Below are 115,343 nucleotides of genomic sequence, written 5' to 3' on the forward strand. Positions count from 1 at the left end.
AACAGTAATTGGGCTTTTATCCTCGAAGTGAACAACTATTTTTTCATCACCATAGCGAATTTCCACTGGTACACAAGTGGTTTCATCAGCATCAACTGGTAAAATATAATCATCCATTAACAACGCGTTTAAAAAGCTACTTTTTCCTGTACCTTGAATCCCTAAAACCGGAATATAAAATTCATCATGTTGTTGATTTGATATTTTGTGTTTCAAATTTTCGAAATACGTCAAGTTGGTAATTGGATCTTTATCAGGTAGTACTGCATTTAAAATTGAAACAAATTTTTCATTTGTTAATACCTTTGTAGACATCAATAATCCTCCCTTTTGGTAAACCACTTTTTATAAAATGGTAAACGCTGATAAGCTAAATCTTTTTCTAATTCTGTCAATTTCGCAAATAAAACTTGTGTATTGATTGCTTCTAGTACTGTCAATTCCATTTGATTCATACGATTTTGAATAGCCAGGAAGGAATCTTTTTGATCAATCGATTTTAAAAGGAGTTTTGTCTTACTTTCAAGGATTTCATGTTGCTTTGTCATTGAATCTTCTAACATTTTTGATTGTGTCTTTTCAAAAGTCGCCAGTGATTGAGCTAGTACTTCATTTGAATGAATTTGCGTTAATTCTAATTTTTCCATCGTTGCTGATAATTGCGTTGTTAATTTATGAGAAAAACTAGACACTTCTTGACTGAGACTCGTCATTATGGCATTTGATTGCGTTGAAAGGTTTTGTTGCTGTTCCTCAAACATGTGTTGCTGTTGCATTTTTTGCTCATTTAATTGAGCTAACAGCTGGGTAAAATATTCTTCCTTTTGGGATATCTGTACCGTGACGTTTTCTAGTAATTGTAGTTGTTCTTTTACTTGAGTTAAAATCCAATTTAAATCGGTCATATATTCATCTTTGATGACAGAAAGTTTTGTTGCAAATTCATCTATCAATTGTGAATTTTTATTTTTAAAATTGTCCAACCCTACTTGAAAAAGTTTTGTGTTTTGCTGTTCCATTCCATTAAATAAATTGGAAAGTTCTTTTTGAATCGTTTCAAGTTGTCCATTTTGGAGAGATTGTAACGCTTGCATTTGGACATTATATTGCTTTTCTAGCTTCGTCACACTGCGTAAAGTATCTTCCACGTCACGTGACACTCTAGAAATTGGCTTTATAGATGAAGAAATTTCATCCCTCATATTTTCCATTTCTGCTTGGACTATTTCATTAATTTGCTGAATTTGGCTCGCTTGATCATTGATAGATTTTTCTATACTAGATGAAAAGCTTCTTTGAATACTTTTTATTATGCTTTCTTCTAATTCCGACATTATATCTTTCGTCGATTCATCTATTTCAATCATTACGGATTTTGTCATTTGATATTAACTCCTTTTCTCTTTGACACAGCATTTACATATTGTTTGTAAGCAAACGCAATATGCGATGAACTTAATAAATAAGGCATTTTCTTTTCAATCAAATTCGTCAGTTTCGTCACGTTATGTACTTTCGTATCAGAATGATCTAATTCTAAATGGATTAAAGAAAATAGCGGACTTTGGTCATTGATTAATCGAAGACCATTCTTAAATATTGGTATACTCTGTACTTCATCAAACATTTCTGCAGCTTCCTCATAGGCACCACTTTCAATAAATTCAACAAAGGATTGCATTACTAAATTGCAAGGCACTTGTTTTTTCTTTAAGCCTTCAACAACCTTACTCTTCATAATTTGCGACTTCGCTTGTCCAACTTGCACAATATTAACTAATAAATAGGCATTGAGATTCGATTGCTCTATCCAGTCCATCAATTTCTTTTGATTTATTGTCAGGGCATTTTCGTAAATAATACAATATTCTTGTAACATCAAAACACCATGTTTCTTTAATTCTAATAAGTTCTGATTACTTATCGTCAATGAAGGATAGCGTTGTATAAACTGAATTAAATTATGCTCATCCCAGCTAAGTATTAATGTTTTATCATAATTTTGTATTTCTTTATTAGCTGCTTGCACATGATTAAAGGATGTATGATAAATATTATTGACAAATAATTTACTCATTTTATAAAGCGAATATGTGGTTGGCTCAATGACCATTTCCACCATTTTACCGGAGTGCATAATTGGTTTATTATGTTTGATCTTTTTTGCAAACTGTTGAATTTTCACTTCATTCGCTTTTAAGTCACTTTCCAATTGCGCAATAAATTGTCGAATTGTATCGAGAACCGATGCTATGCTCTTCAGATTTTTACGTGCTTGCTTTTTTTCAAGTATGGCAACCTTTTTATCCTCTAACAGTAGTTGTAAGCTGTAGATGGCTTCCTTTAACTGGTTCGCCCACTCATCCACTTTTTGAGCTAATGCATCTTGCATTACATAACTGACGCTCTTTAAATTTTGACAAATCTCCTGTTTATCAAGAATATCGATATCATCATAAACCGTTTCATAACCCCAGTCTTTTTTAAAAAGTCCACCAATTAACCGTTTTGCCCCACCCATTACCCCGTCTGATTTAACTCGTTTTGATATTTGTTTCGTTTTGGAACGAATTTCAAAATATCGAGTATTACGTCGAGTGCTTTTTTGCGATACCATATCGCGCATTAATTCATTTATATCTGCACCACTAGATTGAATTAATTTCGTAATTTCCTGATGCTTCGATTTTATATCCTCAATAAAATCATTTTCAATTATGCTCATTTGCTTTTTAATTGTTGATATAGCAAGATCAGCACCGATAAAATCGTTTTCATCTAAGGAATTAATATTTTGAATTTGAACTTCAACTTGACTATTTAACTTAGAAAATTGATGCTTTAAATGACTTTTTTGGCTTATGAGTATGCCATTAGCTTGCTCCATCGTTTGCAAGTCCTTATCAATTTGTTCTTTTAAATTCTTAATCTCACGCTCAAAAGTAACTTGATTTCCTGATAGTTTTTCTTCTTCCAGTAAAATCGTTTGCATTTGGTGAACTAATGCACGACCCCTTGTTTTAAATAATTGAGGTCCAATTTTTTCACAATACGACTCAATCATATGCATTAAGTGATGCAACTGGGATTGCTCTAATTTTTTTGCATTGTTTTCATTTCTTGCGTCAACAGCACGTTTAGCAGACAATTGTACAATTTGAACTATTTCATGTAACGATTTGTCTACATTGTCTAAAATGCGTTTTGTTCGTTCAATATGCTCCTGGGCTATTTGTTCGCGCGTTTTTTCAATTACCCCATTAACACCGATTTTTGGTTCAATGGAATCGAGCATATTTTGAACAATTATCATTGGCTTAAATTGATTTTGAATTTGCTCTAATATTCGGTGAGTTGTTGCATCTGAATTGGATTTCAACGTCACGACATATAAGCAAAGATCAATTGTAGGTAATAATGTAGATAATGTAATTTCCTCATGGCGCTCTAGTCCATAAGCATCTAAACCTGGACTGTCAATAATTTGAATATTTTTTGGCAGAAGAAAATTCTTTGATTCTACATGAATTTCTTTTACCCTATATTTATTTTCCGCATTATTATATTCATCGCCATATTTTTCTAGGGCTGCTTTAATATTATTTTCATTGATATCTTCTGTTTTACCATTTTCAAAAAGAATCTTTGCTTTAGTTCGCTCTCCCTTAGAGCAAATAATAATCGATCCTGAACTTGGACGAACAGCAGTTGGTAAAATTTTGTCCCCTAAAAGTGCATTTAGCAAAGTAGATTTCCCACTACTCGTTACCCCAATCAAACCAATCCGGATTGTCTCATCCTCCCACCGGTCCGATTTATGCTTTAATTCCATAATATGAGGGAGAAAATATTTCGATAGCTCTTCCTTTTCACTAAAAAGTGCTTCTAATTTATTGATGTATTGTTTTTCATTCATGTATTTCCCCTACTATTCCAAGTATTATAATTTAGCTCTTTTGTCCATCCTTTTACTGTTTCTGAAATCACACCAATATGCTCTTTGATTTCAAACTTAATGCCTGCCATTTTATATCACCTGGACACTGAATAAACAGCTTGTAATTCTGTTGCTTTTTGAAAGTAAAACCTTTTTTAATTGCAACAAAGTGTTTTTCACCACTTTGAATTTTAGGTAATTCTGTAGGACGTAGAAGTCGTACTACATTTTGTTTAGCTATAAAGTATAATTCATCTTATTTGTTTTCTTCTACAGCTAATGCCCAGTCAGGGTTGTATACTATTATCATTTTCTTAAAAATAAAATAATATCTCTCCCGCCGCCTATAAGTTGAAATGTTATAAAAAGATTCTTTTTATAACATTCTCTTCTGTACTCTACCCCAATGCCTTTTAACTTGCCTTCGAATCATACTTTTTACTGGTAATTGATTCATTTTTCGATGAGCTTTGTATGCATAAGAGATGAAATTACCATAGTCTTTATATTGATACCCTAAATGCGTATATAAGTCATAAAGCTCCTTTTTAGGACCTGGACGACCAGTAGCAAATGAAATACGTTTGCTTGTATTCGCCTTCCTATATGCCCTTGAATAATATTTAAATAGGCTCTTTTCACGGATTTTTATTAACTTGCCATTCGTTACAAAGCCCAAATAATCTAATGTTGCTGGCTGCAGTTGCTCATTTAAAATATCACCATTTTGATATAGCCGAATTTCTGTTTTTTCTTTTTGAATATCCAGACCATCCTCTTTATATTTCTCCATGATATCTAATAACTCATCTCGTATTGAATGGACTGTATCTGTGGCCTGATTTGAAATCGGAATAACTAAAATTAGATCATCACAATATCTTCTATATAGGGATTTCTCATGTTTTTGTTTTGCCCACTGCATCATTTCTTTATCGAAGTCTATTAAATGAACATTTGAGCATACTGCGCTCATTCCAGACCCCTGTGGTATTCCAAAATTATTTTGATTTACATGCAGATGTTCCTTTTTAAATTCTCTAAACTCAATCGGCTCCATTATTTTAGATAATTTTATTTTCTTTAGCTTCTTCTCACCGTGCTTAATCTTTAAAAAATGATTAATATCAGTCTTATTGACATATGTAAATTTCGTTAAGCTTCTAAATACCTTGTACCAATCATCTGATAAGCTATCCACATTCAATACACGCTTTATATTGTTTTTTAATGTTTTATGTGAAATATTATCAAAGAATCTAGTGAAATCCATTGAAATAATTACAGCATGTTCTTGCTTAAATAAATGTTCAAATACTTCATGCGCAAAGTTCACACTATTCTTACCTTCTTTATTATTTCTATAAGCTACTGCTATTTCATCGATATTATTGTCTTCAGCAAATGTGTTATAAGAGTTGTTCAATAAATCACCGTAATATTTATAGATATAGCTATCTTTATGTGCTGAGTAGAAAATTTTTCTTACTTTCTTTTTCTTCTCTTTCCTTTTGCTCTTCTTCACATGATCGTATAATTCTGGGATTGTTACGTACTTTTTAAAAATTATTTCAAAGTGAATGGACGGTAAAAAAGCATATGAAGCTACCCACTCACTATCTTGGAGTTTAGACTTCATATGCTCTATTTTAATATGTTCATCGAAATGTAAATAATTCTTTTGTTTATACTTTGACCAGTTGATATTAGAAGAGCTAGGAAGGTTATGTAATCGTCGTGGTCCCTTACTCCGTTTCATAACAGAACAACCTCCTAGCCTAATGTTGTGTCATTTATTCATAAGAATAAATGCTCTGCTGACCACTATATTTCACTTTGTTAAAAGCGAAAATCTTTAAAACACTCAATTATAATTACATTAGGGAGGTAATTACAACTGTGATAAGTTTGATTGATTTGCCAGACCTGCAACTTCTATTACTGTTTCTAGAAATCATATCGTTGCTTTGTGAGTTTCTTAACGTTAAGAAACTTGCAAAGCTTGAAACCTATCTCTCCCATAACCATTTTTATGAGACTATTAAATTATACTATCTATACTATACTTAGTCAATTTCACCTATTATTCTTCAGCTTAATATTACTTTGTATATCTTTGCACTCCGAGTATTCATTCATTATTACATGATTCCTAATCTATTGTACGTCTTTATCAACGTCCATGTGTACGGACCCCTTTTGCCAAATATAAACGAGAACACTATCCCTTCTCTTTATCATCCACCACAAGCATAATCTGTAAGGATTCAGTCCAATTCAGGACAACTCAAAGGCATAAAAAAAGCGCCATAAACGTTGATAAATCAACATTTATGGCACTCAGTGAAATTCAGTACATTTCACAATATGGAGACGGCGGGATTTGAACCCGCGTCCAGAAAAAATGAGATGTTTATAATCCCAATGGTATCAGTACTTCGTTCAATAGGCGATTACTACATATGTAGTACGTAGTTCAATCAACCTTCTTATCACCAATTATAGAGAAAGATTTCCATTTGTCAAACTAATTAATAAGGTGCTGATGTGCCTGTTTCCAAAAAGAGAACACCTAAAATTCCATCATTGGATTTTTCGTGTAGAGCAACTTTCATATTTCTACCACGAATGTCATAGATGTTATTTATTTTAAACTGCTCACGATTTATTGCATTATCCTGTACATCTATAAAAAATGTTACTTGCATCATATTGATTGCAAACGCTTGGTCTAACTTCCTATCCCATTCTTTCATTACTCCATACAAATTATATGGCTCTCCATATACATCTTTATAAATCGGTCTACCGAAATCATCCTTCTTACCTGTATCAATTCTTTCTATTAAATCCCTTACAGTGAAATAGTAATTACAACTTGTCATAGTAGCACGATACTTATTATGTCTTTTAGTTTTAACTTCCTCAGTAACTAAATAAGTATGCTTTCTGTATTCAACTAAATCACCACGTTTAAATGGTTGTAAAGATGATAAGTGACGATTTTCTTCCAGTCCTAGATATGCAGTAGTTATTACTGCTTGTTGAGGAACTCCATTTATTAATACCGTTTCACTAATATGATTCAAACTATCATTGAGCAACTTAGGATTAGTTAAATAATTCATCTGCTCTCACCTCACAAATACAACATGAAAATATCGGAATTAGAAGTTTGATCCGTTTTCATTTGTCGTATAGTTTTATATAGTTGGTCAATACGTTGAGTTAGGTTTTCATGGAATTGTGAAACGCTCATATCATCCATTTTAATGTTCTTCATTAACTCAGGATTGTTTGCTACTGATTCCAGTACAGATAATGCAGTTTGATAAATGGCTTTCTTCTTATCTAATGAAGTTGCAATATATTCATCATGTGCCTTTAATCCATTCTCCTGTAAGTAGATGATTAATTCCTGTTGGTCTAACTCAATCCCCTTTGTTTCCATTTGTAACCGTTGAATGTTATTCATACGCTCATTCCTCTCTGTTTGTCGGTATTTCCTCTTTAGATAGTTGTTCTAAATACTTACTTATCCCTTTTGGTAAAGGAACACCTATATGACCTAAGTTTTCAGTAATACTTAACCCTTCCATTCCTATATAGAAGAAAACAGCCATTGTTCTAAAAACAGGTACACCTGATGCAGTTAATAAATCCAATAAGTTAGCAATGATAATAACTAACATGATTGACGTTTTCTTTAAGAATCCCCTATAGGACACTTTAGAATTTAACTTTTTCTGTGTCGCTGCTTTTATTAAACCTGTGATTATATCAATAGCCATGAATACAACTAATATTGTTAGTGATATGTGCCACCCTCCTATAAGAAATGAAAAGAAAGTTCCAAAGATGGTGAAACCAAATAATAATTTCTCTATGATAAACACCTCCTATGATGTTAAATTTGGACAACAAAAAAAGCACACTCGATTGAGGTGCTTTTACGCTTTGATAATATCTAATTTCCCCATCTGTTTCCTGTTTTTACAGTTCCAACGGTGTTTGAAGTGTTTTCTCTAATTAAAATTTTAGCAATCTTATCCGTTCTTATTAAAGTTCGATGCTCTTTCTCACGAATAATATTTTTAACTGTAATAATATCCTCTTGAAGTTCTTCGATTACACTGTCTTCCACCATATCAAATGTACCGTAATTTAAAATCTCTTCTCCTAATACAGTGTCTTTATCACTATAATAACTAATTTTAAATTCCATACTAACTCACCTCCCCTTTATCTACTTCATTCGACAAGTAGGAAGGTAATTCCTTTTATGGATATAAAAAACACCCTCGAATTAATGAGAGTGTCTAAAGTTCGATTCAAATATTTAATTTAATATTTTGTATAGAGATATAATATTATCACCATATGCTTGATACCAATCATCATTACTATCATTAGTATTATTTAAAACAAAGTTAGTTTCATCTTCCAATCTAATTGTCAATTCAGTAGTGTTAGAAGTGTATCTATTAAGAGAGATACCTTTACTCAATGCTTTTGTTTTATGATGATTAACATTTATTGGAAAAGTATGTTCATTTTTATCAATAGTAAATTTAACGTTTATTATTGCGTCTTTATAGAAATAATAAAATTCTGTTTCATTGGTATTAAAGAAATTCTTAGCATAAAAACCGATACAATCTGTAATTCCATGCAATTCTTTAACTTTTTCATGTGCATTTACAAATACAAAAGAAATATATCTAGAATTATTATTCTCTAAAAACTTCTCAAAAGTGCTTAAATCCATATTACTCACCTCCCTTATATCTACTTAATTCGACATAAAGGGAATTTTATCCTCCTTTGGATATAGGTAAATCCCTCCTATTTGATTGTTTCCCATTGCACAATTAACTTCTATCTTAAAGGTTCTCATTTTACTTTCTTTTTCAGTTTTTCTATTCTTCTATCGAAAGATGTATTTTCTTTTACCCTCTTTTTAATTGCTAATTCGGATATATCTATTGCTTCTTGGAATTTACCAGTTCTTTCATAGGCAATCGCTAATTCTCGAAAAGAAGGATATGAAGGGATTCCCTCCTCCTTCTTGTAATATGATAATTTAATATACGCATTACAAAATTCTTCAAATAGTTGGCAATCTTTTTCTAGTACTTCAATCTGTTTTGAATAAAATGATTTATCTAATTTTATCATCTTCTTATATTCATCCGAAATATTCATATAATTAAAGTGAGTATCTATAACATCAGGGGTTTGTTCTTTTAATGACCACTGTAACAATTGATCCTTTATCTTTATATCACTTATACCTTGTGCCATCACAATTAGAAAATTACTCTTAGAATAACCTACACTTTTAAAATTTCCTTTATCTATTTGTTCAGGATTAGTACCTAATCCTTGTGACCATCTTTTCTTTACTTCATCATGTTCTTTGCTTGTTAGATTATTTAACCAAAAGTCCTCAATTCCATAGTACTTAATATAACCGCCAACTCTTTCTTTCTTCTTGAATATATTTAGCATTTGGACACTCCTATAAATATATTTATCCATATCCTACCATGAAAGCGGAGTATTAATTTTTTATTAAAATCCAGTTAATTCTGCTGATGACGGAACTTCTGTACCATCTTTAGTTAATCCAATTAATTCTTCAAAGTGTAAAGTTTCACCTGCGTCTAATTTGACCATAATTGATTTTACTCTATTAATTGATCCATCTGAGTTAAAGAAAGCAATCTCGCCAATCTCATCAATAGATTGAGATGAATTATTTGTAATTGAACCATAAGCATTTACAAAAGTACCATCTGAGTTGGCTGAGAAATTAGAGAGTGAAAGGTTTTGTGTGTAACTTTCCGATGCAATATCAGAATAATCTCCAGCATCTAATTTCGCTATTTCTGCTTCAATTTCACTAATTTCATCTTCCAAAGAATTTCTCACTTGATATTCCTGATACTGATTAATTCCCACAAAAAATACAGTAATAAAAATCAAACTACCAATAACTATAAACCAATTTTTTTTATCCATTTCATTCCACCCCTTAGAATATATTCTAGTCCATAGTACCATGACGTTTTACTCAAAGATAGGGGAAAAGAAGGAAAATTTATGTGCGTGAAAAAAGTGATATGGTAGGCGGTTCATTTCAATTTTAGGGGTATCACACAAAATATTATCCATATAAATACAGGAGGGGATTAGAACTACGGTTCTACTCCCACCTGAATGTTGATTTAAAGCCATTGTTCTATAATGACTATTATGATACCGTACAGATTATCAAGTAAAATCAAATTTTTATTAGATTATGGATAGATAGTTGTCAATCCAATACTCCTGAGTTCACTGTAATTATTACCCATATCGTATTATTAATTAAATGGGAAATCAAAAAAAATCTCAGTAATATACTGGATTCATTTTTTACATAACATATACGAACGACTGTTCTTATATAACAGGCGAAAAATTTTGGATATATACACTCACACTCTATACCCTTGATACGTCTACATTCTCATTAAACTATCCTATCCCCTTAACACTCGACTTGAAGCAATTACCCCACTCACATCTACCACTCGACTTAACAATATTTTCACACAATCTAAAGATAATACTTTCACAAAAACCAATATTATTTTTCCACAACGAGTAGATATTTTTTCTCATATTATTTACTTACATTACTCACTCAACTATTTACCTCTAGTTCACGTTGAACCTGACCTTTATTATTTCCCTCACTATTTAAACGTTCCATCTCTTGACCAACATCACTAGTCATTGGAGATAGTTCAAGCATACTCTCCATACTCAATGCACCCATCTCTCTTAATGCTCTCAGGTTGCCAATAACCTCTGCATTGTTAGATGGTAAGTCATAAGTAAACAGAACATCAAACGTTGACCATGCTTTATCATTAATGTTTACACCTTTGTATGTTAGCAATGAACGTATTCTATCCCATCTCTCATAGAATCCCTTACGTAAACACTGCTCATTCATACCACCCTTAACACTAGCCAATGAGAATAATAAGCGTACAGATTGCTCACTTACATTGCTTATCTCTGCTCTCCCCATTGATACAGAAGGTGTCATACTTATATCTAATAGTGATTGATACAACTGTGTATACAGAATATCAAATGCTTTAGCATCAATAGTAGCCGATTCAAAAGAGAACGTTCCTCCATCATCTAACTGAATACCCCCTCCTACAATATGTTGAGGAATTGAACCTTTCAACTGTTGACCTGAGATAACTGGAACTGGATTAATCATCTTGTATAGACCGTCAACTGTCTTACTAATTAAATCCTCCATGTTGTCTAGTATCCCTATGAAATCATCTAACTGACTTCTTCCTTCTGTTTCACTATGTTCATTTGTAGATACATAAGCAACTGGCAATCCACTTAAATTTGCAAACTGTGAAGTCATTTGAAGTGATCCACCTTCATTTGTCCACTCTTGAACCTTTTCATCATCATAGATAACATAATAGGAAATACTATCAAATACATATTGCTCAATGAATCCAATCATTTCATTATGTTGATTATAAATAGGAAACCCTTCGTCACTATTAATAATTTTTGATGTGATATAACCCTTCTTATCTAAATAGATATACTCATACACATTCCCAAACTTTAAAAGTTTATCAAGGATAGCAATATTCTTTTCATTAAATTTACCTAACTTATTGACCACTTGAAATTCCTCTACCATCTTTTCCTTACCTGTTATTTGTATAGGATTTTTTAATAGGAATTGTGTTTGGAATGACAAGATAGTTTTTGCCATGTTCAATACAATTTTACGTGGTTCAACCAATTGACCATTATATTGATATGAAGGACGACTTAAAATATTGTGGTGTCCTTCTAAGTAATCCTTTTTGTTCTGTACATCTAATACTCTTGATGTGTTATGAAATAAAGTTGCTTCATCCACAAACCAACCTGTTTTATTTTTATATTTAACTTTGATGTATTGTTCTAAATTCATCTAATCAATCCTTTCAAATTTTGTGAAGTTCATAGTGAACCTCTCTATTAATCCACATACCACTTATTCGCTTTCATTCCCTGTACTGCAAGAGCAGAAGAAATTACACTATCATCATGATGCAGGTCGCTGTTCCCCTTTTTGTTTCCAGTACGTCCGTTTGTTTCAATAAACATCTGCATTTGATTAAGAGTTACCTTGCACTCAATATTGATTAGTCCTAATTCAAATTGCTCTTTGAAATCTGAAATCATAATAGGTTTCGTTTTTTGAGATGTTAAGAATCCGACTTTTAATTTCTTCTTCCCTTGCTCATCAAATGTTTTCATCTTATACATATTGAGATATTGCTTCTCTTTACGTAATCGCTCAATGACTGCTAACCCGTATGAATTAGATTCAACTGTTAAAAATGCGTAATTAAAAAAATGCCCTAAGTCATATATGACCTGAGCAAATTCGTATATCGTTATTTTGTTATGATAGAAACTCATCACTTGTTGTCCATCTATATCGAATACTGATATTGTACTGAAATCTTGACCGCTGCCACTTGCAGTATCAACACCAAAGAAGTATTTTTTCGACCTCTCAGGCAATTCAAACAAGGCAAGTCCCCGATTAACGTATTTTAAAACGCTCTCAGGTACAATCTCAGACACTTCATTCTTAGATAATGGCTCATTTGTGGCACTCATACGCTTTAATACTTTAGTTTGGTCAAATACACTTCTTCCAGTGGATATAAAACTTTCAATTGGATTGGAAGGGAACTCTTGCATGAATTGAGTTTCATCTTCCATGTCTTGTATCTTCCATCTTCGCCACATTAACTGCTTTAAGTTTGCTCCTGAGTTGTGTAATACAATTTCATCATCCTCAAGTTCATCCAGTGATAAACGTTTTCCTTTGTTGGTTGCCTTGTACCATAATTCTGCTTCTGCATAATCAAACTTGAATTGTTTGGAATATAATTTGTGGAAGAAAGGAACAAAATAATCTACATATTTTGATTTACCTTTCATGGCTTGTGTGTAGAGTTTATAGAAGTGGTTGCCTGTTCCGTTGGAGGTTGTCTCTATTGTTAGTTGCGAGTGTTCACCTTTTGCAAGTGATTGTTCCACTGATAATAATTGTGTTTCTTGTGCTTGATAAAATGCAAACTCAGATAGATGAATATATGTGTACGTACTTCCTCGACCAATACTTTTTGATCCAGCCGTTACACTTGAAATTCTTGAACCATTTGAAAAGAATAATTCTCCCCTGTTGTCACGCTTAGTTGTTGGGAACACATTAGAAAACTTCTCTCTAGGGATACCTTCATTCATCATCTTTAATTTATCAAAGAGTGCTTTTGCAGAATCCCCTTTATAACTAACTATAAGAATGTTTTCATTTGGTTTCGTTAATGCTCTCCATAACGCTTTCCCTAATACAAATGTAGATATTCCACTTTGCCTTGCTTTACCAATTATTATGAAACGATTCTTACTCATTAGGTTGTTGATCTCCTGTTGAGCATCATTGATTTCAAATTTTACAAGTTGGTTCTCATTGTCTGTTATGAATATAAAATTCTTTGCAAATAACTCAAAATCATCTAATACCTTTTGGAGTTTACTCTCAGGTTTCTTTGTAGTCATTCATCACAACTCCAAATCATCATAAGCATTTTCAGAACTCTTTTTAGTTGGTTTCTTACTCTTGTATTCTTTATTCATAGCGACAATTTGCTTTTGTATTTCAAATAAAAGTTTAGTCGCCTTTTCATCTCCTGATTTTGCTTTCTCAGAAGTTGTTTCATATATAATTTGCATATCTTGTCCAATTTTCGACTGCAAGAGTAGATTCATTAGAAACTGATATTCCTCGCTTAATTCCCACTTTTCGTAGGTGAAGAAATCTTTTGCGTTAATTTCTTTTAAGATTGATTCCTTAGTACGTGGATTCCTCATGCCATAATTATTTTTCCATTTGAAATACAATTGTTTTTTAATCGTTAATTCCTTTATTGCTTGATTTAGTTCCATCTTCTATTCCTCCTAAAGATTTTCATGTAACAAAAAAAGACGTCAGTTCAATGAACCACCGTCTTAAAACATATCTTCTATATTCTCTACTTCTTGTTTTTTAGTCATGATTGTTTTTTCTGTATTATTAAATGGTGTAGTACGGTATGCATTTACATTTTGGATTTTTTGCGTTCTACCTTTGACTGCTTCATCTTTATAGTTACCAATATTTTTATAGATGATTTCCCTCTCTACTGCTTCATTAACTTTTGTTTTTGCTGTTTTATCAGTGACTTGGAGTATTCTTGCCCATCTGTCATAGGAACAATTAAAGTTTCCATTTCCACTATTTATCCATCTAGCAACTGCACAATAAATGTAATAATCACTCATAGAAACAAATGAATCAAACTTGCTATAGTCGATCTCAGTATGACCCTTTAATGAAGAATTACCAAATATTATAATAATCAAGTCACTTGGTTTATAATCTTTAATAATTTCTCCATCATTATTAATAAGTTTGAAGTTTTTTAGTATCTCTCTTTTACTGTTACAAATCCTAATTACTTTCTTTTCCATTAAAGACAATAATCCTGACTTAATTAAATCAATACTTCTTTGTTTACTTGAACCAAATTCAATTGGTGAAGATTCATGAAGAAATGTAATACTTGTTTCCGTCACACCTTCATAATTTTTCTTTCTTAATAATAAGGAATATAAATATAATTCTACTTCTGTAAGTTGTAAACTTCCATCTTCCGAAATTAAACGGTCTGGAATCATAAAAAATGGTTCTCTTGGTTGGATTCTCTTATTCATTTATAATTCTCCCATCTCATAATAATAAAAATACACTAAAGTGTTTATCTGTATATAGTGTTTATCTTTAAACTGTGTAATATTTGTATACTATTCTATACACTTTTATCAATTATCAATAAAAATATGTATAGGATGTTATACACTTTTTACACACCCTTAAATACAACAATATCACACATCGGAATTTCTGTATAATATTTAATACACTTTTTACACACCTTCTATTTTTGATTAAATTTATCTAATGCTTTCTGTAACTCAGGTGACTTCTTATATAGAGTGAATATCTTACTGTTTTTAATAGAGATGGCTTTAAACACATAATTTATTCCACACTCTTTTAGATGATTGCTCATGCTTTTCGTATAGCAAAAAAAATAATCTTTGGTCATTTCATTCATGCTGATTCTCCTTTCTTATAAGTAGATACCATTCCTTTATTTCTATGAGTTAGTGCATAAGAAAACACATTGTTATTTTTCATCAAGTCATGTGTATCACTTGTAGAAAATCTTTCATTAGTAAACTCTTGAACTATTGAAAATTGTCCACTAGGAATTTCTAATCGGATACCTAAATGTTTAGATGTATTATCTAAATTGAGATAAGTGTACAATTCACCAGTTTTACGTCTGTAAACTCTATCATCTTGTTCCTTCAATTTACGTGTAATTCTTTCAAATACTGAAACATCAAATTCATTCAGAATATCTACTAACTCAGTAAATCCTAATAGTTCTAAATACTGTGTATGGACTGCATTGAATCGCTTATCATAGTGTCCTTTAAATCCACTGTCGATTGCTAACAAGATAAGTTTCCCTTCTAATGATGTAGGTAGTGGAAGGTCATAAAGTGACCACATCATGATTGCAGTAGACATAGCAAATTTATCTGTGTAATTTTCTGTTGAAACTTTTAGGATCGAATTAATATTTGCTGATTCAGGATTAGAAATTGAAGTACCATAAAACTTAGTTAGATGATTGTCGTACGTCTTACCAGTTTTTATTGCTAAATCTACACCAATAGTTTCTCTCGTATCCTCTAAATCTTTTTGATATAACTTAGAGAATGAATAGTATTGATTCACTTCATATCCGAACACTGCTTTTCCAATTGCACATGATACGATTGAATCTATATCATTCGTCATAATTAAAGCAGCGTCTTGCTTTTGGTGTATCCATTGGGGAAATAAATCTTTAAGTTGTTTGTTCATATTGAATGAATATCAATACAGTTTCCTATGATTTGTTGCTTCCTTTTTCGCAAGTGGTTTCACTAAACCAAGTAAAATAAGCCGATTAAATCGACTGAGTACATTAACGAAAAAGGAAACTAAGTTGAGTAATTCATTTGTTCAACTCCTTCTTATTTGTGATTTTCTTTAAGTATGTTTGTTCTAGTATTGTTCGATATATTCTCTATACTTTTTTATCTTTTCTTTAGACATGGCAACTTGTTGATTTTCAAATCTGCTTAATAAACTAATTGAGCAATCCACAAATTCTGCTACTTGTGAAAGTTTGATACGTTTCCTTTTTCTCATAACAAATAATTCTGTTTCTGTCATAATGATTCTCCCTTCTCATGCAATTAATTGAATTTCTTATATTAAAAAAGCACTCACCATTTAGATGAGTGCCATTTGTGACTATGCTACTGTAATTACTGCTACCGCTTTAGGAGAACCTACTTTTAGAGAATATTCCCCAACAATTTGACCTTTTGTACTGTCACCAGTTTTTGCAAGTGGTTCAAAGTGTGCTTCACGTAAAGCAACCATATTTACATAAGCATCATTAAATAAAATTCCTTTAGTCGCTGGAACATGCTTAGATAAAACCACATTTACAGTACCAAAATTAGTATTTACGGAATCTACAATTAAGCCAAAATTATTTGTTTGATGAACATATGAGTAAGAATCTTTGTATACTGCATCAATTTTTTCTTTCACATCTGCATTAACAAATAAGTAATATACCCCTTCTGACAAATCATTGTTCCAAAGGTTTTGCATAGTATTTTTGATTAGTTCCTCTACATTTGCACCTGTTTCTGCATTTGAAGAATCGGCACTCTCAACAATACCTGACATTTTACGAATGAATGGTGTAACTGATCCATCTGCTTTAGTTCCATTAATTAATACTTTTTCAAGATTAATTTTTAACTCTAAAAGACGGTCTGCAACTTCTTCTGTAAACTTAGTTGATTGCATAGCATCTGCCGTACCTGAGATAGATACTGCTTTCTTGAAAATTTGTAGAATTGCAGTTAATTCACGTTTTGATGATGCTTGAAATTCTGTTGTATCTGCACCCTCAACTGCTGAAATATCCTCATCATTTGAAATAGTTTTTTCTTTAAATGTGTATACTGTTGCAAGTGCTTTTTCTACACCTTTAGATAATAGTAAAGAAGCAAATGGAGTTGATTGTACTCCTAAAAGTGCTAGTTCTTGTGATAGTGAAATGCTTTCTGTCGCTGTAAAACCGTTGTTTGATGTAATCATAATTTATATTTCCCCTTTAATTTTTAGTTTTATTTGATATTAAAAAGACGCTAGTTCAAAAAGAACCAACGTCTTACTTTTTAAATAAGTTAGCAATTTTATAACCAATAGCGTTTTTAACGTCACCGTTTTGTATTGCTTGTGAATAAGCATCCTGTGTTCCGTTTGTTTCCTTTGGTACATATCCATTAGATACCTTTATGTCATTAACAATCTTAGTCAATTTAGCAACCATTTTAGTTAAATCCTCTGAGTTATCTACATTAATAACTTCTGCAAATGCTTCAAGACCACTTTCTTGTAAAGTCATTGATACTTTTTTATCAAAAATATCTTTTTTCATTTCTTTTATTTCTGCTAACTCGCCTTGAAGTTTTTTATTATCCTCAATTAATTCATCCAGTGTTCGTGGAGATTTTTCTTCGGTAACTTCCTCAACTTGTTCAACCTCTTGTAACTCTACTTCTTCTGAAACTACTTGTTCATTTTCCATGAATGATTCTCCTATTCTAGTTAAATTTTACGTTTACTTCTTGTCTTGCTAAAATCGGCTTTTCATTAAAAATCCCACTGTATTCAAATATAAAATCTGAACCAGTGGTATCTGTGTATTCATATTCAAATTTTCCCTGTCCGTCTGTTGCTAGACCAAATGTAATTTCTTCTATAAGAGTTTTCTGTTTGTCATATATCGTTAATTTAACATCCTCAGGAGTAACTTTATTTCCGTCAAATGCACGAAATTGCACTTGCAGAAGAATTGTACTTTTTGCGAACATTTATATCACTCTCGTTTCCGTTTGGTTCTCTTTCGTATTTGTATCTGATTGATTGGTTATTGTTTTTACATTTGAATGATTTTCAATCATATTCACTAAGGATTGATTTTCTACCATATCTATATTTGTAGGATTTTCTATCACATATGCAGTAGCATAAACAACTTGTCCTATTTTAATAGGTATCTGTATATCTGTTACTATTTGGATTGGATTAATTCCACTGGATACTATTCTTACAGTTCTAACAAATCTAGTAGCGTTTGATCCTATCCTATTTACAAAGGAAGTAACCTCATAATCTTTGGTATTGGCATTTTGTAAAGTCGTGACATTTGAAACTATCTCATCTATATGTGATGTGACGTTTTTCATCAAGTGTAGTGTACGTGTGGATTCACTAGAGATGCTTGTTGAGTATGATAAAGCAATACTCACCTTTCTTTTAGAACGCTCTAATGAACTAGAAATGATGTTTAAATGACTGTTAAGATTGACTATTATTTTTTGTGAGGGAATTGGAGGAACACCAAAAACTTTAAGATATGGATAGTTACCGTTTTGGAATCCCCAAACTGTATCATCAAATCCTACAAATGAGGATTGTTCTTTCATTTGGGAATCAGTAAGACCTATTCCAAATTCATTAGATGTTGCAACTAATCCTGTAGTATCAATATTGTAATAAGAATTAACTAATCTAGTAGAAGAAACTGTACCACCTGATACACCAAAAATACTAGGAGGATTAATAGTTTCTCTAATTGTAAAAGAACCATTGAAATAACATGAAAGTATTTTAGCAGTAGTAGGAGAATCCATTCGTGCAATTCCAGAAACATGATTATTTCCTGTAACATGAGCAGTAGAAAAACAGTTTTCAACTGTACCACCATTCATTCCACAAATTCCACCTATATGATAATTTCCATCTACATTTCCGTTTGTGAAACAGTTACTAATTAATGAAGTCCCAGTAGTTCCACCTGCAACAATTCCTGTATAGAGTGCAGTAGAAGAAACATTTGCATCAATAAAAGATACATTCTTTATTATTCCTGTTGCAGTATCCAACAATGATACAAAACCTACAAAGTTTGAACTGCCTACAATTTTAATTCCTTTTATTGAGAATCCCTTACCATTAAATGAACACTTAAAACGTGTTGCAGAAGTAGAGCCACCAATTGAAGTAAAGTTACCAAATTTAGACATATCAATATCATTGCCTAACTCATAATATGTGCCTGTTGTAATCTTATTTCTAACATTATTGAGGTCTGTAGGAGTTTGAATGATATAAGGATTTGCAACTGTTCCTGTACCTAACATCTAATCAACCCCTAAACTAAAATCTGAGGTACTTGTAATTTATGAATTATTGTCAATTGGTCATCTGCTGATTCAAATGTAAATGGAGCAAATACTTCTGTCGCTATTGGAGAACCATTTGTAGCAACTTCTAATAAAATACTTTTCCCAACTGTTTTACCTAGAAATGTACTATCCCCTGTAATTACTAATTTATATTCTATTTCTTGTGTAGTAGCATTCCCAGTGACTTGTAAACCATCTACAATTCCAAAACGTTTTAACGCAATTCCTGTAGTATCTTGAACCTCTATATAATTCCAACTTGATAAAATGTATTGTCGTATCTTCTCGTATCCATGATTATTAATTTGAGCCATCTATATGACCACCTTTAATTTAATTTTGTGCATAAAAAAAGGACACCGAAAAATATCGGTATCCTCAAATTCTAGGTTGAAAGCAAGTAATGACACTTACTCTCAGGTGTAACTAAATAATGAACGATAGGGGGTAACTACTCCCCTATACGAAAATAATTGAATGATGATTAAAAAATAATTGACTTTTATTTGCCTCTACATAGAACCTAATATATACCTAAAAGTGTGATGTTTCTATTTATCCTATTTGAGCAAAGAAATCTTTATCCTTCTTATCTTGCAAACGTTTTAATCTATATTTAAAAGCAGATTCTTTCATTTCCAACTTCTCTGCAAAGTATCTCTTATTGATATTTATAATTTCATTCTCTTTACTAAATGTAAATGGTGAAGTGTTCCGAGCATCTATTTCAATCTGTATAAACTTCTTCAACTGACGATAAAAATTTACTTGCTTGTTGGTCAACTTGCCTTCATTTACTCCTAGCATATTATCTATAATTGTTTGTTTCATTTTCATCTTATCTGTTCTAACAATATACTTTTCACCGTCTATTTGATGAACTTTTGTTCCCAGTAACTTTGTTAATTTTCTATACGTTCTATTTCTAACTGATTTTGATATAAAACCAATTATTTGTTCATCTGTTTTTGTTAGGTCTACCTTTGGAAGTAACTCATATAGTGAATCCAATATTAAAGATGATATTTCATCATGCAGTTTCTTAATGGAACGATTAACAGAAGGTGAGATATTTACATGGTCGCTATAAATCTTTTTGAAATCATACCAATTGTCATAATTCAGGTGAGTTTCAACTTCTTTTAACACGCTCTTAGGAATCTTATAAAAGTCATCTACATGATAATGATGTCCTAAAGAAGTTAAGACAGAATAAACAAAGTCCTCACCGTCAAATTTTGCTTTTTCTAACTGTGATCCTGTATCTAATGCCCATTTCATATTCTTTGCTTTCTTACTGTGTCGTGACAACATGACTTTTAAGTTAAATCCAATGCGATATTCAGGTGTGTTTTCATTTGGTGTATACTTTGCTCTCCAACGTCTAAACACCTCTGTACGTTCTTCCTCGTACTCTACATCATATATTTTTACTTCATGTTTGGTACAAACCATTTGAACATCTACCATATCCGATTCAGCAAGTTTTAAAAGGTTCGCTGCTAAATCATATTTACCCTCTTGATGTGCTTTAATTTTCTCTATAAATTCCATTAATGATTCTCCTTCAAATATAATTAGCCACCCTAAAAGAGTGGACACCATATCTGATAACGGAAATATAATATTTTATACTTCTACTATAGTCAGAATATGGGATAATATCAATCAAACTCAAAATTAATTATTTACGGTTAATATTGCATTTTATTCGATTCTTAAAACCCTTATAAATAAGGCATTTTAGAAGTTGTATTATCGAATAAAAGTGCAATTTTATTTGATATTCAAATATTTGCATAAAAAAAGGAAGCATATTTGCTCCCTCTTCTCTTAATTACTATCTTAAATATTTGTCTACCGTATCAAGTACAGATTCAAAAATCATTCTTCTACTATAATTCGCTTTGGTTTTGTTCTTTTTGTTAATTGTATACTGACAAACATCACCAGTGTGTGTAACTAACATAAATATGGCATACCTTGGGGCATCAATCTCAAATCTATTTTCCTGTATAGTGTAGTTAAGAACTTCACCTATTGTTTTTTTTAGTTCTAAATATTTTTTCAAAGTATACAATACTTGATTTACTCTCGTTGGATCTTCCTCTAGCATTAAAACGAATTCAAGTTCACGCTCATCTTTTATAAATTCACTATAATCTTCTCTTTTAATATTCATTTTTAATCCTCCTCATATTTGTGCTTCTCTTCTTTTTTCTTTTTGTCTGACCATCTTTGACCTAAATTCAGAATACTATACACGTTTTACCATTTCAACTTTCTCGCTTTTATCTTTCCACCTATTTTTTATCAATTATATTTAGTAATTTGATAGATTAACGCTTGACTACAGACCTCCCTTTTGGCAGATTAGGATGTTGCTCTAGGAAATAGGGTGCAAGATGTTACCTTATACCTCACAAACTATTAAAAGTAAGTAAGACATAAAGTAACAACTGCATAGGCGTCATAGTCGTGTCTGAGGTTTCTAGTTATGCCCCTGTTTAGTTGTGAAGTTTCCTTCTGTATCGCTCATTGAATTACTGTCCTCAATGTGTGGTAGTCATAATGCTTGTCCACTTGCGTATACTTACCCTAACCGTAGTTAGCCAGTAATCCATACCGTACCTTAAAGATGTACTCTCTAATTCATCACACTGAAAACAAGGAATCAGTTTGATTGTGATATATCCCTTTTGTGCAATGGTAGGAGAACCTTTCCAGTTTTGTTTAAAGTCGAGTTAGTGGGCAACCTAGACCGATTTACACTAAAAATGGGTGCATTTAATAAACCCTGTTGCATCTCCCTAAAAAATTAGGTATAATGAAGGATAAATACACTTATGGTCAGAACATTAGTGTGATTCATATTTAGTTGAGAAGGTCAGGTGCGTCAACACCTTGCCTTCTTTTTTTGTGCTTATAAAAACTCTCGTAAATCAGTGGCTACTTGATCTGAATCTAAATCCAAATACTGTGTAGTTACCCCCAAATCACTATGCGAGAGGGCTTTTGATATGAGAGCAATATTCGCTCCCTTGTTGTATAGATTGGTAGCGTAACCCCTTCTTAAAGCGTGTGCGTTTATATTAGGTAGGTCGTACTTTATGGAATACTTGTGTAATTGTTTAGAAATTGCGTTATTAGATGATTTACTATCATTTATAGGCAATCCATTTTGTGTGATAAATATGTTCTTATTTTGAACTTTGTAATAATCACGAATTTGGTTATTTTGTTCAATTAAAACTTTCAATAAATTTGCAAGTTCTTTGTCAATTGGTAAACGTAAAAACTTATGATTCTTTAATATTGTGCCTTCCATATTTAGATATAGGTTTTCAAAATCAATGTGCCGTTCTGTTAATTCACCTAGTGTACGGATTCTGATACCTGTTCTGTACAATGTTAAAATTGCTACCGTATCCCTAAATCCTATGAAGGTATTTTTATCTAATAGTGAAAGCAGAATATCAACATCATTTGCTTTTGCTGATTTCTTTACTTCTTTATCTATTTTTATTTGAATGTAACTCCAAAACTTTTCCTTCAACCAACCATTATTATGAAACTTACCTAATACTGCTTTAATGGATTTTAATCGAATTAGTTTGGTTGCCTGTGCTACCTCTAAAGAATCCAAATAGTTATAAACTGAATCTGCATTAATATCCTCTACGTATACCAACTTGTTGAACTGTACAAATTGATTAAATATGTAATTGTAACTGTCAATTGTACGTTCTCTATTTCCTGCAATTCTCATCTGTTGAAAAATTGTTGTTAATGCTTTAGGAATCGTTATAGAATCTTTTTTTATATTTTCATTTTGCTTAGAAATTTCTATCTCATTTACATCCACCGAAAATATTCCTCTTTTTCTTCCCATAGAAAAAAACCTCCTAATCAATGATTAGAAGGTTGATTTTTTGATATAACTACATAGAGGAAACTTATGCAAAGTTTAATCTCGTAGTATATCCCTATTGAGTTGAAAGTGTTGATACCACTACGTTTATAGTAGTTTTTTATATGGAGACGGCGGGATTTGAACCCGCGTCCAGAAACTCTAACACTTAAGCTTCTACGCGTGTATCTTGCCTATTTAGGTTTCGCGTAGCACTATGCCGACAAGCGGGCGTTGTGTACGCTATCTTGGAAATCTCTTGCAGACAGCTCAAGTTGCACTGGCTACCGTATCCCACTAAAGTTGAGCTTTACCTAGCCACATGGGCGATGGGTAGATAAAGCAGATCCGAGCTTACGCTGCGAATGCTAAGTTGTTGTTTGTTTTGCCTGTTGTTATAAGTTCCGTTTTTACGGAGCCGAGCCTCCGACGCGCAACTCAAGCTCAGACTATCCCTGTCGAATCCATAACGTCCCCGTTTATGGAATAATGTAAGCTTTGTTACATACCTAACTATACATCAAATATAGTCAAAATTCAAGAGAGACATTCTACCAGTTATGGTTATCCTCTTATCTATTGCTCTCTTTAAATGCTCGATCCATATCGCGTTTTGCTTCTTTTTTCTTCAACACATCGCGTTTATCATAATCTTTTTTCCCTTTTCCGACGCCTATTAAAACTTTAGCGAAGCCGTTTTTCATATACATCTTCAAAGGAACGATCGAATAGCCATCTCGTTTTGTATCACCGATTAACTCACTTATTTGTTTCTTGTGTAGCAATAGCTTTCTTGCACGCAATGGATCATGGTTAAATCGATTCCCTTGCTCATATGGACTGATATGCATATTCGAAATCCATGCTTCGTTATTCCGAATACGTACGAAGGAGTCTTTCAATTGCACTTTAGCATTACGTATAGATTTAATCTCAGTTCCTTGCAATACAATTCCAGCTTCAATCGTTTCTTCAATATAATAATCATGATTTGCTTTTTTGTTCTGTGCAAGAATCCTGTCTTCATTCTTTTTAGCCATTTCATTCACCCCTCAAAACTCAAAAACTGAGAGAGAGCGATTTAGTGATCGCTCTCTTATTTTTTCTTTGGACGTTTACGACGTTGTGATTTTTTCGCAACAGACTCGTAAAACTTCTGTTTCTGTTTTGGTCCTTTTGCTGGTCCTGGCTGCGATTTTTCTCGACTGCCTGACCCACTGCTTGCTCTTTTAGAGGCATTTATAACTTTTGGTGCTTCTCTTCTTGTACGTTGGAATGCTTTTTTCATCCCTACAATTTCAAAGTCAATCGAAGCTTCTTCTGGTTTTACGGCAGATACTCGAACCGTCACCTCGTCACCAATGCGGAACTGCTTACCACCACGTTCTCCAATCATCGCCAATTGACGATCGTCAAAACGATAATAATCATCCGTCATATTCGTAACATGTACTAGGCCTTCAATTGTATTAGGAAGTTCGATAAACAGACCAAAGTTTGTTACAGAACTAACAATACCTTCAAATTCTTCGCCAATCTTGTCAGCCATAAACTGAGCTTTTTTAAGTGCATCAGTATCACGTTCTGCATCTACAGCGCGACGTTCCCGTTTAGACGTATGCTCTGCAATATCGTCCATGATAGCTCCCCAATGATTTACGGTAGCTTGGGACACATCTTCATTTACCAAATATGTGCGTATCAAACGATGTACGATTAGATCCGGATAACGACGAATTGGTGATGTGAAGTGCGTATAAAACTCGGTTGATAAACCAAAATGTCCTAGACATTCAGAATAGTATTTCGCTTGTTGTAATGAACGTAGAAGCATGGTAGAAATAACCGGTTCTTCAGGCATTCCTTCAATGTTTTCAATAATTTCCTGTAACGCTTTTGGATGAATTTCGTTACCAGTACCTTTAACGACAATCCCGAAATTTGTTAAGAAATTAAAGAATCGTTCTAGTTTTTCAGGCTTTGGATCTTCATGAATACGATAGATAAACGGTACGTCCATCCATTTAAAATGCTCGGCAACTGTTTCATTGGCAGCAAGCATAAACTCTTCAATCAGACGCTCTGCTACAGTACGTTCTCTTATAGCAATATCTGTTGGCCAGCCATCTTCATCTACAAGAATTTTCGCTTCTGGGAAATCGAAGTCAATTGCTCCGCGTCTTTCACGTTTCGTACGAAGAACTTCCGCAAGCTCTCCCATTAGTTCAAACATAGGGACTAAGTCTTTATAGCGTTCCATTAATGCTTCGTCTTTTTCTTCAAGAATTTTGTATACATCTGCATACGTCATTCTTTCCGTAGTGCGAATAACACTTTGGAAAATTTCATGTGAAGTCACCATTCCTGAACCGTCGATAATCATTTCACAGGATAATGTTAAACGATCTACTTGAGGGTTTAACGAACAAATTCCGTTTGATAGACGATGAGGAATCATTGGAATAACACGGTCTGCTAAATAGACACTTGTTCCACGGTCATAAGCTTCACGGTCTAATGGCGATCCATCCGTTACATAATGACTTACGTCAGCGATATGAACGCCAAGTTTATATGTACCATCCGAATTTTTCGTCACGGTTACCGCATCATCTAAGTCTTTAGCATCTGCTCCGTCAATTGTAACGATTACTTCGTCACGAAGATCACGGCGATTCTCTAAATCTTTTTCATCAATTTGGTCTGGAACAGCTTCTGCTTGGTTAATCACTTCTTCTGGGAAGTCAATCGTAATACCATGCTTATAAATAATAGAAAGTATATCGACACCTGGATCATTTTTATGCCCTAAAATTTGTGTTACCATCCCGGTAGCGGACTTTCTTTCATTTGGCCATTCGGTAATTTCTACGACTACTTTATGCCCTTCAATAGCGCCTAATGTATCGCCTTTAGCGATAAACACATCCATAGGGACCTTTTTATCGTCTGGAATAACAAATCCAAAGCCTTTATTGTCCTGGAATGTTCCGACAACCTGCGTCATGCCGCGTTGGGTTATTTTAATAATCGCACCTTCTTGGCGATCTCCAGATGAATCTTTGGAAACTCGTACAAGTACTTTGTCTCCGTTGACTGCTCCATTTACTTCTGTAGGTGGTATGAAAATATCATCATTTCCGCTCTCTTCTGGAGTAACGAAACCGAATCCTTTTGCATGCCCAATGAATTTCCCAGCTATTAGATTCATACGTGTAGGAATTCCATATCTATTCGATCTAGAGCGAACGACTGCACCTTGTTCCTCCATTTGAACAAGTGTTTTTACTAATTCTTTAAAATCATCTGCATCTACCAGATTAAAATGCTCTTCCAACTCTTTTGTTGTTAATGGTTTATATTCTTCTGTGTTCATAAGTTCAAGTAATTGTTCTTTCATATTTTCCATCAAACATCCCTCCTTTTTCAGCGTGTGCACTTTTGGACTGTTTTACACATTCCAATCAAGCGACTCTAAAAAGTTTAATATATCTTCGTGTAATTGTTCCTTTTCCGAGTCAAGTGTAATTACATGTCCTGAATTCTCATACCAATTTAGTTTTTTCTCAAACGATTCTGCCTGTTCATATATATAATCTGCAGAGGTAATATCGATTACCTTATCTTTTTTCCCTTGAGTTACGAGTAACGGAGCATACACATGATCTACATGCTCACGGACATTGTAAACAAACTCTCTTAGCTCAGCCAATGTCTCCATTGGTGTTTGTCGTATAGCCTCTACTTCTTCTTCTATTTGCTGTTCGGATTTTCCTTCATACTTTTTATATTCTTTTGCATATTTTAATACACCTTCAAACATAATATCAGTTGTTCTCATCGTCATTGGGGAGCACATCGTAACAATACCTTTTACAGGTACTGTATACCCTAACTTCAGGGAGAATACTCCTCCAAGAGATAACCCAGCAACAGCAATTTCTTCATAACCTTCTGATTTTAGTCGGTCATATCCTTGCATGACATCCTTCCACCAATCCTGTGGTCCAGTTTCCAGTAACTCTTCTGGTGGAACGCCATGCCCTTTGTAATGAGGAGCTAAGGATGTATACCCATTTTTTTCTAAAAACCGTCCAAGCATACGAACATCTGAAGAATTCCCTGTAAAACCATGAAGTAGCAATACTGCACGTTTTCCAGCTTCAAAGAAAAATGGCTTAGGAGTTGAAATTCGCATATGTAAAACCTCCATCAATATTAAGCTATATACATTATTCGCCAATACTAATTATTTCATTAATTAATGTAATATGCCCGAATAATGCCTTATATTTCATATGTATAAGAAAACGCCTAACCAATCAGAAGTCGGTCAGGCGGTTCGCATCTGTTTTATTATCAAAAAGGCTTAGGTGTATAATACACTCGCCAGAAAAAATCATCCTATCAATAGATTAGGATTAAAATTTAGTTACGGCAATAGTCAATATGAAAAATAGAACTGCAAGTACAATCGTTACTCTATGTAAGACTAAGTCCATACCGCGAGCTTTCTGTTTTCCAAAAAGTTGTTCAGCTCCACCAGAGATGGCTCCTGAGAGACCAGCACTTTTCCCTGATTGTAACAATACAACAACGATCAATGCGATCGCAACGATGACTAGTAAAGTCATTAATAATGCGTGCATTTATTCCACCTCCTGATAAGAACGTTCACAACATATCTAATTTTACCAAAAAACACGAACATTGACAACCTATCGGAAAAATATTTAGTTAAAAAAATCTGACTCCTCTGTGTATTAGCTTGAAATTTGTTTACTCGCACTCGCATAGAATTTACTAACCTTCCTCCATCAGCCTTAAAGCTTGGATTTAATCTAGGTTAAGAAACTCATAAAAAGAGATTGATCAATTGATAGAAGTTATATAAAGGACTTACATAGGGCCGCCCTTCTTGTTGCCCGACTTTACTAAGTGTAATATTCAATCCTTCTTTAACCATAATGCAATTTGCAAGGTAATAGCATCCTGAAGAACGGATGGATTATAACCGGTTATTTCGCATATCTTGTTTAAACGATAGGTCAAGGTATGTCTATGAATCTCTAATGTCTCCGCACATATTGCTAGCTGTTGGTTGCAGTTGAAATACTCTTGTAATGTATGAAGTAGTTTATCATTTAATCCTTTTAACATACGATTCGTAAAGTGCTGTGCTTCAGATGACTCTCTTTTTTTGAATAAAGAATAGAGTTCTACGTCTTCAAAATACGCAATAACGTTTTTCGGGTTGCCGTATTGTAAAGCTACCTTCGCAGTTTCATAGGCGTAGTGAATACTATCCAGTGTCTCTACTACTTGTCCGACCCCTAGTCGAAGAGGTTTATATTTTTTCAACTTAGGACTGAGCATCGTTAATTTCTTTTTCATTTCTTTTTCTTCCATCTCGGAAATAAGGACAAAATGTTCGTGCAGTTGATAGTGTCCTAGTAAAATTGAGTCGTTTTGAAAAAAATATTCAAGGTCTTGCAAAATAGTTTGATAGGACGCTGATTCTGGATTTAGTTCAATTGCCCATGCGTAAAAGGGAGGTTTTAGTGAAAAACCTAACTTTGTCATCCTTTCGAACATAACCTTTTGTATGCCTTGGTTATTCATAAGCTCTAGAAAAATCATCTCTTGCATTTTTCGTTTCCACTCTCGTTCCGATACAATTAGCGCTTGATGCACCATCATTTCTGTTGTGAGTTGTACAAGTGTTGCAATTTCTTCTATTTGTTCAGGATCTCCTGTAATGCCTATAACCCCTACCAAATCATTTTGATAGAATATTGGCAAATTTATTCCCGGCTTTGTCTTTGGATATAAATGTTTGTTCTGTTCCGTAATCCATAAAGGCTTTTTCGTTTGAGCAACTATTAAAGCTCCTTCATGAATACTTTCGATACGCAATAGGTCACCTGAAGCTAAGATCATGCCGTTTGTTTCCATAACGTTAATATTACGTTGAAGTCGCAACATTGTTTGGTCAACAATTTGTTCAGCAAGCTGTTTTGTAATCATAGTAGAACCTCCACGAAGTATAAAAACGCGCTGTTATAATACAGTAAAATTTATACATTAAGTATAACGTATTTCTTTTAAACTATCATTATAATTCTATGTAAGCGCTTTATTAATTGGAGGTATTATAGTGAAAATCGTTGTCAGTCCTGATTCTTTTAAAGGATCACTAACCGCAACAGAGGCTGGGCAAGTAATAGTTAGAAGTATAAAGGAATTCGATTCAACAATTGAAACTGTACTACTACCTGTTGCAGACGGAGGCGAAGGAACTTTAGAGCCGCTTATCTCTGCAACAGAAGGAAAACTAGTTTTCGTGGAGGTAAATGATCCAATAGGTCGTCCTATTCGAGTAGAGTATGGAATTCTTGGAGACGGCGAAACATGCGTCATTGAGATGGCTAAAGCCTCAGGGTTAACTCTTCTATTAGACCATGAAAGAAATCCGCTTATCGCATCTACTTTTGGGACAGGTGAATTAATCCGACATGCATTAGACGAAGGATATCGGAAATTTGTTATTGGTATTGGAGGAAGTGCTACGAATGATGGCGGCACTGGAATGCTGCGTGCTCTAGGGATGAAATTCCTTAATGAAGTTGGAGATGAAATTTCTCATGGTGCCGAGTCACTGCAGTCCCTTCATGAAATTGATGCAACTGAATTCGACTTGCGTATAGCAGATTCTCACTTCGTTATTGCATGCGATGTAGATAATCCTTTCATAGGGCCAAATGGAGCTACAGCTATTTTCGGACCTCAAAAAGGTGTTACACCCGAGCAGGTTGAATCAATCGATAAAAATCTAGCAAATCTAGCAAATAAGATAGAGAGTTTAACAGGAATAGCCCTTCATGATCGTCCAGGGGCAGGGGCAGCAGGCGGACTTGGAGGTGCATTTTTAGCGTTTTTTCCAGTCACATTAAAACCAGGTATTGAAGTTGTCTTGGAAGCTGTTAATTTTCATCAACAAATTGAGCACGCAGACTTTATTATTACAGGAGAAGGAAAATCAGATTTTCAAACCCTTTCTGGAAAAGCGCCAATTGGCATTGCGAGTGTGGCTAAAGCAAAGAATATTCCAGTCATATTAATCTCCGGTCTTATAGCTTCAGATAGTATTTTGGCATTATCTAATCACTTTGATTTATTAGTGAGCGTTACAGATGATTCTGTTTCGCAACAGGAGTCGATTGAAAATGCGGAACATTTTTTAGGGATTAGAACAAAAGAGACTATGTTTAAGTTATTACAAAAATAAAAAGGGGTGTATCATGTGTTACTTTTAGTCATATTAATTGGAGTCATCTTAGTTGTAGTCTTAACGGCGGTGTTCAAGCTTCACCCATTTTTAGCATTATTGATTAGTGCCTTTTTCGTAGGTATTGCTTCAGGGATGCCATTACTAACAGTAGTCGAAAATGTAAATACTGGTTTCGGTGGACTGATGACGAGTATCGGTATTGTCATTGTTGCTGGTACAATTATAGGCGTTATTTTAGAAAAATCCGGTGCTGCTTATCGTATGGCAGAAGTTGTACTTCGAGTTTTAGGGGAAAAGCGTCCACAACTTGCCATGTCAATTATCGGATATATCGTGTCAATTCCTGTATTTTGTGATTCTGGATTTATTATTCTATCGAGTTTGATGAAGTCTTTAGCGAAGCGTTCCAAAGTGAAAGTTGCTTCAATGGCTGTCGCATTATCCACTGGGTTATATGCGACACATACATTAGTTCCACCAACTCCAGGGCCAATAGCAGCAGCTGGAAATATCGGGGCTTCAGACTATCTAGGAACAATCATTTTAGTTGGTCTATTAGTAGCAATTCCTGCAGTTATAGTAGGTTATATTTGGGCGGTAAAAGTAGGGTCAAAAATTGATGTAGAAGCGGATCAGGAAGAGGCACTTGACTATGATGAGATTATCAAATCATTTGGTAAAATGCCATCTACATTCAAATCATTTCTTCCAATCGTTTTACCTATAGCGCTGATCGGTGTTGGTTCAGTCGCGGCTTTAACAGGTAGCGAATCAGGCTTTACACATTTCTTGCAATTCTTAGGCGCACCAACTGTCGCGTTAATATTGGGCGTATTTTCAGCCTTCTTATTGTTACCCGAAATTAGTGAAAAAACATTGTCTGGTTGGATTGGTGATGCGTTAAAAGAAGCAGCTCCAATTCTATTAATCACAGGTGCTGGTGGATCATTCGGTACAGTCATCAAGAATTCTGGTGTTGCCGATATTTTACAAAAGATGGATTTAGGTGCTCTATCAACAGGAGCATTATTCCTATTAGTACCGTTTTTAATAGCAGCGGCACTTAAAACGGCGCAAGGGTCTTCTACAGCGGCACTTGTTATAACATCTTCGCTCATAGCTCCAATGCTGCCTACATTAGGTATTGAAGGAGCGATGCCATTAGCATTAGTGGTTATGGCTATAGGTGCGGGTGCAATGACAGTCAGCCATGTAAATGACAGCTACTTCTGGGTAGTTACACAATTTAGTGGAATGAAAGTAACAGATGCATACAAGGCACAAACAATGGCCACCTTACTTCAAGGTGCTACAACAATTATTGTCACTATGCTCCTTTGGTTGATATTTGTATAAGTAATAAAACACCACTTCTTCCTTTTTATAAGGAATAAGTGGTGTTTCTTATTTATGTATTTAAACGTAGTAAGTCCTCGCGAAACTTTAGGTTTTGATATCCCTGGCTTTTATAGAACGTAGAATTTTACTTTCTATTTAAGAAAAACTGGGGCAAAAAAATGCCCGGTCCTTGTAGGTCAAAACCTGTTTCTATCGTTTCCAAAGGGCTTTGGACAGACGTTTTGCTATATGATTACCGTTTGAATTTTTATAGAGCTGTTCGTGACTGACGTCACGAACAGCTCTTTTTTTCGGTAATCTTATGGCTTTTGACTATCCGTCGTCCTTCTACAACTTTTAGAAACAGGTTAGTTCATTTTTGGATAACTAGATAAAAAATACTATCCTATTCATAGTAAAGAGATGATGACAGTCTAAGTACGCGACATGCAACGACTGCCTGACCCACATCCCGCGGGCCTGAAGATGCAATTTTTTTCGCTATTTCGCTTCTTTATTTAGTGAACAATTTTTATTTCTCTTTCATTCCACTATATAAGAGATAATCCACTTTCTTCTTTCCTAATAAATTGTATCCCTAACCCCGTAGACAGTTTTCTCTCTCTATTAACTTTGACTACTCTTATCATCTAAACGAGAGGCGATGGTCCATCTTCTCGTGGAGTACTACTCACTTAACTGATTGGAGTGAAAGGTGGCGACTCTAGTGGGAAGAGTGAGACAGATGAGATATCACATCGACGCGTAAGCGACGGTGATAGCTCATCGCTCACCCCACAGAAAGCGTCCACCTGAAACGAAAATCAGTAGCATATTTAGCAGTAAAAAAGCAGTTAGCAACTTTCGCTAACTGCTTTGTTTCATTATTTTTTTAAGTTATAGAATGTTTCTCTGCCTAAGTATTGCGCAGTTTCATATAACTGATCTTCAATACGAAGTAATTGGTTGTATTTTGCTACACGGTCTGAACGAGATGGTGCACCAGTTTTGATTTGGCCAGCGTTTGTTGCAACTGCGATATCTGCAATTGTAACATCCTCTGATTCACCAGAACGGTGAGAGATTACTGCTGTATATCCAGCACGTTTAGCCATTTCAATAGCATCAAATGTTTCTGTAAGTGTACCAATTTGGTTTACTTTCACAAGAATAGAGTTACCTACACCTTGTTCAATACCTTGCGCTAATTTTTTCGTGTTTGTTACGAAAAGATCATCGCCAACTAATTGTATTTTTTTACCTAAACGTTCTGTTAATAATTTGTGACCAGCCCAGTCATTTTCATCTAAGCCGTCTTCGATGGAGATGATTGGGTATTTTTCGCAAAGCTCTTCATACCAAGCAACCATTTCTTCTGAAGTTTTTACAACGCCTTCACCAGATAAGTGGTATTTGCCATCTTCTTTGTTAAATAACTCAGAAGCTGCAACGTCCATTGCAAGAAGTACTTCTTCACCTGGTTTATAACCAGCTTTTTCAATTGCCGTCATAATGGTAGAAAGAGCTTCTTCGTTAGATTTTAAGTTAGGTGCAAATCCACCCTCGTCTCCAACTGCTGTGTTTAATCCAGCTTCTTTTAATACTGATTTTAAGCTATGGAAAATTTCAGCACCCATACGTAATGCGTGGCGGAATGATTCTGCGCCTACTGGCATTACCATAAATTCTTGGATATCAACGTTATTATCCGCATGCTCTCCACCATTTACAATATTCATCATCGGCACTGGTAGTTGCTTCGCATTGAATCCACCTAAGTATTGATAAAGTGGAATGTCTAGATAATCTGCAGCTGCATGTGCAACAGCAATTGATACGCCAAGGATAGCGTTTGCGCCTAAGTTCCCTTTATTTTCAGTTCCGTCTAATTCGATCATTGCATGGTCAATTTCTACTTGATCCAATACGGAGAAGTTTTCTTCTAGTTCAGCTGCAATAATGTTGTTCACATTTTCAACTGCTTTTAAAACACCTTTGCCTTGGTATCTTGACTTGTCACCATCACGAAGTTCTACTGCTTCATATTCACCAGTAGATGCACCAGACGGAACGATTGCGCGTCCAAATCCACCGCTTTCTGTAAATACTTCTACTTCTACTGTTGGGTTTCCGCGTGAATCTAATACTTCACGTGCTTGAATTTGTGTAATAATTGGCATTTTTAACTCTCCGTTTCGATTAGTGTTTTACCTGTCATTTCAGGCGGTGTTTCTATCCCTAATAAGTGTAACATGGTTGGAGCCAAATCGGCTAAAATTCCGTCACTTCTTAGTGTTGCATTCTTCTCTGTAACAACCACCGGTACCGGATTGGTTGTATGGGCTGTCATCGGTTGCCCTTCCACCGTTGTTACTTCATCTGAATTACCATGGTCGGCAGTGATAATTGCATGACCGCCTTTAGCTAAAATTGCATCGACCACTTTACCTAAACAATCGTCTACTGCTTCTATAGCTTTAATCGTCGGCTCTAGCATTCCACTATGTCCAACCATATCGGGGTTAGCAAAGTTTAAAATAATCGCATCAAATTTATCATGTGCAATTGCATTCAATAGAGCATCTGTAACTTCATAGGCGCTCATCTCGGGCTGCAAATCATATGTAGCAACCTTTGGCGAGTTGATCAGGATACGTTCTTCACCTGGGAAAGTTGCTTCTCTCCCTCCACTCATGAAGAATGTTACATGCGGATACTTCTCTGTCTCTGCAATACGTAATTGGGTTTTGCCATGCTTCGAAAGAACTTCCCCTACTGTGTTGTAAAGATCTGCTTTTTCGAATACCACATCTGCCACAACATCATCACTATAATGAGTAAATGTAACAAATTTTAAATTCGTTGGATGCTTGTCGCTTAAAGGAATACTATCAAATGATGGTGTGTTAAGAGCCATCGATAATTGAATAGCACGGTCAGGACGGAAGTTAAAGAAAATAACGGCATCGTTCGTATCAATCGTTACAGCAGGCTTTGCATCTTCTTCGATAACGAAAGGAACAACAAATTCATCCACAATATCTTCTTCATAGGATGCTAAAATACCAGCTGTCGCTGATTCTGCTGTTCTTCCTAAACCGTCTACAATAGCTTTATATGCCAGTAAAACTCTTTCCCATCTACGATCGCGATCCATCGCATAGTATCTACCACTAATAGAGGCAAATTTCCCTATGCCGATTTCCTTCATTTTCTCTTCTGTTTCCGTTACATAACCAATGGCTGTACGAGGACCTACATCGCGTCCATCTAAAAAGCCATGGACAAAAACGTCTTCTAATCCTTGTTCTTTAGCTAGCTTCAATAATGCAAATAAATGCGTATAGTGACTATGAACGCCACCATCCGAAAGTAATCCCATTAAGTGTAATTTTCCACCTGTTTGCTTTACATGGTCAATGGCAGCTAAAAGTTTAGGCTCCAAGAAAAATTCCTCTTCACGAATTGACTTGTGAATACGAGTTAGATTTTGGTATACCACTCTCCCAGCACCAATATTTAAATGACCAACTTCCGAGTTACCCATTTGGCCTTCTGGTAAGCCAACTGCTTCTCCAGACGCCGTTAAGGTTGCATTCGGAAAACTTTTCCAATATCGATCAAAATTTGGTTTGTTGGCTTGAGCGACTGCATTGCCAAAGGTTTCATGACGCAAGCCGAAACCATCTAGAATTATTAATGCTACTGGACTTTTAGGCATTTGCACCGGCCTCCAACAGTTTTACAAAAGAATCTACTTGTAAGCTTGCTCCTCCTACAAGTGCACCGTCAATATGCTCTTTAGATAAAAGCTCTACAATATTTTCAGGTTTCACACTACCACCGTACTGAATACGAACACTATTCGCCACTTCTTCACCGTAGCCATCAAGTATCGTTTCACGAATTGCTTGGCAGACATCATTTGCATCGTCAGCAGTAGCTGTTTTCCCAGTACCAATCGCCCAAATAGGTTCATATGCAATAATAGACTGGATTAGTTGTTCCTCTGTTAACCCTTCAATTGCTGCCATTACTTGGTTAGATACGATCGTTTCTGTTTCGTTCTGCTCACGTTGCTCTAAAGTTTCGCCTACACAAATGATTGGTGTCAGGTTATTTTCAAAAGCAGCTTTTGCTTTTTTATTCACCGATTCGTCTGTTTCATTGAAATATTGACGACGTTCCGAGTGACCGAGTACTACATATTCTACTCCTAGGTCTTGTAGCTGATGACCACTAACTTCACCAGTATAAGCGCCCTCTTTTTCCTCGTGCATTGTTTGTGCTCCGACAGAAACGAAAGAACCCTTTGTCGCTTCAACAAGCTGATCTAAAAATAGCGGTGGAGCGCAGATTACTGCATCAACTTTTGTGCCATCCACTTGTTGTTCTTTTAACTGAAGTGCAAATTCCTTTGCCTCCGCAAGTGTTTTATACATCTTCCAATTCCCTGCTATTACTGGTTTACGCATATGACATCTCCTCCATTACTTATCGTTTAAAGCAGAAACTCCCGGTAAATCCTTACCTTCCATAAACTCCAAGGAAGCTCCGCCACCAGTGGAAATATGGTCCATCTTCTCGCCAACATTAAACTTTTCTACAGCTGCTGCTGAATCGCCGCCTCCGATGATTGTATAGCCAGCTGTTTCAGCCATTGCATTTGCTACTGCTTTTGTACCTTCTGCAAATGCATCCATTTCGAATACGCCCATCGGTCCATTCCAAATAATGAGCTTACTATTCTTAATAACATCCGCATATAATTCTCTTGTTTTTGGTCCAATATCTAATCCCATCCAGTCGGAAGGAATTGCATCAATGTCCACTACTTTAGTGTTTGCATCTTTCGAGAATTCATCTGCAACTACTACATCTACCGGCAAATGGAAGGAAACGCCTTTTTCTTTTGCTTTTTCTAGGAAGCCTCTCGCAAGCTCCATTTTATCTTCTTCCAGTAAAGAAGTTCCAATCTCATGGCCTTGTGCTTTCGTAAATGTATACGATAAGCCCCCACCTATTAGGATATTATCTACTTTGTCCAATAAATGATCGATAACGCCAATTTTATCTTTTACTTTTGCCCCACCAATGATGGCAGTAAATGGACGCTCAGGCTCTGCTAAAGCTTTGCCTAATACATCTAACTCTTTTTGCATTAAAAGACCTGACACAGCTGGTAGTAGTTTTGCAATACCTTCCGTTGTAGCATGTGCACGATGAGCAGCACCAAAAGCATCATTGACAAAAATCTCTGCAAGCTTGGCAAAAGATTTAGCTAGCTCTGCATCGTTCTTTTCTTCACCTGCATGGAAACGGACATTTTCTAATAGAACAACATCTCCGTCATTCATTTCTAAAACTGTTTTCTCTACTGATTCGCCGATAGATCCTTCTAATTTGTTCACTGGCTTATCCAAAAGTTTTGCTAAATGTTCTCCAACTTTGGTTAAACGTAAATCTTCCTTCACTTCACCTTTAGGTCGTCCCATATGGCTTGCTAGAATTACTTTCGCACCCTGTTCGATTAAATAATTGATCGTTGGTAATGCTGCACGAATTCTAGTATCATCCGTGATAATCCCATCTTCCATTGGTACGTTGAAGTCTACACGACAAAATACACGTTTTCCTTGTAAAGCTACATCGCTCATTGTTTGTTTTACCTTCATGAGATAAGCCTCCTTCTATGTTATGAAAAGCACAGGCGCTGATAAAAGCACCTCATTCATCTATTATGTTAAAAAAAGGAGCTAGGGGTAATCCCTGGCTCCTTTACCCTCTTTCATTATAGAGGTTATTTTATCGATTCGCCACGTAAAATCACATTCATATTATGTGTATTTCCTTGTCAAAACGAAAATCTTATAGTCCTTTTTTAGCCATAAGTAATGCAAGGTCGATACAACGTGCAGAATATCCTGATTCGTTGTCATACCAAGCTAATACTTTTACTAAGTTATCTCCAAGTACCATTGTAGAAAGACCATCTACTGTAGAGGAAGCTGTATTTCCGTTATAGTCTCTTGAAACTAAAGGAAGCTCGTTATAATCCATAATTCCTTTTAAATCACTTTCAGAAGCTGATTTAAGCGCTGCATTTAACTCTTCTGCTGTAACATTTTTATCTAATTCTGCAACAAAGTCTACGATTGAAACGTTTGGAGTTGGTACACGAACTGCCATACCATCTAATTTCCCTTTCAACTCAGGAAGTACTTTAGCTACTGCTGCTGCTGCTCCTGTTGTTGTAGGAATCATTGATTCTGCTGCTGCACGAGCACGACGGTAATCGCTATGCGGTAAGTCTAAAATACGTTGATCGTTTGTATAAGAATGTATTGTTGTCATCATTCCACGTTTGATACCAAATTGATCTTGTAATACTTTAGCAATTGGTGATAAACAGTTAGTAGTACAAGATGCATTTGAAATAACATGATCAGTAGCTGGATTGTATTGATCAGCATTTACACCCATAACGAATGTAGGCATATCATCTTTAGCTGGTTGTGATAAAATTACTTTTTTAGCTCCAGCTTCAATATGCTTGCTAGCTTTTTCAGTTGTGCTGAAAATACCAGTACACTCAATTACGATATCTACTTGTTCTTCTTTCCAAGGTAGTGCTGAAGGATCTTTTTCTGCGAACACGCGAATGTTTTTGCCATTTACTACAAGGTAATCTCCTTCAGAAGATACGTCTGCATTGAAAATACCGTGAATTGAATCATATTTCAATAAATGAGCAAGCATTGCAGCATCCGTTAAGTCATTGATTGCTACTACTTCTAAGTCTTTTTGTTCCAAAGCTTCTCTGAATACTTTACGTCCGATACGTCCAAAACCATTAATCGCTAATTTTACTGTCATTTTAAATTCCTCCTAGTTGTTTTGTTCCATTATTCTCATCATTTCTTGTGCTGCACCTTCATCGGTTACTAGAACCGTTTGAGCTGGTGCTTGTTTAAAATATGAAAGTAGAGCATTTGCTTTTTTAGTTCCTCCAGCTACTGCTAGAAGATGCTCCATATTTTCTAATTGCTTAAGTTGAACGCCAATCGTGCGAATTCTGTGTACTGCTTCCCCTTGGCTATTAAAGTAATAACCAAAAGCCTCACTCACCGCGCCAATTTCTTCCAAGCGTTGTATTTCCTCTAAACTTGAATTTCTTCGGCGGGCCATCTCAAGTGCATCCCCAATACCATGAATTATGATGTTTGTGCGTTCATATAAATCCACCATTTCTTTTATAAATGGCTCTTTTTTCATCGTAGAGTATGCTTCCTCACTCAAGCTATCTGGCATATATAATGTTCGGTATGAACCATTCATTTTATTTGCAAATAGGGAAGCAATTGTATTGGCTTGGAGCCTAACATCCTTACCAACTCCACCTCTTGCGGCTATAAATAATAGTCGCTTCCACTTGTCCGTTTGATGAACATAATTTGAAATGGAAGCAATCGTTGTACCACCAGTAACAGCAATGATGAACTCATCCGATAGAATACTTTCCAAATATTTAGCTGCTTCTTGAGACTGAAGCAAAGCAGTGTTTGTATTAGTATCTACATTTCCCGGAACAATTATCACTTCTTTTATATTTAAATAACTTGCAAGCGATTTTTCGAGTTGTAATCTACCTGACCATTCTCGAACAACTTCTTTCAGCTCTATCAATAAATCATTTCCGCTAGAAGTTATACTAGCGCCATCTCTTGATATTTCTATGAAGCCTTTATTGCGCAAAAAGTCCAATTCTTTTCTAGTTTCTCGTTCAGACAATCCTAGAATGTCACCGATCACTCTACGACCATAACCAGGAGACAATTGAATCGTTTGAAGTATTTGATATCTTTTTTGTAGCAAGATGCTCATCTCAGGCATTAACTTTAACTGAGCCTGTAATAATGAATCCATTTTTCACATCCCAACCACATGTGACGTTTTTGTCCCACGGTTACTATTTTTGTCCCATGCACTTAAAAAAATTTAATTTCTAAATTAAGCTTACAATACTATATTCCCAATAGCAAGAATTTGAAACCTATTTCTACACAAATTTATCCAGAAATTTTTCCAAACATACTTATAGCTGCTTCAAGTACTTCTACTACTACTTTATATTGCGATTGGGTGTTCATCGGTTGCGATTACGGATTACTATATTGCGATTTAGAAGTTGGTTGTTGCGATTATGCCCTGCTATGTTGCGAATCAGAAGTTGGTTGTTGCGATTGCCTAGAAAATTATCTAAGCAACGCTTCCAATATAGTTGCGTAATCTACTTGTCCATATTGAATTATTTTATCTTCCAACTCGATCACCGGAATCATCAGCATATATTTTTCATGCAGTGTATCATCTTCTTCAATATTCACTTCTTTTATGTCAAAAGCTACGTCTTCTCTTACCAGCTTCAACATAAGCCTAGCATCATCACATAAATGACAGCCTGGTCTTGTGTAAAAATGTACAATCATCTATATCATCCCTTTTAATAATCATTTCATTCATTTTATTATAATCTTTTTAATAAATAAAATCGCTCATAACAGTTTAAAGGGAAAATAAAAACGATACTTTTAAACTCACCGTTCGTCTATAGCTATAAGGGAGGTCAGAGGATGGAAATAGAACAGCTATATAAAGAACACAGCGACAAAGTTTATAGCTATATATACTTTCTTGTTCGACACAAGGAATGTGCGGAAGATCTCACCCAAGAGACATTTTATAAAGCATATAAAGGACTTGGCACCTTTAACAAAGAAGCTGCCACTTCTACTTGGCTACTAAAAATTGCGCGTAATGTTACTTACGACTATTTTCGAAGGAAAAGGGTCGTACAATTTTTCTCCTTCGAGAAAGAACATGATTTAGAAAACAAGGAATTATCGCCCGAATGTAGTTATGAAAAAAAAGAACAGCTTGCTAGAATGTATAACTCCCTGTATACCCTAAAAAAAGACTACCAAGAAGTATTACTCTTACGGAAAATACAAGAGTGTTCCATTCAAGAGACCGCTTATATACTTGGTTGGACAGAAGCTAAAGTAAAGATGAAGATGACACGAGCACTTAAGGCACTGAAAAAGGAGTTTCATCAGGAAGGAGGTCACCCAAATGGATCCATCAAAAGAATTCGATAAGCTGTTGGCAGAAATGAAACATGTAGAGCGGTCAGAAGAAGCAAAAAGAAATACCTGGCTAGCATTAAAAGCAAAAGTGGAAACAAAAAGAAAACGCCCTATTATTCCTGCTTTTATTTCATTGGCTATAATCGCAATCGCTTCTTTTCTAATTTTCACTTATATAAACCCCTCCGAAACAGAGCAATCTTCTCAAGCTATCGATAACGAAAAAATTATACGAGCGGTGTTAGAGAGAGAATATAATGGACCAGATATGGAGCTTGCTCGCTTACAAGACGAGTGGTGGGACCTCCAAAGTGTAACGGAAACGAAGAACCAAGAAGAGTACGACCAACTTCTACAATCAAAGAAATACACAGATTTAATGGATTATTATTCAACTATTTATGGTGAATATTTTACTGAGAACATGTTAAAAAATGTAATTGCGTCGAATTTGATTTTCAAATATAACTATAGTCTTATAGAGAATAGCATCGAAGTGCATTTAGAAAATGTCAAAGTAGTACAGGAAAAAGAGCATCCAAATATCTATCGTCCCATTATCGAAGTCTCCCTAACTAATAACGAAGGTCAGAAAGTTTTCCATACATTGAAAGAAGAATTTATCTTTTCTACATCTGAGCCTGGAAAAATAGAGAGTTATAATGGTGTGAGGGATGGTGGAGGTATCGAACTTCAAGAGAAAATTGAAAACTTCCCTGCATATGTGGAAGATAATCAGGATGTTAGAACACCTCTTATTGATATTTCCTTCGATACGCTTTGCTTTAATACTCGTAAGAATGTCCAAGGTGAGAAAGTAGAATTTGAATCAGGTTGTACTTCGGACAACAATAAGATAAATAATATTATGGAAAACTTTGATGACCTTCCTATAAAAGCGGCAACTGAACAAGAAAGTACGGAGAGGTCGGCAGCTCTTCCTCAAATCGATAATTATCAAATTTACTTAACAAATGCTGCAGATAAAGGAAATACGTTGTATACAATTACCATATTCGATGATGGGGTGCTAATGTTCGCAACAGGTGCTGACTTTGGAAACCTTGGCGATATCACTATAGAATCTCATGTTGAGATGTATGAAAAAGTCAGGCTGATGTTAGAGGAATTCGCTGAAAACGAATAAAAAAACCAACAATTTGTTGGTTTTTTCTAGTTTATACCTTATTTAAGAAACTTGCTTTAATATTTACCACTTACGACCTGCTCCTCCACCACCTGAGCTACCGCCGCCAAAACCTCCAAAGCCACCACCGGAACTTCTACCACTAATACCACGTCTTCTACCAGAACCGGAACTACCTCCGCCTCCAGACATTAAACTAACAATTATATATATGACAACCACCCCTACAATAATTGTTCTAATCATGGATCCACCGCCATCTGTAGAACCTACAAGAGGAGAAGGACCTTTGGGACTTGTTAACTCCCCGTCCCAACCGTATTCAGTAGCTACCTGATTATATAATAGCTGATAAGTCGAAAGAATAGCACCTGGTACATCCCCACTCTCTAAGTAAGGAAAGGTGTAATCATCTAAAATTCTACCAATCTTACCATCCGGTAAAGCTCCCTCTAAACCGTAGCCGACCCCAATGTATACATCACGGCCTTCTACTTTATCAGGATCCATTTCCAAGATAAAAAGTACACCATTATCCTTCTCTTCATCCCCTATACCATAGCCTCGCATTACATCTACAGCATATGTCGCTACATCCTGACCTTCTAAAGACTCTACTGTCATTACAACGATTTGCGAACCAGTAGCATTTTCTAGGTTTTGTCCAAGCCTTTCAATTTCTTGTTCTTGCTCTTCTGTTAGAACGTCATAGAAGTCTTGCACATATAATTCACCTGGTAAAGGCTCTGGATAATTAGATTCTGCAAAAGTTAATAATGGGAAGAGGAATGTAAGGAGAAGTGCAAATGTTATAGCATATGCACTTTTCTTCATCACTCTCCATCTCCTTCAAAATCGACTACGGGCGCTTCTTCCGCTCCCTCAGCTGATTTAAAGTATTCTTTCTCATCGAAGCCAAACATAGACGCTACGATACTTCCAGGCATCCGTTTTACTTTTTTATTGTAATCCGAAACAACTGTATTATAATCTTGTCTTGCTACAGAAAGTCTGTTTTCTGTACCTGAAAGTTCATCCATTAATTGTCTAAAGTTTGCATCAGCCTTTAGTTCTGGGTAATTCTCCACAACAACTAATAATCGGCTCAAAGCACCCGATAATTCATCATTTGCCTCAGCTTGTTCCTCAGGTGAACCCGCTCCTGCCAATCTTGATCGTGCATCTGCGATATTTCCAAGCACTTCTTCTTCATGTGCTGCAAAACCTTTAACGGTACTAACTAAGTTCGGTATTAAATCCATTCTACGTTGCAGTTGGTTTTCAACTTGCGCATACGCATTATTTACGTTTTCTTCTTTGTCTACAAATCCGTTATAACTTCCCATAAATATCCCTGCGATTATCGCAATAATTACAACGACTATAATAATGGGCACTAATAATTTTTTCAACTCGCTCACCTCTTCAATAATTATAGTATTATTGTACCTTTAATTCGAAAATACAAAACCTATTATCGTTTACGGACCAAATATATATAAGTTTCATCTTATCTTTATATAGAAGTAACTAGATTGGATGACTTTTCCGTTTCTCCAGTAAACATATTTTAGATATAAATCAGCTTAGCTAACCATTTCATACTATATTTACATATTTTTAGTACTTCATTGTTTAGGTAATTTATTCAGTGGTAATGATTAATAAATGAAATCTTTCTTTTCATTCAAAAAAACGAGGTGATTGGATGAGTAATTCACTACCGCAAAATGCCGTTAATACATTAGAACAACTTCAAGGTAAATTTCCTGGTTATCGACGTGCCCATGCAAAAGGCGAATTTTATGAAGCCACTTTTATTCCAAACGGAAATGCGATTCCATATACGACGGCACCTCATCTTCAACAGGAACCAGTAGCTGCTACCGTTCGTTTTTCCAATAGTCCGCCAGATCCCTCTGCAGCAGATTTCTTATCTCCAGCTAAAGGAATGGCTATCCATTTCCAACAGCCAGATGGTTCTATTAGTCATCAAGTGTGTACAACAGTTCCAATGTTCGTCACAAAAGACCCTAAAACCTTTATAGATATGCTGAAAATTTTAGGCTCTCATAAAACTGGTATTCACTCCGTAGATTTAGGTTTAGGAGTGGCTAAGCTTCTGACAACCTTTCCAGAGCATAAGAATACATTGCTCACTCTTAAGGAACAGCTAAAGCAACCTCCGATTAGCTATGCGGCTTTAAACTACTACCCTATTCATGCATTCTTTTTAGTTAATGCTGAAGGTAAAAGACAATCTATAAAATACGAATGGCATCCTTTAAAAGATGAAAAATCCCCTTCTATCTTGGAGAACATTCATTTATCGAAGAATTATTTACACGAGGACTTAGAGAAGCGAGTCGAAAAAGGCTCTGTCGGATTTGAGCTCTATATTCGATTAGGGGAAGAAGCAGATCCTACCGATGACCCTACCGATAAATGGCCATCTGATAGGCAAAAGATATTAGTAGGGCGTTTAACAATAAATAAAAAGGTACTACCTACTGAAAGTCTATTGTTTGACCCTACAATAGTGGGAGAAGGTATCGACCTTTCCGAAGATCCGATTCTTCATTTTAGACATGATGCTTATGCAGTTTCCTTTGATAGAAGAAATAAAGAGGACGAAAAAACACCCTAAACAATACAAACCCAAGTATTTTTAAACTAATAAAAACCCTCCGTTTATATAGAAAATAAACGGAGGATTGAAATATCTTATGTATAACTATGTTGAAATAATATGCCCTCGGCGAGGATCGAACTCACATTACAAGCTTCGGAGGCTTGTGTGTTATCCATTACACTACAAGGGCAAGCGACTTATCTATTATACAAATAGAAGGCATATAATTCAAGCAAACATTTCAAAGCTTAACATTTGACCTTCCTTGACCATTATGTGTATGATAAAGTTACAACTGAGGGAACTTTTCTCAGTAACTAAATAATTTAACCCACCTTTGAAGGAGGAAATCAGGATGAATTTAATTCCTACTGTTATTGAACAAACTAATCGTGGAGAGCGTGCATATGACATCTACTCTCGATTATTAAAAGACCGTATCATTATGCTTGGAAGTGCTATCGATGACAACGTTTCAAACTCAATCGTTGCACAATTATTATTCCTAGAAGCAGAAGATCCAGAAAAAGATATCTCTATCTACATCAATAGCCCAGGCGGAAGTATTACAGCTGGTATGGCAATTTATGATACAATGCAGTTCATCAAACCTGATGTACAAACAATTTGTATCGGTATGGCTGCTTCTATGGGAGCATTCCTACTTACTGCTGGAACAAAAGGGAAACGTTATGCGCTTCCTAACGCAGAAGTAATGATTCACCAACCACTTGGTGGAGCACAAGGGCAAGCAACTGAAATCGAAATTGCTGCAAAACGCATTTTACATTTACGCGATAAGTTGAACAAAATTATTTCTGAACGTACTGGTCAACCAATCGAAGTCATTGCAAAAGACACAGATCGTGATAACTTCATGACTGCTGAACGTGCTAAAGAATACGGCTTAATCGATCATATTATCGATCGTAGCGAAATGAAAAAAGCATAATCTATCCTCTATAATCCCAAAGGAATTTATTCCTTTGGGATTTTTTTAAAGGAAATTTCCTCACTTCAATAAAAAATTAATTTCTCTTATCAGCTCATGATTATTTTTTATGCTATATCCTCTACTACTTTTATGAGGAAATACAATTACATTTTCCTCAACAAATATATAAATTTGGTCATTCGGATTTGATGTTGACACTATCCGATATTCTGCCTTAAGCGGATCAAACGATTTCTCCATTATTGATAGTTTCTGCCCTTTTAGTAATGCTTTCATTGCTTGCTGCTTTTCTAATGATGTATTGGTTTCTGTAAAATTTGTCTTATTTATTTCCTCTATCCTTAAAATAGTATTACTACTAAAAAACTCATCCGTTAATTCATTTTCTATTAGTGTACTTTTGGATAATTGAATACTTGCTAAAACGATTAAGCATAAAAAGAATCCTAAGATGAAATTCTTTTTCATACAGTCACCACCTATCTTATTCACTAAGATATCGTTAAATAGTTATGGAGCAACTACTTTCCTAACTTCTTGAGTTTTATAATGCCTTATTTTCCTCAAAAAAAATAGCCCTTTCGTCTAAATGACTAATGAGGCCGTTCGTTTTTATGATTCACTCGAGATGAAGTTAGCTAAAGCTTCTACTGCTTCCTCTGCATCGGAACCGTCTGCACTTAAGCCTACTTTTGTTCCTTTGCTGATCGCTAAACTCATAATTCCCATAATACTTTTTGCATTCACTTTTTTAGTATCTTTTTCTAAATAGACATCTGCAATATAACGATTTGCTTCTTGTACAAAAAGTGCAGCCTGCCTTGCTTGAAGTCCTGAAGATAATTTTACTTCCACCTGCTGTTCTGCCATAGTCTACTCCCCATTTCTTAAATTGTCTCTCCATTACGAAGCGCATTTGCTATTTCATCTATTTTTCGCAATCGGTGATTAACACCTGATTTACTCACATCGCCTGAGGAAACCATCTCACCTAGTTCTTTAAGTGTAACATCTTGATACTCTACACGTAACCTAGCTATTTCACGAAGTTTTTCAGGTAACCGATCTAATCCGATAGAATTTTCGATAAAACGTATATTGTCCACTTGGCGAATGGCTGCACTAATTGTTTTATTCAGATTGGCCGTTTCGCAATTTACTAGTCGGTTAACACTATTTCGCATATCTCGAATTATTCGAACGTCTTCAAATTTTAGTAATGCTCTATGAGCTCCTGCAATACTTAAAAAATCAGATATCTTTTCTGCTTCTTTTAAATAGGCGACAAACCCTTTTTTTCGTTCAATTGTTTTCGCATTTAGTTCATATCCGTTCATCAAATCTACTAGTGCATCACTATGTGTTTTATAGGAAGAATAAATCTCTAAATGATAAGAAGAAGTTTCCGGATTATTTACTGATCCTCCTGCTAAAAAGGCACCTCTAAGATAAGCACGCTTACAGCAATTTTTTGAGACAAGATCTTTGGAGATAGAATATTCAAATTGAAAGCCGTCTTTTAGAATTTGAAGATCTTCTAGCAGACTTTTTGCCCCATCTCTAATACGACAAATATAAATATTATTCTTTTTCAACCTCATTTTTTTTCGAACGAGCAATTCTACTTGATATGGATATAACGATTTTATCAACGTATATAGTCTTCTAGCAATAGCTGCATTTTCTGTTTGTACATCTAAGCTTAACATTTTGTTGCTAAAAGAGAGAGATCCATTCATGCGTATAAGCGCTGATAGCTCTGCCCGTGCACAGCAAGGTTCTGATTCTTCCTGGGTCATCTCTTTTTTTGTTTCAGAAGCAAACGACATTTCCGTTTCCCCCTTTCTCCTGGACGGGTTAAGTTTTTAAACCGTCTGCGTATTCTACAAGCCATTTCGCCACTTCGGTTGCATCATGACGGACTGCACCGCCATGAACGACTGAAATGTCTTTTTTTACTATATCTATATTCAACTTTTTTAATTGGTCAATATCTATTTTAACAGGAGATGCTTGCTCTTGTTTATACATATACTGAACATTTTCGGGAATTTCTTCCTTACTTATCAACACAGCATCTAAGAAATTCTCTCCGACATGTTCGATCAGGGCATTTACATGATCATATGCAGAATAATTCCCTGTCTCCCCTGCCTGTGTCATTAAATTACATATATACACTTTCTTTGCGTTCGATTCCCTAATTGCTTGTTGAATATCTTGCACTAATAGATTAGGCAAAATACTAGTATATAGACTTCCTGGACCAATAACAATAACATCTGCCTGACGAATGACATTAATCGTTTCTGGCAACGGTTTCACGTCCGTAGGAGTAATAAATACTTTTTCAATTTTTTTGCCATACTTAGGGATTTTAGATTCTCCCGCAACGGTTGTTTGATCTTCAAACAATGCATGTAAAGTTACTATTTGATTGGCTGCAGGTAGAACTTTTCCGCGAATATTTAGCACTCGACTCATTTCCGTTATGGCATGCGCAAAATCCCCTGTTATAGAGGTTAGGGCAGCTAACATTAAATTGCCTAGTGAATGACCTTTCAATTCCTCTGACTGAGAAAATCTATACTGAAACATTTCTTCTACTAAAGGCTCCACATCGGAAAGGGCTGCTAACACATTTCGAACATCCCCTGGAGGCGGTATATCATATTCATCACGTAGTCGCCCAGAGCTACCACCGTCATCTGCGACCGTTACAATTGCTGTAATATCCAGTGGAAATTTCTTTAAGCCACGAAGTAATGTAGACAGACCCGTACCTCCACCAAGTATCACCAATTTTTTACGATGTTTTGTAGATCTCATTCCTTCAATCCTTTCTAATAACAACATCGCGGTGCGTTACAAGGGTTTTGTCGTCTGCTTTCAATGACTTCCCAAAGTATTCGGCTAGCGTAACAGAGCGATGTTGCCCTCCGGTGCATCCAAAAGCAATAACTAGTTGGGTTTTACCTTCTCTTTTATATTGAGGAATCATGAATTGGAACAGATCTGTTAACTTTTCGATTAAGGTTTTAGTATCGATCCACTTTAATACGTAACTAGACACCTCTTCGTCAAGCCCAGATTTTAAGCGTAGCTCTTCTATATAGTAGGGATTAGGTAAAAAGCGTACGTCAAACACTAAGTCAGCATCTATCGGAATACCATGCTTGAATCCAAAAGACATGACGTTCACAGTGAAGACTTGACTGCTTTTGGAGGAAAACTCTTCTTGTATTTTCTCTCTTAGTTCCCGTGGTTTCATCTTAGAAGTGTTGTAAATGTATTGTGCTCTTCCCTTTAAATCAGAAAGTAATTGTCGTTCTTTTTTAATACCTTCTAAGGGTAATCCGGAGTTAGCGAGTGGATGCGATCGACGTGTTTCCTTGTATCGTCTAACTAGTACTTCATCTCCGGCATCCAAAAATAGTAATTTCGGTGTCACCTTTGTTGCCTCTTCTAATTCATTAACAGAATCTGCTAATGAATTGAACATATCTCCACCACGCAAATCCATTACCACTGCGATATTCCGTGGTTGTTTGTTGGACTCTATCATAAGTTTGATAAACGTACTTAATAGTTCTGGTGGTAAGTTATCAATACAATAATAGCCAAGGTCTTCAAAACTTTGGATAGCTACAGTCTTTCCAGCACCTGACATTCCTGTAATAATGACAACTTCTGTTTCGTGCTTTTGAAGACTATCCATTGTTTATTCTCCCTCCGTTGACTGCTGAATTGTTTCCTTTATTAAGGCAAAATTAGGTGTATATACAAAAGTTCCATATTGCATACCTTTTTCTTGCGCAGCAAATAATAGATTTGTTCGATCACCTTCGGCCATAGGAAGATGGTGTAAGCTTTCGACTGAATGCCATTCTAATATACCCTCGGTTGTTACTTCATAAGGTATACCTTCTATATCTCTAGCGACGAAGGTAAATAACATCCATTCATCTACACGCTTACCTTCTTCTTCGATAACCATTGTGTAAATTCCTTTTAAGTGTGGCTGTATAGGAACAGTATTAGTTTCTTCTGTAAATTCTCTTACGGCAGAAACTAGAATAGATTCTCCTATTTCCATCTTACCGCCTGGTGCCACATACCAATTTCTTCTTGGTTTTTTTAATAGTAGTACTTTATCATCTTTACATACGAGCAGGTTTGCTATTCTTTGCACAAATCTTCACTCCACATCTATCATGTGTTAATAAACTATATTATACATTAATTTTCATAAAAAGAGGCTGCTTCACGATTAATATCGCGAAACAGCCCGTCAAATGTTTCTATATAAAAAGGGGGGTCAATTTATATTCTTTACTATACACTTTGTATATTTCAAGACGTTTACAATCAGATTAAAATAAAGTTAAATTAAGCGTTTGAGATTGTTTTGTCTTTCAATTTTTCAATATAGTGTTGCGCAGCTTGTGCAGCAATACTTCCGTCGCCTGTTGCAGTAACGATTTGACGAAGCATTTTCTCACGAACATCTCCTGCGCCGAATATCCCAGGTACAGTTGTTTCCATTTTTTCGTTTGTCACAATATACCCATTGTCATTTAAAATGCCTAAGTTTCCAAAAGGTTTTGTTAATGGAAGCATCCCTACATATACAAATACACCGTCTGTTTCAAATTCTTTTTCCGTACCGTCCACAGTAGACACTAATGTAACACTTGCTACTTTACCATCTTTGCCATGAATTTCTTTTAAAGTGGTGTTCCAGATAAAATCAATTTTCTCATTTGCAAATGCACGATCTTGAAGAATTTTTTGTGCACGTAACGCATCACGACGATGCACAATAGTTACTTTGTTTGCAAATTTCGTTAGGAACGCACCTTCTTCAACAGCAGAGTCTCCTCCACCTACAACTACAAGGTTTTTCTGTTTAAAGAAAGCTCCATCACAAACTGCACAATAACTAACTCCGCGGCCACCAAGCTCAGTTTCGCCCGGAATTCCCATTTTTTTATATTCCGCACCAGAAGAAATAATGACTGCTAATGCTTTATATTCTTTTCCACTTACCTTAACTGTTTTGTAAGCTTCTCCATCAACAATTTCTGACACATCGCCGTATGCATATTCCGCACCAAATTTTTTCGCATGATCAAACATTTTAGTGGAAAGCTCAGGTCCTAAGATCATTTCAAATCCAGGATAGTTTTCAACTTCTTCTGTGTTTGCCATTTGTCCACCTGGAATCCCACGTTCAATCATTAAAGTGGAAAGGTTTGCGCGTGAAGTATATACCGCTGCTGTCATTCCTGCTGGTCCAGCACCAATTATTATTACATCATAAATTTTATCTACAGTCATCTTCTATTCCTCCTACATACATTGCTACTATCCTCAATCTATAGGATTTTTTCATACGCTTCAACTATTTTGCCTACGCATCAAAAAGAGGCAAAAATGGCATTAGTTCGTTAATATATTTAGTCAATGTATTGGTCGTAATACCATATTGCTCGGCATAATATTTTTTCGTTACATTTTTAGAACGAGACGATTCAAACATATACTCCGTTGCTGCTGCTAATGCACTTGGATTTTTGAAGCTATAGCCTTTTTCTAGTGCACGTTCCACTAGTACAAACCACATTTGAAATAGAAATGTGTCTTCATGTTCCAACGGCTTATATTTATCATACAATAAATCTGTCGCTGCAATAGCCCGTAGGAAAGCTTTCTCCGCAGGTGATTTTTCATCAAAATCATGCCCCAATGAATTGGCAAGGAATAGTTTTTCCATCGTTGTTAGATTGTCTACAACAATCCATTTAGGATGTGAAATAATTTCTTGACGATGCTTAGATTTCCCTAACAAATAAAACCCATATATACGTTCACTCACATGCTTATGCTCGATTTTCTCTAAAATATATTCCTTTTGAATTTTAGAAGCCGCATCATCTGATTCACTTTTCTGAGGTAACCAAGGTTCAAATCCAGCTTTTTCGGGATCTAGTTTTAATAACGACTTCCAAGCACTTTTAGCAATCTCTTCATGACCAGAGAAATAAGCAGAATGAGACAACCAGAAATAGAATCCTGGATCCCCTTCAAAACCTTTTCGCTGTAAACTTCTCAGCCATTTAAAGGCTTGATCATATTTGCCTATTAACGCAAATGTTGCACCTAACTTATAGCGATGTTCAACAAAGTAAGGGTTTATCTTTGCTAATAACTCTACGATTTCTTCCAGATCTTCTACATTTTTTTCATAGTAATGAATCACTGCTAAATTACATAGCGCGTGGATATTACCTCTATTTTCATGTAGGACATCATGTAGTAAAGCTTTCGCTTGTTCCTCTTCGCCAATATAAAAATAAGCAAGCGCCAAATTATTAAATGCCGCCCAAAAATCTGGATGATCCACCACGATAGATTCTAATAGCTCTACCGCCTCAGCAAACTTCCCTTGTTCCATCAAACGTCTCGATTTTTCTTGTAAAAATAACGCTTCACCAGATGGTGCATCTACTTGAAGTGAAACTATATCTTCCTGCTCAGTGAAGTCAACAATTTCCATTGCTTCTTCCGTATACTCCCCTTGTATATCCATTTCCAAATACATCTGAGCAAATTTATTGGCCTCTACAAAATTCCCGAGATGGGCATTTACTTCCGCTAAAAAGAAAACTATTTCAGACTCATTACCATCAATAGCATGGGCACTTCTCAAAAGCTCATGAGCTAGTTCAAAATTATCTATCTCCATTTGTAATATCGCATATTGTAGCAATATCATGGGATCATTAGGACTAAGTTCTGCTGCCCGTTTTAAATATTTATGTGCTTTTTCATATTGGTCTTTTTGTAGTTCATCTAATGCTTTTTTATAGTAGTATTCACCCGTAGGTAAAAACGATATGATATTTTCTCTAAGTATTTTTTTGCTTTTTTTATTCAATATAATCCTCCGAAAAATAATAAGGAACGTTAAAAACGTCCCTTATTAGTATATTCTTCAGTATATCACATATATTTATTTTTTATCTGCTTTGGCTTCATGTCTCTTCTGTAATACTTGCAGTAAGTCATAGAAACTGACTTGTTGGTTTTGTAAAAGAACTAGTAAATGATATAGAAGATCTGCTGCTTCCCACTTCAGCTCTTCTCCATCATTATTTTTGGAAGCAATAATAACTTCAGATGCCTCTTCCCCCACTTTTTTACAAATTTTATCTACACCCTTTTCAAATAAGTACGTTGTATACGCACCTTCTGGCATCGACTGCTGTCTTTCTTCGATAACATTAATAAGAGAGGAAATTGCATTAAAGCCTACCGTGTCATCCATTTTCTCTACTGTCTTATGGAAGCATGTATCTTCTCCAGTATGACAAGCAGGTCCCGCTGGCAGTACTTCTACTACTAATGCATCCGAGTCACAGTCTGTCTTAATAGAAACTACTTTTTGCGTATTTCCCGAAGTTTCGCCCTTATGCCAAAGTTCCTGTCTGCTACGGCTAAAAAACCATGTTTCTCCGGTTTCTACCGTTTTTGCATAAGCCTCCTCATTCATATACGCAAGAGTTAATACTTCTCTTGTCATCGCGTGTTGCACAATTACAGGTATTAAACCTTTTTCATCAAATGTTAAATTAGTCATGATAGTTTTACTCCTCTTTCATTCGATATTACCGAATGGTTATTTACTTATTTAATCGATTCTTGAAGTGCTTCAGAAAGCGTAAACCGCTCATTGTACAATGCTTTACCTGTAATTACACCAGCAACTGTAGTCGTTTGCGCTAATTTTGCTACGGCTGCAATATCTTCTAACGAACTAATTCCACCCGATACAATAATAGATAATCCGGTTTCTTCAGCAAGTTCTTTGTTTGCCAGTAAGTTTGGTCCTTGAAGCGTTCCATCTGTTGCTATGTCCGTAAAGATAACGTGTTTGGCCCCTTTAGAAGCAAAAAACTGACCGACCTCAACGGCAGATTGCGTAGAGGTTTCTAGCCACCCGTGTGTAGCTACCATGCCATCTTTTGCATCTAGTCCAATGACAATTCTGTCACCGCCGAATTCTTCCAATAACTCTACTACTAAGTCCGGTTGTGAAATAGCAAGACTTCCTATAATTACCCGATTTACACCCTTATTCAAATAAAATAAAACGTCTTCTTTCGTACGAATGCCTCCACCAATTTGTACACTAACTGGTAGCTCTTTTGCAATGCGTATAACTACGTCGGCATGAATTTTTTCGCCATCTTTTGCCCCATCTAAATCCACTAGATGAATCCATGTAGCACCTTCATCCGCAAACTTCTTAGCCATATCGAATGGAGAATCTCCATAAACGGTTTCTTGCTCATAATCTCCCTGATACAGGCGGACACATTTTCCACCTTTCATATCAATTGCGGGGTAAACTTGAATCGACGTCATATTATTCTCTCCTTCTTATGTAAGTAGACCTTTTGTAGAAGGAACGCCCTTCACTCGATCGTCTTTTGTAATAGCATCATCAATAGCTCGAGCTAATGCTTTGAAAATTGCTTCAATCATATGATGTGTATTTGCCCCATAATGAACGATTACATGTACATTCATACGTGCCTCCAAGGCAAATTTCCAGAGAAATTCATGAACAAGCTCTGTATCAAAATTCCCTACTTTTTCAGTTGGAAACTGTGCACGAAACTCTAAATGTGGACGATTCGAAATATCAATGACTACTTGTGCTAATGCATCATCCATTGGTACAAAGGCATTACCATAGCGTTTAATACCTATTTTGTCTCCTAATGCTTCTTTTACCGCTTGTCCTAGAACAATACCGATGTCTTCTGTCGTATGGTGATCATCAATATATGTATCTCCCTTAGCTTTAATAGATGCATCAAATAAGCCATGCTTAGTAAATAAATCTAACATGTGGTCCATAAATGGTACTCCTGTATCTATGTCCGCTTTTCCTTCACCATCTAAATCTATTTCAACCCATACCTTTGTTTCGTTCGTCATTCTTTCTATTTTTGCCGTTCTCTTGTTTGTCATTGTGAATCCCCCTTATCCCAACTTCTTGACTCTACAGACCTAGCATGCCCTTCTAGTTGCTCTAGTCTCGCTAAGCGTGCAATTTTAGGATATTGCTCCTGCCACATTTCTTTCGAATAGTAGACGACACTTGTTTTCTTCACAAAATCATCTACACATAATCCACTTGAAAATCTTGCCGTGCTATTTGTCGGAAGTACATGATTGGTACCCGCAAAATAATCACCTACTGGCTCACTACTGAATCTCCCGATGAAAATAGCTCCAGCATGCTTAATTTTTTTACTGAGTTCCTCTGGTTGCTTTGTAATAATTTCCAAATGCTCTGGTGCAAGTTCATTAACCGCATCTACCGCTTGTTCTAATGATTCTGCAATATAGATATATCCGAAGTTTTCAATAGATGCACGAGCAATTTCTTCTCTCGGAAGAAGCTTTAATTGTCTTTCTACTTCTGAGGAAACTTGTTCTGCCAGAGTTTCACTTGTAGTAATTAAAACAGAGCTTGCAAATCGATCATGCTCTGCTTGCGCCAGAAGATCGGCAGCTACTTCGTCTGCATAGGCAGTTTCATCTGCAATTATCGTTATTTCACTTGGACCAGCTATCATATCGATTGCAACTCTACCAAACACTTCTCGTTTAGCAAGTGCTACAAAGCTATTTCCCGGTCCCGTAATCTTATCTACCGCTCTTATCGACTCAGTACCGTAGGCCAAAGCCGCTATAGCTTGAGCACCGCCAACTTTATATATTTCGGTAATGCCAGCTATACGAGCTGCTACTAATACTGAATCAGGTAGTTTTCCATTACTCGATGGTGGTGATACAATAACTACCCTTCCTACTCCTGCTACTAATGCAGGTATTGCGTTCATTAATACCGAGGAAGGATAAGCAGCTGTTCCACCTGGTACATATAAACCTACCGCATCTAATGGTGAAATTTTGTATTGAATATAAGAATTGTTAGCTAATGGGAAGTCTATTTGTTTGCGAACCTGCTCTGTATGAAATGCGCGAATATTAGCAGCTGCCTCTTCCAAATCGCCTATCAGTTGTCTATCAAAATTAGCATACGCTTCGTCCATCTCTTCTTTGGTTACTTTGAGTGATGTGAGTTTTGCGCCATCCCATTTTTCTGTGTAACGAAAAAGTGCTAGATCACCATTTTTTCGTACATCCGTAATTACCTCACGAACTGTCGTTAAATGATCGGCATTTGCTTGTTCCACCGAACGCAATAATGAAATTGTATTTGTAAGCTTTTCTATTCTCATAGGATTCCCTACCTTTTGTTCAATTCATTTTTTAATTGTGCAATAAAAGCATTAATCCGTTCACTTTTTACTCTGTAGCTTACTGGATTGACGATCAACCGCGAGGAAATGGGTACAATTTTTTCATATTCTACTAAGCCATTTTCCTTAAGAGTCTGTCCAGTGGAAACAATGTCGACAATGCGATCTGCAAGACCGATCATTGGAGCCAGCTCAATCGATCCATTCAACTCTATGATTTCGACTTGCTCTCCTTTTTCCTTATAGAAGTTTGTTGCGATTCTAGGATACTTTGTAGCAACACGTGGAGCAATATCGTTCATCGTTGTGTTCGGAAGACCTGCAGTAGCAATATAACAATTACTAATTTGTAAATCTAACAGTTCATGGACATCACGATGCTGCTCTAGTAAAACATCCTTGCCCGCAATACCGATATCCGCTACACCATGTTCAACGTATACAGGTACATCCATCGGTTTTGCCAATATGAATTGAATGCGCTCGTCGGGAGCCTCCACGATTAACTTTCTAGAATCATCAATCTCGGCCGGTAAGTTAAATCCTGCTTGGACAAATAGTTTATATGCTTCTTCAAAAATACGCCCTTTTGGCATTGCAATTGTTAATTCATTCTTCACGGAAAGAACCACCTTCGGACACGATAATGACTTCATCGAAAATTTGTTTAAACGCTTCAATATCACTTACACTCTCCGCGTATTGCAGTGTCACATATTCGGATGCATTTCTTCTAGCTTCCGCTAACACATTCGCTTTAGAAAAAGATCCTTTATCAAATAGAAGAAGTGTGCGCTTTTCTTTCATTAGTTGCTTCGGTAAAACTTCCAATAATCGATCTACTCGGATTCCAAATCCAGTAGCCCCTACTTTTTCGTTGAACTGTTTAAATAACTCATCATATCGACCACCATTTCCAATAGAGAAGCCACTTCCTGCCGCATGAATCTCAAACAGCATGCCTGTGTAATAGCTCATATGACTTGCCAAAGAGAAATCAAAAGATACAACCGAAAAGTCATTCAATTGGAATTCTAATAGAGCTTGAAGTTCTTCCACTTGATCAATCAAATATTGTTGATCGTCATTAAGGAATTGACGGAAATCAGAAAATACATTGGAATCGATTGTAAATTCTATTATTTTACTTAGTCTGTCTTTTTGTTCTTCTAGTAAGTTCATGCTTTCTAACATTTGTGAGAAACCTACTAAATTCTTCTCAACTAATAGTTGTCTAAGCAATTCAACCTCTTCATTATTATTTGTGTTGTTTGTCAAGAATGCCGTTAGAATTTCAGCGTGACCGATTGTAATTCGGAAGCCTTGAACTCCTAAATCCTTCAACAGTTCGATTGCTGTATAAATTATTTCACTATCAGCATAAGGACTAAAATCCCCAATCAGTTCGAGTCCTAGCTGCTCAAACTCTGCTGGTCTTCCGCCTTCTCGCTGTTGTGCTCGAAATACATCCGCATAGTACGCTAAGCGTAATGGATTTTTCTCCTTCAATAACTTAGAAGCTGCTATTCTAGCAATCGGCGTCGTCATATCGGGACGTAAAACTAGCATCTCGCCTTGGTTGTCTACTAGTTTAAACAATGATGATTCATCAATAGCGGAAGCCTTTCCTATTGTTTCGAAATACTCCACGGAAGGCGTTTTTATAAAGTCGTACCCTTTTCTTCGTATAAAGTCTCTTGCTGTTAATCGTATGTATTCTTTTTGTTCGTTTACTTCTGGAAACGAATCTCTCATTCCAAGAGGTTTTTCAAACATTTGAATTTTGCTCACATTACCACTCCTAAAAATACTTTAGTACACTAGAGAACTAACAAGATGAATTAATAAAATTTTATACTATTTTAACCATTTCGTCAACTTGTTGGTATTCCCTCTTTTTGAGTGAGATATATTTTATGGAGAGAATTTATCAGTGTAAATAAGGAACGAGATTGTTTAGTTGGAATTTTATTGCTGGTAGTTGGAATTTTGAAGGGGGTAGTTGGAATTTTTGCATGTTTAGTTGGAATTTTGAGCCCTTTAGTTGGAATAGCAAATTTTTCCCACACAAAAAAGGCTATCCAAAATAGGATAGCCTTTTCATTAGTTTTTACTTCGTTCTATCATTTGTTCCTTCGTATAAATAATGCGCATTGGGTTTCCTCCAACAAAGCATCCTTCTGGGACATCTGCATTGACGAGAGTTGCCGCAGAAACAATTGCGTCATCTCCAATTGTAATGCCAGGTAAAATGGTCGTATTTGCACCAATCAATACTCGATTACCAATTATGACATCACCGATACGATATTCATCGATCAAATATTCATGTGCTAGAATTGTCGTATTGTAGCCGATAATGGAATTGTCGCCTACTTTAATACGCTCTGGGAACATGACATCCACCATCACCATTAAAGCAAAAGAAGTTTCCTTTCCTACCTCCATTTTCAAAAAGGTCCGATAGAAAAAGTTCTTCCAACTTAAAAATGGGGAATATCTAGCCGCCTGTATAAAGATAAAATTTTTCATCACTTTCCAAAATGGAACAGTGTCGTATACATGCCATAGAGAGTTTGCTCCTTTTACAGGATAACGCTCGGTCCTTCTCATATATGCTGCCCTTTTACTATATCTAGTAGGTCACTCATTTGATGAAGCATATAAGTAGGATTATAAGTAGCTAAGTGTGCTTCTCCTTTGATGGACCAAGCTACAGCTGCTGTATCAACATCAGCTCTTTGCCCTCCTACAATATCATGAAAGTTGTCGCCAATCATCAGTGCGTCTTCTTTATTAGCTCCAATTCTTTGAAGTGCTATTTGGATTGGCTCAGGGTCGGGCTTAGTATGCGTAACATCCTCGAATCCAACAATCGTATCAAATAATGTTTCACACTCCATTAATTGGAGACCTCGATCAATCATTTCTCTTCTTTTAGTAGAAACAATGGCCATTTTATAGCCATCCTGCTTTAGTTGTCGTAAAGTATCTACGACACCTTCAAACGGTGCTACCATCTGGTCATGTCTTTCTAGGTTCCATTTACGATAAGAAGCAGTTAAAGTCTCCGTTAATGTTGGATCTATTCCATCAAATGTTTCATATAATGGTGGACCTAAAAAAGGTAGCACATGCTCCCGACTATATTTCCCCGGAAATGTTTCTCCTAATACGTGTAAAAAAGATTCAATAATTAGTTCGTTCGTATCTAATAATGTGCCGTCTAAATCAAAAAGTAGTGCTTTATAGTTTTTCACGGGACTACCACTTCCTTATGTTTACTTTGCTCCGCTTTCCTCCAAACATAAGCAACTACAATTGTTAATACGAAAGCGGTTATTAATCTTATTAATAGTAATGGCCATATCGGAATTCCTAATGGCATAAAGATCAATGTATCCTCGACCACTGCGTGACATGCCACTAAGAATATAAAGACCAATGTTGCATCCTTTTTACTAACTCCATCCTCTTGCACTGCTTGAATCATTACACCTGCGCCATAAGCAAGCCCAATCGTCAGGCCTGCTACAAGTGTAAGAGAAGCATTTGGTTGTACGCCAATAACTTTCGTAAAGGGAGCTAGCTTTTCTGAGAACTTTTGCAAGTAATTTCGGTCTTTCAAAAATTGGATGATGACCATTAATGGTATAACGATTAGCGCTAATTGTATAACACCGAACGTTGCCTTCTGTAAGCCAAGCAAAATAATTTCTCCCCATCCATCAGGAACTTGCTGACTTACTTTTAGCGCGCCATATTTTGCTACCTCTCCGCCTCCTTGCCACACAAGATTAATAATGACAGCAGAAAGGATTGCCAAACCAAATCGTACAACCAAAACAACCCATAATTTCACTCCAACGCGAAGGGCAACTCCAGTTTCAATGAAAATATTATGTGAAAAGGAAAGCATTGTCGCTAATATGAAAACTTCTTTTACAGTTAACTCCAAAGATAGTATACCTGCGATCCCGGCATATAAATTTAATGCGTTTCCTAGCACTAAAGGAATTGCTGCTTCTCCCCGAAGTCCCAATAACCCCATAAACGGCGAGATGAAATCAATAATCCAAGGAAGAACAGGAGTATATTGTAAAATCACTACAATTAATGTAATCGGGAAGATTACTTTACTTAATGTCCATGTTGTTTTAAGACCAGCTAACAGTCCGTTTTTCAACGTCCCCATCTTATCCCAGCTTTCTTACTTATCCTGATAATGAACAACAGGTTTGACTGTCATTCTTCTATATATAAATACAATTAGAGCAACTACAATGGTCACTATTGAAACGACCTGTGCAGTTCGCAACTCCCCTATTAAATAGAGACTGTCCGTACGCATTCCTTCGATGAAGAATCGGCCAATAGAATACCACACTGCATAAAACAGCACCATTTCCCCTCGACGTAAATTCACTTTTCGAAGCAATATTAATATGATCACGCCTACAAAATTCCAGATGGATTCATATAAAAAAGTTGGGTGATAATATTTTCCATCTATATACATTTGTTCAATAATCCAATTGGGAAGCATTAAATTTTCTAAGAAAGTTCTCGTAACTTCTCCACCATGAGCTTCTTGATTGATGAAATTTCCCCACCGACCAATAGCCTGACCGATTAAAATACTCGGTGCTACTATATCTGCAACCTTCCAAAAAGAAGAGCCGCGTTTTTTGGTGAAAATATAGGCCGTGATAAACGATCCTATCAACGCCCCATGAATGGCAATTCCACCATTCCAAATTTCAATAATTTTGCCAGGGTTTTGACCATAGAAATCCCATTTAAAAATAACATAGTAAATTCGCGCACTAAGAATAGCAATGGGAACCGCCCAAATAAGTAAATCGGTTAAATAATCCGGATGAAATCCTCGTTTTACCATTTCTTTTTGTGCCACGAAAAATGCTAATACGATACCTAGAGCAATGATTACTCCATACCAACGTACTGATAACGGTCCTAGCGAAAAAGCTACTGGATCAATTATTTGTAACAAACTCATATGTATCTCCCTTCAAGCATCATTTAATAATCCACTTCTGTATTTTGTTCTATAACATCATTTAGGCGTTTAGCGAAATCTTCCGCAGCATTTACACCCATTTTTTTCAATCGATGATTCATGGCTGCCACTTCAATTATAACTGCTATATTTCGACCAGGGCGAACTGGAACAGTTAACTTCGTAATTGCTGTATTAATAATTTCCATTTTCTCTTCTTCTAGACCTAGGCGATCATATGTCTTTTTCTCATCCCAGATTTCTAATTCGATTACAAGCGTTATACGTTTATAACTCCGAATTGCACTTGCTCCAAATAAGGTCATTATGTCGATAATACCTAATCCGCGGATTTCTAAAAGATGCTCGATTAACTGCGGCGCACTTCCAACTAGCGTGTCCTCGCCCTCTTGTCTAATCTCTACACAATCATCCGCTACTAAACGGTGACCCCTTTTCACTAACTCTAACGCCGTTTCACTTTTTCCGACTCCACTTTTTCCGGTGATTAGCACACCAACCCCATAAATATCTACAAGTACCCCATGTACTGCAGTTGAAGGCGCTAACCTACTTTCTAAAAAGTTTGTAAGCATACTTGAAAATCTTGTAGTAGGCAAACTTGTCGTTAATACAGGAACCGAACTTTCATTGGATGCAGCGATTAACTCCTTCGGTACTTCCATTCCGTGTGAGACAATGATGACCGGTGTATCTTGTGCACAAAGCCTTCTCATTCGTTCACTTTTTTCTTTTGGCTGTAGTAAAGCAAAAAAAGAAATCTCTGTCTTTCCTAAAAGCTGTATACGATTTGAAGGATAATGTGTAAAGTAACCTGCAATTTCAATTCCTGGTCTGGAAATATCACTCATGGAAATGTGACGTCCAATACCTTCTTCCCCACTTATTAATGTGAGATTCAAATGCTCTTTTATATCTTTCGTCGTCACATGTGACATACCCCTTAACTCCCTTCGTCCTACATTTGCAAACCTAGTACTTATTTTATCATGATTGTCTACTTAAATTGTATCCATTTATCTTTTCTTCTTCTATTTAAGAGAGGAAGGGAGGTTTTTCCGATGAAAATTATGTTGGATGCAGGCCACGGACCTAATACTGCGGGGAAACGTACACTAGATGGAAAAATGAAAGAATTTGAATTTAATGAGGCTGTTGCACAGTTTGTGAAAAAGGAACTGACTGCTTTCGGACTAATAGTTATTAATAGTCATGACAGAGGGAGGGATGTTCCTTTAAACGAAAGAACAGCGTTAGCAAATAAACTGGGAGTGGATGCATTTATTTCTATCCATGCAAATGCATTCGGGACAACATGGAATAATACGAGTGGAATTGAAACCTTCACCTATACGAAGCCTTCCAAACAGTCCACTATTCTCGCATCGCTGATCCAAAACTCTTTATGCTCGATTACCAGAAGATCGAATAGAGGAGTGAAAAAAGCAGACTTTGCGGTTGTTCGAGATACAAGAATGCCTGCAGTACTAGTGGAATGTGGATTCATGACGAATAAAAATGAAGCAATCTTACTTCAATCCACGAATTACAGAATTCACTGCGCAAAAGCCATCACCTATGCAATTCTATGTTGGATTCAACAGAAACGTTAAACTTGAAAAGATATACTGTAAAAAATACGTCCATACATAGGTATGGCGTTGTTTTCCGCTCTGGTCGGACGCTTTCCGTGGGCACGGCTTCAATCTCCTCGTCACTACGAAAACACGTGCTCCTGCTGTTCCCACTGGAGTCACCGACCTGCGCTCCAATCAACAATATCCACTTGAGGTAAACGAATAACTGACTACAATAGTACGTATTTATTCATAAGTTTATATGGAAATAATTAATGTTGAAATGAACTCTAGTACAAAGAGCGTTAAGTGAAGACTCCGCAGGAACGTACCAATGGAACAAAGGATAAGTACGCCACATCGTGTAGCAACTCCCGCGGTAAACGTACATCTAAAACAGAAATCCGTAATATTATTTTATTATCTTTGCACATAAAAAAATGGAGGGGGATATTATCCCCCTCCATTTTTTCTTATTCTCCTTCTACTGTATAACGGACAACAACAGATCCTGTTTTTGCATCACCGTATACTCGTAAAGGTACAGCTTCGGAATCGACTATTTTCGTAAATCCAACCTTTTTGTTTAACAGCTGCTCAGATTGATTTAAGTGCGTAACATCAGCCAATTGAACATCTATCTTACCAATTTGGGAAGTAGCTTCGCCTTTAATCGAAACATCTTTAGGAATATACAGTTCGACCGTTCCAGCTACTGCCGTTCCTTCTATTTTACGTGCTGCTTTATCTTTTGTTGTTAAAATAACATGTCCACTTACCGATGAGCCCTCAATTTCTTTAAGCTTGCCATCTACGTAAATACGACCATTCATCGTCTCTACTTCAATTGTTTCTCCTACAACCCTTTGAACTTGAACCGACCCATTAACCGTTTCTATATCAGCTCTTTCAAACTTCAAGTCCTCTAATTCTACTTTTCCGTTTGTAGTCTTCACTTTAAATGAATTCGCTTCTAAATTCTTAGCTAAGAACTCACCATTAAACAATCGAGCAGAAATATAGTTATACTCTTTAGTCGGTACATATAACGTTACTTGAACAGAAGTGGTTTTCATATCACTATACAGACGTAATTTGTTTCCTTCTGTTGTAAATATAAACTCCTCACGGAAACGTGCCTTTGCTTCCTCTTCAGATGAATTCTTAAAGGATTTAACTTTGACACTAGCATGCGCATGCTTTTCTTCCGACGGAAGTACTTCCACTTTACCATTCGCAATATTAATAGAGATATCTGTGAAATCTACATCCGCTTGGACGAATTCTTCTTCAAATACAACCGGTTCTCCAAATGGCATTTCAAAATCTTTCATTTTGTCGACGGTACCTTGCATAAACTGCATAAATCTTTCACCCATCACGGTAAAATCACGCTTCAAGTCCTCGACGAAATCCGTATTATTATTCGATGACTTTTTATATTCTTTTTCCTCAGGGACAAACGGTGTAACAGGTGCTGTTTGTTTTCCAAGCTCTTCTAGTAATGCCAATGCTTCTTGTGCAGTAATCGTGCCATTTTCAACCATATCTAAAATACGTTTTCGTTCTTCTTGCATAGTGAAAGGCCTCCTCATGAATTTATACTATAAATCATTTTTACTTACATTACTTTATACGAATGAAAAATCAAAAAGTTTCATCATGTAGTGGATACTGGACTTTTTTTCTTTTTAGTTGCTTTCGCTACAACATCATCCATCCGTTGTCGATCTCTTTCTAAAACGGTTTTCAAGTACTTCCCTGTATAGGAATCTTTTGATGCAGCAATTTTTTCAGGTGAACCTACCGCAATGATGGTACCACCCTTTTCTCCACCTTCAGGTCCTAAATCAATCATATAATCTGCTGTTTTAATGACATCTAAATTATGCTCAATTACTAGCACGCTATCACCGTTATCTACTAAACGTTGAAGTACGATCAATAATCTTGCGATATCATCTACATGCAGACCCGTAGTTGGCTCATCTAAAATATAAAATGACTTCCCGTTAGAGCGCTTGTGTAATTCAGAAGCCAGTTTAACCCGCTGTGCCTCACCACCAGAAAGTGTTGTAGCAGGTTGTCCTAATTCCATATACCCTAATCCTACATCTACAATCGTTTTTATCTTCCGACTTATTTTTGGATGGTTCTCAAAAAAGGCATAGCCATCCTCTGCAGTCATTTTTAATATATCCGCTATATTTTTACCTTTGTAATGTACTTCTAATGTTTCACGATTATATCTTTTACCATGACAGACTTCGCATGGCACATAGACATCTGGCAAGAAATGCATTTCAATTTTGAGTATTCCATCTCCGCGACATGCCTCACAGCGGCCACCTTTTACATTGAAGCTAAATCTTCCTTTTTTATACCCTCTTACTTTTGCTTCATTTGTTGTTGCAAAAAGGTCTCGTATATCATCAAACACTCCAGTATAGGTAGCGGGATTAGATCTTGGGGTACGACCTATTGGCGATTGGTCAATTTCAATTACTTTTTCTAACATTTCTATACCCTCAACACCTTTACTAATACCAGGTTTTACTCGAGAGCGATTTAACTTCTGTGCTAATGATTTATATAATATTTCGTTGACTAATGTACTTTTACCAGATCCTGAAACTCCTGTAACAGCGGTAAATACGCCTAACGGAATATCTACACTGACATTTTTTAAGTTGTTTTCAGAAGCGCCTTTTATTTTGATAAAGCGACCGTCTGGTTTTCTTCTTTCAGCTGGAAGTGGAATGAACTTTTTCCCGCTTAAATATTGTCCTGTTAGTGACTTTTTGTTTTTCATCACTTGTTCAGGAGTTCCTGCAGCGATTATCTCTCCACCATGCACTCCTGCACCAGGTCCCACATCTATCAAATAGTCAGCAGCCATCATTGTATCTTCATCATGCTCTACTACAATTAAGGTATTTCCTATATCTCTCATGTTTTTTAGCGTCTCAATTAATCGATCGTTATCCCGCTGATGTAAACCAATAGAAGGTTCATCTAAAATATATAACACACCAGTCAGTCTTGATCCGATTTGAGTAGCTAAACGAATACGTTGGGCTTCACCTCCGGATAGAGTTCCTGAAGCACGGTTCAATGTTAAATAGTCTAATCCCACATTTTCTAAAAATCCTAATCGTTCATGAATTTCTCTCAACACAAGACGAGCAATTTGCATATCTTTTTCTGATAAGGACAACTCCGCGAAAAATTTATTTGCTTCTTCAATGGAGAACCTTGTAATTTCACCGATATGAAGGGAATTTATTTTTACCGCAAGCGTTTCCTCTTTTAAACGATAACCTTTACATGCTGGGCAATCGTGTTGCTCCATATATTTTTCCATTTGCTCACGAATATAATCCGATGATGTATCTTTGAATCTGCGTTCAATATTAGCAAGGACACCTTCAAATGACATTTCACTATCACGAACTTGGCCAAATTCATTTTCATAGCGAAAACGAATTTTATCGTCCCCTGATCCATACAAAATTTTGTTCCATTGATCGATTGGTAATTTTTCAACTGGAACATTCATTTTTATTTTGTAATGCTTACAAACGGCTTCTAATAGCTTCGGGTAATACTGAGAGCTTGTTGGTTGCCATGCGACAATTGCTCCATCTGCTAAGGAAATACTTTTATCTGGAACGACTAATTCCGCATCTACTTCTAACTTAGTACCAAGTCCGTCACACTGCCCACAAGCTCCAAAGGGACTGTTGAACGAGAACATACGAGGCTCTAATTCTCCGATAGAAAAACCACATATTGGACAGGCATGATGTTCACTAAATAGAACTTCTTCGTGCTCCATAACATCTATTAAAACTCTACCATCTGCAAGTCTTAGTGCAGACTCTAGGGAATCACTAAGTCTTGGGGCAACTCCTTCTTTCATGATAATTCGGTCGATAACCACTTCAATATTATGTTTTTTATTTTTGTCTAGATTGATATCATCATCTAAATCGATTAACTCCCCATCAATACGTACTCGAACGAAGCCTTCTTTTTTCATCTCTTCCAAAAGTTTGACATGCGTTCCTTTACGACCTGAAACAATGGGTGCTAACACTTGCATCTTTGTTTTTTCGGGGTATTCACTTAAGCGATCGACCATTTGTTCAATCGTTTGTGATGAAATTTCAATATCATGATTGGGACATATCGGTTTTCCAACTCGCGCATACAATAGTCGCATATAATCATAAATTTCCGTCACCGTTGCTACAGTGGAGCGTGGATTTTTACTAGTTGTTTTTTGATCGATGGAAATAGCTGGTGATAAACCCTCAATAACATCAACATCTGGCTTTTCCATTTGTCCTAAAAATTGTCGTGCATACGCAGACAATGACTCTACATAGCGTCTTTGACCTTCCGCGTAGATAGTATCAAAAGCTAAAGAAGACTTACCAGAGCCAGAAAGTCCAGTCATGACTACTAGCTTGTCTCTTGGTATTTTCAAGCTAACATTTTTTAAATTATTTGCACGTGCACCTTGAATAACGATTTCTTGATTTTTCAATACATATCACCCTTCCAGCTTCAGTTCCAAAATAGCATCCCGTAATTCTGCAGCTCGTTCAAAATTAAGTGCTTTAGCTGCATCTTTCATTTCTTTCTCTAATTTGTTTAGAAGTGTTGCTTTTTCTTCTTTCGATAGTGGTTTTCCACTCATTAATCGTTGAGCATATGTTTCTTCCTCTTCCGCAACTTTTGTTGCACGGATAACATCGTTTATTTTCTTTTTAATTGTTATTGGTGTAATACCATGTTTTTCGTTATACTCCATTTGAATTGTCCGGCGACGTTGCGTTTCATCAATCGCTTTTCGCATGGAGTCCGTCATTTTGTCCGCATACATAATTACTTCCCCATTTGAGTTACGGGCGGCACGACCAATTGTTTGTATTAAAGAACGTTCAGAACGTAAAAATCCTTCTTTATCCGCATCTAATATAGCTACTAAAGAAACTTCCGGTATATCTATACCTTCTCGTAATAAGTTAATCCCTATTATTACATCGTACGTACCTAGACGGAGCTGTCGAATAATTTCTGTGCGTTCTAGAGTTTTTACTTCCGAATGTAAGTACTGAACCTTAATTCCTATTTCTTTTAAGTAATCGGTTAAATCCTCTGACATTTTTTTAGTTAGTGTGGTGATTATTACTCGCTCATTTTTGGCAGATCTCTCATGAATTTCATTGATCAAATCATCTATTTGTCCTTCAATAGGCTTGACAGTTATGACAGGATCTAAAAGTCCAGTTGGTCGGATAATTTGCTCTACCATTTCTGGTGTATGCTCCAACTCATAAGGACCTGGTGTTGCCGAAACAAATATAGCTTGGTTTATATGTTTTTCATATTCATTAAAAGTTAAAGGTCTGTTGTCTAGTGCAGATGGCAATCGAAAACCGTAATTTACAAGCACAGATTTTCTAGCTTGGTCACCATTATACATTCCTCTTACTTGAGGTAATGAAACGTGACTTTCATCTACTACGAGTAAAAAGTCTTTTGGAAAATAATCTAGTAATGTATATGGAACTGCTCCAGCCTCTCTTAAAGTTAAATGGCGGGAGTAGTTTTCTATGCCTGAACAAAAGCCCATTTCTTCCATCATTTCTAAATCATATCTTGTACGCTGCTCTAATCGTTGTGCTTCTAACAGCTTATCCTCGCTGCGTAAGTAAGCCAGCTGTTCTTCCAATTCTTTTTCAATATTAGCTATCGCTAGCTTCATCTTTTCTTCCCGAGTAACGAAATGGGATGCAGGAAAGATAGCAACATGATCTCGTTCTCCTAAAATTTCTCCCGTAAGCGCGTTAACTTCACGAATCCGATCAATCTCATCTCCGAAAAATTCTACACGAAGACATCTTTCATCACGTGAAGCGGGGAAAATTTCTACTACATCACCGCGAACACGAAATTTTCCACGTACGAAGTTTAAATCGTTTCGTTCATATTGAATGTCGACGAGTTTACGTAATAACTGATTGCGTTCAATTTCCATTCCCGTTCTTAGCGATACGACCATTTCATTATATTCTTCTGGATTCCCTAATCCGTAAATACAGGATACAGACGCAATAATAATAACGTCTTTTCTTTCGAATAAAGAAGAGGTTGCAGAATGGCGAAGCTTATCTATTTCCTCATTGACACTGGAGTCTTTTTCTATAAATGTATCGGTTGAAGGAACATACGCTTCTGGTTGAAAATAATCATAGTAACTTACAAAGTACTCAACCGCATTGTTAGGAAAAAACTCTTTAAATTCGTTATATAATTGACCTGCTAATGTTTTGTTATGTGCCATCACTAGCGTTGGTTTGTTTATCTGTTGGATAACATTTGAAATAGTATATGTTTTACCAGTACCTGTCGCACCTAGTAAGGTTTGATATCTTTTTCCTTCTTTAACACCCGCAACTAGTTCTTTTATCGCTTCGATTTGATCTCCCGCTGGCTCATACGGAGCTTGTAATTCGAATATTTGTTCCATACATAAGCCTCCCATTTTTTGAATAATTTCAGTTTAACATACTCTTTTTTTGTTTCCTAATAAAACGAACATACGTTTTTTATCTATCATAAAAGCCACTGTTTTCAGTGGCTTCAGACTGTGACAAACTCAATTTTAGGTATATAGAGTTTAATATTAAACTCGGCAAGGCCCACCACTTCGCTTTCCGTGGGCTTGGCTTCAGCCTCCTCGTCACTACGAAAACATATGCTCCTGCGGTTACTCGTCGCAAAGACATTGGTCAAACAAAGTTCGAGCAATGTCTTTCCTGCGGGGTCTTCAGCTCAAGCTATTCCCACTGAAGTCTTCGTGGTGGACCTTCCCTTATAAACAGTTCCAATAGAGTATTCAATATCTTACTTTTAATAGGACAAATAAACATCCTTCGGAACATTTATTACTATTCCTAACCGTTTATAAAAATGCTTTTGTTAATTTCATTATTATCTTTTAGATGCTTCTTGCGCTAAATATAAGCCTACTTTGTTGTTCTGCCTCCAGATAGCATCCCACTTCGATAAAGGCACAGGAATATCTCCTACATACGGAGAAATTTCTAATGTGATACCTGGCATTTTCGTTTGTTGGATAAACCAATCAGCAGATGCCCCTGAACCGGGCAAATATTGAGGAGGCATTACTTTGTAGCCAGTGAGCTTTGATAATGTTTTTGCCAATGCTTGATCTCGCTTGGATTCTGCTTGCTTTTGATAGTTAAACCAGTACATAATTTGACCTGAAGAATGGTAAGAAATATACGTTTTAAATTTGTGTTTTTTGACGAAATCTCGAAATGCTTGTGACTCTGGTTCACTAAAAGCACTAGGTCCTTTATATGCCATATATGCAGGTTTCTTATGACCGCCGGTAATCTTATCCCAACCAGACGCAAAGTTATCATTTAAATCTACTCCACGAATATTGGATTTCCACCTATTAAAATTAGTACTTCCATTTATCTTTGTAGCAAGTGCCCCATTTTTTAACGATTTTGGTCCGGATTGAACAAGTTTTACACCATCAGGATTCATCATGGGGATAAACCAAATAGCAGTTTGATCCAATGTCTCACGAACATTATATCCACCATAAACAGATTTGTTTTTGTAATGAATGCTATATGTGTCAATCATTTCAACTACAACGTTTGTCGTCATATGCTCGCGAGCATGTAAAGAACCATCTAGTAGAACTTCCTTTTTGCCGTTTCCTATTTTCATCGCATACATAGGGGTACCTTCTACAGATTTACCTATTTGCTCGAGCTTTGTAAACTCTGGATATAATGTTGCAACTACTTGAAGTAAATAAGTCATTTCTTCATAAGTTAAAACTTTTTTCGGTTGCAATAAATCCATATGGACAAAATCATTCATATTTATCCTTGCCTCTTGTCCAAGAAAATAAATAACACCTTTACTCTTTTCTAATGCTATTAAATCCACTGATTGATTGGCGGAAAGAGTTGCTATTTGGATTAATTGTTTATTGTAAATAGGTACCTCATCACGATTATATAATTTCATTGGATATTTCGCTTTTTTGCTAGTATCTATTATAGGTTCCGTCGTCGTAGGAATCGTACCTGCCAGTGGAATATAGTATACTTCTTTACCCACTTCTACTAAATGATAGACAGAAGCAGTTTTAGTACGAGTTAAAACAGCTTCTTTTAACAGAATTCCTTTTTGCACTAGCTTTCCTTTTGTCATAATATAGTATGGGATTTGATCCTCCACTACTTTAAAACTCATTCGCTCTTGTTCAAACAAAGTGCTTGCTTGACTACTATGGATAAATCCTTGTACTCCATTAAAATCAATTTTATAATATCCTTCCTGTAAACCTGTTGTTTCGTACACATCAGCTTTTGTACCATCTAATAATATAGAAGAATCAATGGAGGCATCCGTTAGTACTTGATAGGTATCAAGGGTTTTAATATCCCATCTGTCTTCTGCTTGGACAATAGTTGGTAGAATTAATAGTAAAAATAATGCTGTCAGCAAACAACGTTTCATTTATTGCATCCTCCTTCTTTAACACTTATAGTGGTAAATCTTTCAACTTCTCTTAGCTTAACGTACTATTTTGTCAAAAGAAATAGAATTTTGCGATATAAAAAAACCACTTCAATAGAAGTGGTTTTTTACGTTAGATTTGATTATTTAGGACTGTTTAGTTGATGAAGTGCAGTTGTATAATCCATAAATGCTGCCATGTCTTTCTGATCCAATGCCTCATCTATTAATGTTAAGAGACGTTTACTACTTTGTTCCCGGTGGATTATGTTCAAAAACATATCAAGATATATTTCGTTTAACAAATTTTCAGCAGAGCTTTCCTTCCCTGCCTGGCCCATTGCTTTCAAGAAATCTGCATATGAATATTGTTTGTCCATCTCCATCACCCCGATGTCTTTTTTCTATTATATAAAAGCAACGAGCTACTTGCAATCATTTTTAGAAAATTAAGATTACATAGTTAATATGTAATATTCCGAAATTTCGGTATATATACTTGCTTTACTTCCAATATTAACTATAATTGAGGTATATAATACAAAGGGGTGGATTTTTATGTCGAATAAAGCAGAAGAAAAATCTTATTTTATTTCATTTGAAACCGCTGTACTTCAACCTTTTATAGTGAATAATATGATATTTACGAAAGTAACTAACTTTTCAGGTGAATCCCATATTATAGGTAAAAAGCCTTTTGATATTGTTCGTCACTCTTGTTCTTTTTATGGCTCTTCGTTTCAGCATACAGTACGATTATCGAGAGATGCGATTGGAAATTATTTAAAGTTACCAATTCTTATAGCGCATGACTTCGGAAATCCATGTATTTTCTTACCAATACTCTCGCCAAAATCTGATTTAAATGTGTGGTTCTCTTTGAAGGCAATAGCAGGATTTTATCCGTCTGAGGAAGGTTGTGTCGTTGTTTTAACAAATGGCCAAAAAATAATTGTTCCTTCTTCTCCACAAACAATAAGTAGACAGGTCGGATTTGCTAATATACTAAATATGCATTTACTGAAACGGATGAGCTATTTAATAAACACTGGTTACACCACGCAAACTCCACGAATTCAAAAAGACACACAGTACTAACGAAGTTTTTCTACTACTGCCAAATATATAGATAGTAGTTCTTCAACTCTATTGCGGAGACGAACATTTAAGTAACGACGATGTTCTTCATAGCCACCATGAAAAAATACATACTCTGTGAACATATCATCTCCTTCTCCCCGAAGAACTTTCATACTGTGACGCTTCATGTACATATGCGTCTGTTTTAACTCTTTTTGTACTTGCTTTCCTGCTTCTTCTACTAAAACGATATACGGACGCTTCAATTTAAATGGAGCATTTTCAAAAATAGTCCGATCTTTTTCTAAAATAGTCAAGACCATTGGAAGATAAATCATGTTTTCAAGATATGGAATTGCCTCTTCCGGTATTAATGGCATAACTACTCCTCCTTCTCCTTTTAGGAACGTACGTTCTTATTTTTAATTGTACTACTTTTATCGGAAAAAGCAACAAACGAGTTATTGGTATATAAATGAAACATTAGAAAAAACAATCACTAAAAAGAACAACTGCCATCTCTAAAATGGCAGTTGTTCTTAAGCTACTATATCCATAGCCCACCTACGGGCTTCTAAATAATATTTGTTTAATGTAATATGATCAATACCCATAGCTCCAGCACCTGCAATCATAGCATTCCATCTAACTTCGTCGCATGCTACGGCAAGTTCTAAATAAGGAGTCATATCGGTACTTTTTCCTGCTAGCGTCTCTATTACCTCATCTGTGAGAGGCAGTTCTTGAAGCAAAAGAGTCATCTTTTGATGCAATAATGTATCTATTAAAGAAAACATTCCTACAAGAAAATATTCAGAAGAGTTTCGTAATGAATGATTTTTGGCTAACAGCTCACAAAACTTCGCACGGAATAAGGATGCTTCAATTAGAGCCATGCCATCGCCATTTGAATTTACGGTCGACTCTCTTAACATTAATACATATAACCAATGATTCAATTCTTCTAAGCCCAACATCACTACAGCTTGTTTAATGGAACGAATCTTAGATCTTTTTCTGGAGGTTGGGGAGTTAATAATTTTCAAAACTTTAAAGGAAAGCGACACATCACGCTCTATTTCCTCTGCTATTTGTTCAATAGAAGAAACTGGGTCACTAAGTAAGCTAATAATACGAAAATACTGTGCCATATTAGCTGGTACATCTGTTCCTTTAATAATTTCAGGTTTAGCAAAAAAGTACCCTTGGAATAACCCGTATCCAGCTTCTTTTGCCTGATAAAATTCTTCACGCGTTTCTACTTTTTCAGCTAACAGAACAATATGAGGATAATTGTTCTTCACAATTTTTTCAATTACTTGTCTTTCAGAAGGTTTACTCAACATGAAATCTACTTTTATAAAATTAACTAAACTAAATAATTCATCATATAAATTTATATTTTCATGTAATATAAAATCATCCAATGCAATTAAAAATCCGAGTTTTTTAATATATTTAAGCTTTTCAATTAAAGTCGGCGTAATCGAAATATCCTCTAGAACTTCCACAACAACACGTTTAGGTGGAATCTTGTCAAATACTGTATTATCTAATAAGTTTTCTGTAAAGTTAATAAAGCATAATTTTTCTCCAACAAGGTTGTTTATACCAATCGTTAAAAATGAATGAGTTAATACCTCTAAAGTCGCAAAATCTCCGTCTGTAATAGGAAATACATTCGTACCACTATTACGATACAATAATTCAAAGGCAAAAATATGCTCATTTTTTGTAAAGATTGGTTGTCTTGCCACAAAAACATCCATACAAACTCCTCAAATCCTAAATATTCAATATGTCTATTGTAGCAAATATTTCCAAGGAAATCGATGTATTTTCTAATTATTACCTGCGGATGACAGAAAACTTGGAACATGATATGTTTGGTAATGGGGAAGAACATCGAAAGGGGAGAAATAATAATGGAATCTATTCGTTATACACAACAGGGGAATATAGCATATGTCACGCTAAACAGACCAGACGCATTAAATGCATTTAACTATGAAATGCTACGTAAACTCGGAGATATTACAGAATCTATACGTATTAACCCTGATATTCGTGTTGTTATTTTCACGGGTGCAGGAGAAAAATCATTTAGTGTTGGTGCAGACTTAAAGGAAAGAAAAACATTAACTGATCAACAAGTTAAACGGAATATATATAAAATTGGCGAAGTATTTACAGCGATTGAAAACCTTCCTCAACCCACTATAGCTATGCTAAATGGCTATGCTTTTGGTGGCGGAACAGAATTGGCGCTTGCCTGTGATTTTAGAATTGCTTCAGATGATATTCTACTTGGCTTGACGGAGACAAGTTTAGCAATAATCCCAGGAGCTGGTGGAACTCAACGTCTGCCAAGACTTATAGGAGAATCTAAAGCATTAGAATTGATATTAACTGCTAGAAGACTAAAAGCAGATGAAGCGATGTCCTATGGATTAGTCACAAAGGTAACAACTCGAGAAGCTCTCCAAGAAGAAACAGAGGCATTTGCAAAACTAATGCTTGCAAATGGACCTATTGCTTTGCAGCAAGCTAAATTCGCTGTAAAACACGGGATGAATGTTGATCTACAAACTGGCTTAAGTATTGAAAGAAAAGCATATGAAATTACAATACCTACAGAAGATCGATTAGAAGCATTACAAGCCTTCGGAGAAAAAAGAAAGCCGGTTTTTAAGGGGAAATAAGTTTCTGCATCAATAAATGCTTATTAAAAAAGGATAGATAATCTGCTTGAAGGTGCAGTTATCTATCCTTTCTTAGTTATTTATTTTTCTCATTCTCTTTTGAAGCTGCTTCATTTATATCCGTGAATTCTGGTTCCTCCCCGAATTCAGTTCCATATTGAAGGTTTCGAGAACTTTGTCTGCTTGTTCCGAATTCTTCTTCCTCAGACGTTCTAAATAAAAGTGGAATGCAGATTAAGCCGCTTATTCCTACTAATGCATAGATCACTCTAGAAAAAGCTGCAGTCTGACCTCCAAAAATAGAAGCAACTAAATCGAATTCGAAAAAGCCGATCAATCCCCAGTTAATTGCACCAATTATAACGAGGGCTAAAGCAAGCCGATGTATAAATCCCACTGATTAACTCCTCCTTCATTAGTTCTACGAATGATAGCGACGATATGGGATAACATATCGAAAACAACTAAGATTCGTTCTTATCTTTTACCAGAAATAACGATTCATACATGAAGAGAAATTGAAATATTAAAATACGTGAAAGTGTTCGCTTAAACTAAACTGCAGAAAGTTGCAGAAAGGAGATGTTTGTAATTAGAGGAAATCCAATAAAATTTAATATACGAAATTTGAGTTATGTAATAAGGTCTGCAAAAGAGGAGGATGCGAAAACTTTAGCTGAAGTGAGGTTGCAGATAGATGGCGAAACAGAAAATATGGATAGAGAAATGGGCGAAGCATACATAGATGAAGCTAGTTTTAAACAACTAATCATTGAAGACACCAAAAGTCCTTATAATCTATTTTTAGTTTGCGAAGCAAACGGTAAGGTTGTTGGCTTTTCAAGGTGTGAAGGAAGTCAGTTGAAAAGAATGTCTCATAAAGTTGCATTTGGCGTTTGTGTACTTAAGAATTTCTGGGGATACGGCATTGGTACAAACTTGTTAAAAGAAACAATTAAGTTCGCTGATACAAACGAAATTAAGAAAATTACTTTGAACGTACTGGAAACTAATCAAAAAGCCATCATGCTTTATAAAAAATATGGTTTTGAAGAAGAAGGAGTATTGAAGAAGGATAAGCTACTATCAGATGGGAATTATTATAATACCATAATCATGGGAAGATTTAATGAGTAAAGACAGACGCTTTTAACAACTAATGCATCCTTAGTGGAACAATAATAAGCACCTCTTAATGCAGCAGGAACCCGAGTATGATTCATCTCCCATGAATGAAGAAATACGTCTTCGATACAGTGTGGCCGCTGGAGTCAAAATAATACTATCTTGTGAATCGTTGTAAAACTACATACCTTCACAAAAAGCTCCAGCGAGATTCTATACCACAAACTGTAAAATCAGCCGACTGTTTTCATTTTATCCTTTTTCAAAAATCCCATTTTTGTTTCGGAAATTAGAATAGCTAACAAAATGAGAAATGCTCCAATAATCATTCTTCCTGTCATGATTTCACTCAAAATGATAATGGAAAAGACCATGCCCCAAAACGATTCAGTAGCTAATATAATGGCTGCCTTTGTTTCTGTAATATATTTTTGAGCCACTGTTTGCATGAGAAAAGCAATCGTTGTAGAAAAAATTCCTAAGTATAACAGATTCAGCACACCTTCAGATTCGACGGAAAAACTCGTTTCTCCTCTAAATAGTATGACGATACAACCAATAACTGCTGCAGTAACCATTTGGACAATCGTAAGCACAACAGGATCTTCCGTCTTAACAAACTTAGCCGTGTAAAAAATATGAAAAGCAAATCCTACCGCACAACCTAAGGTCAATACATCTCCCACATTGATGTCCGAAGATAATTTTAAAGATAGGACAGCAATACCAACAACAGCGAGAATAGCACCAGTTAGTTCGTACATATCTATTTTTCTTTTATATAAAAGAAATCCTATAAATGGAACGATAACAACATTCACGGCTGTTAAAAAAGCGTTTTTGGATGGTGTTGTAAATTGGAGTCCCACTGTTTGAAGTGCAAAAGCAATATATAAAAATATCCCTAATAGCGCTCCTTTAATAAGCGTACTTTTGTTTAGCTTATTAAACTTTTTGAAAAATATAAGACTTAATATAACCGCTCCGATTAAAAACCTGCCAGCTAAAATCTGATACGGCGTATAATGTTCCAAAGCTACTGCACTTGCTACAAATCCACTACCCCAAATAATAGCGGTAAGTACTAATAATAATTCTCCCATATATTTAAACATTATTCCCACCAACCTTATTATACTAAAACTAGTATAGCGTAAATATTCACAAAAAAAGCGCCTTCTTCTACAATATTTTCATTGTAGTGAAAGTCGCTTTATAACTAGGAAATACTCTCTTGTAAACTTTGATTTAGTTGTTGACTTGTCTCTTTCTTTTGAATTAACCGGACAAAAATATTATTAGCAAGAAGAGCCAGAATGATAAAACCTACTCCTATAATTTCAAAGGAAGAGATATGGTTACCTTGAACACTTGAAATAACAAGTGTCGTAACAGGAACAAAGTTAATAAACAACAAAGCATTTAAAGGCGAAAGAATACTAACACCAATATTCCATCCAACTAAAGCAATAACTCCAGGAAAGACAATCATAAATAGCAGATGTGGACTAACTGTTTGAATAGTACCAAATGTCGGCACAGAGACGTATCCTACCATCGTTGCTATTGCTACAATGACAACTGCAGAAATCGTACCTAGTAAACAGCTTAATGTCGAATAACGAAGCACAGACCAGCCTCTAAACTTGTCTCCACCCATTGTATAAATAACCCAGCCAATAACCGCGATGAAAATCAATATAGATGGAATTATATTATTGGTAGCAGTCAAAAAGGAAGTGATATCACCTTTAGTAATAACAAGTATTGCTCCCACAAAAGAAACCACCACACATAAAATTGTAAATGAATAAGGACGGCGTCTATAAAATAGCCAAACGATTATAATTGAAATCATGGGCATTAACGATTCCATAATAGAAGCAACCATAACACCTGGTTCTCCTAGTAAGTCTTCACCCCAGAAAATAAGTAAGTTATAGACAGTAAAAGCCATTGTCCCAAAAAACCATAATAACCTTCCCTTTCCCTCCAATCGAAACGCCTTTGGTCCTTCCTTCCATAGTAAAAGTAAAACTAAAATTATGGAGACTGCTCCGTAGCGGAAAATAGTAAAGTAAAATGGATCAATATAAGTAAAAGCATGATGCGCTACCGGAAACATTGCTCCCCATGACACACTTGCGATAAAACATAATAAGGCACCTAAAAAAATATTATTTTTCATAAAATTTATTCTCCTTCTCGTATTCCCTTATCTATTAAACGTCATGATTACCTATCATGTAAAATGATTATTTTTGATGTTATGTATCATTTATTGTGATATCATGTAATTTTACAAAGGAGTGAATGCAAGGTGGAGTTAAAAGACTTAGAAATATTTCAACTTGTTGCTCAAAAAGGAACAGTTACAGCAGTCGCAAAAGAACTGAGTTATGTTCAATCCAACATTACAGCACGTATTAAAAAATTAGAAGTAGAGCTAAATACACCATTATTTAACCGCCATAATAGAGGGATGAATTTAACACCTGAAGGAAAAAAGCTATTAGTATATTGCGAGCAAATTTTATCATTAACCAACGAAATGAAAAAGGTAGTGCAAAATAAAGAACACCCATCGGGAAAATTAGAAATTGGAACAGTCGAAACTGTTATAAAACTACCAACTATTTTATCTGCATTTACTAAAAAGTATAAAGAGGTAGACCTTTCTCTCTTCTCAGGTGTCACAGAAAAACTGCAGGAGGAAGTATTGAATCATCGATTAGACGGAGCTTTTGTTACAGAAACTACTCCCCATCCAGAGCTTGTCTCCCATGATGTTTTTCAAGAAGAACTAGTATTAATATCGAATATAAATACTACAACTCTAGAACAACTGAAAAATGAACCCTTTTTATGTTTTAGCAAAGGCTGTGGATACAGAGCGAGATTAGAAGCTTGGTATAAAGATGAAAATATAGTTCCTAAAAAAGTAATGGAGTTTGGAACGTTAGAAACGATTTTAAGCAGTGTTGTCGCTGGCTTAGGCATCACTTTTATCCCAAGGTCAGCAGTGTCACATTTAGAGGCCCGTGGACTGATTCACTGTCATTTATTGCCTACGAAATACAGTGAAATTAAAACCGTATTTATCAGACGTTCCAATACGTATTTAACAACTACAGTTGAAAGATTTATTGAAACTATTGATTTGAGTAATGGTGAATCCTCTGAGCTGCTACAATATTAGATAAAAATGAATTCCTTCCAAAAAAGCGTCATCTCTTGAAAGTCAGAGATGACGCTTTTTGTATAGGAAAGTATTCCAGTTTATATAGCAAAATTAGAGCCTGCTATAATTTCATCAGATGTCTTAAGCAGCAATTCCTTCATAACAAAAGGCCCATGCTTTTTATTGTACGTATACACAATTTGATAGCCAATATGATAGCCAATCCACTTCGGAAACGGCGTCTTATTTTGACCAAATAAGTAAAGCTGGTGATTTTTAATCCCCTTTATGTGCAAGCCAGGTACAAAATGCCTTTTCCACACTTCTTTCGCCTCTTCCAAGCGATACATATTCGTCCAAGGAGCTATCCACTTTTTTCCGTACAACTGTTTTACCGCAAACTCGCCTAGCCCCTCAATAATCACTGAATCTGCTAAGGAGATGGCTGAAGACGGAGAACTTAAAAATTTTAATCTACATACATGATTATACTCATGGGCTACTAATGCTTTAATCTCTTCTTTGTTAAGCTCAGGAGAGACGAAAAGAAAAAGTACATTTCGATAAGCGATCCCGTTTTTACGGGGAAAATCCTTTCTCCACTGTGCACTTTTTATCGGATAAATATAAATAGAAACCTTTGGACCTCCCCATAATTCTCGCAAATATTTATATTCTTGTTTCACAATATCCCAAACATGATTGAGTTCTAATTTTCGCACGGTTTTCTTTAAAGACTTCCATTCAGTCGGTTCAAATAAACCGTTTTTTAAAAGTTCGTATTGTATGACCTCCGAATTTACCTCTGGGAAAAACTTCATAACTGAATCGCATATAATCTCTCGCTGTAAAGTCTCAACCCCTCTCCCATGCTGTTCTTCGCATTTTTCAGCAAATGTAAAGAGTAAATTTCTCGTTTCTTTGACCGACATGAACCCTCTCCTTTTTGTCTTATAGCATATGTTTTTAATTTATTTTAGTTACCGTGTATAGACAAGTGTCTCTAGCAAGTCCACAGGACCAACATAAACTAACAGAACATACTTGTATGTAGTTTTAGGGAGAGGAGGACTATAGATGAATCAAAATGATATGTATAATCTCTGTTGTAGCTATCAGGGAAAACGAGTAAGAATTGTAGATAACCAAGGGCGAGTACATCGTGGAGAGGTTACAAGAGTTAATAGAAATATGGTATGGCTTCGTCCTGATGAAAATCTTGGTGGTTACGGACTTGGATTTTTCGGCTTTGGAGGATACGGATCGGACTTTGGCTACGGTATTGCACTAGGTGCGATTACCGGCATCGTACTAGCTTCCGCATTTTTTTGGTAATAATGAAGAGAGGTTACAGCCTCTCTTTCTTAAATATATTGAAATTCCAACTAAACCTGTTCATATTCCAACTAAATGATATATAAGCAACAAAAAAGCACACCCCCTCTGTCAAAGGGATATGCTTAATCCAACATTATGCGAGTGCTTGTGTTAAATCCTCTAATAAATCTTCCACATCTTCAATTCCTACTGAAATTCGGACAAGCCCCTCTGTAATACCAAGCTCAGCCCGACGCTCACTTGGGATCGATGCATGAGTCATTCGCGCAGGAACTGAGATTAAACTCTCCACCGCACCTAAACTCTCTGCAAGTGTAAAGTAGCGAAGCTTCGCTAAAAGCTCATCTGCTTTCTCCCCACTTCCAACATCGAAGGAAATCATTCCGCCAAATCCTGTAGACTGTTTCTTCATCAAGTTATGTCCTGGATGAGTAGCTAGACCAGGATAAAAAACGTTAGAAACAGCTTCATGATTATTTAAGAACTCTGCAATTCGTTGAGCATTTACATTATGCTCTTCCATCCGAATACCCAGTGTTTTAATACCACGCATAAGCAACCAAGAATCCTGCGGCCCAAGAACTGCTCCTACAGAGTTTTGAACAAAGTGTAAGTCGGTTGCTAGCTGATCCGAGTTTACAACAACAAGACCTGCCACAACATCACTATGTCCACCCAAATATTTAGTCGCACTATGCACGACAATGTCCGCACCAAGTGATATCGGTTGTTGGAAATATGGCGTCATGAACGTATTATCTACAATAGTTAGTAATCCTTTTTCTTTCGCAAACTTGGAAATTGCTTCAATATCGGTAATTTTCAACAATGGATTTGTAGGGGTTTCTAAGAAAATTGCTTTTGTATTTTCATGGATAGCCGCTTCAACATTCGATAAGTCTCCAGTATCTACGAATGTCGCTTCAATGCCAAAGCGATTCAATACTTTAGAAATTACGCGGAAAGTTCCACCGTATACATCATCCGTTAAAATAACATGGTCACCTTTACTAAAAAGCATCATAACAGAGCTTGTTGCTGCCATTCCAGATGCGAAAGCAAACCCTGCAACCCCTCCTTCTAGCTCGCTGATTAATACTTCCAAAGCATGGCGCGTCGGATTGCCAGTACGTGAATATTCATAGCCTTTGAATTTGCCTACTGCCTCTTGTTTATACGTACTTACTTGATAAATAGGTGTCGATACTGCTCCAGTTGCCTCGTCCCCAACAATTCCTGCATGTATTAACTTCGTTTTAGCGCGCATCCTTATTCCTCCTTGAAAAGTTCATAAACGTTCTGGCTTAAATATCGTTCGCTCGAATCTGGGAAAATCGTTACAATATGACTTCCCTCTTTCGCTACTTCTGCTTCCTTCAATGCTGCATGAAAAGCAGCTCCAGATGAGCTTCCAACTAGTAAGCCTTCTTTTTTTGAAAGTGATCGTAATTGTTGAAATGCATCCTCATCTGTAACAGTATGGATTGCATTAAAATAGGAAGTATCCATGAAGTCCGGTAGAAACTCCATACCGATTCCTTCTGTCACATGAGAACCAGATTCACCACCATTTAATATGGATCCGACCGGTTCTACAATAACTGTTTTAATCGATTCTTTTTGTTTTTTCAAATAGATTGAAGTACCCATAAATGTTCCACCTGATCCTGCACCTGCAACAAAGACGTCAATTTCACCATCTAAATCTCGCCATAATTCAGGTCCGATTGTCTTTGTATACGTAGCTGGATTTGCAGGGTTAGAAAATTGAGAAGGAGAGAAAGCATTTGGTGTTGTAGCCACTAGTTCTACAGCTTTTTTAATCGCCCCCTGCATGCCTAAAGCTGTATCTGTGTTTACTATCTCCGCCCCTAATGCACGCATTAATGTTTGCTTTTCAACACTAAATTTTTGTGGAACAACAAAAATAACTTTATATCCTTTACCAATTGCAGCTAAAGCAACTCCTATACCAGTATTACCTGCAGTAGGTTCAATAATGGTACCGCCTGGTAGAAGTTTCCCAGACCTCTCAGCATCTTCAATCAAAGACAAGCCTAGTCGATCCTTTACACTGCCACCAGGATTAAAATATTCAAGCTTTGCGAAAATACGGCAATTATTAGGAATAGGAATATGTTTTATCTCTACTACGGGTGTGTTGCCTATTAAATCTTGTACACTACTAAAAATGTTCATTATGCTTCCTCTTTATAAATTTGACGCCATTCATCTTTTTTAGCTAGCATGTCAGAAGCTATTTCTTTCGCACCTTCCAAGCTATGACTTGCAGCCCAACCACATTGGACTTCATTGCAAGCTGGAACCTCTGTTGCTTGTAAAACATCTTGTAATGTTTTTTCTAAGATTTCCAGAATTTCCTCAAAGTTATCATGATTGATAACAGATAGGTAGAAACCAGTTTGACAGCCCATAGGACTCAAATCCACTACTTGATCAGTATGATTGCGAATATTTTCTGCCATTAAATGCTCTAAAGAGTGTAGACCAGGCATTTCCATATGCTCTTTATTTGGCTGTTTAAAACGGATGTCATATTTTAATATTACATCGCCACTGTTCCCTACTTTTGTACCTGCAAGGCGTACAAATGGTGCCGCTACTTTTGTGTGATCTAAGTTAAAGCTTTCTACATTCATTTTTTTCATCGTTATCGCTCCTTATTTTATGGTTGCGTCCATTAACCAAACATAATCATTCATTTTCACGAATTCTACTTGAAAACCTGCTTCTGTGAACAATTCTTTTAGTTTAGGAATCGTTGTATAATATTCTCGTTCCAGATCTTCTACTACATTTAAGAATCCACGATTTCTTTCCTTAGCAATTTGTGCTTGTTTGGCTTCCTCTGTAAGAAAAACAGTATCTGCAAAAACGACCTTTCCATTTTTCGAAAGTAGGTTAGCATATTTTTTCAGTGCTATTCCTTTTTCATCATCCGTTAAGTGATGAAACACATAAGTGCTTACAAATGCATCTATATTTTCATTTTGTACATCAAATTCAAGTAAATCTCCATCAATTAAGTTAATAGAAGGAAAACGTTTAGCGGTTACTTCAAGCATCTTAGTATTAGGTTCGATACCAATAACTGAAAAACCTGCTTCTAATAACTTGGCAGTTAAATTCCCAGTTCCTGTTCCAAATTCAATAATAGTACCAGAAACACGGTTAGCTACCTCACTTAAAATAGTTTCATAGCCTTCGAATACATCTCGATACTCCGGATCTTTACCCGAAACGGACGCATCATAAGAGTCTGCCCAACCATCAAAAATATCGACAAATTCTCTGCCCATTTTTTAACCCCTTTTTGAATCATATTATTCCTACTTGCATACTTTGTTTTAGGCTTAACAATATTAGTTATATCATATTCCAACAAATTGTCAAACAAAAAAAGAGCTCTCTTTGGAAGAGAAACTCTTTTAAATTACAATGGGAAAAATATTGGAATTGCAATCATCATAATGATGAACATAATTATTTGTAAGGGTATTCCTGCCTTGATAAAGTCAAAGAATTTATATCCTCCTGCTGTCATTACTAATGCATTAGTAGGAGACGCTACAGGAGTCGCAAAAGCCATACTTGAAGATACAGCTATAGCGATTAAAAATGTATACGGATTTGCATCTAAACTAATGGCTGCAGTCATTGCTATTGGGGCAAACAAAACGGCAGTCGCAGTATTACTAATAAATTGACCAAATACCATCGTCACAAAGTAAATACCAGCTAACACTCCCATTGCACCGAACCCACCAAGAAGATTAACTATCCCTTCAGAAAGAATTACCATACCACCCGTTTTTTCAAGGGCAGTTGCCATTGGAAGCATGGCGGCGATTAAAATAATACTTTCCCAGTTCATCTTGCCATACGCATCATCCATATTACGCAGACACCCAGTCATGACCATTAAAGTAGCGGCTAAAAGAACAGAAATGACTGCAGGAAACACTTCCAAAACCATTAACCCAATCATCAATAGCATAATTGCTCCAGCAATTGGCGCTTTCCCACTAGCAGCAGCCATACTTGCATGCTCTTTAGGTTGCCCAATAATCACAACATCTTTTACAGCTCTAGACAAAAGCTCAATCTCTTCCCAAGCTCCTTGGACCAACAACGCATCCCCGAATCGCAATCGTACTTCCGCCATTTCGGTTAATACATATTCTCCTTTGCGATTAATGCCTAGTATATTTAAGTTATATTTTTCTCGGAAACTAATACTTCCAACCGTTTCGTTTATCAAATTGGAATGTGGAGTTAATAGTACCTCTGCTATACCCAATTGTTTAGAAACGAGTTCCTCTGCATTCGTTGCTTCATCAACCTCTAAGTGAAAATCTCTCACAAATTGCAAAGTATTTTCTAGTGGACCTTGAACATATAAAATATCCTTGCCTTCAATCACACTCATAGGACCAGCCATTTCCTGATAACGGATAGGTAGGATATTCATGCCTTCCATCGACTTACGGTCAATTTTCAAAATAGCAAGATGATATTTTGCAGGAAGCTTTAACTCCGCGAGTTGTTTTCCAATAATCGAAGAACCCTCTACCACTCGAATACGATGCAAGTTACCACCTAACTCATAATCTGCTGCCAGTTGCTGTGGAGATAATTTATGCCCTTCTCCGGCATTATTTTTTCTTTTATCATTCGGCAACACATATTTTCGAGCAACAAGAAAATATAAGATACCAGTAGTGATTCCAATAAAGCCAAGTGGGGTAATTTCAAAAAAACCTAGTTTTTCAAATCCATTATCTACAAGGACCTGGCTGACAATTAGATTGGCCGGTGTGGCAATTAGTGTCATCAGCCCTGACAAGCTACTAATATAAGATAGGGGGATTAAATACTTAGACGGGCTGCTATTAATACTGATGGCAATGCTAATTACTATCGGTAGCATTAAAGCAACTACCCCCGTATTACTCATAAATGAGCCAACACTGCCTGTAATAATAAGTAATAAAACGAATAATTTCCTCTCGCTTTTCCCCGACCATTTCAACAATAAATTCCCGGCAGACTGTGCCAGACCTGTCCGAACAATTCCAGCTCCCACAACAAATAGCCCTGCAATCATAATAACGACAGAATTAGAAAACCCTGCAAGCGCCTCAGTAGGCTCTAACACACCTGAAATAACGAAAGCTAAAAGTGCAAGAATCGCGACAAGGTCTGCACGCACTCGATTGCTTATAAACAAAACGATACTGATCGCTAAAACAACAAATGTAATAGTTAATTGCATAATAGAGCGAATCCTTTCTTACATAATTCTACCCTCATTATATAAGAAGCCCATGTAAAGTTCCTAACCAAAGCTATAAGTGAAAACGTATTCTTTTGGAAAGGTCACAAGATATACAAAAATGATTCAAACCGTTTCTTTTTTGTAAATTGCATTAATAGCGTCCCAATCAAGGGGTCTGGTCATACTAACTTCGCTTTTCTCCGCAGACTTAAAACCGAATTGTTCGTACAGGGTATGAGCATCTCTTGTCGCCAAATGAAAATTAGTGCCTTTCAATTTCGGATTTTCAGTAATAATTGTCATTAGCCATTTACTAAGTCCCTTTCCTCTATACTCGGGAAGTACGAAAACATCGCCCAACCAAGAATATCGGACAAGATCTGATACAACACGAGCAAAACCTATTTGTTTTGGATTGCCCTTAGTTGGATCCCCCTCATAAATCCCATAGCAAAGAATGGAATTCTCAATCGATGCTTCAACTAATTCTCTTGAAGTACCTTCTAACCAATAGGATTCTTGACTAAGAAATTTATAGATAACATCCTTATCCAATAATTTTTTATCCGTACTTATATAAAATTCTTCTTTACTAGTAAACTCAATTTCTTCTTTATACATTAATCTATCTCCTCTCTACTATGTATTACTCATTTAATATAAGTAGTTCCAATTATATAATATTTAGGTTATGTTAAATAGAGAATATTCAACTTATTATTTTAACTTCATGGTCAAATCTTTAGTAATTTTATTCTCTCATTACGATTGTTTATTGAAAGGAATGATTCTCCCTATGAAAGGTTTAAATAGGTTACAAAAAGGCGACAAAATTGGAATTTATTCACCTTCATCACCGATTACGCATTCTTCTCCCCAGCGCTTTGAAAGAGCTAGAACTTTTTTAGAAGCAAAGGGATTTGAAATTATAGAGGGAAATTTAACTGGGAAACAAGACTTTTACCGCTCTGGAAATATTCAAGAACGTGCTCAGGAGTTAAACGAGCTTATTCGTAATCCTGAAATCCGCTGTATTATGTCTACCATTGGTGGGACAAACTCTAACGCTATTTTGCCATATATTGATTATGAAGCTTTTAAAAGAAACCCTAAGATCATGATTGGCTACTCCGATGCTACCGCAATTTTACTCGCAATTTATGCTCAAACTGGAATACCAACATTTTATGGCCCAGCATTAGTGCCGTCATTTGGAGAGTTTGAACCCTACGTAAATTATACATATGATTATTTCAAGGATATTTTAATAAACGAGCAACAAATTCCTTTCAATATTCCACTCCCCCCTTATTGGACAGATGAGCCACTCAATTGGGAATTTAAAACCTGTGACAAACAACTAAGACCGAATGAATGGACTTGCGTAAATGAGGGAACTGCTGAAGGTAGATTAATAGGTGGGAATTTGAATGCTATGTGTGGTATTTGGGGAAGCCCGTTTATGCCTTTAATAAAAGATGGAGATATCTTGTTAATAGAAGACACGATGAAATCTGCAGCTGTTGTGGAAAAAAACTTCAACCTATTAAAGTTAAATGGTGTATTTGATAGAGTTTCTGGAATTATATTAGGAAAACATGAATTATTTGATGATCAAGGAACCGGGAGAATGCCGGCTGATATTTTAGTAGAAATTATGGGAGTTCCAACAATTCCAATTCTTACTGACTTCGACTGCTGCCATACCCACCCGATGTTAACAATGCCTATTGGACGACGAATTAAAATGAATTCTGGTGAAAGAGAGATTGCACTAATGGAGCAATGGATAAATTGATAAGGAAATTAGAAGCAGTTTTTATAGATCGTGATGGGACAATTGGTGGCACAGGTCATTTTATACATCCAAATGACTTTGTTCCTTATGAGTTTAGTAGAACAGCGATTCAGTTACTACAATCCCAAGGAATTAAAATATTTGGATTCACCAACCAACATCGAGTGAGTCGAGGAGAGGCATCCATAGTGGAATTTCAAAAAGAATTTCTGTCCTATGGTTTTGATGATGGGTTCATTTGTCCACATAGCCTTCTCGATTCCTGTGTATGTCGTAAGCCAAATCCTGGCATGTTACTTGAGGCTGCTAGCATATACAATCTCAATCTTAAAAATTGTGTAGTTATTGGGGATGTCGGTGGTACTGATATGCTAGCTGCTCAAGCTGTTGGAGCGCTGAAAATATTAGTGCTTACTGGTTGGGGAAAAGGCTCCTTATCACAGTATCGAGTCGAATGGAAAGATGTAGAACCCGATTATATTGCCGAGAATTTACTGGAAGCAGTCAAATGGATATTAGATCAATAGAAAATGCTGCCTGGAGCAAACCCTTGCAGCATTTTGTCATTCTTAAGTCATTTGATCAATATACTTCTCCAAAATTGGCTCTAAGTATTCCTCTTTTAAAGAAAGATCATTTTGTATAAAGGAATGCACACTTTCTTTATCTAATGCGACTAAGAGGAACTCAGCAAATTCTGGTTGTTCGCCTTTTCCTATTATACTCATATTGTGTTTTTCTAATATAACTTGTAATTCATTCGATGTAAAAGTCACATTCAGCTCGAAAACAACAGCCCAAAAATCATTTAATCCTCCGTGCTTAACAAACATTGGTCTAAAAGATTTTGTATAGGAGGGGTTAATAGATAAACCCATTTCTTCAATCAATTCTTTTTCGATACTTTTCTCCAAATTAAATAACTCACCTTTTAAATCCGACTCGTCTAAACCTCCACCTGTAAATTGTAAACGACCTGGTGTGGAAGTATGTTTGTTCATTTTCCCAAATGCAATGTAATTGTCTTTTGTAATAACAGCCACACAAGTAAAAATAACTTTGCACGGAAATACTTTTTCTTCATGACGAATCGTATATAAATAATGCTTGTAGTCTGTTTTTGCTACAGTAATTTGAAGTTCCTCTGAATTTCTACAAATTTTTTGAATGGTAAAGACTTCTCCATTACGAAAATGTGGATTTATCTTTAATTGTTCATTCCAGAAGTGTTCATGTTTTTCCCTCATTTGTTCTGGTAATTCGTATGGCGTTGAATCATATTTAACTGTAACTATAGACGGCGTTTCTTCAATCACTATTGGCTCCATTCACTATCTCCAATCTTTCAATTGTAGTAATTATGCATCCCAATGCTTCTTCTTTAATTGCAAAAATGGAGTCATTCAAGCTCTTCCCATTCTTCTCTTAATAAACCCATTCGAATAGAGTCATAATATACACCGTTAAAGAATCGACATTTTCGAAGTCTTGCTTCCATTGTCATTCCTAACTTTTCACCGACTTTAATCATCCGTTCATTGCCTGACCAGGTTGTATAGCCAACACGAACAAGTGGTAGTTCTTTAAATAAATGATTAATCCACATTCGGAGTGCCTCTGTACCTATTCCCCCACTCCAAAATTGGGGTTCATAAATGACAATCCCCATTTCTAGCCAAAGGGATTCTTCATGCTCCCAGTAGTAACAGAGCGAGCCGACTAATTCTCCATCTACATAAATCCCCCACATATCTTCTTGGTTGGCGAGTTGATCTTTCTTTTCTAAAAATTGTTCTAAAGTTGAAGGAATATGGGGATAATAAGGTGCATCCCATTTTTTCCATTCGGGAGCACTTTCCTTTGCACTTAATTCCCACAGTCGAACAAGCTCTTTTTCGATAATAGGACGAATCGATACAACTTTCATCTTTTAACTCCAATCTATCATGCTTTGTATTCATAATTTTATCACAATATAAGTATGATAGACTGTTCCCAATACGTATATTATTGTGATAGAGTTTTATCTTGCAGAGTATTAAATTTATAAGGAGTGACATAGCTTGGGTGGAAATCAGCAGTTACAGCGAGGATTAGAACAGCGACATATCACCTTGATGTCATTAGGAGCAGCAATCGGAGTTGGTCTATTTTTAGGTTCAGCTACAGCCATACAGCTGGCAGGACCTGCTATTCTGATTTCCTATATTGTCGGAGGAATAGCCATTTTCATTATTATGCGTGCACTGGGTGAAATGGCCGTACATAATCCAGTTTCAGGTTCATTTAGTCGGTATGCAAAGGATTATCTTGGCCCTCTTGCAGGATACATAACTGGATGGAATTATTGGTTTTTATGGGTAGTTACTTGTATGGCAGAGATTACTGCTGTTGGAGTATATATGAAAATGTGGTATCCAGACACAGCCCCTTGGATTTGGGCATTAGCGGCATTAGTTATTATGACATTGGTTAACTTAATTGCTGTAAAAGCTTATGGGGAATTTGAGTTTTGGTTTGCACTTATTAAAATTATTGCCATATTAGCGATGATTTTTGTTGGGCTAGGTGTCATTCTCTTTGGTCTTGGTAATGGCGGAGTTGCTGTCGGCATAAGTAATTTATGGTCGAACGGCGGATTTGCGCCAAATGGAGTTACTGGCATATTTATGTCCTTACAGATGGTCATGTTTGCTTATTTGGGTGTCGAAATGATTGGTGTAACTGCAGGGGAAGCCAAAAACCCTAAAACGGTTATTCCAAAAGCAATCGACACGGTGTTTTGGCGTATTTTGCTTTTCTATGTCGGGGCATTGTTTGTAATCATGTCCATTTATCCATGGAATGAAATAGGAGCCAATGGAAGTCCTTTCGTTTTAATGTTCGAGAAAATTGGAATTGGTCCAGCAGCAGGTATTATAAACTTTGTTGTGCTTACAGCAGCATTATCTAGTTGTAATAGTGGTATTTTCAGCACAGGACGTATGTTATTTAATTTGGCTGAGCAGAAACAAGCTCCTAATTCATTCGCTAGCATTAGTAGAACGGGAGTACCTTCCAAGGCTATTATCTTTTCTGCCTTCTTGTTATTAGTCGGCGTTGTATTAAACTACTTAGTTCCTGAAAAAGTATTCATTTGGGTAACGAGTATTTCGACTTTCGGAGCCGTTTGGACATGGGGAATTATATTATTATCCCAATTGAAATTCCGCAAAACACTTACAAAAGGGGAAGTATCAAGGCTTTCCTATAAAGCTTTGTTCTACCCAGTAGGTTCTTATTTAGCATTAGCTTTCTTAGTATTGGTTCTTGGCCTCATGGCTTATTTCCCCGATACACGTATTGCCCTAATCGTAGGTCCTATATGGATAATAGGGTTAGTCTTTGTCTATTACAAAAAAGGATTTCACAAAAGATAATAAGTTTCCGATTCAACAAAACCCCTTCATTTCAATATCAGAAATGAAGGGGTTTTCTCTATTTTCAAAGATATTTTGCAAACCAGCTTGTGATTTGGTCTAGTCGTGTTTGTCTTAGATTTGGGAACCCTACTCGAGATAAATTATGATCAGATTGAGGGAAACGAACGAAACTTGTCTCTTTCCCCATAGCTTTTAGCGTAATATATAGCTGTTGTCCTTGTTCGATAGGACAGCGATAGTCATTTTCACTATGCAAGATCAATAAAGGTGTCTCTACATTAGCTGCATATTTAAGTGGAGAAGCATCCCATAGTTTATCGATATCTGTCATATCAGTGCCAATTTGCCATGGTGTGAAATAGTATCCAATATCAGAAACTCCATAAAAACTAATCCAATTAGAAATCGAACGCTGCGTAACAGCTGCTTTAAAACGATTTGTATGACCGACGATCCAGTTAGTCATAAATCCACCATAGCTCCCACCAGTTACACCTAAACGGTTTTCATCAACCCAGTTGTTTTCCTTCAACACATAGTCTACTCCAGCCATGATATCTTCATAGTCGCCACCACCGTAGTCCCCACGAACCGCGTCGACGAAATGTTGACTATATGAGTGACTTCCACGTGGATTTACATATAATACTCCATACCCTTGGGCTGCTATTAGTTGAAGCTCATGGAAAAACGTATTTGCATACATCGTATGAGGTCCACCGTGAATTTCCACAACAAGGGGATACTTCTGTCCTTCTTGATAGCCCGCTGGCTTCATAAGCCAACCATGTACATCCCAATCGTTAAGACCCTTATACACAATGGCTTCTGGTTCGACAAGCTCTACCTCGTTTATCAACTCTTCGTTAAAGTTAGTGATTGTAATTCTTTCACCAGTCGCCAAATTTAGTTTAAATAATTCCCCGGGAAATATTGTATTACTTATTGTCGCCAGAGCATAAGTTCCATTTCTAGCGATATCGTATCCATATACATGCTCGTTTTCTGGAGAAGCCGGGTAAATTTCACCATCCAAAGATGCAAAATACAGACGAACGTCTCCCATTGTGGATAACTGGAAATATAGGTGATTCTGGTTAGTCCAAACAACATCAGGTGCATTTCCTCCTTGTTGAATATCCGCCCCTGCATAGTCACCTACTGGCGCGTCTATCCCTTCTGTTAGTATTTGGAGTTTTCCAGTACTCACTTCATATACATATACTTCTGCATGCGTTGCATTTTTAAATGTGTGAAGCATTCCACCAAAAGCGATATATTGGTCATCCGATGAAAATGTAGCTCCTCCAAAGTGTCCGTCTTCTTCAATGATTACTGATTCCTTCTTCGTTTCTATATCGATTAATAACATAGGTTCATGGAATGAAAAATCTTGATTTTCATCACGATTAACACCCATTACTAGTTTTTTTCCATCATGAGAAATTGCTTGTAGACTATGATTAAATGTACCTTCGGTGAAGGCTGTAATTTCCCCTGATGCTATTACGATAGACCCTATTTGTCGGTAAGTATCTTTTGGTAATAATCCTACACCATCATTATGGTACTTCATATTATCTACCACGTAAGCTTCTGGTAGTTTGTCTTCTTTCTCTTCAGCTTCGTCTGTCCAGCTTCTCCCATCTTTTAGAGATGCAGTGAACCAAATCTTTTTACTACAAGGAGACCATATAAAGCTCGAAACACCTTTTTCAAATTTCGTCAGCTGTTTTGCTTCTCCACCTTTAGCCGACATTATGTAAATTTGGTTTTTATCGTCACGATTCGATATAAATGCTAATTGTTTACCATCTGCAGACCATTTCGGAGAGGATACTTTTTCTTTTGCATGAGTCCATTGTGTTACCTCACTCGTTCCGATCTTCACATGATATAAGTAAGCATAGTACTTGTTATCCTTTTTGTGCATTTCCGTACGGATGAAAACTGCCTCATTCCCGTCCGGTGAAATTACTGGATTGGTGATTGATTGTATTTTAAATAAATCAGTAGCTTCTAATTTTCGTTTTGCCATTATTAATATCTCCCTCTATTTAAATTTCTCTCCCTATTTATTTCGACAACCGAAATCTTTTTCCTTCTATTTTCTATGAAAAGTTTATATAAAAAAAAGCTCCTCATAGATACATGAGGAGCTTGAACAAATTTATCTCTTAAACTGTTTGTGGTTTTAAAGAACGACGTAATATTTTACCCGTTGTGTTCTTCGGAAGTTCCTCTAAGAATTCAATCTTCTTCGGCACTTTATATTTTGCTAGTTTTTCTAAACAATATGCTTCCAGTTGTTGCGCTGTTAATGTAGGATCTTTTTTTACAACAAATGCAAGCACTTCTTCTCCAAAGTTTGGATCAGGGATTCCGACAACCGCTGCCTCAACGATACCTGGATGTGCAAACAAAACTTCCTCCACTTCACGAGGATAGACATTATACCCACCTACGATAATCATATCCTTTTTGCGATCTACGATAAAGAAATAACCTTCCTCATCTTGTCTAGCCAGATCCCCAGTATATAACCACCCATCGCGAATGGCACTTGCTGTTTCTTCCGGCATTTTGTAGTAACCTTTCATCACGTTAGGTCCACGAACGATTAACTCTCCTACCTCACCTACTGAAACTTCTTCCCCAAGCTCATTGACGATTTTGTTCTCCACATTTATGATATTTGTTCCGATTGAACCAGGCTTGCGATCACGGTCAATTGGGTTAAAGCATGTAACTGGTGATGCCTCTGACAATCCATACCCTTCAGATATACGAACATTGAACTTGTCCTCAAAGTTATGCAACAGGGCTACAGGTAAAGAAGATCCTCCTGATATTGCTAAACGTATACTGGAAAAATCTTCTGCATTTCCTTCAGGGAATTGATACAAGAAATTATACATTGTTGGAACACCTGCAAATACAGTAGCTTGTTGCTCTTTTGCAATTTGAAACACTTCTTGCGGGCTAAATCTTGGAATTAATAGTAGTGTTGCACCCATTAATAATGGAGCATTCACAACAACCGTTAAAGCGAACACATGAAATACAGGTAACGTTGTAATTACGCGATCCTCTGTATTAATCTTTAAGTATTCTGCAACATCTCGAGCATTGGAGTAAATATTGTTATATGTTAACATTGCACCTTTTGGATGACCAGTTGTTCCGGAAGTATATAAGATTACTGCTATATCATCTGGATCAGTTTCCACAGCAGACGTACCCATAGCAGCTGAAGAAATCATTACTGAAAACGGTTTCACTTTTGTCTTCAAGTTTTCAGGTAAAGCAGCTAGTTTTTGAACCGTGTCTGGTTGTGTTTCACAAATAATATAATTTTCAACCGAAGTGAAAACCCCTGCAGCTTTCTCTACTAATGGTAATAATGCATCAAGAGCAATAATTACTTTAGCGTCGCTGTTTTTTACAATATAACTGATTTCATCCGGCGAATAAATTGGGTTTATCGGAACAGCGGTAGCACCTATTCGCATAGTGGCATATAAAGAAATTAAAAAGTGTGGTGAGTTACCTAGTAAAAAACCTATATTATCCCCTTTTTCCACACCAATTGACTTTAAAGCCCCTGCAAATAACTCCACTGATTGTTCAAATGCTGCGTATGTAGTATCTTTCCCCATAAAGTTATAAGCAATCTTCTCTGGATGCTCACTGGCAATCTGTTGAACACGTGAAACTAAACTCATATTCTCGTCCCCCATCTTTTTGAATGAATGACCATTCATTATCCCATATTCATTATATAAGAAAAGTTTTGACAATTCAACAAAAACTAGAACTTCGAACTCTAGAGGCTATTTGAAACTCGTGAAAAGGAAGGCTACTTTTGTAGAAGAAGGTATAATTAAGAACATGCAGAATATATAGCTTACAAGGAGGCATGAAAGGAGTAATTTATTTGAAATCTAATATTTCTCTCGTTGCATTTTTAACTTCATTATTCTTAATAACTGGTTGTACGCCTAGTAATTCCTTAAAAACAAATGAAACAAAAAAGGAAGATGTAATCAGTAAAGTGGATGAGAAAGTATTAAAGATGGTGGACTCGGAAGAACAGTTTTCTTATTTAACTGACTTGTCGGAAGAAGAATTAAAGTCCTATAAACAATTTACGGAAGAATATGATACAAAATACTTAAAAGGTTTTTCACCAGAAAATATTTTACTTATATATATTCATTCAGCAGTTATTGATGATATCGAAGCTATCTATGCGTTGGCTTATATGGAAGGTGAGTCATTGGAATTCGACAATTTTAAAGATAAATATTACACGCACCTTAACATATCCAACATGGAAATAGCCTTAGATTTCAGATATTATGATTCAATCCAGGTAAAACAAGAAGAGAGTAATGGCTTATTAGTCGAATTATTGGTTACCTATGGCAGGTTCACAGCTACGACCTTAATGGAATTAAAAAAAGAAAATGATATATGGAAAGTTGTTCTACCTAACATATTTAATAAGTGAGCTATGTTTATCTTTTCCAAGTTAGTATAAAATCAGAGAAAAATAAAATGGTCTTAAAAGGGCATATATGGGAGCGAATATTGTGAAAGGAACTCATAAAATAAGGTTATTTGTTATTTTGAATAGCTTATCCCTTACTGTTTTGCTTGCTCTCTATTAAAGTGGGGCAAATAGTTTAATCACCGGTACTTATACTATTGCCATGTTTGTTATAACATCCACTGCACTTGTAAAAATAGTTACAAAACAAAGTGAATCCTGATCATCGAATCTGAATAAATAGCTAAATATAATAGAGGTACTTTTTCTTATAAAGTTAAATACTGCGTCGGCAATGTATTGCTCAGTTCAATGGACTGGGTTTTTTATTTTGGCTATGTTAAAGGTAAAGGATGATTTAAAAATACTACAAATAAAACTGAGCTGTGAATTGTATCTCCAAGCTCCGTTTACTTTGATGTCCATTTTTTTACTAAAGCACCCGTTAGTTGAATAACTTCTAGTCTTTACTGGAAATAACATTTAAAATAATCAAAAATACTTTTTCATTAGGCTAAGTTAAAGGGTAGGGTTGTTTTTTTATGAAGCGATGTAGTTTGTGAGATGTTACACTTAAACTAACGAAGCAGGTCAGTCTAATGAGATAACTAAAGGAGTGTTGTTCGTGGAAAATCAATATAAATGTATCTATGATATAGATAAATACAGAGATGCTAGAATTAAAATAAATGGAGATGGTCAAGAACTCGAATTCACATTTATGGTTACATTCGTTTCAGTTCCTCACTTCTTCCATATTCTTTTACAACTTTGGACTGGAAAAGTGAACAAAGCTGAAATAAACGGTTACGGTTTTGCAGTGACATATTATTTAACGGTGGAAGAGAAAAACCTATGTGTTGAAACTCTCACTTTTGGCAATGGTGCTTATAAACCTATTTTCACCAATTATAAATTTGACTTTGAGAGATTTGCCAAAGCATTAGCTAAAGCATTTTTTGATTATTTCCAAGAGCAAAAGAACAAAGGACTATATCCTCTTCCTCTTGAGGTTGATGAATACTGTCATCACTTATCGAATAAAGTAATTGAAAACTATGAAAAATTCTCGACCATCATCAACGAGAGTGAATTGAATATGATTAGACCAGTAGAGGAAAGAAAAGGTAATACTTTGTTAGATGATGTACTTGCGACTTACCTTTTAAAATCCGAAAAGGAAGGTATTGAATTTCTCCTAAAAAACGATTACAAAAAAGTAAATGGTTTAGGTTATTACGTTGTATCATTCCACGGAGAAGGACTAGAAGAAACAGTATTACAAACTGTATTTGACGATTCAAACGATGCCGTAAATTGTATGGAGTTACTGGTACAAAGCTTAGATAATGGTTGCGGTAGAGATATATTAGGTATTTAAAAGAGGAGTAGTTTTCATTTAAACTAACAGATACTTTAGAAAAGAGGAAATCAAATTAAAATGAGCTTGGAGGATATCTCCTAGCCCATTTTTTTTGTTTTAAATCCACCTCTACCTTTAACATAGCCTTTCATTATTAAATTCACCAACGTTTACTAATTGGTGAAGTTCGACCGATTCCCCTTCATTTAAACTTGCGTGCTTTATGGCATTATCTAGTGCCTATGAAAAAGAAAAATCCTCGTAAACTCTCGCAATGGTCCATTCAATAACTAATTGATTACCTATCCTCAATTAAATTCACTTCATTTAATATATTTTGTATAAGTAAGCGAAACATCATTAGGTAACTTATTCTACGATTCCCACTTAAATCCCTTCTTCAAGTAACCTGCTTACTTTAGTTCAATAATAAAAGGCTTTACTCCTTCTTGAAGTAAAGCAGCTGTTAGTTGAATAAGATTAACGGAGTTTCACACTGTAAAACCTCATTGCTTTTGGAATACCTTCTATTTCAAAGACACCATTCATAATTAAATGTCTCACTCTATATTCAACAAACTGGTCGCCAATATATTGATTTAAATTCCCAATGACTTCACCGATTACTCTCGCTGATTTCATAAAATCTTTATTCTTTTGCTCGTTATGTAAGTTTCTTGCTGTATTAATTATATAGTCATCGTAAAAATCTTCATTCACGCTGCATATTTCTGTATTTGTCCATATTCTAAGAACTTCATGTTTAGTGGATAGCTCTTCCCATTGACCCTCAAACTTTTTCCGTCCCTCTTGAGACAAAGGTTTAACCGCACTATTTTTTTCGTAGATTAATCTTAATTTCTCAGGTGTAATTTCTCCTGTGTGTAAAGGGAGGTATTCAATCTCTGATATATGAAATTGATTTTTATAATTTGTAGTTGTATCTATTAAAATAATATTGTTTGTTTTTTCTCTCAATAAATATAAAACGTACCTTAAAGCAGTTTGTTCATGAGAGTTATCACCTATCCAAATTTTTATTGGTACGTTTTGAGGAATAGCATTAATGTTTATGATTGTATTATTAAAATTAACTTGATACTTGTCCATAACTTCTTCATCAATATTAATATGGTTTTTTAACCATTCATACCTTTTGGTAAGACCTATCTCTTTATGCAATTTCCAAACTGGACCAATAGAAAACAAATCCGAAAAGGAGATAACTTTTTCCGTAATTTGTGATTCCATATCTCTTAGTACCATTTTTAAACTACCTGAAGGTGAATCACCGAATACAATATGTACAACCTTATAGTCATTTTCATTTTCATTCTCATTAGTTATTTTCGTGGATTTATAATTAAGAAAATCATTATATATCTTTTTCAAGTCTTCTGTAAACTGCTCATCTGAATATTTTGTTTCTTCAACCATATTAATTCTAAATAGAAGTTGAAATAAAAAAAATTTCACTTCATCTTCACTCAATTTTTTAACTAATTCCTTTAATTCGTTAACCAATTTAATCAGCCCCTTCTATGCAATATCCTAATATAAAAATCCTTTTCCTTATTCAACTAAACTGCTGCGTTAGTTTAAGTGTAACATTTCACATTCACATAAAAATAGACCATCAATTTTTTGATGATCTTGCTTAACTAAAACACCCGTTAGTTTTATGTAACAATACTCCAAATTTCGCTCTACTATTAATCCTCTACTTTTCCATTACGTGAAACTGTTAAGCTGCTTTTTTCTTTATTGGCCCATTCATAACTTAATTCTTTACCATTGTTTAACTTTACCGAAATATTATAGTAGAACGGATAAACTCCCGCATCTTGACGAAAAACCTTTATTTCTTTGATATCTTCTTTAGAAAATGATTCAATTTCAACTAAATCAAATACGACAGCAGCTAGAAGTTCTTCTCTCTCTTCTCTCTCACCTAACCGATAGTTTTGATAACTAAAATATATTATTACTCCTAAAAAAATTATCAAAGCAAAAACATTTATAAGCCATTTTTTCTTCATAGGATTATCCTCACTTGGTGTTGTATTTTCAAATAAACCAATGCATGAATCCTAACACCTTATTCAATTAACCTGCTTCGTTAGTCGAATAAGAATATTTCCACAACTATTAATTTTTTACTTCACTACTGCCAATTTCTTCTGGTCCAAATTCCCAAAGACCATCAAAACCCTTCATTTCATACTTTAAAAACCCATTGGCATCCACTTCAATTATATCTATAACTGCGACTGCTTTTCTAGGTTTCATAATATTGAAATAGACTATACTATCCAATTTTTTTCCGCCATTATTAATATAATATTGTAAATATAAACTTAAATCGCCAGTATTTATTTCTTCACTGCTACCAGTTATTTGAGTTGATTCTCCAGCGTTTAGACTTTTGATCGTTCCTACCTCTTTATAATCTGTCTTATTGACGCTATATGAGAAAATAAGATTAGGTAGACTTTGATTACTCAGATTATTTACCTCAATAGTAACCCCTTTATCATATTTCCAATACTCTCCTTGATTTTTCATTTCCAAAAACAAAAAAAATAAGTATAAAACAATTACATTCATAACTATCGCCAATGCAATAAGCAGAGCTATATATCTTTTCTTCAAAATAACACCCTCTTCCACTATAGGGATTATATCAAACCAAATACCAAAATTTATTACTTAGCTTCTTCAACTAAACTGCTGCTTTAGTTGAACAAGAAAAGAGAGCTGACCTATCAGCTCTACGTTTCACTAAAGCACACCGTTAGCTTAATAAAAACAACCCTGTAATTTGGGAACCAACTTTTTATAATCGAGGATAAAATCTCTTATTGCAAGCACAGCAAAATAAGAAGATACTTCTGTTTTTGCTAACAGACATTCTTCATAAACCAAGCTAATATTCAATGTTTTTTGAGGTTCTATCTCACTTTTCATTAGGGATATCGCCAATTGATTATATATTTCTTGTATATTATTATCGATAGACCTTTCTACCGATAACTGCCCTGCAATGCTTTCCCACCATACTTGAAAAGACTTGTAGATTTCAGCATATTTCTTTAAGTTTTCTAAATCAATCACGAATAATCTTTGATAAAATAAATCTTTTTCTTCATAAAATATTCTCATGTCGTTACTTTGGGGTTTAGATATGCTTATCCTTTCTGCAATTTCATCCCATAAATCCTTATAATTTAATTCAAACTCTTCATTAAAAGCTATTTTTGATGGGAAAAACGGGTATTTGCATTCTTTTTCACTCTGATTTTGATTAAGATAAATATTTTGTATGTATATCAAAAAATTCAAATTATAAGATGCACTTATTGTTATTAATAGTGAATTTCCCAATTCTTTTCCTCCATTCTTGAAATAATAATAATCGGTCTTCTTAAACTAACCTGCTGCTTTAGTTGAATAACAATAAAAGCTGTCTCTCGACAGCTCTGTTCTGCTAAAGCACTCATTAGCTTAATAAAAAGGGGTGTCAGTTATAAGGTTGACTAATTTACTACTTTCCCTTTGACATTCAATATTTTAATTTCATAAGAATCAATATGGGATACAGAATTTAGTTCCTTAGAATGAAGGACTTCATTTACTGTCTCTTCAATTTCCATTGCTAACTTTTGTGCATCTTTATCTGAACTTTTTATTGATGTATGAATGGTAATGGATTTTTGATAATGAGTACCTATATTTCCAATTACGTCATAACCTTTAAGACCTTCCATTATAGTCTTTCCTAAATGGAGAATTTCTTTTTGTTCTTTTTTAAATTCTTCGGGCATCTTAAATAAATCCCATCTCTCAAAAACAACTGTATAATCTTTTAATGTGGAGGTGTTAATTACAGTTTTTGCAATAGACTCCATATCCTTTTTTACGGTATTAAAATACTTTTCATCCCCTACAACTTGTATCAGCAACTCTTTCTTTGAAATCGTTTTTATATCAATCACATATTTCTCAGCAAGTTTTTCTTTTACCTTTTTCAATAGTTCTACCTCTTTAGTAATTAAAGGTTCTTGTTCTTCTTTATTTGCAATAGAAGAATCAACCTCTAAAGCCTTATTTAACAGGCTAAATGAAGCTATTCCCACTAGGAGTATCCCAGCAATAATCAATATCTTTTTTATCATACTATCCCTCCTGTTAAGAAGGTATGTAATAAATCCTCCAAAAAGTCCCTAAAAAACAATGTACTCTTCTTAAAGTAACCTGCTGCTTTAGTTCAATAAGAAAAAATGCTTTACTCCTTCTTGAAGTAAAGCACCCGTTAGTACAGTTCCTTATTTTCATGTCTTTTTGCGAATGTAGAAGGCTTAAATGAAACTTTATATTTCCCTTCAAGTTCCTTCTTTACTTTTTCTGTTAGCTTTAAACCTTGTTTATTATGTACCTCTTCAAGTTCAATCCCATTAGGAACTATTCCATCATTAGCCCAATCAATCCACTCACCATATTTCGATATCCATTCTGCTAGATCTGACCTTAACTTACTTGAAATCGGAACATATGTAATTTCAAAGTTACAAAGACATTTATTACACCATATAGCATCAGCACCGATGTCTGCTTCTACCCTTAAATCATATGTTACATCACATTTACATAACTCTATCATATTATTTTTCGTCTCCCTTTATTAAAGTAAACTGCACCTTTAGTTTAAGTACATTCTTTCACAAACTTTTAGATGCAGGTAAATTCCATAATGCTTTACTAAAAATCAATCTTTACCTTTAACATAGCCTTTATTTTTATATACATTGCACTTCTTGCGATATTAACACCAATCGATAACCTTTAAACCTTCCTTTTTTACTGAATATGGGCAATGTATCTCCAACGGATCAAAAAGAAATAAGAGACTTGAATAATCGTGAACGCTATTAACACGAGTAACATTTCCATCGCTATCGAAACGGCAGCTAGATCAACCCAAAAGGCTTGTAAAAACATAAATGAAAATGTACTATGCACCATAGCCAATCCCCAGGGCAAGAAAAACTGAGGGATTAACTGACGATTTACGATTTTCACTAGCTCTCTATCCGTAACACCCATTCTCCGAAGTACATCATATTGTTTTTTGTCACGCTCAAGATCTGTATAAAGTTTAAAGTAAACAAAACTGCCAGCCGCAAGCAACAATACCGCTGCTACCAGTAGACCTGTAAATAACAATAAAGAAAACGTTGCCTGGATAAGTGAATAATTTAAACCAGGATTGGAGAAATAGAAGGAGTTGGGATTTGTATTTGAAGTACCCATGGACTGTGTCATAATTCTATCTAAATCTGTCCCAACATCCTTCGTCCGAAGCCACTCAGAAACGTGAAAAGCATAATAGGTTATGTTAGATTCCCTCAAGCCATGCCCATATAAAGGCTCGGTTATCAGCCCATAATCCTCATCACTAATGATTAATGATTTATCTCCAAGAGCAAGTGAAGGGAAAATCACCTGTTTATAGACTCCTTTAATTTGAATTGGTACATTACTTTCTTCTAACACTGTTTGCTCATCTTCTGTTCTTATTTCTTCAGATGCCTCACGCTTATTCGGAATGACCAATGCTTCCCCATTTTGAAGGTCAATCAATGGAATCTTCAATGCAACCGCCAAACTATTCACTTCTGATTCCTTTATAAGATTTACACGGCTACGTAAATTGGAGGAAGTTTGTTTTTTTACGGTGAACTTAACCAACTCGTAGGATAACCCTTCCTTTTGGAGTTCCTGAGATAATTTCATCACATGCTCTTCCTCAAAAGGATTGTCCCAATTACTAGTGTAAAAAATACTAATCGGGTTCATCTCCCGATATTGCGCTGTAAAAGATGTAAACGAAGTCACGACTCCAACCGAAAGAAAGGCTAAAGTCGAAACAAGCGTTACTATAAAAAACATTCGAGCATTTTCTCTAATTTTTATAGAAGCTTCTGCAAAAGCTATTAATCGGAAAGAATGCCAATATAAATTCTTACGCTTTCGTATAACTCCTAAAATATACAAAATACTGTCGGTATAGAACAGATAAGTACCTATAAAAGCCAGTATAATAATGACAACGCTCAGGTAAACCTTAAGTTGAAATAGTGAAAATATAACTAAACTATAAGCCGTTAAAAGTAGCAATAACCCTAAAACTGCTCTTCCCTTGCTGTAATTCTCCTGTTCATTTTGCTTACTATATCCTTTCAACAATTGAATAATATTCTTTTTACGAATAAATACTGAACTACCAAACGAAATAATAATATACAAAGATAAAAATACAAGAATAGTTAATGTAAAGGGTTTCCATGACATATATAACGGCAGACTATCTAGTAAAAACATTTCACGAATAACCATAAAGAAAAATTTAGAAAAGGCAAATCCGAAAAAGATACCTACAGATGTGGATACAACGCCTAAAATCATTGTCTCTAAAAAAATCATCCGATTCAGCTGACGCTTGTCCATTCCTAAGTTAAGAAGCACTCCAAATTCATGCGACCGTGCCTGTAAAAAAGCGCTCATCGAGTAAAACAAAAAAAACAAAGTAAATATTATTAGAATTACCTGCGCAATGAACATTCCACCAAATGCAATATTTTGCAAAAATTGATCTTCAATATTAGGGTGAAACATTAACATAGAGTAAACAAAAAATACTAAAACTGAAAAAATACTAGCTAGTAAAAATGCAGCATATACCCGCGCATTACGAATGACATTATGATAAGCGAATTGTTGAAAGGTCATTTACATTTCCACCTAGTAATGATAAGACATTTAAAATACGTTGAAAGAACGTTTGTCTGCGGTCATCTTTATAAATTTCATTAAAATATTCGCCGTCTTTTATAAATAGAACTCGATCACAATAACTCGCAGCAATCGGATCATGTGTCACCATAATGATGGTTGTTTTACTTTTTTTGTTTACATTAGATAGTAGTTCTAATACATCCTTTGCAGCTTTTGAATCTAGATTTCCAGTTGGTTCATCTGCCAGTATGATGGAGGGCTCATGTATTAATGCGCGTCCTATAGCAGTTCTTTGCGCCTGTCCGCCTGAAATTTCAAATGGACGCTTTTCTAAAATAGTGGTTAGGTCAAGCTGTTCCGCAATCTTATTAACTTTCTCTTTCATGACACTTACCGGCTGACCATCTAAAGTTAGAGGTAAGACCATATTCTCTTCCACTGTTAACGCAGGAAGTAAATTAAAATCCTGAAATACAAAGCCAAGCTGTCTTCTACGGAATAGGGATAGATCATTGCTTTTCAACTGCAATGGATCTAGACCGTTGATCATTATATCTCCAGAAGTCGGGCGATCTATTGTTGATATTAGATTTAGTAATGTTGTTTTGCCACTCCCTGAAGGTCCCATAACTGCTAGAAACTCACCCTTTTCAACCTCGAAGCTCAGTTGATTGATCGCTAGATGCGCTACTTTTCCTTCATAAACCTTCGTTATTTCTTCCAGCATCAATATCGACATCGAGCTCACCTCGTTCTGTAGATTCATGTTGTTCAAAAATAATAGATACAGTAGTTCCCTCTCCAACAGTGGATGTGATTTGAAGCTCATGTCCTAACCTGTGACAAATTTCTTGAGCCAAATATAATCCCATGCCAGTAGATTCTCCCGTTTTCCTTCCATTTTCTCCAGTGAAGAAGGCTTTCGTTACCCTTTTCATGTCAGAGCCAGGAATACCTATTCCCTCATCTCGCACGGACAAAATTACTTGGTTATGTTCAAAGGTAGTTTCAAAGTATACCTTTTTGTTTTCTTCAAATGTATATTTAATAGCATTTGTTATAAATTGAGCTATTACAAATCGTAACCATTTTGAATCTGAAGTAATCACACAATCTTCTGCAATCGAAATGACTGGGAACACATGACTTCCTATAAACAAACGCTTATTACTCGAAACCACTTCGGTAACAAGTTGCTTTATATCAATTTGTTCAATTTGCATATCTTCTTCAAATGTATCTAATCGTGCGTTCATCAGAACTGCTTCGAGACCACGCTTCAGACGATCCATTTCCTCCGAAACACCAACTGCATCAACTTGATCATTCCCTTGCGTCATTAACTCGATAACGGAAATAGGTGTTTTCATCTGATGCACCCAACTATTCATAAATTGGAGATGTCTATTTTGCCTCGCATATAAAAGCTGTACTTCTTTTTGATATAGACGGTAAATATGCTGCAAGTACGTCTCTACTTGTTTGATCTCTGCGGACTGCGACTCTCGTTGTAAGACACCCTCTATTTCAGTAGGTACAGAAAGAATCTTTTTATAAAATGCATACTTTTTTACAAATAAGGTCCCTAAAAAGGTCATTGTCAATATACTCGTAATAACTATAGAATACACTGCAGTATCAACATTTCGGAAGCCATCTAGCCAATACAATAGCATGACAAATAATACTAATAAAACCTGAAACACTAAAAAAACTAAATGCTCCTTTATGAACAATCGAATCATATTATGACTCCTCCGGGCTTAGGATTAATCTATATCCCGCTCCTCTTACCGTCTCAATCGTTGATATGACCTTATAGTCACTTAACTTTTTTCGAACTCTTGTCATATTTACATTTAATGTATTTTCATCCACGAATGACTGGTCATCCCACAGCTCCTCTAGTAGCTGCTCTCTGGTCACAAGCTTCGGATGATTGCGTAACAATAATTCCAATATCGTACACTCTTTCTTTTGAAGCGGAATTTCACCATTGGGCGTATGTAACTCCATACGCTCCATATAAAGTTGGAGCCCGCCAACCTTCACAATTCTCTCTTCCTGCTTTGCAGCATATTCACCATACGTTCGTCTCAAATGACTTCTTATCTTAGCTAAGACGATTTCATAGTGAAAAGGCTTCGTGATAAAATCATCTCCTCCATTTTCTAGAGCGAAGATTTGATCCATTTCTCCAGATCTCGCGGAAACAAATATAATCGGACAAGTCGTCAATTGACGCAATTGGCGACACCAATAATAGCCATCATATGACGGTAAATTTATATCTAGTAAAACAATATGTGGATCAAATGCAGTAAACTCCTCTATTATTTGATCGAAGTTCTCTATAGTATGTACCTCATAATGATATTTTCTTAAAGTATCTGCAAGCAAAGATGCAATTTTTCGGTCATCCTCTACTACTAACACACGATGCGTTGTCACAAATATCCTCCTCCACAAAAACAGTTCTTACTTTATCATATCAAAAAAGAGCCCAACATACGTCAGACTCTCTTCCATTTATCAATAAATTAATTGAACAAGCTCTTCTTTTGTAATACCACTGAAGTAATTTGGTACGTCTACGTTTGCTAAAAGAGTCTAACCTTTTACTAACTTGGTTAGTTAATTGTCTTTCATCTATTATAACGTAGTAAGAAATTATGTTGCAATGATTCTACTGTAAGTAGTTAAATTAGATGAATTTACAGTGAACCAATGGCAGTTTATCTGAACGAAGAAAAAAATAATTATTAATATATGTGTGAAGTTCTTTGATATTTTGAAAATTATGCTCCTTCAAGATTTTATAAGAAACGGTGGCAATATCGTCCTTTTGCGAGATCAGCTGAGTCACAGCAACATTGAAACCACTTCTCTCTATACCAATCTCTCCAATAAAGATAACGAACAAGTATTAACCCGGATGGAGACCAATCGTTTAAAGCCTGCGGATAGAAAAATAAGAGCTACTGAAAAGGACAGACGGCTTAGTAGGCTGTCTGTCCTTTTCCTTATGTGCTTTACTACTGAACTACAACTTTTAGCCTTATTTAGTAAATTTCCTTAAATAAGTATTTTGCGGACATATGGGTGTCCTTATTTCTTCTACCTTATAAACATCTGCATTTTCGGCATGTACCCATGTTCATTATTGAATCAGATTCAGGAACTGTCGTGTCCGCTCTTCTTTTGGATTTGTGAACATCTCGGACGGCTGGCTTCGTTCGATGATCTTCCCTTGATCCATAAAGATAACTTCAGACGCTACATCGTTTGCAAATCGCATTTCATGGGTAACTACGATCATGGTAATGCCTGTCCCTGCGAGATTTTTCATGACCTGCAGTACTTCTCCTACGAGCTCGGGATCCAGTGCAGAAGTCGGTTCATCGAACAGCATCACTTTTGGCTCAAGCGCAAGAGCTCTGGCAATCCCAACACGCTGCTGCTGTCCGCCAGAAAGCTGATGAGGATAATAGTCAAGTTTGTCTCCAAGCCCTACTTTAGTCAATAGCTGTTCTGCTTGTTGGCGGGCTTCTTCTTTAGATTTCCGTTGCACGATCATCGGCCCTTCCATGACGTTCTGAAGAGCCGTCATATGAGGGAAAAGATTGTAGTGTTGGAAAACCATTGCTGATTTCCTTCTGAAAATATCAACTTCTTTCTTAGGTACAGGCTTGGAAAAATCAGTCGTTTGGCCGTCAATGGTAATGCTTCCGGCCGAAGGAACTTCCAGTATATTCAGGCAGCGAAGCAATGTCGTCTTTCCGGAACCGGAAGGCCCGATGACAACGACCACTTTACCTTGATTGATTTCCAGGTCAATTCCCTTCAAAACTTCAAGGTCGCCAAATCTTTTGTGCAGTCCATTAATTTTTATCAACCCTATTCTCCTTTCTACTTCATCCGTTCAATTGATTTATATCGATACATAGCGATCGAATCGATTTTCCAATCGGCCTTGGACAAGCGAAAGCAAGAAACAGATGATCCAATACAGAATAGCAACTTCAGTATAAAGCAGCAGGACCTCATAGTTGAATGCAGCAATCTCTTGCGCTCTTCTAAACATTTCTGTTACTAGAATCGCAGATGCCAAAGAAGTATCTTTCACCAGGCCGATGAATGTATTCGAAAGGGGCGGGATGGATACGCGTGTAGCCTGAGGCAAAATCACTCGGCGCAATGTCTGGGAATAAGTCATCCCTATCATTTGTGCAGCTTCCCACTGCCCTTTAGGAATGGACAGGATAGCCGCACGTATCACTTCAGAAGCATAGGCACCCACGTTCAATGAAAACCCAATGACAGCGGCTGGGAACGGATCAATGACAACTCCGACTGATCCCAAACCATAGAATAGAATAAACAACTGTACCAATAAAGGCGTTCCCCGAATGGCGGAGACATACACGCGTGCAATCCATTGGAACGGTTTGATGGTTGATATTCTAGCCAATGCTGTAAGAACCGCTAGTACAAGTCCACAGACGAATGTGATCAGCGACAATGGGAGCGTATATACAACAGCACCCTCTAGCAAAGGCAGGAGGGAGGATTGAGCAATATCTAGATAGCGCTCCATTTTATCAGGATCATTCCAAAACATTTTCGCCGAACCATTTCTCAGAGATTTCGTTATACGTGCCGTCTTCGATCATTTCGTTCAATGCTTCGTTTACAGCTTTCACTAGTGTTTCGCTTCCTTTGCGGAACATCAAACCACTTTGTGCAGCATCGTCAGCTTCTGCTACAACCTTGATATTTGCTTCAGGTTTTTGTTTTTGGAAATCAAGTACAGTCAATTTATCGTTGATTGTTACATCTACACGGTTTGAATTCAACAATTCAATTGCTTGATTGAACCCATCAATTCCAACTAACTCAGCCCCGTAAGACTTAGCCATTTCACCGTAGTTGCTTGTAAGGGATTGCGCAGCTTTCAAACCTTTAATGTCTTCAAATGATTTAACGTCATTGTTGTCTGCTGGTGTTACCAATACTGCAGATGATGAAATATATGGATCAGAGAAATCATATTTTTCTTGGCGTTCTGGTTTAATTCCCACTTGATTGGCAATCATATCAAAACGCTCTGAATCTAGACCCGGGAACATTGCATCCCATTGAGTTTCCATGAATTTTGCCTTTACGCCAAGGCGTGAAGCAATTTCTTCAGCAATCTCAACGTCAAAGCCAGTCAACTTTCCAGACTCATCATGGAATGTGAAAGGTGCGTATGTTCCTTCAGTACCGACCAATAGCTCACCGCTGTCTTTTACCTTCGCTAATAGATCCCCATCGGCATTGCCCGATTCGTTTTGATTTTCAATGCTGCCTTCGTTTTCGTTCTCTTTGCCACCGCATGCCGCTAACACTAGCACAGCAGAAATAATCAATAATAACAAATAGCTAAATTTTTTCATGTTATGATTCCTCCTAATTCAGATTAACTTACTTGGCATTCATTATCTTAATACATGGATACCCACGAGTCAAAGCAAATATCTCCAATTATTAATACCCAAATTATTAAGAATTATCACATTTATTTCGATCATTTTTAATATAGTAGAAGGTCCATTTATCGTATGAAATCAAGCTCTCTTTACCAGGCATTGTTAAATACTCAAAGAAACATTTAAAGATTTTTCATATCTCTGTTTTTCTCTGTTCAACTCGGAAATTCTAATATAAGTTACTTCAAAACTAGGGTAAGGAGTAAATTCTTTCTCTACAAAATTTCCCATATATTTTAGCTCTTGTTTCGTCATTCCAGTAGAAACATTTCCGCCGTATTGTTCTTTTCACAATGTTAGGTGAGGTACAAAGTCATCAAGTTCAAAATATTTTTTAATTAAGTCATTTGATGGTGAAATTTCTCGGACTATCTCTCGATATAGGCGTTGTAAGTCATTTGAATTAACAATTAAATATAAAATATTATCACCAAAAGTAAAATGGACATGGCTTCTCTCAAAAGACCTATCCCAGGGTAGTGAATATGAAACAGTAATATTGATAAGACTCAAAATGCTTAGAAAAATATTCTGACCATTTTCTAAACTTCCCCTTCCCTCCTCAATAACTTGAGTTTTATAATATTATTTTCGTTAAGAGATTGTTGGATATATAGGAATTGCTAAACCGCTCACATTATCCCTCCTCTTCAAACTAATTCTTTGACTTCCATTATCGTTGTAACTACAATGGTTACATCGAGAGGGTGACTTGTATGAAAAAATTTAGCAGCCGTTATTCCATTGCTGTACATATACTATCGCTAGTTGCATTAAGTCCAACTTCATGTACTTCCGATTTCATTGCTGAAAGCGTCAATACGAACCCTGTCATTATTCGCCGTATTATTGGCATGTTGAAGAAAGCTGGGTTGGTACATGTACGTGCCGGTGCAGGAGGTGCCTATTTACCAAAGGAATTTGATGAGATTACTTTACTTGATGTGTATAGAGCAGTTGAAGTTGCAGACGATGGTGATATTTTTAGTTTTCATGATGAAACCAATCCAAAGTGCCCAGTAGGCGCAAATATTGAGTCTGTTTTTCGGACAAAGATGTTGCAAGCACAATTTGCCATGGAGCACGAATTGGCTAAAGTTACACTCAAACAATTAGTGTCTGAACTAAAAGAGAAAACCGGCTCTATTTAGAACTATTTTTTTATACTAGTTGTAACGTTATTAGTTACACTAAAACCTCTTGAATTAATCTGCAAATAGAAGGGTAGGAATTTTATATGTCAATCGTTATTACAGGTGCAACAGGTCATTATGGAAACCGTGTCATTCAAGAACTATTAAAAACTATTCCTGCAAGTGAAATTATCGCTAGCGTTCGCAATGTAGAAAAAGCTGATGCGCTTGCCGAACTGGGTATAGAAGTTCGTCATGGCGATTACATGGACTATGAGTCGATGAAAACATCGTTTGAAGATGCTTCAAAAGTTCTTTTTGTTTCAGGCCCGGATTCAGATAATACTCTTCGTATTCGTCAACATGCAAATGTCGTCCAAGCAGCACGAGATGCTGGTGTAAAACACATAGCTTACACAGGTTATGCATTTGGTGAAACATCCCAAATCGATCTTGCACATGTCCATATGGCAACAGAGTATGCAATTCGTTCAACTGGCGTACCCTATACATTCTTGCGTAATTCACTTTATTCAGATGTTTTCATTGATGAAAGCTTAGCTGGATCAGTATCCGCTGGTGAAATAGTAACAAACACAGGTGATGGCAAACTAAATGCCGTAAGCCGTGAAGATCTTGCATTAGCTGCTGCTGCTGTATTAACGGGAGAAGGACATGAAAATAAATCATACAACCTTGTCAACCCATCACCTTGGACTTTCGATGAGCTAGCAGAAGTTGTTTCAGAAGTTTCAGGTAAACAAGTTTCACATAAAAAGGTATCATTTGATGAAATGAAAGATTATCTTGGCAATGTTGGATTACCTGCACCAGTAGCTGAACTAATTGCAGGTATTTACCATACCGTTGCAGCTGGGGAAACGGGGAAAACTTCAAATGATTTAACAAATCTTATCGGACAACCAACTCCATTGAAAAAATTGGTTCAACAAGCATTGAAAGCATAAATTTAAGAATAAATTAGGTCCTTTTCGGAAATAAACATCTTGTTGCAAATTAAAAATACTGATAATACAGGAGGCTATTTAATGTCATTACAAGGAAAACGTGTTGTTGTTGTCGGTGGTACTTCAGGGATCGGATTGGCTACTGCCAAAGCATTTTTAGATGAATCTGCTCAAGTAGTAGTTGCAAGCCGTTCTTCTTCCAAGTTCGATGAGGCAAAAAAATTGTTGGGTCAAGATGTAGAAGGATATGAGCTAGATTTTCGTAACGATAAGAGTGTAGCTAACTTCTTTAAGAATGTAGGGAATTTTGATCACTTGGTAGTAACTGCAGGAGAAGGAACAATGGGGCTATTTAAAGAGTTGCCAGTTGAAAGAGCGAAAGAAGCATTCGACAGTAAGTTCTGGGGTCAATATGCCACGGCTCTTGCCGCACTCCCTTACTTGAATGATGCGAGTTCCATCACGCTTACATCAGGTGTTTATGGTCAACGCCCACCTCAAGGAGCATCTACATTAGCAGCAATTAATTCTGCAGTTGATGGTTTAGTAAGAGGACTTGCTGTTGAGCTATCACCAATGCGCGTAAATGTTGTATCACCTGGTATTGTAAATACACCGATATACGCAGGAATGCCAGAAGATCAACGTGAAGGCATGTTCACAGGAATTGCTGAACAACTTCCTGTGAAACGCATTGCACAACCTGAAGACATCGCGCAATCTTACGTTTACTTAGCAAAAAATGGATTTACAACTGGATCTGTTATTAATATAGATGGTGGTGCACGATTAATTTAATTTATTTGATAGCATTCCTTTTTGGAGGAATGCTTTTTTTTGCTTGCAAGTATTGGAGATATGACTCCACCTTGCGGTGTGCCTTTATCTGTCTTGTATTTCTTGCCTTCCTCCATGTATCCACCTTTAAGAAACCTACCAATTATTCTTAGTAAGTTAGGGTCAGAAATTCGCAGTTTTAAGAACTCCATCATCCATCTGTGGTCAACGTTGTCGAAGAATCCTTTGATATCTACATCTACTACGTAATTTACTGATTTCTTTTCCATATAATGATTTATTATCTTCAAAGCATCGTGGCAAATTACGATATGGGCGGAACCCAAAAGAGCAGTCTAGAAAATCTAGAAAATAATTGTCATAGATGGTATTTAGTATTTTTGTAACGCCTTTCTGTACAATCTTATCTTCATGTTCCGGTATCCCCAAAATTACACTTTGTTAAAGGATACCCCGTAACCTATAAAACACCTTTAAATTTTCCTTATTGAATTATACTGCCGCGTTAGTTTAAGCGTAACATTTCACAATGCATATCTGGACAACTTAATGTTTTGGACATAAAAATAGACCATCGAAACGATGGCCAGATTTTGCTAAATCACACCGGTGCCATTGAGCCCAACCGTTAGTCTGACTTCAACGATCACGGTGCATCACAGACTGTCGCACTCTTTACTTGTAGCACTCATGGGAGATTAATCCTACTCTGGTTATTGCACCAACCTGCCTTTATTCTAAGAAGAATGGAGTTGATTCTTAATTTACTTTTTAACTCAAAACTCAATATAAACATTCTGAAGGCTCAGCCTTTTTTTAAAAAAGCTATTTCTGAATCTCTTTTGTTATGCAATTTTATGGATTATGAGCGTTTTTTAATTTTCATGGGAGTTGAAGAATGCTATAAACTTCAATGAGCTTAAAGTAAGAATCTAATTAGAGTCATTCCTTCTAAAGTATTCTCTGGAACCTACTCTTATTTCTTTTGGAAGAACTTGTTCGAGTTCCTCATTTAACCATGAAAAAGTCTTACTACTTTGGAACTCATACATTTGCTATTCTGCCTCTAGTATTACTAAATTAATCAGCTCTTTCCCTTAGTCCACTCACCTTCATCTGCCTATTTAGTATCGTAAGTGCTTTCTCAATAGACATTCCTTGCCTCATAAATTTAGCCGTCTCATCTAACTGTACTAAATTCCTTAGATTAATCTGTTTCATAAAAATACCTCCCAAAATATAATTTTAGAAGGCAATTTTCAAACCGAATTGTACAAGGGAGATTTTCCCTTGGCTAGTCTCTTGTTAGAACTCTCATTTCCAATAAACGTTGATATATAGAGCTTTCAACTAAGTTTGATACTCAAGCCCAACATACGTCAGACTCTCTTCCATTTATCAATAAATTAATTGAACAAGCTCTTCTTTTGTAATACCACCGAAGTATTTAGGTACGTCTACGTTTGCTAACGCCGCTTCTATGCCTTCTTTGCTATATGGTTTGCCAGTTAGTAGCTGTTCTACTTCCGCCATATCACCTACACCGAAGAAGTCGCCGAAGATTTTCACTTCTTCCATCATTCCTCTATTTACATCTAAACGCACATCTACTCCACCTACTGGGAAGCGATGTGAATGTTTCATATTAAATTTAGGTGATTTACCGTAATTCCAATCCCATTGCTGGTAACGCTCTTCTGAAAGCTTGTGGATATTTTCCCAGTCCTGCTCTGTTAACTCCCAATACTGGATATTTTCTTCTCCTTCAAAAATAGAAGCAAGAATTTCTAAACGGAACTGTTCGATTGTCATAGGATTATCTAACAGCTCATTAATGTTTGTTACGCGACTTCGTATAGATTTAATACCTTTAGATTCAATTTTTTCTTTACTTACTTTTAAAGCTGATACAACAGCATCTATATCTGTATCAAACATTAATGTTCCGTGGCTGAACATTCGGCCACGAGTAGAGAATTGTGCATTGCCAGAGATTTTTTTACCTTCTGCCAAAATATCATTTCTTCCAGATAGCTCTGCATTTACACCCATTTTTGCAAGTGCCTCTATAACAGGCAAAGTGAACTTTTTAAAGTTACGGAAGCTTTCTCCATCATCCTTTGTTAAAAAGCTATAATTCAGGTTTCCTAAATCATGGTACACAGCTCCACCACCTGAAAGTCTTCGAACAGGAATAATCCCATTTTTCTCTACAAAATCAGTATTTATTTCTTCCACCGTATTTTGGTTTCTTCCAATAATAATGGAAGGCTGATTTATGTAAAACAGAAGAAAAGAATCCTTTTCTATGTCCATTGTGTTTAATGCATATTCCTCAATTGCTAAGTTAATGCGTGGATCTGTAATTCCTTTGTTATCAATAAAATACATGTTCATCTCTCCTTTAACATTATTTTATCAAAATTTCAGATAATATGTTGACAAATTGAACTGTGTTATAATACACTAATAATAATAAAACCAGTTATATAACAGATGGAGGTGGAACAACTATGTTAGAAAACGTACTTGAATTTTTCCGTAACCTACCCGCGAAGAAATGTGCTACCTGTGGTGACACAATTGAAGAACAACATGAATGCTACGGGAACCACTGTGATAAATGTACAAAACTTTAATAATGGAAAGAACTACCCACTAGAAACCTCCCTTTCTAGTGGGATTTTTTGTTCGTAAAAAGGAATACATATGCATACACCCCAAGAGTGAAATTCTTGGGGTGTTTGCTATTAAATATAAAATAATTGCTTACAATTCAAGTTCACAGGGCCTTGCTGTATTCAAAAAAAACCCACCTCTTTTA

117 protein-coding genes, 1 tRNA gene and 1 other RNA gene (1 of these 119 running past the window's edge) are annotated in these 115,343 nt (G+C 35.9%); 21 read left to right on the top strand and 98 right to left on the bottom strand.

Annotated elements, in window-relative coordinates; genetic code table 11:
• The 31 genes from MHI40_RS14045 to MHI40_RS14195 all read right to left on the bottom strand — a co-directional run.
• Positions 1-315: the beginning of a dynamin family protein gene (locus MHI40_RS14045; RefSeq protein WP_340763148.1), read on the bottom strand. The gene continues 1,437 nt to the left of window position 1, outside the view; 315 of the gene's 1,752 nt are visible here — the first part of the coding sequence; its start codon is at positions 313-315; its stop codon lies off the left edge, out of view.
• Positions 315-1,382, bottom strand: a complete 1,068-nt coding sequence (locus tag MHI40_RS14050; RefSeq protein ID WP_340763149.1) for a hypothetical protein — start codon at positions 1,380-1,382, stop codon at positions 315-317. The genes MHI40_RS14045 and MHI40_RS14050 overlap by 1 nt, the downstream gene beginning before the upstream one ends.
• Positions 1,379-3,916: a dynamin family protein gene (locus MHI40_RS14055; protein ID WP_340763150.1), complete on the bottom strand. Its 2,538-nt coding sequence runs from the start codon at positions 3,914-3,916 to the stop codon at positions 1,379-1,381. Before MHI40_RS14055 ends, MHI40_RS14050 begins: the two co-directional genes overlap by 4 nt.
• 397 nt (positions 3,917-4,313) lie before the next feature.
• Positions 4,314-5,696: a reverse transcriptase domain-containing protein gene (locus MHI40_RS14060; RefSeq protein WP_340763151.1), complete on the bottom strand. Its 1,383-nt coding sequence runs from the start codon at positions 5,694-5,696 to the stop codon at positions 4,314-4,316.
• A 772-nt stretch (positions 5,697-6,468) separates the two neighbouring features.
• Positions 6,469-7,065 carry a hypothetical protein gene (locus MHI40_RS14065; RefSeq protein ID WP_340763152.1) on the bottom strand — a complete coding sequence of 199 codons (597 nt, stop codon included), beginning with the start codon at positions 7,063-7,065 and terminating at the stop codon, positions 6,469-6,471.
• Positions 7,066-7,076: 11 nt separating this feature from the next.
• On the bottom strand, positions 7,077-7,412 hold the full coding sequence (locus tag MHI40_RS14070; RefSeq protein ID WP_340763153.1) for a hypothetical protein: 336 nt from the start codon (positions 7,410-7,412) through the stop codon (positions 7,077-7,079).
• A gap of 4 nt (positions 7,413-7,416) precedes the next feature.
• Positions 7,417-7,833 carry a phage holin family protein gene (locus MHI40_RS14075; RefSeq protein WP_340763154.1) on the bottom strand — a complete coding sequence of 139 codons (417 nt, stop codon included), beginning with the start codon at positions 7,831-7,833 and terminating at the stop codon, positions 7,417-7,419.
• Positions 7,834-7,904: 71 nt separating this feature from the next.
• Positions 7,905-8,162, bottom strand: a complete 258-nt coding sequence (locus tag MHI40_RS14080; RefSeq protein ID WP_340763156.1) for a hypothetical protein — start codon at positions 8,160-8,162, stop codon at positions 7,905-7,907.
• 114 nt (positions 8,163-8,276) lie between these two features.
• Entirely contained in the window at positions 8,277-8,705 is a 429-nt protein-coding gene (locus tag MHI40_RS14085; RefSeq protein ID WP_340763158.1) for a hypothetical protein, read from the bottom strand.
• Between the two features lie 125 nt (positions 8,706-8,830).
• Positions 8,831-9,448 carry a hypothetical protein gene (locus MHI40_RS14090; RefSeq protein ID WP_340763159.1) on the bottom strand — a complete coding sequence of 206 codons (618 nt, stop codon included), beginning with the start codon at positions 9,446-9,448 and terminating at the stop codon, positions 8,831-8,833.
• Between the two features lie 63 nt (positions 9,449-9,511).
• Complete coding sequence (locus tag MHI40_RS14095; RefSeq protein ID WP_340763160.1) at positions 9,512-9,961, bottom strand: hypothetical protein; 450 nt, start codon at positions 9,959-9,961, stop codon at positions 9,512-9,514.
• Between the two features lie 667 nt (positions 9,962-10,628).
• Entirely contained in the window at positions 10,629-11,951 is a 1,323-nt protein-coding gene (locus tag MHI40_RS14100) for a phage portal protein (RefSeq protein WP_340763161.1), read from the bottom strand.
• A gap of 47 nt (positions 11,952-11,998) precedes the next feature.
• Positions 11,999-13,597 (bottom strand): terminase large subunit domain-containing protein, encoded by a 1,599-nt coding sequence (locus MHI40_RS14105; RefSeq protein ID WP_340763162.1) that lies wholly within the window; start codon positions 13,595-13,597, stop codon positions 11,999-12,001.
• 3 nt (positions 13,598-13,600) lie between these two features.
• Positions 13,601-13,984 carry a hypothetical protein gene (locus MHI40_RS14110; protein ID WP_340763163.1) on the bottom strand — a complete coding sequence of 128 codons (384 nt, stop codon included), beginning with the start codon at positions 13,982-13,984 and terminating at the stop codon, positions 13,601-13,603.
• A 63-nt stretch (positions 13,985-14,047) separates the two neighbouring features.
• A complete protein-coding gene (locus MHI40_RS14115; protein ID WP_340763164.1) occupies positions 14,048-14,791 on the bottom strand; it encodes a hypothetical protein in 744 nt (247 codons plus the stop codon).
• Positions 14,792-15,191: 400 nt separating this feature from the next.
• Positions 15,192-16,016: a hypothetical protein gene (locus MHI40_RS14120; RefSeq protein WP_340763165.1), complete on the bottom strand. Its 825-nt coding sequence runs from the start codon at positions 16,014-16,016 to the stop codon at positions 15,192-15,194.
• A gap of 183 nt (positions 16,017-16,199) precedes the next feature.
• A complete protein-coding gene (locus MHI40_RS14125) occupies positions 16,200-16,370 on the bottom strand; it encodes a helix-turn-helix domain-containing protein (protein ID WP_340763167.1) in 171 nt (56 codons plus the stop codon).
• An 81-nt stretch (positions 16,371-16,451) separates the two neighbouring features.
• Entirely contained in the window at positions 16,452-17,315 is an 864-nt protein-coding gene (locus MHI40_RS14130) for an SU10 major capsid protein (RefSeq protein ID WP_340763168.1), read from the bottom strand.
• 73 nt (positions 17,316-17,388) lie between these two features.
• Positions 17,389-17,808 (bottom strand): hypothetical protein, encoded by a 420-nt coding sequence (locus tag MHI40_RS14135; protein ID WP_340763169.1) that lies wholly within the window; start codon positions 17,806-17,808, stop codon positions 17,389-17,391.
• Between the two features lie 16 nt (positions 17,809-17,824).
• Complete coding sequence (locus tag MHI40_RS14140) at positions 17,825-18,094, bottom strand: hypothetical protein (RefSeq protein ID WP_340763170.1); 270 nt, start codon at positions 18,092-18,094, stop codon at positions 17,825-17,827.
• Positions 18,095-19,426, bottom strand: coding sequence for a hypothetical protein (locus MHI40_RS14145; protein ID WP_340763171.1), 1,332 nt, complete (start codon positions 19,424-19,426; stop codon positions 18,095-18,097).
• 11 nt (positions 19,427-19,437) lie between these two features.
• Positions 19,438-19,785, bottom strand: coding sequence for a hypothetical protein (locus MHI40_RS14150; protein WP_340763174.1), 348 nt, complete (start codon positions 19,783-19,785; stop codon positions 19,438-19,440).
• A 241-nt stretch (positions 19,786-20,026) separates the two neighbouring features.
• Positions 20,027-21,025 carry a hypothetical protein gene (locus MHI40_RS14155; protein ID WP_340763175.1) on the bottom strand — a complete coding sequence of 333 codons (999 nt, stop codon included), beginning with the start codon at positions 21,023-21,025 and terminating at the stop codon, positions 20,027-20,029.
• A gap of 286 nt (positions 21,026-21,311) precedes the next feature.
• Positions 21,312-21,653 carry a hypothetical protein gene (locus tag MHI40_RS14160; protein WP_340763178.1) on the bottom strand — a complete coding sequence of 114 codons (342 nt, stop codon included), beginning with the start codon at positions 21,651-21,653 and terminating at the stop codon, positions 21,312-21,314.
• A 741-nt stretch (positions 21,654-22,394) separates the two neighbouring features.
• On the bottom strand, positions 22,395-23,363 hold the full coding sequence (locus tag MHI40_RS14165; protein ID WP_340763179.1) for a tyrosine-type recombinase/integrase: 969 nt from the start codon (positions 23,361-23,363) through the stop codon (positions 22,395-22,397).
• A 141-nt stretch (positions 23,364-23,504) separates the two neighbouring features.
• Positions 23,505-23,858: a transfer-messenger RNA gene (ssrA, locus tag MHI40_RS14170) on the bottom strand.
• Positions 23,859-23,953: 95 nt separating this feature from the next.
• Positions 23,954-24,421, bottom strand: a complete 468-nt coding sequence (gene smpB, locus MHI40_RS14175; protein ID WP_093537685.1) for an SsrA-binding protein SmpB — start codon at positions 24,419-24,421, stop codon at positions 23,954-23,956.
• Between the two features lie 56 nt (positions 24,422-24,477).
• Positions 24,478-26,790 carry a ribonuclease R gene (rnr, locus tag MHI40_RS14180; RefSeq protein ID WP_340763180.1) on the bottom strand — a complete coding sequence of 771 codons (2,313 nt, stop codon included), beginning with the start codon at positions 26,788-26,790 and terminating at the stop codon, positions 24,478-24,480.
• Positions 26,791-26,832: 42 nt separating this feature from the next.
• Positions 26,833-27,579 (bottom strand): alpha/beta hydrolase, encoded by a 747-nt coding sequence (locus tag MHI40_RS14185; RefSeq protein WP_340763182.1) that lies wholly within the window; start codon positions 27,577-27,579, stop codon positions 26,833-26,835.
• Positions 27,580-27,802: 223 nt separating this feature from the next.
• Positions 27,803-28,030 (bottom strand): preprotein translocase subunit SecG, encoded by a 228-nt coding sequence (secG, locus tag MHI40_RS14190; RefSeq protein ID WP_090566811.1) that lies wholly within the window; start codon positions 28,028-28,030, stop codon positions 27,803-27,805.
• A 298-nt stretch (positions 28,031-28,328) separates the two neighbouring features.
• Positions 28,329-29,408 carry a CdaR family transcriptional regulator gene (locus tag MHI40_RS14195; RefSeq protein WP_340763185.1) on the bottom strand — a complete coding sequence of 360 codons (1,080 nt, stop codon included), beginning with the start codon at positions 29,406-29,408 and terminating at the stop codon, positions 28,329-28,331.
• A gap of 130 nt (positions 29,409-29,538) precedes the next feature.
• On the opposite strand from MHI40_RS14195, the gene MHI40_RS14200 reads away from it, so the two are divergent.
• A complete protein-coding gene (locus MHI40_RS14200) occupies positions 29,539-30,669 on the top strand; it encodes a glycerate kinase (RefSeq protein WP_340763186.1) in 1,131 nt (376 codons plus the stop codon).
• 15 nt (positions 30,670-30,684) lie between these two features.
• Positions 30,685-32,028, top strand: coding sequence for a GntP family permease (locus MHI40_RS14205; RefSeq protein ID WP_340763187.1), 1,344 nt, complete (start codon positions 30,685-30,687; stop codon positions 32,026-32,028).
• Between the two features lie 866 nt (positions 32,029-32,894).
• On the opposite strand, the gene eno is transcribed toward MHI40_RS14205, so the two are convergent.
• From eno to MHI40_RS14240, 7 genes are all read right to left on the bottom strand, one after another.
• Positions 32,895-34,190: a phosphopyruvate hydratase gene (gene eno, locus MHI40_RS14210; RefSeq protein WP_093537679.1), complete on the bottom strand. Its 1,296-nt coding sequence runs from the start codon at positions 34,188-34,190 to the stop codon at positions 32,895-32,897.
• A gap of 2 nt (positions 34,191-34,192) precedes the next feature.
• Positions 34,193-35,731, bottom strand: a complete 1,539-nt coding sequence (gene gpmI / locus MHI40_RS14215) for a 2,3-bisphosphoglycerate-independent phosphoglycerate mutase (protein WP_340763188.1) — start codon at positions 35,729-35,731, stop codon at positions 34,193-34,195.
• A complete protein-coding gene (gene tpiA / locus MHI40_RS14220; RefSeq protein ID WP_340763189.1) occupies positions 35,724-36,485 on the bottom strand; it encodes a triose-phosphate isomerase in 762 nt (253 codons plus the stop codon). Before tpiA ends, gpmI begins: the two co-directional genes overlap by 8 nt.
• 15 nt (positions 36,486-36,500) lie before the next feature.
• On the bottom strand, positions 36,501-37,667 hold the full coding sequence (locus MHI40_RS14225; RefSeq protein WP_445678342.1) for a phosphoglycerate kinase: 1,167 nt from the start codon (positions 37,665-37,667) through the stop codon (positions 36,501-36,503).
• A gap of 211 nt (positions 37,668-37,878) precedes the next feature.
• Positions 37,879-38,886, bottom strand: a complete 1,008-nt coding sequence (gap, locus tag MHI40_RS14230; protein WP_340763192.1) for a type I glyceraldehyde-3-phosphate dehydrogenase — start codon at positions 38,884-38,886, stop codon at positions 37,879-37,881.
• A 12-nt stretch (positions 38,887-38,898) separates the two neighbouring features.
• Entirely contained in the window at positions 38,899-39,936 is a 1,038-nt protein-coding gene (locus MHI40_RS14235) for a sugar-binding transcriptional regulator (protein WP_093537674.1), read from the bottom strand.
• Positions 39,937-40,265: 329 nt separating this feature from the next.
• Entirely contained in the window at positions 40,266-40,499 is a 234-nt protein-coding gene (locus MHI40_RS14240; RefSeq protein ID WP_340763193.1) for a glutaredoxin family protein, read from the bottom strand.
• 144 nt (positions 40,500-40,643) lie between these two features.
• Here MHI40_RS14240 and MHI40_RS14245 point away from each other — a divergent pair, with 144 nt between their 5' ends.
• A complete protein-coding gene (locus tag MHI40_RS14245; RefSeq protein WP_340763195.1) occupies positions 40,644-41,168 on the top strand; it encodes an RNA polymerase sigma factor in 525 nt (174 codons plus the stop codon).
• Entirely contained in the window at positions 41,143-42,303 is a 1,161-nt protein-coding gene (locus MHI40_RS14250; RefSeq protein ID WP_340763197.1) for a hypothetical protein, read from the top strand. Before MHI40_RS14245 ends, MHI40_RS14250 begins: the two co-directional genes overlap by 26 nt.
• Positions 42,304-42,366: 63 nt before the next feature.
• Here the strand turns inward: MHI40_RS14250 and MHI40_RS14255 are convergent, their stop codons facing one another.
• Complete coding sequence (locus tag MHI40_RS14255; protein ID WP_340763198.1) at positions 42,367-43,137, bottom strand: TPM domain-containing protein; 771 nt, start codon at positions 43,135-43,137, stop codon at positions 42,367-42,369.
• Complete coding sequence (locus tag MHI40_RS14260; RefSeq protein WP_093537669.1) at positions 43,137-43,715, bottom strand: LemA family protein; 579 nt, start codon at positions 43,713-43,715, stop codon at positions 43,137-43,139. The genes MHI40_RS14255 and MHI40_RS14260 overlap by 1 nt, the downstream gene beginning before the upstream one ends.
• Positions 43,716-44,011: 296 nt before the next feature.
• Here MHI40_RS14260 and MHI40_RS14265 point away from each other — a divergent pair, with 296 nt between their 5' ends.
• Positions 44,012-44,950 (top strand): catalase, encoded by a 939-nt coding sequence (locus tag MHI40_RS14265; protein ID WP_340763199.1) that lies wholly within the window; start codon positions 44,012-44,014, stop codon positions 44,948-44,950.
• A 103-nt stretch (positions 44,951-45,053) separates the two neighbouring features.
• Here the strand turns inward: MHI40_RS14265 and MHI40_RS14270 are convergent.
• Positions 45,054-45,125 (bottom strand) — tRNA-Arg (locus MHI40_RS14270).
• 165 nt (positions 45,126-45,290) lie between these two features.
• Here MHI40_RS14270 and clpP point away from each other — a divergent pair.
• Positions 45,291-45,887 carry an ATP-dependent Clp endopeptidase proteolytic subunit ClpP gene (gene clpP, locus MHI40_RS14275; RefSeq protein ID WP_093537667.1) on the top strand — a complete coding sequence of 199 codons (597 nt, stop codon included), beginning with the start codon at positions 45,291-45,293 and terminating at the stop codon, positions 45,885-45,887.
• Between the two features lie 60 nt (positions 45,888-45,947).
• Here the strand turns inward: clpP and MHI40_RS14280 are convergent, their stop codons facing one another.
• The 19 genes from MHI40_RS14280 to hprK all read right to left on the bottom strand — a co-directional run bounded on the left by MHI40_RS14280 (position 45,948) and on the right by hprK (position 62,212).
• Positions 45,948-46,358 (bottom strand): hypothetical protein, encoded by a 411-nt coding sequence (locus MHI40_RS14280; RefSeq protein WP_340763200.1) that lies wholly within the window; start codon positions 46,356-46,358, stop codon positions 45,948-45,950.
• 144 nt (positions 46,359-46,502) lie between these two features.
• Entirely contained in the window at positions 46,503-46,760 is a 258-nt protein-coding gene (locus tag MHI40_RS14285) for an HPr family phosphocarrier protein (protein WP_093537665.1), read from the bottom strand.
• A gap of 17 nt (positions 46,761-46,777) precedes the next feature.
• Positions 46,778-47,719 carry a DNA-binding protein WhiA gene (gene whiA / locus MHI40_RS14290; RefSeq protein ID WP_093537664.1) on the bottom strand — a complete coding sequence of 314 codons (942 nt, stop codon included), beginning with the start codon at positions 47,717-47,719 and terminating at the stop codon, positions 46,778-46,780.
• Between the two features lie 28 nt (positions 47,720-47,747).
• Positions 47,748-48,719: a gluconeogenesis factor YvcK family protein gene (locus tag MHI40_RS14295; RefSeq protein WP_093537663.1), complete on the bottom strand. Its 972-nt coding sequence runs from the start codon at positions 48,717-48,719 to the stop codon at positions 47,748-47,750.
• A gap of 4 nt (positions 48,720-48,723) precedes the next feature.
• Positions 48,724-49,608, bottom strand: coding sequence for an RNase adapter RapZ (gene rapZ, locus MHI40_RS14300; protein WP_093537662.1), 885 nt, complete (start codon positions 49,606-49,608; stop codon positions 48,724-48,726).
• A gap of 3 nt (positions 49,609-49,611) precedes the next feature.
• Complete coding sequence (locus tag MHI40_RS14305) at positions 49,612-50,082, bottom strand: NUDIX hydrolase (RefSeq protein WP_093537661.1); 471 nt, start codon at positions 50,080-50,082, stop codon at positions 49,612-49,614.
• 197 nt (positions 50,083-50,279) lie between these two features.
• Positions 50,280-51,230 carry a thioredoxin-disulfide reductase gene (trxB, locus tag MHI40_RS14310; RefSeq protein WP_093537660.1) on the bottom strand — a complete coding sequence of 317 codons (951 nt, stop codon included), beginning with the start codon at positions 51,228-51,230 and terminating at the stop codon, positions 50,280-50,282.
• Between the two features lie 73 nt (positions 51,231-51,303).
• Complete coding sequence (locus MHI40_RS14315) at positions 51,304-52,830, bottom strand: tetratricopeptide repeat protein (RefSeq protein ID WP_340763203.1); 1,527 nt, start codon at positions 52,828-52,830, stop codon at positions 51,304-51,306.
• Between the two features lie 75 nt (positions 52,831-52,905).
• Positions 52,906-53,532: a bifunctional phosphoribosyl-AMP cyclohydrolase/phosphoribosyl-ATP diphosphatase HisIE gene (gene hisIE / locus MHI40_RS14320; RefSeq protein WP_340763204.1), complete on the bottom strand. Its 627-nt coding sequence runs from the start codon at positions 53,530-53,532 to the stop codon at positions 52,906-52,908.
• Positions 53,533-53,579: 47 nt separating this feature from the next.
• A complete protein-coding gene (hisA, locus tag MHI40_RS14325; protein ID WP_340763205.1) occupies positions 53,580-54,320 on the bottom strand; it encodes a 1-(5-phosphoribosyl)-5-[(5-phosphoribosylamino)methylideneamino]imidazole-4-carboxamide isomerase in 741 nt (246 codons plus the stop codon).
• 15 nt (positions 54,321-54,335) lie between these two features.
• The gene (gene hisB / locus MHI40_RS14330; RefSeq protein WP_340763206.1) at positions 54,336-54,932 is read right to left on the bottom strand and encodes an imidazoleglycerol-phosphate dehydratase HisB; all 597 of its coding nucleotides are present in this window, start codon (positions 54,930-54,932) and stop codon (positions 54,336-54,338) included.
• Positions 54,929-56,212 carry a histidinol dehydrogenase gene (gene hisD / locus MHI40_RS14335; protein ID WP_340763207.1) on the bottom strand — a complete coding sequence of 428 codons (1,284 nt, stop codon included), beginning with the start codon at positions 56,210-56,212 and terminating at the stop codon, positions 54,929-54,931. The genes hisB and hisD overlap by 4 nt, the downstream gene beginning before the upstream one ends.
• Before the next feature lie 8 nt (positions 56,213-56,220).
• Positions 56,221-56,829: an ATP phosphoribosyltransferase gene (gene hisG / locus MHI40_RS14340; protein WP_245762730.1), complete on the bottom strand. Its 609-nt coding sequence runs from the start codon at positions 56,827-56,829 to the stop codon at positions 56,221-56,223.
• 13 nt (positions 56,830-56,842) lie between these two features.
• The gene (locus MHI40_RS14345) at positions 56,843-58,024 is read right to left on the bottom strand and encodes an ATP phosphoribosyltransferase regulatory subunit (RefSeq protein ID WP_340763208.1); all 1,182 of its coding nucleotides are present in this window, start codon (positions 58,022-58,024) and stop codon (positions 56,843-56,845) included.
• A 312-nt stretch (positions 58,025-58,336) separates the two neighbouring features.
• Positions 58,337-58,846, bottom strand: coding sequence for an acyltransferase (locus tag MHI40_RS14350; RefSeq protein WP_340763209.1), 510 nt, complete (start codon positions 58,844-58,846; stop codon positions 58,337-58,339).
• Complete coding sequence (gene ppaX / locus MHI40_RS14355) at positions 58,843-59,493, bottom strand: pyrophosphatase PpaX (protein WP_340763210.1); 651 nt, start codon at positions 59,491-59,493, stop codon at positions 58,843-58,845. The genes MHI40_RS14350 and ppaX overlap by 4 nt, the downstream gene beginning before the upstream one ends.
• On the bottom strand, positions 59,490-60,428 hold the full coding sequence (locus MHI40_RS14360) for a nucleoside recognition domain-containing protein (RefSeq protein WP_340763211.1): 939 nt from the start codon (positions 60,426-60,428) through the stop codon (positions 59,490-59,492). Before MHI40_RS14360 ends, ppaX begins: the two co-directional genes overlap by 4 nt.
• Before the next feature lie 15 nt (positions 60,429-60,443).
• Positions 60,444-61,253, bottom strand: a complete 810-nt coding sequence (lgt, locus tag MHI40_RS14365) for a prolipoprotein diacylglyceryl transferase (protein ID WP_093537650.1) — start codon at positions 61,251-61,253, stop codon at positions 60,444-60,446.
• A gap of 23 nt (positions 61,254-61,276) precedes the next feature.
• A complete protein-coding gene (hprK, locus tag MHI40_RS14370) occupies positions 61,277-62,212 on the bottom strand; it encodes an HPr(Ser) kinase/phosphatase (RefSeq protein WP_340763212.1) in 936 nt (311 codons plus the stop codon).
• A 123-nt stretch (positions 62,213-62,335) separates the two neighbouring features.
• On the opposite strand from hprK, the gene MHI40_RS14375 reads away from it, so the two are divergent.
• Positions 62,336-62,887: an N-acetylmuramoyl-L-alanine amidase family protein gene (locus MHI40_RS14375; protein ID WP_340763214.1), complete on the top strand. Its 552-nt coding sequence runs from the start codon at positions 62,336-62,338 to the stop codon at positions 62,885-62,887.
• A gap of 437 nt (positions 62,888-63,324) precedes the next feature.
• On the opposite strand, the gene MHI40_RS14380 is transcribed toward MHI40_RS14375, so the two are convergent.
• The 5 genes from MHI40_RS14380 to MHI40_RS14400 form a co-directional block, all read right to left on the bottom strand.
• On the bottom strand, positions 63,325-64,428 hold the full coding sequence (locus tag MHI40_RS14380) for a DUF4097 family beta strand repeat-containing protein (RefSeq protein ID WP_340763216.1): 1,104 nt from the start codon (positions 64,426-64,428) through the stop codon (positions 63,325-63,327).
• A gap of 83 nt (positions 64,429-64,511) precedes the next feature.
• Positions 64,512-67,403, bottom strand: a complete 2,892-nt coding sequence (uvrA, locus tag MHI40_RS14385) for an excinuclease ABC subunit UvrA (RefSeq protein WP_340763217.1) — start codon at positions 67,401-67,403, stop codon at positions 64,512-64,514.
• A gap of 6 nt (positions 67,404-67,409) precedes the next feature.
• Entirely contained in the window at positions 67,410-69,392 is a 1,983-nt protein-coding gene (gene uvrB, locus MHI40_RS14390) for an excinuclease ABC subunit UvrB (RefSeq protein WP_093537645.1), read from the bottom strand.
• A 464-nt stretch (positions 69,393-69,856) separates the two neighbouring features.
• Positions 69,857-71,434 (bottom strand): M14 family zinc carboxypeptidase, encoded by a 1,578-nt coding sequence (locus tag MHI40_RS14395; RefSeq protein WP_340763218.1) that lies wholly within the window; start codon positions 71,432-71,434, stop codon positions 69,857-69,859.
• Positions 71,435-71,577: 143 nt separating this feature from the next.
• A complete protein-coding gene (locus tag MHI40_RS14400) occupies positions 71,578-71,814 on the bottom strand; it encodes an IDEAL domain-containing protein (protein ID WP_093537643.1) in 237 nt (78 codons plus the stop codon).
• Positions 71,815-71,992: 178 nt separating this feature from the next.
• Between MHI40_RS14400 and MHI40_RS14405 the strand changes: the two genes are divergently transcribed.
• On the top strand, positions 71,993-72,532 hold the full coding sequence (locus MHI40_RS14405) for a competence protein ComK (RefSeq protein ID WP_175496285.1): 540 nt from the start codon (positions 71,993-71,995) through the stop codon (positions 72,530-72,532).
• Here the strand turns inward: MHI40_RS14405 and MHI40_RS14410 are convergent.
• Together MHI40_RS14410 and MHI40_RS14415 are read right to left on the bottom strand one after the other, a co-directional pair.
• On the bottom strand, positions 72,529-72,894 hold the full coding sequence (locus MHI40_RS14410) for a hypothetical protein (protein ID WP_093537641.1): 366 nt from the start codon (positions 72,892-72,894) through the stop codon (positions 72,529-72,531). The two genes, MHI40_RS14405 and MHI40_RS14410, sit on opposite strands and share 4 nt — an antisense overlap.
• Before the next feature lie 159 nt (positions 72,895-73,053).
• Complete coding sequence (locus tag MHI40_RS14415; RefSeq protein WP_340763219.1) at positions 73,054-74,283, bottom strand: EAL and HDOD domain-containing protein; 1,230 nt, start codon at positions 74,281-74,283, stop codon at positions 73,054-73,056.
• A gap of 156 nt (positions 74,284-74,439) precedes the next feature.
• Between MHI40_RS14415 and MHI40_RS14420 the strand changes: the two genes are divergently transcribed.
• Entirely contained in the window at positions 74,440-75,216 is a 777-nt protein-coding gene (locus tag MHI40_RS14420; protein ID WP_340763220.1) for an enoyl-CoA hydratase-related protein, read from the top strand.
• Between the two features lie 76 nt (positions 75,217-75,292).
• Here the strand turns inward: MHI40_RS14420 and MHI40_RS14425 are convergent, their stop codons facing one another.
• A complete protein-coding gene (locus MHI40_RS14425; protein ID WP_093537638.1) occupies positions 75,293-75,613 on the bottom strand; it encodes a DUF378 domain-containing protein in 321 nt (106 codons plus the stop codon).
• Between the two features lie 185 nt (positions 75,614-75,798).
• Between MHI40_RS14425 and MHI40_RS14430 the strand changes: the two genes are divergently transcribed.
• Complete coding sequence (locus MHI40_RS14430; RefSeq protein ID WP_340763222.1) at positions 75,799-76,353, top strand: GNAT family N-acetyltransferase; 555 nt, start codon at positions 75,799-75,801, stop codon at positions 76,351-76,353.
• A gap of 221 nt (positions 76,354-76,574) precedes the next feature.
• Here MHI40_RS14430 and MHI40_RS14435 read toward each other — a convergent pair whose 3' ends face one another.
• Together MHI40_RS14435 and MHI40_RS14440 are read right to left on the bottom strand one after the other, a co-directional pair.
• On the bottom strand, positions 76,575-77,456 hold the full coding sequence (locus MHI40_RS14435) for a DMT family transporter (RefSeq protein ID WP_340763223.1): 882 nt from the start codon (positions 77,454-77,456) through the stop codon (positions 76,575-76,577).
• Positions 77,457-77,560: 104 nt separating this feature from the next.
• On the bottom strand, positions 77,561-78,529 hold the full coding sequence (locus MHI40_RS14440) for a DMT family transporter (RefSeq protein ID WP_340763225.1): 969 nt from the start codon (positions 78,527-78,529) through the stop codon (positions 77,561-77,563).
• Positions 78,530-78,661: 132 nt separating this feature from the next.
• On the opposite strand from MHI40_RS14440, the gene MHI40_RS14445 reads away from it, so the two are divergent.
• Complete coding sequence (locus MHI40_RS14445) at positions 78,662-79,540, top strand: LysR family transcriptional regulator (RefSeq protein WP_340763227.1); 879 nt, start codon at positions 78,662-78,664, stop codon at positions 79,538-79,540.
• An 80-nt stretch (positions 79,541-79,620) separates the two neighbouring features.
• On the opposite strand, the gene MHI40_RS14450 is transcribed toward MHI40_RS14445, so the two are convergent.
• Positions 79,621-80,454 carry a DUF2268 domain-containing protein gene (locus MHI40_RS14450; protein WP_340763228.1) on the bottom strand — a complete coding sequence of 278 codons (834 nt, stop codon included), beginning with the start codon at positions 80,452-80,454 and terminating at the stop codon, positions 79,621-79,623.
• A gap of 145 nt (positions 80,455-80,599) precedes the next feature.
• On the opposite strand from MHI40_RS14450, the gene MHI40_RS14455 reads away from it, so the two are divergent.
• Positions 80,600-80,857 carry a hypothetical protein gene (locus tag MHI40_RS14455; protein ID WP_340763229.1) on the top strand — a complete coding sequence of 86 codons (258 nt, stop codon included), beginning with the start codon at positions 80,600-80,602 and terminating at the stop codon, positions 80,855-80,857.
• A 136-nt stretch (positions 80,858-80,993) separates the two neighbouring features.
• Here the strand turns inward: MHI40_RS14455 and MHI40_RS14460 are convergent, their stop codons facing one another.
• The 6 genes from MHI40_RS14460 to MHI40_RS14485 all read right to left on the bottom strand — a co-directional run bounded on the left by MHI40_RS14460 (position 80,994) and on the right by MHI40_RS14485 (position 86,780).
• Positions 80,994-82,127, bottom strand: a complete 1,134-nt coding sequence (locus MHI40_RS14460) for a bifunctional cystathionine gamma-lyase/homocysteine desulfhydrase (RefSeq protein ID WP_340763230.1) — start codon at positions 82,125-82,127, stop codon at positions 80,994-80,996.
• Positions 82,128-82,129: 2 nt separating this feature from the next.
• Positions 82,130-83,059, bottom strand: a complete 930-nt coding sequence (locus MHI40_RS14465) for a PLP-dependent cysteine synthase family protein (RefSeq protein ID WP_340763231.1) — start codon at positions 83,057-83,059, stop codon at positions 82,130-82,132.
• Positions 83,059-83,529 carry an S-ribosylhomocysteine lyase gene (locus tag MHI40_RS14470; RefSeq protein WP_093537628.1) on the bottom strand — a complete coding sequence of 157 codons (471 nt, stop codon included), beginning with the start codon at positions 83,527-83,529 and terminating at the stop codon, positions 83,059-83,061. The genes MHI40_RS14465 and MHI40_RS14470 overlap by 1 nt, the downstream gene beginning before the upstream one ends.
• Positions 83,530-83,541: 12 nt before the next feature.
• Positions 83,542-84,180, bottom strand: a complete 639-nt coding sequence (locus MHI40_RS14475) for a class I SAM-dependent DNA methyltransferase (protein WP_340763232.1) — start codon at positions 84,178-84,180, stop codon at positions 83,542-83,544.
• A gap of 134 nt (positions 84,181-84,314) precedes the next feature.
• Complete coding sequence (locus MHI40_RS14480) at positions 84,315-86,156, bottom strand: SLC13 family permease (protein WP_340763233.1); 1,842 nt, start codon at positions 86,154-86,156, stop codon at positions 84,315-84,317.
• Between the two features lie 126 nt (positions 86,157-86,282).
• Positions 86,283-86,780: a GNAT family N-acetyltransferase gene (locus MHI40_RS14485; RefSeq protein ID WP_093537625.1), complete on the bottom strand. Its 498-nt coding sequence runs from the start codon at positions 86,778-86,780 to the stop codon at positions 86,283-86,285.
• A 175-nt stretch (positions 86,781-86,955) separates the two neighbouring features.
• Here MHI40_RS14485 and MHI40_RS14490 point away from each other — a divergent pair, with 175 nt between their 5' ends.
• Positions 86,956-87,957 (top strand): S66 family peptidase, encoded by a 1,002-nt coding sequence (locus tag MHI40_RS14490; RefSeq protein WP_340763234.1) that lies wholly within the window; start codon positions 86,956-86,958, stop codon positions 87,955-87,957.
• Positions 87,945-88,484 (top strand): HAD-IIIA family hydrolase, encoded by a 540-nt coding sequence (locus MHI40_RS14495; RefSeq protein WP_340763235.1) that lies wholly within the window; start codon positions 87,945-87,947, stop codon positions 88,482-88,484. The genes MHI40_RS14490 and MHI40_RS14495 overlap by 13 nt, the downstream gene beginning before the upstream one ends.
• Positions 88,485-88,526: 42 nt before the next feature.
• Here MHI40_RS14495 and MHI40_RS14500 read toward each other — a convergent pair whose 3' ends face one another.
• Both MHI40_RS14500 and MHI40_RS14505 read right to left on the bottom strand, forming a co-directional pair.
• A complete protein-coding gene (locus MHI40_RS14500) occupies positions 88,527-89,285 on the bottom strand; it encodes a hypothetical protein (protein ID WP_340763236.1) in 759 nt (252 codons plus the stop codon).
• A gap of 71 nt (positions 89,286-89,356) precedes the next feature.
• The gene (locus MHI40_RS14505) at positions 89,357-89,884 is read right to left on the bottom strand and encodes a GNAT family N-acetyltransferase (protein WP_093537622.1); all 528 of its coding nucleotides are present in this window, start codon (positions 89,882-89,884) and stop codon (positions 89,357-89,359) included.
• 136 nt (positions 89,885-90,020) lie between these two features.
• On the opposite strand from MHI40_RS14505, the gene MHI40_RS14510 reads away from it, so the two are divergent.
• Positions 90,021-91,376 (top strand): amino acid permease, encoded by a 1,356-nt coding sequence (locus MHI40_RS14510; protein WP_093537621.1) that lies wholly within the window; start codon positions 90,021-90,023, stop codon positions 91,374-91,376.
• Between the two features lie 64 nt (positions 91,377-91,440).
• Here the strand turns inward: MHI40_RS14510 and MHI40_RS14515 are convergent, their stop codons facing one another.
• Positions 91,441-93,417, bottom strand: a complete 1,977-nt coding sequence (locus tag MHI40_RS14515) for a S9 family peptidase (protein WP_340763237.1) — start codon at positions 93,415-93,417, stop codon at positions 91,441-91,443.
• Between the two features lie 139 nt (positions 93,418-93,556).
• Entirely contained in the window at positions 93,557-95,104 is a 1,548-nt protein-coding gene (locus MHI40_RS14520) for a fatty acid--CoA ligase family protein (RefSeq protein ID WP_093537619.1), read from the bottom strand.
• A gap of 212 nt (positions 95,105-95,316) precedes the next feature.
• Here MHI40_RS14520 and MHI40_RS14525 point away from each other — a divergent pair, with 212 nt between their 5' ends.
• Complete coding sequence (locus MHI40_RS14525) at positions 95,317-95,892, top strand: hypothetical protein (protein ID WP_340763238.1); 576 nt, start codon at positions 95,317-95,319, stop codon at positions 95,890-95,892.
• Between the two features lie 664 nt (positions 95,893-96,556).
• A complete protein-coding gene (locus tag MHI40_RS14530; protein WP_340763239.1) occupies positions 96,557-97,312 on the top strand; it encodes a hypothetical protein in 756 nt (251 codons plus the stop codon).
• Positions 97,313-97,774: 462 nt separating this feature from the next.
• Here MHI40_RS14530 and MHI40_RS14535 read toward each other — a convergent pair whose 3' ends face one another.
• The 14 genes from MHI40_RS14535 to MHI40_RS14600 all read right to left on the bottom strand — a co-directional run bounded on the left by MHI40_RS14535 (position 97,775) and on the right by MHI40_RS14600 (position 109,875).
• Positions 97,775-98,818 carry a DUF1835 domain-containing protein gene (locus MHI40_RS14535; RefSeq protein WP_340763240.1) on the bottom strand — a complete coding sequence of 348 codons (1,044 nt, stop codon included), beginning with the start codon at positions 98,816-98,818 and terminating at the stop codon, positions 97,775-97,777.
• A 188-nt stretch (positions 98,819-99,006) separates the two neighbouring features.
• Positions 99,007-99,333: a hypothetical protein gene (locus MHI40_RS14540; protein WP_340763241.1), complete on the bottom strand. Its 327-nt coding sequence runs from the start codon at positions 99,331-99,333 to the stop codon at positions 99,007-99,009.
• A gap of 109 nt (positions 99,334-99,442) precedes the next feature.
• Positions 99,443-99,946, bottom strand: coding sequence for a hypothetical protein (locus MHI40_RS14545; RefSeq protein ID WP_340763242.1), 504 nt, complete (start codon positions 99,944-99,946; stop codon positions 99,443-99,445).
• A gap of 147 nt (positions 99,947-100,093) precedes the next feature.
• Positions 100,094-100,678, bottom strand: a complete 585-nt coding sequence (locus tag MHI40_RS14550; RefSeq protein WP_340763243.1) for a hypothetical protein — start codon at positions 100,676-100,678, stop codon at positions 100,094-100,096.
• A 152-nt stretch (positions 100,679-100,830) separates the two neighbouring features.
• A complete protein-coding gene (locus MHI40_RS14555) occupies positions 100,831-101,469 on the bottom strand; it encodes a hypothetical protein (protein ID WP_340763244.1) in 639 nt (212 codons plus the stop codon).
• A gap of 137 nt (positions 101,470-101,606) precedes the next feature.
• Entirely contained in the window at positions 101,607-101,954 is a 348-nt protein-coding gene (locus MHI40_RS14560) for a hypothetical protein (RefSeq protein WP_340763245.1), read from the bottom strand.
• A gap of 197 nt (positions 101,955-102,151) precedes the next feature.
• Positions 102,152-104,083, bottom strand: a complete 1,932-nt coding sequence (locus MHI40_RS14565; RefSeq protein WP_340763246.1) for an ABC transporter permease — start codon at positions 104,081-104,083, stop codon at positions 102,152-102,154.
• Positions 104,055-104,828 (bottom strand): ABC transporter ATP-binding protein, encoded by a 774-nt coding sequence (locus MHI40_RS14570; protein ID WP_340763247.1) that lies wholly within the window; start codon positions 104,826-104,828, stop codon positions 104,055-104,057. Before MHI40_RS14570 ends, MHI40_RS14565 begins: the two co-directional genes overlap by 29 nt.
• Positions 104,788-105,834 carry a sensor histidine kinase gene (locus MHI40_RS14575; protein WP_093538615.1) on the bottom strand — a complete coding sequence of 349 codons (1,047 nt, stop codon included), beginning with the start codon at positions 105,832-105,834 and terminating at the stop codon, positions 104,788-104,790. The genes MHI40_RS14570 and MHI40_RS14575 overlap by 41 nt, the downstream gene beginning before the upstream one ends.
• A gap of 1 nt (position 105,835) precedes the next feature.
• A complete protein-coding gene (locus tag MHI40_RS14580; RefSeq protein WP_340763248.1) occupies positions 105,836-106,540 on the bottom strand; it encodes a response regulator transcription factor in 705 nt (234 codons plus the stop codon).
• Positions 106,541-107,249: 709 nt separating this feature from the next.
• Positions 107,250-107,984 (bottom strand): amino acid ABC transporter ATP-binding protein, encoded by a 735-nt coding sequence (locus MHI40_RS14585; RefSeq protein ID WP_340763249.1) that lies wholly within the window; start codon positions 107,982-107,984, stop codon positions 107,250-107,252.
• A gap of 36 nt (positions 107,985-108,020) precedes the next feature.
• On the bottom strand, positions 108,021-108,710 hold the full coding sequence (locus tag MHI40_RS14590) for an amino acid ABC transporter permease (protein ID WP_340763250.1): 690 nt from the start codon (positions 108,708-108,710) through the stop codon (positions 108,021-108,023).
• Positions 108,697-109,527 (bottom strand): amino acid ABC transporter substrate-binding protein, encoded by an 831-nt coding sequence (locus tag MHI40_RS14595; RefSeq protein WP_340763251.1) that lies wholly within the window; start codon positions 109,525-109,527, stop codon positions 108,697-108,699. Before MHI40_RS14595 ends, MHI40_RS14590 begins: the two co-directional genes overlap by 14 nt.
• Before the next feature lie 195 nt (positions 109,528-109,722).
• Positions 109,723-109,875, bottom strand: a complete 153-nt coding sequence (locus MHI40_RS14600; RefSeq protein WP_340763252.1) for a hypothetical protein — start codon at positions 109,873-109,875, stop codon at positions 109,723-109,725.
• A gap of 461 nt (positions 109,876-110,336) precedes the next feature.
• On the opposite strand from MHI40_RS14600, the gene MHI40_RS14605 reads away from it, so the two are divergent.
• From MHI40_RS14605 to MHI40_RS14615, 3 genes are all read left to right on the top strand, one after another.
• The gene (locus MHI40_RS14605; RefSeq protein ID WP_340764531.1) at positions 110,337-110,771 is read left to right on the top strand and encodes an Rrf2 family transcriptional regulator; all 435 of its coding nucleotides are present in this window, start codon (positions 110,337-110,339) and stop codon (positions 110,769-110,771) included.
• A gap of 86 nt (positions 110,772-110,857) precedes the next feature.
• Complete coding sequence (locus tag MHI40_RS14610; RefSeq protein ID WP_340763253.1) at positions 110,858-111,721, top strand: SDR family oxidoreductase; 864 nt, start codon at positions 110,858-110,860, stop codon at positions 111,719-111,721.
• Between the two features lie 81 nt (positions 111,722-111,802).
• The gene (locus MHI40_RS14615; RefSeq protein WP_340763254.1) at positions 111,803-112,519 is read left to right on the top strand and encodes an SDR family oxidoreductase; all 717 of its coding nucleotides are present in this window, start codon (positions 111,803-111,805) and stop codon (positions 112,517-112,519) included.
• Here MHI40_RS14615 and MHI40_RS14620 read toward each other — a convergent pair.
• The 3 genes from MHI40_RS14620 to MHI40_RS14630 all read right to left on the bottom strand — a co-directional run bounded on the left by MHI40_RS14620 (position 112,516) and on the right by MHI40_RS14630 (position 114,910).
• Complete coding sequence (locus MHI40_RS14620; RefSeq protein WP_340763255.1) at positions 112,516-112,788, bottom strand: reverse transcriptase domain-containing protein; 273 nt, start codon at positions 112,786-112,788, stop codon at positions 112,516-112,518. The two genes, MHI40_RS14615 and MHI40_RS14620, sit on opposite strands and share 4 nt — an antisense overlap.
• Positions 112,789-113,599: 811 nt before the next feature.
• The gene (locus MHI40_RS14625; RefSeq protein ID WP_340763256.1) at positions 113,600-113,740 is read right to left on the bottom strand and encodes a hypothetical protein; all 141 of its coding nucleotides are present in this window, start codon (positions 113,738-113,740) and stop codon (positions 113,600-113,602) included.
• A 177-nt stretch (positions 113,741-113,917) separates the two neighbouring features.
• Complete coding sequence (locus tag MHI40_RS14630; RefSeq protein ID WP_340763257.1) at positions 113,918-114,910, bottom strand: lipoate--protein ligase; 993 nt, start codon at positions 114,908-114,910, stop codon at positions 113,918-113,920.
• Positions 114,911-115,032: 122 nt separating this feature from the next.
• On the opposite strand from MHI40_RS14630, the gene yhfH reads away from it, so the two are divergent.
• Entirely contained in the window at positions 115,033-115,158 is a 126-nt protein-coding gene (gene yhfH, locus MHI40_RS14635; RefSeq protein ID WP_340763258.1) for a protein YhfH, read from the top strand.
• The last annotated feature ends 185 nt before the right edge of the window (positions 115,159-115,343 follow it).

Origin of the sequence: Psychrobacillus sp. FSL H8-0510, assembly GCF_038008345.1 — a bacterium.
Taxonomy (GTDB): domain Bacteria; phylum Bacillota; class Bacilli; order Bacillales_A; family Planococcaceae; genus Psychrobacillus; species Psychrobacillus psychrotolerans.

Coding starts and splice junctions, on each gene's coding strand:
- MHI40_RS14050 (WP_340763149.1), bottom strand. CDS start 1,382: ATGACAAAATCCGTAATGATTGAAATAGATGAATCGACGAAAGATATA.
- MHI40_RS14055 (WP_340763150.1), bottom strand. CDS start 3,916: ATGAATGAAAAACAATACATCAATAAATTAGAAGCACTTTTTAGTGAA.
- MHI40_RS14060 (WP_340763151.1), bottom strand. CDS start 5,696: ATGAAACGGAGTAAGGGACCACGACGATTACATAACCTTCCTAGCTCT.
- MHI40_RS14065 (WP_340763152.1), bottom strand. CDS start 7,065: ATGAATTATTTAACTAATCCTAAGTTGCTCAATGATAGTTTGAATCAT.
- MHI40_RS14070 (WP_340763153.1), bottom strand. CDS start 7,412: ATGAATAACATTCAACGGTTACAAATGGAAACAAAGGGGATTGAGTTA.
- MHI40_RS14080 (WP_340763156.1), bottom strand. CDS start 8,162: ATGGAATTTAAAATTAGTTATTATAGTGATAAAGACACTGTATTAGGA.
- MHI40_RS14085 (WP_340763158.1), bottom strand. CDS start 8,705: ATGGATTTAAGCACTTTTGAGAAGTTTTTAGAGAATAATAATTCTAGA.
- MHI40_RS14090 (WP_340763159.1), bottom strand. CDS start 9,448: ATGCTAAATATATTCAAGAAGAAAGAAAGAGTTGGCGGTTATATTAAG.
- MHI40_RS14095 (WP_340763160.1), bottom strand. CDS start 9,961: ATGGATAAAAAAAATTGGTTTATAGTTATTGGTAGTTTGATTTTTATT.
- MHI40_RS14100 (WP_340763161.1), bottom strand. CDS start 11,951: ATGAATTTAGAACAATACATCAAAGTTAAATATAAAAATAAAACAGGT.
- MHI40_RS14105 (WP_340763162.1), bottom strand. CDS start 13,597: ATGACTACAAAGAAACCTGAGAGTAAACTCCAAAAGGTATTAGATGAT.
- MHI40_RS14110 (WP_340763163.1), bottom strand. CDS start 13,984: ATGGAACTAAATCAAGCAATAAAGGAATTAACGATTAAAAAACAATTG.
- MHI40_RS14115 (WP_340763164.1), bottom strand. CDS start 14,791: ATGAATAAGAGAATCCAACCAAGAGAACCATTTTTTATGATTCCAGAC.
- MHI40_RS14120 (WP_340763165.1), bottom strand. CDS start 16,016: ATGAACAAACAACTTAAAGATTTATTTCCCCAATGGATACACCAAAAG.
- MHI40_RS14125 (WP_340763167.1), bottom strand. CDS start 16,370: ATGACAGAAACAGAATTATTTGTTATGAGAAAAAGGAAACGTATCAAA.
- MHI40_RS14130 (WP_340763168.1), bottom strand. CDS start 17,315: ATGATTACATCAAACAACGGTTTTACAGCGACAGAAAGCATTTCACTA.
- MHI40_RS14135 (WP_340763169.1), bottom strand. CDS start 17,808: ATGGAAAATGAACAAGTAGTTTCAGAAGAAGTAGAGTTACAAGAGGTT.
- MHI40_RS14140 (WP_340763170.1), bottom strand. CDS start 18,094: ATGTTCGCAAAAAGTACAATTCTTCTGCAAGTGCAATTTCGTGCATTT.
- MHI40_RS14145 (WP_340763171.1), bottom strand. CDS start 19,426: ATGTTAGGTACAGGAACAGTTGCAAATCCTTATATCATTCAAACTCCT.
- MHI40_RS14150 (WP_340763174.1), bottom strand. CDS start 19,785: ATGGCTCAAATTAATAATCATGGATACGAGAAGATACGACAATACATT.
- MHI40_RS14155 (WP_340763175.1), bottom strand. CDS start 21,025: ATGGAATTTATAGAGAAAATTAAAGCACATCAAGAGGGTAAATATGAT.
- MHI40_RS14160 (WP_340763178.1), bottom strand. CDS start 21,653: ATGAATATTAAAAGAGAAGATTATAGTGAATTTATAAAAGATGAGCGT.
- MHI40_RS14165 (WP_340763179.1), bottom strand. CDS start 23,363: ATGGGAAGAAAAAGAGGAATATTTTCGGTGGATGTAAATGAGATAGAA.
- smpB (WP_093537685.1), bottom strand. CDS start 24,421: ATGGCTAAAAAGAATGAAGACAGGATTCTTGCACAGAACAAAAAAGCA.
- rnr (WP_340763180.1), bottom strand. CDS start 26,790: ATGGAAAATATGAAAGAACAATTACTTGAACTTATGAACACAGAAGAA.
- MHI40_RS14185 (WP_340763182.1), bottom strand. CDS start 27,579: ATGCGAATTTCAACTCCTAAGCCATTTTTCTTTGAAGCTGGAAAACGT.
- secG (WP_090566811.1), bottom strand. CDS start 28,030: ATGCACGCATTATTAATGACTTTACTAGTCATCGTTGCGATCGCATTG.
- MHI40_RS14195 (WP_340763185.1), bottom strand. CDS start 29,408: ATGATTACAAAACAGCTTGCTGAACAAATTGTTGACCAAACAATGTTG.
- eno (WP_093537679.1), bottom strand. CDS start 34,190: ATGCCAATTATTACACAAATTCAAGCACGTGAAGTATTAGATTCACGC.
- gpmI (WP_340763188.1), bottom strand. CDS start 35,731: ATGCCTAAAAGTCCAGTAGCATTAATAATTCTAGATGGTTTCGGCTTG.
- tpiA (WP_340763189.1), bottom strand. CDS start 36,485: ATGCGTAAACCAGTAATAGCAGGGAATTGGAAGATGTATAAAACACTT.
- MHI40_RS14225 (WP_445678342.1), bottom strand. CDS start 37,667: ATGAGCGATGTAGCTTTACAAGGAAAACGTGTATTTTGTCGTGTAGAC.
- gap (WP_340763192.1), bottom strand. CDS start 38,886: ATGACAGTAAAATTAGCGATTAATGGTTTTGGACGTATCGGACGTAAA.
- MHI40_RS14235 (WP_093537674.1), bottom strand. CDS start 39,936: ATGGATTCATTATTACAGGCTCAGTTAAAGTTAATGCCTGAGATGAGC.
- MHI40_RS14240 (WP_340763193.1), bottom strand. CDS start 40,499: ATGATTGTACATTTTTACACAAGACCAGGCTGTCATTTATGTGATGAT.
- MHI40_RS14245 (WP_340763195.1), top strand. CDS start 40,644: ATGGAAATAGAACAGCTATATAAAGAACACAGCGACAAAGTTTATAGC.
- MHI40_RS14250 (WP_340763197.1), top strand. CDS start 41,143: ATGGATCCATCAAAAGAATTCGATAAGCTGTTGGCAGAAATGAAACAT.
- MHI40_RS14255 (WP_340763198.1), bottom strand. CDS start 43,137: ATGAAGAAAAGTGCATATGCTATAACATTTGCACTTCTCCTTACATTC.
- MHI40_RS14265 (WP_340763199.1), top strand. CDS start 44,012: ATGAGTAATTCACTACCGCAAAATGCCGTTAATACATTAGAACAACTT.
- clpP (WP_093537667.1), top strand. CDS start 45,291: ATGAATTTAATTCCTACTGTTATTGAACAAACTAATCGTGGAGAGCGT.
- MHI40_RS14280 (WP_340763200.1), bottom strand. CDS start 46,358: ATGAAAAAGAATTTCATCTTAGGATTCTTTTTATGCTTAATCGTTTTA.
- MHI40_RS14285 (WP_093537665.1), bottom strand. CDS start 46,760: ATGGCAGAACAGCAGGTGGAAGTAAAATTATCTTCAGGACTTCAAGCA.
- whiA (WP_093537664.1), bottom strand. CDS start 47,719: ATGTCGTTTGCTTCTGAAACAAAAAAAGAGATGACCCAGGAAGAATCA.
- MHI40_RS14295 (WP_093537663.1), bottom strand. CDS start 48,719: ATGAGATCTACAAAACATCGTAAAAAATTGGTGATACTTGGTGGAGGT.
- rapZ (WP_093537662.1), bottom strand. CDS start 49,608: ATGGATAGTCTTCAAAAGCACGAAACAGAAGTTGTCATTATTACAGGA.
- trxB (WP_093537660.1), bottom strand. CDS start 51,230: ATGACTGTAGATAAAATTTATGATGTAATAATAATTGGTGCTGGACCA.
- hisIE (WP_340763204.1), bottom strand. CDS start 53,532: ATGACTAATTTAACATTTGATGAAAAAGGTTTAATACCTGTAATTGTG.
- hisA (WP_340763205.1), bottom strand. CDS start 54,320: ATGACGTCGATTCAAGTTTACCCCGCAATTGATATGAAAGGTGGAAAA.
- hisB (WP_340763206.1), bottom strand. CDS start 54,932: ATGACAAACAAGAGAACGGCAAAAATAGAAAGAATGACGAACGAAACA.
- hisD (WP_340763207.1), bottom strand. CDS start 56,212: ATGAGAATAGAAAAGCTTACAAATACAATTTCATTATTGCGTTCGGTG.
- hisG (WP_245762730.1), bottom strand. CDS start 56,829: ATGCCAAAAGGGCGTATTTTTGAAGAAGCATATAAACTATTTGTCCAA.
- MHI40_RS14350 (WP_340763209.1), bottom strand. CDS start 58,846: ATGAGAAGGACCGAGCGTTATCCTGTAAAAGGAGCAAACTCTCTATGG.
- MHI40_RS14360 (WP_340763211.1), bottom strand. CDS start 60,428: ATGGGGACGTTGAAAAACGGACTGTTAGCTGGTCTTAAAACAACATGG.
- lgt (WP_093537650.1), bottom strand. CDS start 61,253: ATGAGTTTGTTACAAATAATTGATCCAGTAGCTTTTTCGCTAGGACCG.
- hprK (WP_340763212.1), bottom strand. CDS start 62,212: ATGTCACATGTGACGACGAAAGATATAAAAGAGCATTTGAATCTCACA.
- MHI40_RS14375 (WP_340763214.1), top strand. CDS start 62,336: ATGAAAATTATGTTGGATGCAGGCCACGGACCTAATACTGCGGGGAAA.
- MHI40_RS14380 (WP_340763216.1), bottom strand. CDS start 64,428: ATGCAAGAAGAACGAAAACGTATTTTAGATATGGTTGAAAATGGCACG.
- uvrB (WP_093537645.1), bottom strand. CDS start 69,392: ATGGAACAAATATTCGAATTACAAGCTCCGTATGAGCCAGCGGGAGAT.
- MHI40_RS14395 (WP_340763218.1), bottom strand. CDS start 71,434: ATGAAACGTTGTTTGCTGACAGCATTATTTTTACTATTAATTCTACCA.
- MHI40_RS14400 (WP_093537643.1), bottom strand. CDS start 71,814: ATGGACAAACAATATTCATATGCAGATTTCTTGAAAGCAATGGGCCAG.
- MHI40_RS14405 (WP_175496285.1), top strand. CDS start 71,993: ATGTCGAATAAAGCAGAAGAAAAATCTTATTTTATTTCATTTGAAACC.
- MHI40_RS14410 (WP_093537641.1), bottom strand. CDS start 72,894: ATGCCATTAATACCGGAAGAGGCAATTCCATATCTTGAAAACATGATT.
- MHI40_RS14415 (WP_340763219.1), bottom strand. CDS start 74,283: ATGGATGTTTTTGTGGCAAGACAACCAATCTTTACAAAAAATGAGCAT.
- MHI40_RS14420 (WP_340763220.1), top strand. CDS start 74,440: ATGGAATCTATTCGTTATACACAACAGGGGAATATAGCATATGTCACG.
- MHI40_RS14430 (WP_340763222.1), top strand. CDS start 75,799: ATGTTTGTAATTAGAGGAAATCCAATAAAATTTAATATACGAAATTTG.
- MHI40_RS14435 (WP_340763223.1), bottom strand. CDS start 77,456: ATGTTTAAATATATGGGAGAATTATTATTAGTACTTACCGCTATTATT.
- MHI40_RS14440 (WP_340763225.1), bottom strand. CDS start 78,529: ATGAAAAATAATATTTTTTTAGGTGCCTTATTATGTTTTATCGCAAGT.
- MHI40_RS14450 (WP_340763228.1), bottom strand. CDS start 80,454: ATGTCGGTCAAAGAAACGAGAAATTTACTCTTTACATTTGCTGAAAAA.
- MHI40_RS14455 (WP_340763229.1), top strand. CDS start 80,600: ATGAATCAAAATGATATGTATAATCTCTGTTGTAGCTATCAGGGAAAA.
- MHI40_RS14460 (WP_340763230.1), bottom strand. CDS start 82,127: ATGCGCGCTAAAACGAAGTTAATACATGCAGGAATTGTTGGGGACGAG.
- MHI40_RS14465 (WP_340763231.1), bottom strand. CDS start 83,059: ATGAACATTTTTAGTAGTGTACAAGATTTAATAGGCAACACACCCGTA.
- MHI40_RS14470 (WP_093537628.1), bottom strand. CDS start 83,529: ATGAAAAAAATGAATGTAGAAAGCTTTAACTTAGATCACACAAAAGTA.
- MHI40_RS14475 (WP_340763232.1), bottom strand. CDS start 84,180: ATGGGCAGAGAATTTGTCGATATTTTTGATGGTTGGGCAGACTCTTAT.
- MHI40_RS14480 (WP_340763233.1), bottom strand. CDS start 86,156: ATGCAATTAACTATTACATTTGTTGTTTTAGCGATCAGTATCGTTTTG.
- MHI40_RS14485 (WP_093537625.1), bottom strand. CDS start 86,780: ATGTATAAAGAAGAAATTGAGTTTACTAGTAAAGAAGAATTTTATATA.
- MHI40_RS14490 (WP_340763234.1), top strand. CDS start 86,956: ATGAAAGGTTTAAATAGGTTACAAAAAGGCGACAAAATTGGAATTTAT.
- MHI40_RS14495 (WP_340763235.1), top strand. CDS start 87,945: ATGGATAAATTGATAAGGAAATTAGAAGCAGTTTTTATAGATCGTGAT.
- MHI40_RS14500 (WP_340763236.1), bottom strand. CDS start 89,285: ATGGAGCCAATAGTGATTGAAGAAACGCCGTCTATAGTTACAGTTAAA.
- MHI40_RS14505 (WP_093537622.1), bottom strand. CDS start 89,884: ATGAAAGTTGTATCGATTCGTCCTATTATCGAAAAAGAGCTTGTTCGA.
- MHI40_RS14515 (WP_340763237.1), bottom strand. CDS start 93,417: ATGGCAAAACGAAAATTAGAAGCTACTGATTTATTTAAAATACAATCA.
- MHI40_RS14520 (WP_093537619.1), bottom strand. CDS start 95,104: ATGAGTTTAGTTTCACGTGTTCAACAGATTGCCAGTGAGCATCCAGAG.
- MHI40_RS14540 (WP_340763241.1), bottom strand. CDS start 99,333: ATGAAGAAAAAATGGCTTATAAATGTTTTTGCTTTGATAATTTTTTTA.
- MHI40_RS14555 (WP_340763244.1), bottom strand. CDS start 101,469: ATGATAAAAAAGATATTGATTATTGCTGGGATACTCCTAGTGGGAATA.
- MHI40_RS14560 (WP_340763245.1), bottom strand. CDS start 101,954: ATGATAGAGTTATGTAAATGTGATGTAACATATGATTTAAGGGTAGAA.
- MHI40_RS14565 (WP_340763246.1), bottom strand. CDS start 104,083: ATGACCTTTCAACAATTCGCTTATCATAATGTCATTCGTAATGCGCGG.
- MHI40_RS14570 (WP_340763247.1), bottom strand. CDS start 104,828: ATGTCGATATTGATGCTGGAAGAAATAACGAAGGTTTATGAAGGAAAA.
- MHI40_RS14575 (WP_093538615.1), bottom strand. CDS start 105,834: ATGATTCGATTGTTCATAAAGGAGCATTTAGTTTTTTTAGTGTTTCAG.
- MHI40_RS14590 (WP_340763250.1), bottom strand. CDS start 108,710: ATGTTTTGGAATGATCCTGATAAAATGGAGCGCTATCTAGATATTGCT.
- MHI40_RS14595 (WP_340763251.1), bottom strand. CDS start 109,527: ATGAAAAAATTTAGCTATTTGTTATTATTGATTATTTCTGCTGTGCTA.
- MHI40_RS14600 (WP_340763252.1), bottom strand. CDS start 109,875: ATGACGAAACAAGAGCTAAAATATATGGGAAATTTTGTAGAGAAAGAA.
- MHI40_RS14605 (WP_340764531.1), top strand. CDS start 110,337: ATGAAAAAATTTAGCAGCCGTTATTCCATTGCTGTACATATACTATCG.
- MHI40_RS14610 (WP_340763253.1), top strand. CDS start 110,858: ATGTCAATCGTTATTACAGGTGCAACAGGTCATTATGGAAACCGTGTC.
- MHI40_RS14615 (WP_340763254.1), top strand. CDS start 111,803: ATGTCATTACAAGGAAAACGTGTTGTTGTTGTCGGTGGTACTTCAGGG.
- MHI40_RS14620 (WP_340763255.1), bottom strand. CDS start 112,788: ATGGAAAAGAAATCAGTAAATTACGTAGTAGATGTAGATATCAAAGGA.
- MHI40_RS14625 (WP_340763256.1), bottom strand. CDS start 113,740: ATGAAACAGATTAATCTAAGGAATTTAGTACAGTTAGATGAGACGGCT.
- MHI40_RS14630 (WP_340763257.1), bottom strand. CDS start 114,910: ATGTATTTTATTGATAACAAAGGAATTACAGATCCACGCATTAACTTA.
- yhfH (WP_340763258.1), top strand. CDS start 115,033: ATGTTAGAAAACGTACTTGAATTTTTCCGTAACCTACCCGCGAAGAAA.